Origin of the sequence: Xanthomonas citri pv. citri, from assembly GCF_000961215.1 — a bacterium.
Taxonomy (GTDB): Bacteria; Pseudomonadota; Gammaproteobacteria; order Xanthomonadales; family Xanthomonadaceae; genus Xanthomonas; species Xanthomonas cissicola.
Map to the genome: position 1 here is coordinate 4374249 of NZ_CP008998.1, position 114019 is coordinate 4488267.

The 114019-nt window shown below is 65.4% G+C and carries 100 protein-coding genes, 1 tRNA gene, 1 other RNA gene and 10 pseudogenes (1 of these 112 running past the window's edge); 55 read left to right on the forward strand and 57 right to left on the reverse strand.

Annotation, left to right across the window (positions count from 1 at the left end; translation table 11 throughout):
- Window positions 1–115 precede the first annotated feature (115 nt).
- Window positions 116–1330, forward strand: a complete 1215-nt coding sequence (locus AMD14_RS19220; protein WP_011052472.1) for an FAD-dependent oxidoreductase — start codon at window positions 116–118, stop codon at window positions 1328–1330.
- A 316-nt stretch (window positions 1331–1646) separates the two neighbouring features.
- On the opposite strand, the gene AMD14_RS19225 is transcribed toward AMD14_RS19220, so the two are convergent.
- Complete coding sequence (locus AMD14_RS19225; protein ID WP_040107805.1) at window positions 1647–1841, reverse strand: hypothetical protein; 195 nt, start codon at window positions 1839–1841, stop codon at window positions 1647–1649.
- 481 nt (window positions 1842–2322) lie between these two features.
- Here AMD14_RS19225 and AMD14_RS19230 point away from each other — a divergent pair, with 481 nt between their 5' ends.
- The 3 genes from AMD14_RS19230 to AMD14_RS19240 all read left to right on the forward strand — a co-directional run bounded on the left by AMD14_RS19230 (window position 2323) and on the right by AMD14_RS19240 (window position 4288).
- On the forward strand, window positions 2323–2829 hold the full coding sequence (locus tag AMD14_RS19230; protein ID WP_003489632.1) for a YciE/YciF ferroxidase family protein: 507 nt from the start codon (window positions 2323–2325) through the stop codon (window positions 2827–2829).
- Between the two features lie 138 nt (window positions 2830–2967).
- Complete coding sequence (locus AMD14_RS19235) at window positions 2968–3867, forward strand: manganese catalase family protein (protein WP_003489633.1); 900 nt, start codon at window positions 2968–2970, stop codon at window positions 3865–3867.
- Window positions 3868–3949: 82 nt separating this feature from the next.
- Window positions 3950–4288, forward strand: coding sequence for a hypothetical protein (locus tag AMD14_RS19240; RefSeq protein ID WP_005926707.1), 339 nt, complete (start codon window positions 3950–3952; stop codon window positions 4286–4288).
- Between the two features lie 139 nt (window positions 4289–4427).
- On the opposite strand, the gene AMD14_RS19245 is transcribed toward AMD14_RS19240, so the two are convergent.
- From AMD14_RS19245 to AMD14_RS19255, 3 genes and pseudogenes are all read right to left on the reverse strand, one after another.
- The gene (locus tag AMD14_RS19245) at window positions 4428–5000 is read right to left on the reverse strand and encodes a hypothetical protein (RefSeq protein WP_011052475.1); all 573 of its coding nucleotides are present in this window, start codon (window positions 4998–5000) and stop codon (window positions 4428–4430) included.
- 30 nt (window positions 5001–5030) lie between these two features.
- Window positions 5031–5223: pseudogene (locus AMD14_RS25115) on the reverse strand (hypothetical protein).
- A gap of 228 nt (window positions 5224–5451) precedes the next feature.
- Window positions 5452–8910, reverse strand: coding sequence for a CheR family methyltransferase (locus AMD14_RS19255; RefSeq protein WP_011052477.1), 3459 nt, complete (start codon window positions 8908–8910; stop codon window positions 5452–5454).
- 227 nt (window positions 8911–9137) lie between these two features.
- On the opposite strand from AMD14_RS19255, the gene AMD14_RS19260 reads away from it, so the two are divergent.
- On the forward strand, window positions 9138–9518 hold the full coding sequence (locus tag AMD14_RS19260) for a response regulator (RefSeq protein WP_011052478.1): 381 nt from the start codon (window positions 9138–9140) through the stop codon (window positions 9516–9518).
- On the opposite strand, the gene AMD14_RS19265 is transcribed toward AMD14_RS19260, so the two are convergent.
- The gene (locus tag AMD14_RS19265; protein ID WP_003490034.1) at window positions 9512–9754 is read right to left on the reverse strand and encodes a hypothetical protein; all 243 of its coding nucleotides are present in this window, start codon (window positions 9752–9754) and stop codon (window positions 9512–9514) included. The two genes, AMD14_RS19260 and AMD14_RS19265, sit on opposite strands and share 7 nt — an antisense overlap.
- On the reverse strand, window positions 9751–11034 hold the full coding sequence (locus AMD14_RS19270; RefSeq protein ID WP_005921984.1) for a sigma-54-dependent transcriptional regulator: 1284 nt from the start codon (window positions 11032–11034) through the stop codon (window positions 9751–9753). Before AMD14_RS19270 ends, AMD14_RS19265 begins: the two co-directional genes overlap by 4 nt.
- A gap of 529 nt (window positions 11035–11563) precedes the next feature.
- On the opposite strand from AMD14_RS19270, the gene AMD14_RS19275 reads away from it, so the two are divergent.
- The 3 genes from AMD14_RS19275 to cydB all read left to right on the forward strand — a co-directional run bounded on the left by AMD14_RS19275 (window position 11564) and on the right by cydB (window position 14558).
- Window positions 11564–11845, forward strand: a complete 282-nt coding sequence (locus AMD14_RS19275; protein ID WP_015463644.1) for a hypothetical protein — start codon at window positions 11564–11566, stop codon at window positions 11843–11845.
- 290 nt (window positions 11846–12135) lie between these two features.
- On the forward strand, window positions 12136–13545 hold the full coding sequence (locus tag AMD14_RS19280) for a cytochrome ubiquinol oxidase subunit I (RefSeq protein ID WP_011052482.1): 1410 nt from the start codon (window positions 12136–12138) through the stop codon (window positions 13543–13545).
- Entirely contained in the window at window positions 13536–14558 is a 1023-nt protein-coding gene (gene cydB / locus AMD14_RS19285) for a cytochrome d ubiquinol oxidase subunit II (RefSeq protein WP_003490041.1), read from the forward strand. The genes AMD14_RS19280 and cydB overlap by 10 nt, the downstream gene beginning before the upstream one ends.
- 106 nt (window positions 14559–14664) lie before the next feature.
- Here cydB and AMD14_RS19290 read toward each other — a convergent pair whose 3' ends face one another.
- The gene (locus tag AMD14_RS19290; protein ID WP_005926675.1) at window positions 14665–14874 is read right to left on the reverse strand and encodes a hypothetical protein; all 210 of its coding nucleotides are present in this window, start codon (window positions 14872–14874) and stop codon (window positions 14665–14667) included.
- Between the two features lie 147 nt (window positions 14875–15021).
- A complete protein-coding gene (locus AMD14_RS19295; protein ID WP_005911294.1) occupies window positions 15022–15663 on the reverse strand; it encodes a DUF6766 family protein in 642 nt (213 codons plus the stop codon).
- Between the two features lie 227 nt (window positions 15664–15890).
- Here AMD14_RS19295 and AMD14_RS19300 point away from each other — a divergent pair, with 227 nt between their 5' ends.
- The 6 genes from AMD14_RS19300 to AMD14_RS19325 all read left to right on the forward strand — a co-directional run bounded on the left by AMD14_RS19300 (window position 15891) and on the right by AMD14_RS19325 (window position 23774).
- The gene (locus AMD14_RS19300; RefSeq protein ID WP_015463646.1) at window positions 15891–16757 is read left to right on the forward strand and encodes an SDR family oxidoreductase; all 867 of its coding nucleotides are present in this window, start codon (window positions 15891–15893) and stop codon (window positions 16755–16757) included.
- Between the two features lie 431 nt (window positions 16758–17188).
- A complete protein-coding gene (gene galE / locus AMD14_RS19305) occupies window positions 17189–18358 on the forward strand; it encodes a UDP-glucose 4-epimerase GalE (RefSeq protein ID WP_005911297.1) in 1170 nt (389 codons plus the stop codon).
- Between the two features lie 37 nt (window positions 18359–18395).
- Window positions 18396–19580, forward strand: coding sequence for a glycosyltransferase family 1 protein (locus AMD14_RS19310; RefSeq protein ID WP_011052485.1), 1185 nt, complete (start codon window positions 18396–18398; stop codon window positions 19578–19580).
- A complete protein-coding gene (gene glf, locus AMD14_RS19315; RefSeq protein WP_015463647.1) occupies window positions 19577–20761 on the forward strand; it encodes a UDP-galactopyranose mutase in 1185 nt (394 codons plus the stop codon). The genes AMD14_RS19310 and glf overlap by 4 nt, the downstream gene beginning before the upstream one ends.
- A gap of 89 nt (window positions 20762–20850) precedes the next feature.
- Window positions 20851–22002 carry a glycoside hydrolase family 1 protein gene (locus AMD14_RS19320; RefSeq protein WP_011052487.1) on the forward strand — a complete coding sequence of 384 codons (1152 nt, stop codon included), beginning with the start codon at window positions 20851–20853 and terminating at the stop codon, window positions 22000–22002.
- Window positions 21999–23774, forward strand: coding sequence for an ABC transporter ATP-binding protein (locus AMD14_RS19325; protein WP_011052488.1), 1776 nt, complete (start codon window positions 21999–22001; stop codon window positions 23772–23774). The genes AMD14_RS19320 and AMD14_RS19325 overlap by 4 nt, the downstream gene beginning before the upstream one ends.
- A 187-nt stretch (window positions 23775–23961) precedes the next feature.
- Here AMD14_RS19325 and AMD14_RS19330 read toward each other — a convergent pair whose 3' ends face one another.
- Window positions 23962–24144, reverse strand: a complete 183-nt coding sequence (locus AMD14_RS19330; protein WP_011052489.1) for a DUF3606 domain-containing protein — start codon at window positions 24142–24144, stop codon at window positions 23962–23964.
- Window positions 24145–24244: 100 nt separating this feature from the next.
- A complete protein-coding gene (locus tag AMD14_RS19335) occupies window positions 24245–24859 on the reverse strand; it encodes a DUF4142 domain-containing protein (protein WP_011052490.1) in 615 nt (204 codons plus the stop codon).
- A gap of 270 nt (window positions 24860–25129) precedes the next feature.
- On the opposite strand from AMD14_RS19335, the gene AMD14_RS19340 reads away from it, so the two are divergent.
- Window positions 25130–26293, forward strand: a complete 1164-nt coding sequence (locus AMD14_RS19340; RefSeq protein ID WP_011052491.1) for a zinc-dependent alcohol dehydrogenase — start codon at window positions 25130–25132, stop codon at window positions 26291–26293.
- Between the two features lie 85 nt (window positions 26294–26378).
- On the opposite strand, the gene AMD14_RS19345 is transcribed toward AMD14_RS19340, so the two are convergent.
- A complete protein-coding gene (locus AMD14_RS19345; protein ID WP_005931999.1) occupies window positions 26379–26561 on the reverse strand; it encodes a hypothetical protein in 183 nt (60 codons plus the stop codon).
- Between the two features lie 291 nt (window positions 26562–26852).
- On the opposite strand from AMD14_RS19345, the gene AMD14_RS19350 reads away from it, so the two are divergent.
- Window positions 26853–27278 carry a YkgJ family cysteine cluster protein gene (locus AMD14_RS19350; protein WP_162010801.1) on the forward strand — a complete coding sequence of 142 codons (426 nt, stop codon included), beginning with the start codon at window positions 26853–26855 and terminating at the stop codon, window positions 27276–27278.
- A gap of 33 nt (window positions 27279–27311) precedes the next feature.
- Window positions 27312–27509 carry a hypothetical protein gene (locus AMD14_RS19355; RefSeq protein ID WP_016849558.1) on the forward strand — a complete coding sequence of 66 codons (198 nt, stop codon included), beginning with the start codon at window positions 27312–27314 and terminating at the stop codon, window positions 27507–27509.
- Window positions 27510–27946: 437 nt separating this feature from the next.
- Here AMD14_RS19355 and AMD14_RS19360 read toward each other — a convergent pair whose 3' ends face one another.
- Window positions 27947–28159: a hypothetical protein gene (locus AMD14_RS19360; protein WP_005911311.1), complete on the reverse strand. Its 213-nt coding sequence runs from the start codon at window positions 28157–28159 to the stop codon at window positions 27947–27949.
- A gap of 327 nt (window positions 28160–28486) precedes the next feature.
- On the opposite strand from AMD14_RS19360, the gene AMD14_RS19365 reads away from it, so the two are divergent.
- The 4 genes and pseudogenes from AMD14_RS19365 to AMD14_RS19380 all read left to right on the forward strand — a co-directional run bounded on the left by AMD14_RS19365 (window position 28487) and on the right by AMD14_RS19380 (window position 33228).
- Window positions 28487–29236: a DUF3348 domain-containing protein gene (locus tag AMD14_RS19365; protein WP_171843848.1), complete on the forward strand. Its 750-nt coding sequence runs from the start codon at window positions 28487–28489 to the stop codon at window positions 29234–29236.
- Between the two features lie 10 nt (window positions 29237–29246).
- Window positions 29247–31909, forward strand: a pseudogene (locus AMD14_RS19370) (DUF802 domain-containing protein).
- Window positions 31906–32575 (forward strand): annotated as a pseudogene (locus AMD14_RS19375) (OmpA family protein). Before AMD14_RS19370 ends, AMD14_RS19375 begins: the two co-directional pseudogenes overlap by 4 nt.
- Window positions 32572–33228, forward strand: a complete 657-nt coding sequence (locus tag AMD14_RS19380) for a DUF2894 domain-containing protein (protein ID WP_015463650.1) — start codon at window positions 32572–32574, stop codon at window positions 33226–33228. The pseudogene AMD14_RS19375 and the gene AMD14_RS19380 overlap by 4 nt, the downstream one beginning before the upstream one ends.
- A 331-nt stretch (window positions 33229–33559) precedes the next feature.
- Here the strand turns inward: AMD14_RS19380 and AMD14_RS19385 are convergent, their stop codons facing one another.
- From AMD14_RS19385 to AMD14_RS19400, 4 genes are all read right to left on the reverse strand, one after another.
- Window positions 33560–35704: a TonB-dependent siderophore receptor gene (locus AMD14_RS19385; RefSeq protein WP_015463651.1), complete on the reverse strand. Its 2145-nt coding sequence runs from the start codon at window positions 35702–35704 to the stop codon at window positions 33560–33562.
- 85 nt (window positions 35705–35789) lie between these two features.
- Window positions 35790–37058 carry a DUF3526 domain-containing protein gene (locus AMD14_RS19390; RefSeq protein ID WP_011052499.1) on the reverse strand — a complete coding sequence of 423 codons (1269 nt, stop codon included), beginning with the start codon at window positions 37056–37058 and terminating at the stop codon, window positions 35790–35792.
- Window positions 37058–38494, reverse strand: coding sequence for an ABC transporter permease (locus tag AMD14_RS19395; protein ID WP_011052500.1), 1437 nt, complete (start codon window positions 38492–38494; stop codon window positions 37058–37060). Before AMD14_RS19395 ends, AMD14_RS19390 begins: the two co-directional genes overlap by 1 nt.
- Before the next feature lie 10 nt (window positions 38495–38504).
- On the reverse strand, window positions 38505–39227 hold the full coding sequence (locus tag AMD14_RS19400) for an ABC transporter ATP-binding protein (protein WP_005911321.1): 723 nt from the start codon (window positions 39225–39227) through the stop codon (window positions 38505–38507).
- Between the two features lie 244 nt (window positions 39228–39471).
- Here AMD14_RS19400 and AMD14_RS19405 point away from each other — a divergent pair, with 244 nt between their 5' ends.
- Window positions 39472–41325 carry a M14 family metallopeptidase gene (locus AMD14_RS19405; protein ID WP_011052501.1) on the forward strand — a complete coding sequence of 618 codons (1854 nt, stop codon included), beginning with the start codon at window positions 39472–39474 and terminating at the stop codon, window positions 41323–41325.
- A 20-nt stretch (window positions 41326–41345) separates the two neighbouring features.
- Here the strand turns inward: AMD14_RS19405 and AMD14_RS19410 are convergent, their stop codons facing one another.
- Complete coding sequence (locus tag AMD14_RS19410) at window positions 41346–42290, reverse strand: LysR family transcriptional regulator (protein ID WP_040107677.1); 945 nt, start codon at window positions 42288–42290, stop codon at window positions 41346–41348.
- Window positions 42291–42396: 106 nt separating this feature from the next.
- On the opposite strand from AMD14_RS19410, the gene AMD14_RS19415 reads away from it, so the two are divergent.
- The 8 genes and pseudogenes from AMD14_RS19415 to AMD14_RS19455 all read left to right on the forward strand — a co-directional run bounded on the left by AMD14_RS19415 (window position 42397) and on the right by AMD14_RS19455 (window position 50640).
- Window positions 42397–42795, forward strand: coding sequence for a Rid family hydrolase (locus tag AMD14_RS19415; protein ID WP_003489283.1), 399 nt, complete (start codon window positions 42397–42399; stop codon window positions 42793–42795).
- A 509-nt stretch (window positions 42796–43304) separates the two neighbouring features.
- Window positions 43305–44240: pseudogene (locus AMD14_RS19420) on the forward strand (hypothetical protein); the annotation flags it as partial.
- Between the two features lie 56 nt (window positions 44241–44296).
- Window positions 44297–45384, forward strand: a protein-coding gene (locus AMD14_RS19430; protein ID WP_087943923.1) for an IS3-like element ISXac2 family transposase whose coding sequence is annotated in 2 segments (ribosomal slippage) — window positions 44297–44549 and window positions 44549–45384 — 1089 coding nt in all. Because the reading frame shifts where the segments join, the coding sequence is not laid out codon by codon here.
- Between the two features lie 40 nt (window positions 45385–45424).
- Window positions 45425–45673: pseudogene (locus tag AMD14_RS19435) on the forward strand (hypothetical protein); the annotation flags it as partial.
- Between the two features lie 11 nt (window positions 45674–45684).
- Window positions 45685–46113 carry a type 2 periplasmic-binding domain-containing protein gene (locus tag AMD14_RS19440; RefSeq protein ID WP_011052505.1) on the forward strand — a complete coding sequence of 143 codons (429 nt, stop codon included), beginning with the start codon at window positions 45685–45687 and terminating at the stop codon, window positions 46111–46113.
- Window positions 46110–48242 (forward strand): methyl-accepting chemotaxis protein, encoded by a 2133-nt coding sequence (locus AMD14_RS19445; RefSeq protein ID WP_011052506.1) that lies wholly within the window; start codon window positions 46110–46112, stop codon window positions 48240–48242. Before AMD14_RS19440 ends, AMD14_RS19445 begins: the two co-directional genes overlap by 4 nt.
- 585 nt (window positions 48243–48827) lie before the next feature.
- Window positions 48828–49565 carry a DNA/RNA non-specific endonuclease gene (locus AMD14_RS19450; protein ID WP_015463657.1) on the forward strand — a complete coding sequence of 246 codons (738 nt, stop codon included), beginning with the start codon at window positions 48828–48830 and terminating at the stop codon, window positions 49563–49565.
- A 289-nt stretch (window positions 49566–49854) separates the two neighbouring features.
- Window positions 49855–50640, forward strand: coding sequence for an alpha/beta fold hydrolase (locus tag AMD14_RS19455; RefSeq protein ID WP_011052508.1), 786 nt, complete (start codon window positions 49855–49857; stop codon window positions 50638–50640).
- A gap of 39 nt (window positions 50641–50679) precedes the next feature.
- On the opposite strand, the gene AMD14_RS25510 is transcribed toward AMD14_RS19455, so the two are convergent.
- Window positions 50680–51003, reverse strand: coding sequence for a LysR substrate-binding domain-containing protein (locus AMD14_RS25510; RefSeq protein WP_250636746.1), 324 nt, complete (start codon window positions 51001–51003; stop codon window positions 50680–50682).
- Window positions 51004–51107: 104 nt separating this feature from the next.
- Window positions 51108–51848: pseudogene (locus AMD14_RS25515) on the reverse strand (LysR family transcriptional regulator); the annotation flags it as partial.
- On the opposite strand from AMD14_RS25515, the gene AMD14_RS19465 reads away from it, so the two are divergent.
- Both AMD14_RS19465 and AMD14_RS19470 read left to right on the forward strand, forming a co-directional pair.
- The gene (locus AMD14_RS19465) at window positions 51741–52391 is read left to right on the forward strand and encodes an FMN-dependent NADH-azoreductase (protein ID WP_015463659.1); all 651 of its coding nucleotides are present in this window, start codon (window positions 51741–51743) and stop codon (window positions 52389–52391) included. The pseudogene AMD14_RS25515 and the gene AMD14_RS19465 overlap by 108 nt on opposite strands.
- Before the next feature lie 3 nt (window positions 52392–52394).
- On the forward strand, window positions 52395–52679 hold the full coding sequence (locus tag AMD14_RS19470; RefSeq protein WP_011052512.1) for a YciI family protein: 285 nt from the start codon (window positions 52395–52397) through the stop codon (window positions 52677–52679).
- Between the two features lie 104 nt (window positions 52680–52783).
- On the opposite strand, the pseudogene AMD14_RS19475 reads toward AMD14_RS19470, so the two are convergent.
- The 3 genes and pseudogenes from AMD14_RS19475 to AMD14_RS19485 form a co-directional block, all read right to left on the reverse strand.
- Window positions 52784–53118 (reverse strand): annotated as a pseudogene (locus tag AMD14_RS19475) (hypothetical protein).
- Between the two features lie 54 nt (window positions 53119–53172).
- The gene (locus AMD14_RS19480) at window positions 53173–53403 is read right to left on the reverse strand and encodes a DUF1653 domain-containing protein (RefSeq protein WP_003489302.1); all 231 of its coding nucleotides are present in this window, start codon (window positions 53401–53403) and stop codon (window positions 53173–53175) included.
- Window positions 53404–53686: 283 nt separating this feature from the next.
- A complete protein-coding gene (locus tag AMD14_RS19485) occupies window positions 53687–53866 on the reverse strand; it encodes a hypothetical protein (protein ID WP_003489303.1) in 180 nt (59 codons plus the stop codon).
- Between the two features lie 196 nt (window positions 53867–54062).
- Between AMD14_RS19485 and AMD14_RS19490 the strand changes: the two genes are divergently transcribed.
- Window positions 54063–54308 (forward strand): hypothetical protein, encoded by a 246-nt coding sequence (locus AMD14_RS19490; protein WP_005911339.1) that lies wholly within the window; start codon window positions 54063–54065, stop codon window positions 54306–54308.
- Here the strand turns inward: AMD14_RS19490 and AMD14_RS24110 are convergent.
- From AMD14_RS24110 to dtd, 10 genes and pseudogenes are all read right to left on the reverse strand, one after another.
- Window positions 54261–54422: pseudogene (locus AMD14_RS24110) on the reverse strand (anti-anti-sigma factor); the annotation flags it as partial. The gene AMD14_RS19490 and the pseudogene AMD14_RS24110 sit on opposite strands and share 48 nt — an antisense overlap.
- A 333-nt stretch (window positions 54423–54755) precedes the next feature.
- Window positions 54756–55305, reverse strand: a pseudogene (locus tag AMD14_RS25395) (chloride channel protein); the annotation flags it as partial.
- Complete coding sequence (gene map, locus AMD14_RS19505; RefSeq protein WP_011052519.1) at window positions 55293–56063, reverse strand: type I methionyl aminopeptidase; 771 nt, start codon at window positions 56061–56063, stop codon at window positions 55293–55295. The gene map and the pseudogene AMD14_RS25395, both read right to left, overlap by 13 nt.
- Window positions 56060–56272: a ParD-like family protein gene (locus AMD14_RS19510; protein WP_005911347.1), complete on the reverse strand. Its 213-nt coding sequence runs from the start codon at window positions 56270–56272 to the stop codon at window positions 56060–56062. Before AMD14_RS19510 ends, map begins: the two co-directional genes overlap by 4 nt.
- A gap of 386 nt (window positions 56273–56658) precedes the next feature.
- The gene (locus tag AMD14_RS25595; protein WP_075153489.1) at window positions 56659–56991 is read right to left on the reverse strand and encodes an RHS repeat domain-containing protein; all 333 of its coding nucleotides are present in this window, start codon (window positions 56989–56991) and stop codon (window positions 56659–56661) included.
- A gap of 172 nt (window positions 56992–57163) precedes the next feature.
- A pseudogene (locus tag AMD14_RS25405) lies at window positions 57164–57283 on the reverse strand (Arm DNA-binding domain-containing protein); the annotation flags it as partial.
- Between the two features lie 172 nt (window positions 57284–57455).
- A tRNA-Ile gene (locus tag AMD14_RS19515) sits at window positions 57456–57531 on the reverse strand.
- 495 nt (window positions 57532–58026) lie between these two features.
- The gene (locus tag AMD14_RS19520) at window positions 58027–58347 is read right to left on the reverse strand and encodes a hypothetical protein (RefSeq protein ID WP_011052523.1); all 321 of its coding nucleotides are present in this window, start codon (window positions 58345–58347) and stop codon (window positions 58027–58029) included.
- 192 nt (window positions 58348–58539) lie between these two features.
- Window positions 58540–60417, reverse strand: a complete 1878-nt coding sequence (gene rpoD, locus AMD14_RS19525) for an RNA polymerase sigma factor RpoD (RefSeq protein WP_005921936.1) — start codon at window positions 60415–60417, stop codon at window positions 58540–58542.
- 108 nt (window positions 60418–60525) lie between these two features.
- Entirely contained in the window at window positions 60526–60966 is a 441-nt protein-coding gene (gene dtd, locus AMD14_RS19530; protein ID WP_005927386.1) for a D-aminoacyl-tRNA deacylase, read from the reverse strand.
- Here dtd and AMD14_RS19535 point away from each other — a divergent pair.
- Entirely contained in the window at window positions 60965–61981 is a 1017-nt protein-coding gene (locus tag AMD14_RS19535; protein ID WP_170913560.1) for a lauroyl acyltransferase, read from the forward strand. The two genes, dtd and AMD14_RS19535, sit on opposite strands and share 2 nt — an antisense overlap.
- Before the next feature lie 34 nt (window positions 61982–62015).
- Here AMD14_RS19535 and AMD14_RS24125 read toward each other — a convergent pair.
- Window positions 62016–62092: non-coding RNA, sX9 sRNA (locus tag AMD14_RS24125), on the reverse strand.
- 56 nt (window positions 62093–62148) lie between these two features.
- Complete coding sequence (locus tag AMD14_RS19540; RefSeq protein WP_003484403.1) at window positions 62149–62670, reverse strand: GNAT family N-acetyltransferase; 522 nt, start codon at window positions 62668–62670, stop codon at window positions 62149–62151.
- A 245-nt stretch (window positions 62671–62915) separates the two neighbouring features.
- Here AMD14_RS19540 and ribA point away from each other — a divergent pair, with 245 nt between their 5' ends.
- The 3 genes from ribA (at window position 62916) to AMD14_RS19560 (ending at window position 66166) form a co-directional block, all read left to right on the forward strand.
- A complete protein-coding gene (ribA, locus tag AMD14_RS19550; RefSeq protein ID WP_011052524.1) occupies window positions 62916–64049 on the forward strand; it encodes a GTP cyclohydrolase II RibA in 1134 nt (377 codons plus the stop codon).
- A gap of 138 nt (window positions 64050–64187) precedes the next feature.
- The gene (locus tag AMD14_RS19555) at window positions 64188–64664 is read left to right on the forward strand and encodes a PH domain-containing protein (protein ID WP_011052525.1); all 477 of its coding nucleotides are present in this window, start codon (window positions 64188–64190) and stop codon (window positions 64662–64664) included.
- The gene (locus tag AMD14_RS19560; RefSeq protein WP_011052526.1) at window positions 64661–66166 is read left to right on the forward strand and encodes a PH domain-containing protein; all 1506 of its coding nucleotides are present in this window, start codon (window positions 64661–64663) and stop codon (window positions 66164–66166) included. The genes AMD14_RS19555 and AMD14_RS19560 overlap by 4 nt, the downstream gene beginning before the upstream one ends.
- Window positions 66167–66450: 284 nt before the next feature.
- Here AMD14_RS19560 and AMD14_RS19565 read toward each other — a convergent pair whose 3' ends face one another.
- Window positions 66451–67509, reverse strand: a complete 1059-nt coding sequence (locus tag AMD14_RS19565; RefSeq protein WP_011052527.1) for a CDP-glycerol glycerophosphotransferase family protein — start codon at window positions 67507–67509, stop codon at window positions 66451–66453.
- Here AMD14_RS19565 and AMD14_RS19570 point away from each other — a divergent pair, their 5' ends adjacent.
- Complete coding sequence (locus tag AMD14_RS19570) at window positions 67510–68334, forward strand: glycosyltransferase family 2 protein (protein WP_011052528.1); 825 nt, start codon at window positions 67510–67512, stop codon at window positions 68332–68334.
- Window positions 68335–68527: 193 nt separating this feature from the next.
- Here the strand turns inward: AMD14_RS19570 and AMD14_RS19575 are convergent, their stop codons facing one another.
- The 5 genes from AMD14_RS19575 to def all read right to left on the reverse strand — a co-directional run bounded on the left by AMD14_RS19575 (window position 68528) and on the right by def (window position 74889).
- The gene (locus AMD14_RS19575; protein WP_011052529.1) at window positions 68528–69805 is read right to left on the reverse strand and encodes an O-antigen ligase family protein; all 1278 of its coding nucleotides are present in this window, start codon (window positions 69803–69805) and stop codon (window positions 68528–68530) included.
- A 165-nt stretch (window positions 69806–69970) separates the two neighbouring features.
- Window positions 69971–71692 (reverse strand): ArnT family glycosyltransferase, encoded by a 1722-nt coding sequence (locus AMD14_RS19580; RefSeq protein WP_011052530.1) that lies wholly within the window; start codon window positions 71690–71692, stop codon window positions 69971–69973.
- A 50-nt stretch (window positions 71693–71742) separates the two neighbouring features.
- The gene (rsmB, locus tag AMD14_RS19585; RefSeq protein WP_011052531.1) at window positions 71743–73053 is read right to left on the reverse strand and encodes a 16S rRNA (cytosine(967)-C(5))-methyltransferase RsmB; all 1311 of its coding nucleotides are present in this window, start codon (window positions 73051–73053) and stop codon (window positions 71743–71745) included.
- Window positions 73053–73976 (reverse strand): methionyl-tRNA formyltransferase, encoded by a 924-nt coding sequence (gene fmt / locus AMD14_RS19590; RefSeq protein WP_005921922.1) that lies wholly within the window; start codon window positions 73974–73976, stop codon window positions 73053–73055. The genes rsmB and fmt overlap by 1 nt, the downstream gene beginning before the upstream one ends.
- Before the next feature lie 400 nt (window positions 73977–74376).
- A complete protein-coding gene (def, locus tag AMD14_RS19595) occupies window positions 74377–74889 on the reverse strand; it encodes a peptide deformylase (RefSeq protein WP_003484446.1) in 513 nt (170 codons plus the stop codon).
- Between the two features lie 131 nt (window positions 74890–75020).
- Here def and AMD14_RS19600 point away from each other — a divergent pair, with 131 nt between their 5' ends.
- The 9 genes from AMD14_RS19600 to AMD14_RS19640 all read left to right on the forward strand — a co-directional run bounded on the left by AMD14_RS19600 (window position 75021) and on the right by AMD14_RS19640 (window position 84886).
- The gene (locus AMD14_RS19600) at window positions 75021–76157 is read left to right on the forward strand and encodes a LysM peptidoglycan-binding domain-containing protein (protein WP_003484447.1); all 1137 of its coding nucleotides are present in this window, start codon (window positions 75021–75023) and stop codon (window positions 76155–76157) included.
- A gap of 71 nt (window positions 76158–76228) precedes the next feature.
- A complete protein-coding gene (gene dprA, locus AMD14_RS19605; RefSeq protein WP_011052532.1) occupies window positions 76229–77374 on the forward strand; it encodes a DNA-processing protein DprA in 1146 nt (381 codons plus the stop codon).
- Window positions 77375–77416: 42 nt separating this feature from the next.
- On the forward strand, window positions 77417–77890 hold the full coding sequence (locus tag AMD14_RS19610; protein ID WP_011052533.1) for a DUF494 family protein: 474 nt from the start codon (window positions 77417–77419) through the stop codon (window positions 77888–77890).
- Window positions 77891–77930: 40 nt separating this feature from the next.
- Complete coding sequence (locus AMD14_RS19615) at window positions 77931–78653, forward strand: pilin (protein WP_015463663.1); 723 nt, start codon at window positions 77931–77933, stop codon at window positions 78651–78653.
- Between the two features lie 41 nt (window positions 78654–78694).
- Window positions 78695–79963 carry an RDD family protein gene (locus tag AMD14_RS19620; RefSeq protein WP_011052535.1) on the forward strand — a complete coding sequence of 423 codons (1269 nt, stop codon included), beginning with the start codon at window positions 78695–78697 and terminating at the stop codon, window positions 79961–79963.
- Between the two features lie 182 nt (window positions 79964–80145).
- Window positions 80146–82638 carry a DNA topoisomerase I gene (locus AMD14_RS19625; protein ID WP_011052536.1) on the forward strand — a complete coding sequence of 831 codons (2493 nt, stop codon included), beginning with the start codon at window positions 80146–80148 and terminating at the stop codon, window positions 82636–82638.
- Window positions 82639–82648: 10 nt separating this feature from the next.
- The gene (tsaC, locus tag AMD14_RS19630) at window positions 82649–83212 is read left to right on the forward strand and encodes an L-threonylcarbamoyladenylate synthase type 1 TsaC (RefSeq protein ID WP_011052537.1); all 564 of its coding nucleotides are present in this window, start codon (window positions 82649–82651) and stop codon (window positions 83210–83212) included.
- Between the two features lie 226 nt (window positions 83213–83438).
- Window positions 83439–84212 (forward strand): hypothetical protein, encoded by a 774-nt coding sequence (locus AMD14_RS19635; RefSeq protein WP_003484461.1) that lies wholly within the window; start codon window positions 83439–83441, stop codon window positions 84210–84212.
- A 23-nt stretch (window positions 84213–84235) separates the two neighbouring features.
- Window positions 84236–84886, forward strand: a complete 651-nt coding sequence (locus tag AMD14_RS19640) for a DUF4124 domain-containing protein (protein ID WP_015472876.1) — start codon at window positions 84236–84238, stop codon at window positions 84884–84886.
- Between the two features lie 157 nt (window positions 84887–85043).
- On the opposite strand, the gene AMD14_RS19645 is transcribed toward AMD14_RS19640, so the two are convergent.
- Window positions 85044–85820 (reverse strand): SDR family oxidoreductase, encoded by a 777-nt coding sequence (locus tag AMD14_RS19645; protein ID WP_003484465.1) that lies wholly within the window; start codon window positions 85818–85820, stop codon window positions 85044–85046.
- Window positions 85821–86082: 262 nt separating this feature from the next.
- Here AMD14_RS19645 and AMD14_RS19650 point away from each other — a divergent pair, with 262 nt between their 5' ends.
- Window positions 86083–86298: a hypothetical protein gene (locus AMD14_RS19650; RefSeq protein WP_003484467.1), complete on the forward strand. Its 216-nt coding sequence runs from the start codon at window positions 86083–86085 to the stop codon at window positions 86296–86298.
- 373 nt (window positions 86299–86671) lie between these two features.
- On the opposite strand, the gene sppA is transcribed toward AMD14_RS19650, so the two are convergent.
- Both sppA and AMD14_RS19660 read right to left on the reverse strand, forming a co-directional pair.
- Window positions 86672–88573, reverse strand: a complete 1902-nt coding sequence (sppA, locus tag AMD14_RS19655; RefSeq protein WP_011052540.1) for a signal peptide peptidase SppA — start codon at window positions 88571–88573, stop codon at window positions 86672–86674.
- An 84-nt stretch (window positions 88574–88657) separates the two neighbouring features.
- A complete protein-coding gene (locus AMD14_RS19660; RefSeq protein WP_011052541.1) occupies window positions 88658–90034 on the reverse strand; it encodes an MATE family efflux transporter in 1377 nt (458 codons plus the stop codon).
- Between the two features lie 186 nt (window positions 90035–90220).
- On the opposite strand from AMD14_RS19660, the gene AMD14_RS19665 reads away from it, so the two are divergent.
- On the forward strand, window positions 90221–91471 hold the full coding sequence (locus AMD14_RS19665; protein WP_040148628.1) for a DUF3667 domain-containing protein: 1251 nt from the start codon (window positions 90221–90223) through the stop codon (window positions 91469–91471).
- A 191-nt stretch (window positions 91472–91662) separates the two neighbouring features.
- Here AMD14_RS19665 and AMD14_RS19670 read toward each other — a convergent pair whose 3' ends face one another.
- Together AMD14_RS19670 and AMD14_RS19675 are read right to left on the reverse strand one after the other, a co-directional pair.
- Complete coding sequence (locus AMD14_RS19670) at window positions 91663–92265, reverse strand: DUF3106 domain-containing protein (protein WP_015472877.1); 603 nt, start codon at window positions 92263–92265, stop codon at window positions 91663–91665.
- Window positions 92249–93292 carry a hypothetical protein gene (locus tag AMD14_RS19675; protein ID WP_045720683.1) on the reverse strand — a complete coding sequence of 348 codons (1044 nt, stop codon included), beginning with the start codon at window positions 93290–93292 and terminating at the stop codon, window positions 92249–92251. The genes AMD14_RS19670 and AMD14_RS19675 overlap by 17 nt, the downstream gene beginning before the upstream one ends.
- A 469-nt stretch (window positions 93293–93761) precedes the next feature.
- Here AMD14_RS19675 and AMD14_RS19680 point away from each other — a divergent pair, with 469 nt between their 5' ends.
- Window positions 93762–95984 carry a primosomal protein N' gene (locus AMD14_RS19680; protein ID WP_011052545.1) on the forward strand — a complete coding sequence of 741 codons (2223 nt, stop codon included), beginning with the start codon at window positions 93762–93764 and terminating at the stop codon, window positions 95982–95984.
- A 241-nt stretch (window positions 95985–96225) separates the two neighbouring features.
- On the opposite strand, the gene AMD14_RS19685 is transcribed toward AMD14_RS19680, so the two are convergent.
- The 3 genes from AMD14_RS19685 to AMD14_RS19695 are packed head-to-tail and all read right to left on the reverse strand — an operon-like array spanning window position 96226 to window position 98224.
- Window positions 96226–96849, reverse strand: a complete 624-nt coding sequence (locus AMD14_RS19685; protein WP_011052546.1) for a glutathione S-transferase family protein — start codon at window positions 96847–96849, stop codon at window positions 96226–96228.
- Between the two features lie 35 nt (window positions 96850–96884).
- Window positions 96885–97691 carry an NYN domain-containing protein gene (locus AMD14_RS19690; protein ID WP_011052547.1) on the reverse strand — a complete coding sequence of 269 codons (807 nt, stop codon included), beginning with the start codon at window positions 97689–97691 and terminating at the stop codon, window positions 96885–96887.
- Window positions 97688–98224, reverse strand: a complete 537-nt coding sequence (locus AMD14_RS19695; protein ID WP_005923060.1) for a hypothetical protein — start codon at window positions 98222–98224, stop codon at window positions 97688–97690. Before AMD14_RS19695 ends, AMD14_RS19690 begins: the two co-directional genes overlap by 4 nt.
- A gap of 118 nt (window positions 98225–98342) precedes the next feature.
- Between AMD14_RS19695 and AMD14_RS19700 the strand changes: the two genes are divergently transcribed.
- Both AMD14_RS19700 and AMD14_RS19705 read left to right on the forward strand, forming a co-directional pair.
- A complete protein-coding gene (locus AMD14_RS19700) occupies window positions 98343–99635 on the forward strand; it encodes an NAD(P)/FAD-dependent oxidoreductase (protein WP_011052548.1) in 1293 nt (430 codons plus the stop codon).
- 52 nt (window positions 99636–99687) lie between these two features.
- Window positions 99688–100302 (forward strand): trimeric intracellular cation channel family protein, encoded by a 615-nt coding sequence (locus AMD14_RS19705; RefSeq protein ID WP_011052549.1) that lies wholly within the window; start codon window positions 99688–99690, stop codon window positions 100300–100302.
- A gap of 78 nt (window positions 100303–100380) precedes the next feature.
- Here AMD14_RS19705 and rpoH read toward each other — a convergent pair whose 3' ends face one another.
- The 6 genes from rpoH to rhlB all read right to left on the reverse strand — a co-directional run bounded on the left by rpoH (window position 100381) and on the right by rhlB (window position 106452).
- On the reverse strand, window positions 100381–101256 hold the full coding sequence (rpoH, locus tag AMD14_RS19710) for an RNA polymerase sigma factor RpoH (protein ID WP_005911428.1): 876 nt from the start codon (window positions 101254–101256) through the stop codon (window positions 100381–100383).
- Between the two features lie 198 nt (window positions 101257–101454).
- On the reverse strand, window positions 101455–102180 hold the full coding sequence (gene ung / locus AMD14_RS19715) for a uracil-DNA glycosylase (RefSeq protein WP_005911429.1): 726 nt from the start codon (window positions 102178–102180) through the stop codon (window positions 101455–101457).
- On the reverse strand, window positions 102177–103019 hold the full coding sequence (locus AMD14_RS19720) for a response regulator (protein WP_003484494.1): 843 nt from the start codon (window positions 103017–103019) through the stop codon (window positions 102177–102179). The genes ung and AMD14_RS19720 overlap by 4 nt, the downstream gene beginning before the upstream one ends.
- Before the next feature lie 8 nt (window positions 103020–103027).
- Entirely contained in the window at window positions 103028–103978 is a 951-nt protein-coding gene (ftsX, locus tag AMD14_RS19725; protein ID WP_003484495.1) for a permease-like cell division protein FtsX, read from the reverse strand.
- A complete protein-coding gene (gene ftsE, locus AMD14_RS19730; protein ID WP_003484499.1) occupies window positions 103975–104661 on the reverse strand; it encodes a cell division ATP-binding protein FtsE in 687 nt (228 codons plus the stop codon). Before ftsE ends, ftsX begins: the two co-directional genes overlap by 4 nt.
- A gap of 75 nt (window positions 104662–104736) precedes the next feature.
- The gene (gene rhlB, locus AMD14_RS19735; RefSeq protein ID WP_011052551.1) at window positions 104737–106452 is read right to left on the reverse strand and encodes an ATP-dependent RNA helicase RhlB; all 1716 of its coding nucleotides are present in this window, start codon (window positions 106450–106452) and stop codon (window positions 104737–104739) included.
- Window positions 106453–106650: 198 nt separating this feature from the next.
- Between rhlB and trxA the strand changes: the two genes are divergently transcribed.
- Both trxA and rho read left to right on the forward strand, forming a co-directional pair.
- Entirely contained in the window at window positions 106651–106992 is a 342-nt protein-coding gene (gene trxA / locus AMD14_RS19740) for a thioredoxin TrxA (protein WP_003484504.1), read from the forward strand.
- A gap of 215 nt (window positions 106993–107207) precedes the next feature.
- The gene (gene rho / locus AMD14_RS19745; protein ID WP_015472881.1) at window positions 107208–109106 is read left to right on the forward strand and encodes a transcription termination factor Rho; all 1899 of its coding nucleotides are present in this window, start codon (window positions 107208–107210) and stop codon (window positions 109104–109106) included.
- 348 nt (window positions 109107–109454) lie between these two features.
- On the opposite strand, the gene aceK is transcribed toward rho, so the two are convergent.
- Window positions 109455–111194 (reverse strand): bifunctional isocitrate dehydrogenase kinase/phosphatase, encoded by a 1740-nt coding sequence (gene aceK / locus AMD14_RS19750; RefSeq protein ID WP_003484508.1) that lies wholly within the window; start codon window positions 111192–111194, stop codon window positions 109455–109457.
- On the reverse strand, window positions 111191–112138 hold the full coding sequence (locus AMD14_RS19755) for a LysR substrate-binding domain-containing protein (RefSeq protein ID WP_003484541.1): 948 nt from the start codon (window positions 112136–112138) through the stop codon (window positions 111191–111193). The genes aceK and AMD14_RS19755 overlap by 4 nt, the downstream gene beginning before the upstream one ends.
- A gap of 101 nt (window positions 112139–112239) precedes the next feature.
- Between AMD14_RS19755 and AMD14_RS19760 the strand changes: the two genes are divergently transcribed.
- Entirely contained in the window at window positions 112240–112500 is a 261-nt protein-coding gene (locus tag AMD14_RS19760) for a hypothetical protein (RefSeq protein WP_015463669.1), read from the forward strand.
- A 71-nt stretch (window positions 112501–112571) separates the two neighbouring features.
- Here AMD14_RS19760 and AMD14_RS19765 read toward each other — a convergent pair whose 3' ends face one another.
- A protein-coding gene (locus AMD14_RS19765) for an NADP-dependent isocitrate dehydrogenase (protein WP_011052553.1) crosses the window boundary here: on the reverse strand, window positions 112572–114019 show its 3' portion. The gene runs 784 nt beyond the window's last position; 1448 of the gene's 2232 nt are visible here — the last part of the coding sequence; its start codon lies beyond the right edge, outside the window — the gene reads right to left on this strand; the stop codon is at window positions 112572–112574.

A 114019-nucleotide genomic window follows, 5' to 3' on the forward strand; every position in this document is an offset into this window, starting at 1 on the left:
TCGGTCGCCGCCCGTGGGCAGACAGCACATGTCGATGGCCGCAGCGTGCATCCGCAGGGGTGGCGAGCCGCATCATGGCGACCACATCACCCACCACACCACGTAAGGGAGTTGCATGCATCGTCGTCATTTTCTACGCAGCGCAGGTGTTGCGCTGGCGGCCGCCTCCACCGCCAGCTGGGCAGCAACCGACAAGACGCTCGCCATGCCGCCGGCGACGCTGCCGGCGACGCCACCGGATGGCCTGCCTGCGCCGTTCGCGGCGACCCCGCCATTGGCGCCGATGCGCGCTTCGGTCGATCGCATCATCGCCATCAACGGCTGCACGCGCCCGTTCCGCGCGCAGGGGCCGCGGATCGAAGCCGAGCGTCTCGGGCGCAAGACGGTGGTGCACAACTACGGGCATGGCGGCAGTGGGTGGTCGCTCTCGTGGGGTGCCGCCGAACAGGCATTACGGTTGGTGCGTGCGGCCGACCCGGCTGCGCGCGAGCTGGCGGTGATCGGCTGTGGCGCAATCGGCTTGACCACCGCCCTGGTGGCGCAGCGCGCCGGCTTGCGTGTGCGCATCTACGCGCGCGAGCGTCTGCCGGATGTGCGCTCGTTCTATGCCACCGGCGTGTGGTCGCCGGATTCGCGCGTGTGCACCAGCGAGTACGCCACCGCAGACTTCAAGACGCGCTGGGAAGCGATGGCGCGCACGTCGTTTCGCCGCTATCAGACCTTGCTGGGCCTGCCCGGCGAGCCGATTGCATGGCGCGATGGCTATGTGCTCTCGGATGTGCCCTTCGATCAACCTATCGCCTCTGCCGAAGCGCATGAGCCGGACTATCCGCCGCTGGAGCGCGAACTGCTCGATGATCTGGGCCCGCGCTCGCAGCCGGTGGCGCCCGGTGGTCATCCATTTCCGGTGCCGTTCGTGCGCCGCTACAGCCAGCTCACCTTCAACCTCAGCGCCTATGCGCGGCTGTTGATGGATGACTTCCTGCAGGCAGGCGGCGAGCTCTATACGCGCGAGTTCGAGCATCCGCGCCAATTCGGCGATCTGCGCGAGAAGATCCTGATCAACGCCACTGGCTACGGTGCGCGCGCCTTGCTGGGCGACGACAGCGTGATTCCGGTGCGCGGGCAGACCGCGCGCCTGATTCCGCAACCGGAAGTCACCTATGGCCTGGTCTGGCGCGGCCACAATCTCAATGTCGTGCCGCGACGCGACGGATTGTTGGTGCAAGCGCAGGGCGCGCACGACTTCAATAACGCGGACGCCATGCCCGATCGCGCCGCATCGGAAGCGGCGGTGCGCGAGCTGGCGCGGCTGTTCGCCACACGCTGAGCGATGCGGGCGCGGTGGTGGCCTGCGTGCCGATTGCAGAGGGCATCTGTGCTGGGAGTGATGTGCAGTGGCCGCTACCGAAGGCCAGCACTGCAGGAGGTCGTGCCGGGCCAACCATTGCACGTGTTCTGGTCGTGGGAATATCGATCGGCGCCCAGGGCAGCGTCAACAGTCTATCAAGCACGCTTCAGCTCGGCGTGGATGGCGCAAGCGAACCGCAGGGTATACGCGACCGCACCGAGCACCAGCCGCGCCCGCCAGGCGATGTACGCAGGCGTTTCATTCGCCGCTCTAGACGCTGCTCGGCATCGCCACGCTAACGATCTTCAAGCGAAGCCTGCAATGCACTGGCCAGCGCGGCGTCGCCGCTGACCAGTTCGTCCCAGCGCAAGGCCACGCCTTTACGCTTGCCTTTCTCGACCAACTTCAGACCTTGCGGATCGATGATCAGGGTATATGCCTGGTCGCCGATCCGCAGTTGGCGACGTAAGGGTTTGTCCAGCGGCGTCATCGCACGGGCCTCGCGAAAAGTTCGATCGCCGTTGTACCGCATCGACGTGGATCGATGCTGGAGTGCAGCGATGCGGAAGCGTCGCCGCATTCATGCACATGTAATCGCTGTAGCAGGCGTGCCAATCGAATGGCCTTTCATCGCGCACGCAGCGAGCGCGGCGTGCATCACGGCACAGGTCGCCATCGCATCGGGATCACCGTTTCCACCAATCCCGCTAACACTCGCAGGACTAGCGTAGCGACCACGCGGTACCGCCTGGAGATCGAAGCGATGGAAACGGCGCGTTTTGGAAGGTCAGGTGATGTGCTCACAATCCTGCTCTGCGGGCGAGCGAGACGCACCTTGGCGTTTTCGAAGTTGTCGTACGCGATGCATCGGCACGCTTGTTCGCAGGCGTGCAACGCGAACTCATCAAGGCATTGCCACCGACATGGCGAACCGCAGCGCCCCACCCTCTGACCAACCAAAGGAGCCACACATGGCGATCAAGACTGTCGAAGACCTTTTCATCCACGAGCTGTCGGACATCTACAGCGCCGAGAAGCAGCTGACCAAGTCGCTGCCGCGTCTTGCGCGTGCGGCCACCGAGCCGAAACTGAAGCAGGCCTTCGAAACTCATCTGGAAGAAACCCAAGGCCAGATCGAACGCATCGACCAGGTCGTCGAGGTTCTGGGCATCAAGCTCAAGCGCATCAAATGCGCTGCGATGGAAGGCCTGGTGGAGGAGAGCCGCGAGGTCATCGATGAAATCGAGGCCGGCCCGGTGCGCGATGCGGCACTGATCGGCGGTGCGCAGAAGGTGGAGCATTACGAAATCGCCTCGTACGGCACCATTGCCGCCATAGCCAAGCAACTCGGTTATGCCGATGCATTGCCGCTGCTGCTCGCCACGCTGGAAGAAGAAAAGGCCACCGACGAAAAGCTGACCCTGCTCGCCGAGCAAGGCGGCAACCAGAAGGCATCCAAGGCCAGCAAGGCCGCCTGAGTCACCGCGCAGGACGGCACCGCCGTCCTGCGTCGCTTGCATATCCCTGCGGGCATCCCCCCGAAAGCCAAAGCCCCACGTTTCTGCCCGCTCCCTGAGTGGTCGTAGTTGCCGGGCACCAGCCATGGAGCACCACCCATGTTCATGCACAACAAGCGTTTGATGTACACCGTCCGCGTCGCCCAGCCCAATCCGGATCTGGCGACGTTGATGCTGGAACAGTTCGGCGGACCGCAGGGCGAACTTGCCGCTGCAATGCGCTACTTCACCCAGGCACTGGGCGAGGACGACCCGGGCCGCAAGGATCTGCTGTTCGACATCGCCACCGAAGAGATCAGCCATCTCGAAATCATCGGCTCGATCATCGCCATGCTCAACAAGGGGCCCAAAGCAGTGCTCTCCGAGGGCATGGAAGAAGCCATGGAGATGCGCAACATGACCCAGAACAGCACCAGCCATACCCAGCAGATTCTGTATGGCGGTGGCCCGGCCTTGGTCAATTCCAGCGGCGTGCCGTGGACGGCGGCGTATGTCGACAGCATCGGCTGCCCCACGGCCGACATGCGCTCCAATATCGCGGCCGAAGCGCGTGCCAAGCTGGTGTATGAGCGCCTGATCAACGTCACCGACGATCCGGGCATCGTGGATGCGCTGCGTTTTTTGATGACGCGCGAAGTGGCGCACCAGAAGTCGTTCGAAAAAGCCTTGTACTCGATCGAGCCGAATTTCCCGCCGGGCAAGTTGCCGGGCGACCCGCGCTTCACCGACAAGTACTACAACACCTCGCAGGGCGAGGGCGACATGATCGGCCCGTGGAATGCCGGCGAACAGTGGGAGGTGATTGCAGACCGCGAAGCGCAGGCCGCCGTCGATGGTGGCGACGGCTCTGCCACGGTTGCGCTGGATGCCACGCAGACCGCGGCACTGGATGCCATGTCCGAACGCCTGCTCTCCAATCCCGAACTGGACCGCGTCACTGGTGCAGACCTGGGTGCAGGCCCGGGCGCCGGTTCCACCACCGGCGATATCCAGCGTTAAACCCGATGGGTGCAGTTGCACCCGTCACCAGCCCGGGGCCATCACGCTCCGGGCTTTTTCATTGCACTGCACAGGAGTTGGCATGAACGAGAAATCCAGACTCGACACGCACGATGAACGTCAATCGGCTTACCGCGGCAACGGTCCCGACGCATCGGTGGATGGCCGGGGGCGCAGCGATCCATCGGCGGTCCAGACCCGCGACGCACAGCCGCCGCGCGACGGCGCGCCGGAAGCGTTGCATCAACGCGGTCATGGCCGCGGCGGTAGCTTGGGCGAAGGCGAACCCGACGGTCACCCGGAACGCGATGGCAGCACCCAACCCAACTTCGGCCAGAGCGGCACTTACGGCAAGCAGCAACACATCGACGCGCAGCAACGCGCGCTGGACGACAGCGCTGAGGAATCCGAGAGCAACTGAGCGATTGCCAGCCTGCCATCGGTCGGTTGACCTGCTCGCGGCGCGCTCGCCACCAAGCGACAATCAGGATCCATCAGCACTACCAAAACGATGAGGGGCCCGCTGGGCCCCTTCTTTCGTGGCTGCGTGGCGCGCGCGCTCACACCCGTGCGATCCGCGCCGAGGCCGCCTCGCTCGCCCATTCTGGCCGGACGCCTGCCGCAGCGGTGCAGCGTTCCAGCCGCCAGGGCGTGAGATGGCGCATGGCCTCGGCGCCGCCCATGTGCAGCCACTTGCTCAGGTCGGCATCGATACACAGCGGCCGGTAGGTGGGCATACTCGCCGATGAGGCGACAAGCAACGAGAATCCCATCTGCAGGCGTCCGCCGATGTCCATCACGTTGCGTAATCCGGCGGCATACACCGCACTGCCGTCCTGGCTCAACCAGGTCGCGGCGGTGGTGCCATCTGCCGATGCAGTACAGACGAAACCGCACAGCGGAATGACGCAGCGTTGGGTTTCCCAGATGGCCAGATCCACGCCGCCCAATCCGCCGGGCTCCTGCAAATGAATCGAACGCTGCTGCCCCGGAGCGCGCCGACCGAAGGTGGCACGCTCTTCGCGTTTGCCGCCACGGTCGGCGACCAGAATGTCGGCGTCGGCGCCCACGCCGATCTCGACCCAAGCATTGCTCGCCACGCGGGCGGACAACTGAAGAATGCGCGTAATCATGACTACTCCACTGTGTACATCTCGATGACCTCAGTGGTTACGCACAATGCGCGCCAACTTTTTGACATGGGCAAAGATCGGTGCGGCACTGGTTTCACGCAGCTTCAGTTGCACAACGCGCACTGCGAAAGCCGAATCGGCCGCAGTATCTGCACCATCGCGCAGTATTTTCCGTTGGCTGCACGTGGACAGCGCAACGCCACGTTGTTAGATGCACAAGCACGTGCAGCAGAATTGCCGTCGAAGGCACGCATGCAATGCACCAGTGTCTTGCGCGGTACAGCGCTCTTTCACTCGCGGTCTGGATGGTTGTGTACGTCTTCACGCCGCTAAGGCCGCATGCCCGGCACTCAAACATGCGCATCACAACATGTGCCGGGCCGTGCATGTGCACACCCTGCTCGCTACAGCGGCGATGTCCCTGCAGCCCCGCAACGCGTGCCGATCCAACTCACCCGTTCACCGGATTGAGCGGCAGCTGGATCTCGCATTCCAGGCGCGTATCGCTGAGCTCGTAGCGCGTCTGCGCGCCATGGCTGTACGGCAACGCCTTTTCGATCAGGCGGCGGCCGAAGCCGCTGACTTCATCACGGTCGTCACGCAGCTGAGTGCTGGCGCCTTCTTCGATCCACAACAGCTTGAGGCGCGCAGGCGTATCGCTGCCGGAGACGACCTCCCAGCGGATCGACAAGGTGCCGGTGTCCACCGCCAAGGCGCCATGCTTGAGTGCGTTGGTGGCCAGTTCGTGCAGCGCCAATGCCAGCGTCTGCACGGTGGATTTGCGCAGCGCCACGTTCGGGCCTTCCGCCACGATGCGTTTTTGATCCGGCTCTGCTCCCAGCGCCTCCAGTTCCATGCGCAGCAAGGCGCCGATGGTGGTGGGCATATTGTCCGATTGCGACAGTAGCCCCTGCACGCGCGACAACGCCGCGAGCCGGTCGTCGAACTTGACCGCGAACTCGGGCATGCTCTGGGTGGTCTGCACGGTCTGCTTGGCGACCGATTGCACCACTGTGATCAGGTTGCGCGTGCGGTGCTGCAACTCGGCCACCAATACGCGCTGTTCTTCCTGCAGGCGACGCAGGTTGTCCGATTCGGTGCAGGTGCCCAGCCATTCCAGCACCTGTCCGCGTTCGTCGCGTACCGGAGCGCTGCGGGTGTGAAACCAGCGGTAGCCTTGTTCGGCCGCATTGAACAGGCGGTGTTCGATATCCAGCCCGCCGCTGGACGCACTCCCCAGCCAGGCATTCATGGTCGGCTCGCGATCGTCCGGGTGCACCGCCTGCAACCAACCCAGCTCCAGGCTCTCGGCATCGTCCTGGCCGGTATAGCTGGACCATTGGGGGCTGGACCAGGTCCAGCGGCCGCCGTCGAGCGAGCGCCACACCAACTGCGGGATGCCTTCCATCAAGGTGCGCAGGCGTTGCTCGCTGCTGCGTAGCGCACGCTCGGCGCGCGTGAGCGGGGTCACGTCCATGAAGGTCAGCACCGCACCACCGATGAAATTGTCCACTGTGCGATACGGCAACACGCGCACCATGTAGCGCGCATGCGTGGTGGGGTTCTCGATCTCGCGATCGAGCACGGCCAGGGTGCGGATCACCCGTCGCGCATCATCCTGCAGTTGGTCGTAATCCACATGCAGCTTGATGTGACTGATCGGGCGCTGGATGTCGCTTTCCACCAGCGGCAGGATGTCGGTGACGGCCGGGGTGAAGTTGGTGACGCGCAATTCGTTGTCGAGGAAGACGGTGGCGATCTGGGTGCTTTCCAGCAGGTTTTTCAGATCGCTGTTGGCATGCGCGAGCTCCTGCACGCGATGGGCCAGTTCGCCGTTGACGGTGGTCACTTCCTCGTTGGAGGACTTGAGCTCCTCGTTGGTGCTCTCCAGCTCTTCGATCATCGATTGCAGGCGCTCGCGGGTGATACGCAGCTCGTTTTCCAGCACTTGCACATGACCATCGTCGTGCACGCTGTCGTCTGGGGCGGGCAGCTCCACCGGTTCGCGCGCTTCCACTTCCTGGAACAGCACCACGTAGCCGCGCGGCACGTCCGAGTCGGCGGTCGGCTCGACGAACAGGTTCACCGCCCAGGTCGCCGCGTCTTCGTGCACCTGGATGCCCTTGACGTGCACCGGTGAACGGTCGCGTTCGGCGCGGCTGAGCGCGCTGCGCAAGTCCAGGCGCAAGTCGCGATGGATCAGGTTGAGCAGGTTGAGACTGGGCGTGCCACCGCCAGGGCGGATGAAGCGCCCGGCCTGCGACGAGAAATGCAGCACCTCGAATTGCTCGTCCAGCACCGCATACGCCGGCGCGTAACGGTCGGCGATGCGCTCGCCAGCGCGCACCAGTGCGTTGCTGGGGCTACGCTGCTGTATCGGCGGGGCAGGCGCCCTGCCGGCACCCGCAAGTTGCATGGTCGGAAAGGTCGCGTGCACATTGCTGTCGGTATCGATGCGCTGGAAGACCCGAAAGCTCCGCTCCACCGGGGTGAACAATTGCGCGTGCCGCGAGACGTTTTCGGCATTGCCCAGGAACAGATAACCGCCCGGACGGATGGCGAAATGAAAGATCGGGATCACCCGATTCTGCAATTCGGCATCCAGATAGATCAGCAGATTGCGGCACGACACCATATCCAACCGCGAAAACGGTGGGTCCTTGACGATGCTGTGCTGGGAGAACACGCACAGCTCGCGCAGCTCCTTGCTCACCACATAGGTGTCGCCTTCCTTGACGAACCAGCGCCGCAGCCGCTCGGGCGCAACTTCACCGACGATGCTGGAGGCATAGCGCCCCACCCGCGCAGTGGCCAGTGCGCGCCCATCGATATCGCTGGCGAAGATCTGGATGCGTGGCGCAGTGTCCAGGGTCTCGGCATGTTCGCGCAGCAGCATCGCCAGCGAATAGGCTTCTTCGCCCGTAGAGCAGCCCAGCACCCAGATGCGCAGGCTGTCGCCGGTGTGTTTGCCCTGAAACAGCCGCGGAATCACCTGTTCCTCAAGGAATTCGAACTCGCGGCGGTCGCGAAAGAACTTGGTGACGCCGATCAGCAGGTCGTTGAACAGCTGCAACGGCTCGTCGAAACGATTGCGCAATATCTCCAGATACTGCTCCAAGGTTTCAACCTGTGCGACCTGCATGCGCCGTTGCACGCGGCGCAGGAAGGTGGCGCGCTTGTAACCATGAAAATCGTGGCCGGTGGTATTGCGCAGGATGGCGGCGACCTGGCTGAGCTTGTCGCTCTCGCTACCGTTGCGCACACCCATCGGTAGCGGATGACCAAAGCCGTGGTGGCGCTGCATGTGCGCAGCGATACGTTCAGCGATCTGCGGCAACGGCAGGATGTCGTCGGTAATGGCGGCCGGGTTGCTGGCGCTGCGCAGGTCCAGCCCATGCAGTGCGGCGTCGTCCACGGCCAGCGCCAGACCCCCGCATTCGCGGATCGCCGCGGTTCCCAGCGTGCCGTCGCCATCGAAGCGCCCCATGATCAGGCTGATCACATTGCCGTCCTGGTCATGCGCCATCGAGACGAAGAAGCTGTCGATCAGCCCGTGGTCGCTCTCGCCGCCGGACAAGGCGCGCAGGCGGATGCGCCCTTCTTCCAGCGTCACGACCGTATCGGCCGGCGGCAGATAGAAGCGCCCCGGTTGCAGCCGCTCACCATCATTGGGCACCGACAGCAGGGTGGCCTGACTGCCAAGCAGTTCGCGCAGGCGCGCCTCATCCAATAATTGGCGGTCGCGCAACAGCAGCATGATGGCCAGATTCGAAGCGCCGCCAACCGCATCGAGCAGTTCTGCCAAGCGATCGGCATCCATGCCGGCGGCGCCCACGCCAAGCACGAATAAGGGCGGCTGCGTGCCTGCATCCGTGGCGATGTCGTTGGTGGAGGTTTCGTCGTCGGTCATGGCGGCACTATCGTCGCAGCGCTGGGGTCAGGCGCAATCGGTAATGATCGCGTAAAGCACGCCGGACTGCCATGCAGCACTTATTCCCATCACGCGCGCGCATTGCAGAGACCGGTCTTGGAAGCGTCTGCTTGCGCGCCGCGTTAACCTGCAGTGCGAGCACCATGCTTGCGCGCGTTGCCTGAAACGCCACCGCTCTGGAGCCTGTCATGCACGACACTGCACTCATGCACGACACTGCACTCGCCGGCCGCCGCATTCTTGTTGTCGAGGACGATTACTTGCTGGCCGAAGCGCTCAACGACTTGTTGGTGGAAGCCGGCGTCAACGTGGTGGGACCGGTCGGCAATGTGCCCGACGCGCTCTCGCTGGTGGCGTCGGGTCAGGCCATCGATGGCGCCTTGCTGGATGTCAACGTGCGCGGCCAGGCGGTGTTTCCGGTCGCCGATGCATTGATGAAGCGCGGCGTGCCGTTCTCCTTCTGCTCCGGCTACGGCCGCTATACGCTGCCGCAGCGCTTTGCGCATCTGTCGTACTGCATGAAGCCCTATAACCCGCGCACGATCGCCAGCTTGCTCAGCCACCAGAGCGAGACGGTCAATCACTGATCGGCGCAGGCGGGCTGACCGTTATCGCCCGGTTCCACGCCGGGCTGCTGCAGGGCGCGCTCTTGCTCGCCGAGCTGATTGAGCAGTTCGACAGCGGCCTGATGCGCCGTGCGCAGCGTTTCCAGCGGCTTTGACCTCTCGTTGCGCAACGCATACAACGCAAAGCCCATCACGTTGAGACGGTTGCGCAACTGGTGCAGCAACTCGCGCCGCTGCCCACGCGGTGCGTCGCTCACTCCGCGTCCTTGTCGCTGAGCCGGTTATGCAAGGTGCGCACGCTGATGCCCAGTTCGCGCGCGGCGGCCTTTTTGTTGAAGCGCGTACGCGCCAGTGCCGATTCGATCATCGCGTCTTCGGCCTGGCGCATGGTCCAGCCGGCAGGAATGAGCAAGCCGTCCTGATCGGCCTGCGGCACGGTCTGCTCCACATCCGGAGCGCTCAACAGATCGCCATCGGAGCGCAGATACAGATAGTGGATGAACGAGCGCAGCTCGCGCACATTGCCCGGCCAGGCATGGTAGGCCAGGTAGCGCAGCAACGATTTGGTCGGCAACTTGCGCTTGCCGTATTTGGCGTTGAGCTCGTCGATCGCGCGCAAGCCAAGCAGGCGCGCGTCGCCGCGGCGCTCGCGCAGCGGCGGCACCTGGATCGGGTATTCGTTGAGACGGTAGAACAGGTCTTCGCGCAGCACCGCCTGCTCGCGCTGCACGTGCTGATGGGTGGCTGCCACCACGCGCGCATCCAGTGCGATTTCCTCGTTGCCGCCCACGCGCATGAAGCTGCGCGATTCGATCGCCCGCAGCAGATACACCTGCAGCCGCTTGGGCATCTCGCCGATTTCATCCAGGAACAGCGTGCCGTCTGCGGCCTGCTCCAGGAACCCGGCATGCCGACGGTCGGCGCCGGTGAAGCTGCCGCGCTCGTGGCCGAACAACTGGCTGGCCAGCAGCTCCTCCGGAATGGCCCCGCAATTGACCGGTACGAAGCGTCCGCGGCGACCGGACACACGGTGGATGGCGCGCGCCACCAGATCCTTGCCGGTGCCGGTTTCGCCGGTCACCAGTACATTCAGATCGGTCGGCGCCACGCGCACTATGTCCTTGCGCAGCATGACGATGCTGTCGCTGTTGCCGACGATGCCCAGGTTGCCCTGTTGCGCTTCGCGCAGTCCCCCGAGCACCCGTTCCAGGCGTTCGGGCGCGAACGGCTTGGTCAGGAATTCGCTGACCCCGAACTGCTGGGCGCGGCCCTGGGTTTCGCGCGCGTAATCGCCCGACACCACAACGATTTGCGGGGTGTGGTCCGGGTCGAGCCGTTCGATCAGATCGAAACCGCTGCCGTCTGGCAGGCCAACATCCACTACCAACAGGTCGGGAAAGTTGATGTCCAGCCAGCGGCTGGCTTCGCCAAGGGTGTGAATGCCCTTGGCATGGAAGCCGCTATCGGTGGCAAGTTCAACCACCTGATCGCAGAACTCCACGTCGTCGTCGATGATGGCGCAGGAAAGACGGTCCATGAGCGCTTCTGTCCGCAATGACTGATACATGTTCAGTTGAGAATTGTGAGGGCCGCGCGAAATGCGCTGACACACCACATCGGAAATTGCCTGTTGCTGTCACGCTCTGTGAATGATGCGGCGCCCTTCCCCCAGTCGAGCCCGCCCTGAGGGTGGTGGGCGAAGTACGCATGGAAGCGCTCGATCGCGCCAGTGCCAAGCGTCACGCTCTGGGTAGGCCGCCGCGTCGAGAATGCCGAAACGCCAAGGAGTGCAAGGTTTGCCGCGGCAGCGCCAGTCCAACGACGGGTGCCGTCTTGATCGAGCGCTGGCTGAGCTCGCTTGCGTGCCTGTATCGGAGCCAGGATATCAGCCGGGGCTGACGTAAGCCGACGCCACCATGGCGCCGCATGAACCTCAGGAACCGCATCGGGTCTGCTGGGTTACCCACAGCCTACGCACCGCTTGTGGAGGCAGCGTGCACAACGCGCTCACGCATTCCTTCCGGGGTGCGGCGAACACTCGCCCGATCCAGCGAGCGAGGTGTCCCATGCACGCAGTCACGGCGCCCGTGCAGGCCGATGTGCAAACCGAATTGGACTACTGGCGTGGCGAACACCGCCGAGGCCAGCTTGGCTATTACGCATTCGATGGCATTCCCGAAGGCACGATCCGGGCAGTCTGCGCGGCATACAACGCGCGCCCGCACTTGACCGATGCGGAAGCGATCAAGGCCGTGCGCGATGCGCTGCGCCTTACCCCCGGCTCGATGAATGCCGTGCTCGCCGATTGGCTGGCGCCGCGTTGCCTGCGTCACTTACACCAAGGATGATGCGCCCACCGGTTGGGCTCGCTTGATTGGTGCGTTGCACGCCTGCCGTGATCGCAGCGGGGTTCTAAGGGGGAGGCAAGGTGTCCCACGGTGCGCCAGGTCAATCTTTTCCGCGCGTGATGGGCGCAGGCTTGGTGTTGGCAATACGCGCCGGCACGCGGTGGTCTTGCGCTGCCACGTCCCGCTGCTCGCGCGCCGGGCAGGTGCCAGCTGCGCCTGACCGGCCAGCATCCCGTCCCGTGGCCCCTGTGCCGGCACTACCGTACCCGACCAGGCGTTAGGAGAAACCTGTGGAAGCGCTGCTGCTGTCCCGTATCCAGTTCGCCTTCGTCATTTCGTTCCATGTGTTGTTTCCGGCCTTCACCATTGGCCTGGCGAACCTGCTCGGTTTTCTGGAATGGCGGTGGCTGCGCACGCACGACGAGACCTGGAAGCGGCTGTACTTTTTCTGGTTGCGCATTTTTGCGGTGTCGTTCGGCATGGGTGTGGTCAGCGGCATCGTCATGGCCTTCCAGTTCGGCGCCAACTGGCCCGAGCTGAGCCGCATTGCCGGTAGTGTGATCGGCCCGTTGCTGAGCTATGAGGTGCTTACTGCGTTCTTCCTGGAAGCCAGCTTCCTGGGGGTGATGCTGTTCGGCTGGGGCCGGGTGTCCGAACGCCTGCATTTCTTCGCCACCTGCATGGTGGCGATCGGCACGCTGGTGTCCACGTTCTGGATCTTGTCGTCCAACAGCTGGCTGCACACCCCGCGTGGCTACACGATGGTCAACGGCATCGTGCAACCGGTCAGCTGGCTGCAGATCATCTTCAACCCGTCGTTTCCGTATCGCCTGGCCCATATGGCGCTGGGTTCGTTCATCACCACCTGCTTCGTGGTTGGCGGCGTCGGCGCTTACTACCTGCGCAAAGGGCTGCATGTGGATGCCGGCGCCCGCATGTTGCGCTTGTCGGTGGCATTTGCCGCCATCGTGCTACCGATCCAGATACTGGTGGGCGACCAGCACGGGCTCAACACGTTGGAACATCAGCCGCTCAAAGTCGCCGCGATGGAGGCGCACTGGCACAGCGAAGGCCATGGCGCCGGCGTGCCCTTGGTGGTGTTTGCGCTGCCCAATGCAGAGGCCGAGCGCAACGACTATGAGGTGGCCATCCCGCGCCTGGGTAGCCTGATCCTGACCCACAGCGCAGACGGCGACATTACGCCGCTGACGTCGGTGCCGCCCGATCAACGGCCGCCGGTGGCGCCGGTATTCTTCGCCTTCCGCATCATGGTGGGTCTGGGGATGACGATGTTGTTGCTGGCGTGGATCTCGGCCATTGCATGGTGGCGTGGCCGCCTGCATGCCAGGCCGCTGATCCTGGCATGGAACCTCATGCTGCCGGCGGGATTGATGGCGCTGGTGGCCGGCTGGTTCGTCACCGAGATCGGGCGCCAGCCGTGGGTGGTGTACGGGCTGCTGCGTACTGCCGACGCGGTGGGCCCGCAATCGACTGCGACAGTGGCGGTATCGCTGCTGGTGTATTTGCTGGGCTACGCATTCGTGTTCGGCTTCGGCATCTTTTATCTGACCAAGCTGGTACGCGCCGGGCCGCAACCCAGCCGCGACGGGCCGGATGTGGCCGGTGGCGACCACACGCCGGCACGCCCGCTGTCTGCAGCACAGACGTCACTGGAACAGGAGAACACGCCATGGAACTGAGTTACTGGTTGCCGGTGGTGTGGTTTGGCGTGATCGGTTTCGGCGTGCTGATGTACGTGGTGCTGGACGGCTTCGTGCTCGGGCTGGGCATGCTGGCGCCGTTCGCGCGCGACGAACAGGAAGTGGACCTGATGATGAACACCGCCGCGCCCATCTGGGACGGCAACGAAACCTGGCTGGTGCTTGGCGGCGCCGGTCTGTTCGCTGCGTTTCCCACGGCGTATGCGGTGATCCTGTCCGGCCTGTACCTACCGGTGCTGTTGATGGTGATGGCGCTGGTGTTTCGTGGGGTGGCGTTCGAATTCCGTTTCAAGGCACAGCGCTCGCGGCGGCTGTGGACCTTGTCGTTCATTGCCGGCTCGATCCTGACCGCGTTCGCGCAAGGCATCATCCTCGGCGCGCTGGTGGAAGGCATGCCGCTTACCAATGGGCGCTATACCGGCGGCGTGTTCGGCTGGTTCAGCCCGTTCACCATCCTCACCGGTGCTGCGCTGGTATTCGGTTATGCACTGCTTGGCAGCACCTGGTTGATCCTCAAGACCGATGGGCGCACCCACACCTTGGCGCGGCAGCTGACCAAGCCGCTGGTGGGCGTGGTGGTGACCTTCGTCGTGCTGGTCAGCGCGTGGCTGCCGTTCCTGAGCTCGCATGTGATGGCGCGTTGGTTCGAGCACGGCAATTTCTGGTGGCTGTCGCCGATTCCGCTGATGACCGCAGGCGTAGCGCTTGCGCTATGGCGCAGCAGCGACAGCTCGCGCAGCGACGCATGGCCCTTCCTGTTGACCCTGGCGATCTTCGTGTTGGGCTTCATTGGCCTGGTGTTGGGCATGTGGCCGTATCTGGTGCCGCCGAGTTACACTATCTGGCAGGCGGCCTCGCCGCCCTCTTCGCAGATCTTCCCGATGGTGGGCCTGGTGGTACTGCTGCCGCTGGTGCTCGGCTATACGGTGTGGTCGTACCGTGTGTTCCGCGGCAAGATCGCCGCCGATGTGGGCTATCACCATCACCACTAGGCGATAGTGCGGCGCGCATGCGATATGCCGTGCGTTGAGACACATGCATCCAGGCAAACGAACAGCGCCCGCGTGGCGGGCGCTCCAGCGATGCTAGCGGCTTGCTTCAGCGTTTTTCCGATCCGTCCGGCCGTTCGTAGTCGTGTTCGGGATCGGCCTTGTTGACGTCAGGATCATCGTCGGGCATGTCGTGCACCTTCCATTCGACATCCTCGTTGCGACGCTCCTGCGGCGTAAACGGCTTTTTCTGGTCGTCTTCCGGGCCCCAAGGCTTTTTCGGTTCGCTGCCCATGCTCATCTCCTGCGTGGTCGTCATCACCCAACGCTAGGCGCGCAGGCATTGCGGGGTGGTGAACGAAGCCCGGTGGTTGCGTGAAGTGCGTAGCTGGCGACTCACTCTCACAGTGGAGCGCGCAGGCCCGGCTTCGCACGCCTCGCCACCTCGCAAACGGCTCAAGCCGCTTCACCCGCCAGTCTGCGAATGCGGCGCCTCGACCGGCTTGGACTGCGGCGAATCCTTCTGCCGCAACCAGATGGTCAGGACCACCAGCGAGAACACCGCCAGGAACTCGCTCTGCCAGTTCTGCATCGATTCGAACCAGAACGATGCGCTGGTGAAATGCTCCAGCACCGTGATCGGTGGCAAGCCCTTCTGCGCACGTTCCGTCACCTCCAGCCGCCAACTGCCGACCAGGTGCAGCGCAAAGCTCATCAGGAATAGCGCCGCGAACGCGATTGCCAGGGAGTGGTCGTACAGCCGTCTCCATACCCCGCCGGCACGTACCGGCCAGGGCGTGGGTCCAGATTTGATCTCAACGGTTTCTTCCGTGGGATCGAGCGGGCGCGATTCGGCAGAGCCCACCTGACGCAACTTCACGGTGAGCAGCACGTACATCCCCATCTGCAGGAATTCGCTCTCCCAGTTTTCGAACAATGCAGACATGAAATGCGGGCTGTGCAGATACGCAGACAGCAGCAGCGTCGGCTGCCCCTGCTCGCGCAACTCATCGTTGTACGCGTGCAATCCGGCATAGACCTGGCAACCGATGAAGAAGATAGTCAACGCAAGCAGACACAACGACAGCCCATTACGACGCAAGAACATGGATGACCTCCTGGCGATGCGCGCAGTATCGAGCGTCCTCGGCAAAACCGCATGAAGTTTGCGTGCAGCCGCGCTGTTCTGCATGCCACCGCATTGCCGGTGTACTGCCTGCCGCGCACAGGGCGCGATCGGCAACACACGCCATGCGCACATCGTTTAGCCCGGATATTTACGTTTGCGTCACCACACTGGCGTGCAACCAACAAAGTCACTGCCAGGAGACCACGATGCCCGTACCCAACTATCCACGCCCGCCCTTCAAGCCACAGAAGCAAAGCTTTCCCGGCCGCACCGAGAAGATGGATCCGCGCCCGGACCATGGCGAAGACAGCTACGTAGGCCACGGCCAGTTGAAAGGCAAGCGTGCACTGATTACCGGTGGCGACAGCGGCATCGGCGCTGCGGTTGCCATTGCCTATGCACGCGAAGGCGCGGATGTGGCGATTGCCTTTCTTCCCGATGAGCAGGAAGACGCCGCGCGCATTGGCGCCTTGATCGAAAAGGCCGGCGTCAAGGCGCTGCTGGTGGGATGCGACATCAGCGACCCGAGCCAGGCAGCGGCCTTGGTCGACAAAGTCAACAGCACCCTGGGCGGCCTGGATATTCTGGTCAATAACGCCGGTTACCAGAAGTACTTCGAGACCTTCGAGGACATCACCCTGGACGAATGGCGCAAGACCTTCGACACCAACGTGCATGCGGCCTTCAATCTGGTACGCCTGTCGGTGCCGCTCATGACCGACGGCGGCTCCATCATCAACACCGCCTCGGTGCAGTCGAAGAAACCTACGCCCAACATTCTGCCCTACGCCGCGACCAAGGGCGCGCTGGCCAACCTCACCATCGGCCTGGCCGGTGTGCTGGCGGAGAAGAACATCCGCGTCAACGCGGTGCTGCCGGGCCCGATCTGGACACCCTTCATTCCCTCCGGCATGGACGAAGAATCGGTGGAAAACTTCGGCGGGCAGACCCCCATGGGGCGCCCGGGTCAGCCGGTCGAGCTGGCATCGGCGTATGTCATGCTTGCGGCCGACACGGCCAGTTACACCTCGGGCACCTTGCTGACCATCTCTGGCGGCGCGGTCACGCTGTAACGCTGTCGCATTGTTGCCGGGCCCGCGTCGCTGATCGAGCGACGCGGGCTTTTTATTGGGCCACTTCTTTTGTGGATTCTCGGCGCGCATTAGCGCACGCCACGTCGCGCTCGCTTGCCGTGCAGTCACTCGGGCGCATTGCCACAGCGCGCAAAACGCACAGCCGAAGTGAGCTTCCGGTCAACGTTGCGCTCGCGTGGCACACACCCCTTCCTGCGGTTGCGCTCACGGTCGGCCTCCTACCGTAGATGACGTTGGAACGTGATGCACGACCCCTCTTCGAAACAGTGCTGCCCGCCACGCCTGCGTGGCGCAGGTGCAAACCCACTGCTGGCGTGACGACATCACCCCACGCGCATCGAAGCATACGACGTGATGCATCCGCGCCATCGGCAGGCCAGCGCAGTAGCGCCCCTATAAGGCAGACGACAATGAGAATTCTGGTCACCGGCGGCACCGGCTATATCGGCTCGCACACCTGCGTGGAACTGGCGCAGCGTGGGCACGAAGTGTGCATTGTCGATAATTTGAGCAACTCCTCCGAACGCGTGCTCGACCATCTGCAGCATCTGATGGGATTTCGCCCGGAGTTTCATCGCATGGATGTGCGTGCGCCCGAGCTTGCCGATTTACTGATCGGCAAGCGCATCGACGCCGTCCTGCATTTTGCCGCGCTCAAGGCCGTTGGCGAATCGGTGCGCGAGCCGCTGCTGTACTTCAACAACAATGTCACCGGCACGCTGGCGCTGCTGCGCGCGATGCGGACTGCCAAGGTGTGCAACCTGGTATTCAGTTCTTCGGCCACCGTGTATGGCGACGCCAACCGCAGCCCGATCGACGAAAGCGCGCCACTGAAGGCGATCAACCCCTACGGGCGCACCAAGCTGATGATGGAAGAAATGATCGGCGACCTCAGCGCCGCCTGGCCGGATTTCAACGCGGCGTTGCTGCGCTACTTCAACCCGGTGGGTGCGCACCCGAGCGGATATCTGGGCGAAGACCCGCGAGGAGTACCGAACAACCTGATGCCCTACATCGCACAGGTGGCAGTGGGGCGTCGCGAGGCACTGCAGGTTTTCGGCGACGACTATCCGACCGACGACGGCACCGGCGTGCGCGACTATCTGCATGTGATGGATCTGGCGCGCGCACATGTGGACGCCATCGATTACCTGCAGCGCCAGCGCAAGGGCTTGGTGGTCAATCTGGGCACCGGGCGTGGCTACAGCGTGCGCGAGGTGGCGGCCGCGTTCGCGCGCGCCAGTGGCAGGCGCATTCCGCTGAGCATCGCGCCGCGTCGCGATGGCGATGTGGCGGTGTACTTCGCCAGCACCGCGCTGGCCAACCGGCTGCTGGGCTGGACCGCGGAATACGACCTGGACCGCATGTGTCGCGACACCTGGCGTTGGCAGTCGATGTATCCGGATGGCTATGCCGGTTCGCGTTTGCCGCGCCCGCGCACCGCGGCGGCCGTGCCAGAGCGCGAAGGTGCGCGCGAGCTGCCGGCACCAGCGCCCCGGCTATCGCCCGGCCCGGACACGCGCCGTCGCAGCGAGCCGGTAAGCACGCTCGTGGTCGCCACTGGCTTTTCCCGCGTGTAATACGCAACGACCCGTTTCTTTCCTACGAGGGCATTCCATGAGTTGGGCTGGTCAGTTCCAATACGCGATCGGCAAGACCCGCCGCGCGGTTCCATCCGACAGTACGCCGCGGTTCGATCCCGCGCGGCCCACGCTGTTGTGTCTGTCGCATCTGCGCTGGAGTTTTGTCTATCAGCGCCCGCAGCACCTGATGTCGCGCTTTGCACGCGATGCCAATGTGCTGTTCTGGGAAGAGCCCATCGCCTGCGATGCAGCCGAGCCCTGGTTGGAGGTGCGTGGCGAAGAGCACGGCGTGCACGTCTTGGTGCCGCGCCTGCCCGCCGGGTGTGAGGGCGAGGATGCCGTGCAGGTGCAACGCCGCTTGCTGGATGGCTACCTGGCCGAGCTGGGCGTACGCGACTTGTTGCTGTGGTACTACGCGCCGATGAGCCAGAGCTTCAGTGCGCATCTGCCTGCGCGCATGGTCATCTACGACTGCATGGACGAGCTGTCGGCCTTTCGTGGTGCGCCGCCGGAGCTGGTGCAACGCGAGCGTGCACTGCTGCAGCGCGCCGATGTGGTCTTCACCGGCGGTTACAGCATTTGGGAGGCTAAACGCGCGTTGCACGCCAACGCGCACGCATTCCCGAGCAGCGTGGACGTGGCGCATTTTGCCGCCGCGCGCTTGCCGCAGCAGGAGCCTGACGACCAGGCCGGCATCGCGCACCCGCGGCTGGGCTTCTACGGTGTCATCGACGAGCGATTCGATGTCCAGCTGCTACGCGCGATCGCGACGCAGCGGCCGCACTGGCAATTGGTGATGATTGGCCCGGTGGTCAAGATCGCCCCCTCCGAGCTGCCGCAGGCCGCCAACATCCACTATTTGGGTGGCAAGACTTACGACGAACTGCCTGCTTATCTCTCCGGGTGGGAGGTGGCGTTGATGCCGTTTGCGATGAATGCCTCCACGCGCTTCATCAGCCCGACCAAGACGCCCGAATACCTCGCTGGCGGCTGCCCGGTGGTGTCCACGCCCATCCACGATGTGGTGCGCACCTATGGCGACACCGGCGTGGTGCGCATTGCCGCGACCGCCGATGCGTTCGTGGCTGCCTGCGAAGCGGCACTGCAGGACAGTGCCGATCGCGCACAGTTGCTCGACCGCGCCGATGGCGTGCTGGGCGATATGTCCTGGGACCACACCTACGATTTGATGAAGGAGACGCTTTCTTGGACCCAATGACCCCGCCGGCCGCGGCGCCGCTTGCCGCCCGTCGCACGCGCGGCAACGCGCGGCGCGGTTTCGATTACCTCATCGTCGGCGCCGGGTTTGCCGGCAGCGTGTTGGCCGAACGGTTGGCCGCCGGCCTCGGCAAGCGTGTGCTGGTGGTCGACCGTCGCCCGCATATCGGCGGCAATGCCTACGATTTCCATGACGATGCCGGCGTGCTGATCCATCGTTATGGTCCGCACATCTTCCATACCAATGCGCAGCGCATCGTGGATTACCTCTCCAGCTTCACCCAGTGGCGTCCGTATGCGCACCGCGTGCTTGCGCAAGTTGGCGAGCAGCAGGTGCCGATCCCGATCAACATGACCACGTTGAACCGGCTGTACGGCCTGCAACTGGCCACCGAAGAACAGGCCGCAGCGTTCCTGGCCGGCCGCGCCGAGCCGGTGGCGGACATCCAGACCAGCGAAGATGTGGTGATCAATCAGGTGGGCCGCGAGCTCTACCAAACCTTCTTCCGCGGTTATACGCGCAAGCAGTGGGGGCTGGATCCCTCGCAGCTGGACAAGTCGGTGACCTCGCGCGTGCCGACCCGCACCAACGACGACGACCGCTACTTCACCGACACCTTCCAGCAGATGCCGCTGCACGGCTATACGCGCATGTTCGAGCGCATGCTCGATCACCCCAACATCAAGGTGATGCTCAATACCGAGTACCGCGAGATCTGCGACGAGCTGGAGTACGACCAGCTGGTATACAGCGGGCCGGTGGACGAATATTTCGACTACTGCTACGGCAAGCTGCCGTACCGCTCGCTCAGGTTCGAACACAGCACGCTGGACCAGGAGCACTTCCAGGCGGTGGCCACGGTCAATTATCCGGACGAAGCGGTGGCCTACACGCGTATTACCGAATACAAGCACCTCACCGGCCAGCAACATCCGAGTACCAGCATCACCCGCGAGTATCCTTCGGCCGAGGGCGACCCGTATTATCCGATTCCACGCGCGGAGAATGCCGAGCTGTATCGGCGTTACGAACGCCTGGCGGCCGAGACGCCCAAGGTCACCTTCCTTGGCCGGCTGGGCACCTACAAGTACTACAACATGGATCAGGTGGTCGGCCAGGCACTGGCCTTGTACAAGCGCATCGAAGACGCCGAACAGCGTCGCGCCGAGCTGGCGGTCTGACAACGCACGCCCCGCCCTGCAGCGCCGTCGCTGCAGGGCAGTTATCGACGCATCGCTGCAACCCAGCGGCGCGCGCAGCAGGATGTTGGATGCATACCCCCACACTGTTCGAGAGTTTTTTCATGGCGGGATTCGAGTGTTCGACCCACCGCCGCCGCGATGGGCGCAGGCTCGATCTGATTGCCGCCACCAGGCACGACCGCTGGGCCGCCAAGGACTATGCGGCGTTGTCGGCGCATGGCCTGCGCACCGCGCGCGATGGCCTGCGCTGGCATCTGATCGAGCAACGCCCCGGGCGTTACGACTGGTCCAGCTTCCTGCCGATGCTGCACGCGGCCAACAGCACAGGCACTCAGGTGATCTGGGACCTGTGCCATTACGGCTGGCCGGACGGTGTGGACATCTGGACCCCGCAGTTCGTCGACCGCTTCGCGCGCTTTGCCGCCGCCGCCGCGCAGTGCGTCAAGGACGCCTCCGACGCGGTGCCGTTCTACGCGCCGCTCAACGAGATCTCGTTCTGGGCATGGAATGGCGGCGATCACGCGCGCATGCATCCGCTGGCGCGCGGGCGCGGTTTCGAGCTCAAGCATCAGTTGGTGCGCGCCACCATTGCCGCGATCGACGCGATACGCCAGGTGGATCCGCGCGCGCGCTTCCTGCAAGTGGACCCAGCGATCCATGTGGTGCCGTCCAACGACCGGCCCGGCCCGCGTCGCGAAGCCGAACGCCTGCGGCTGGCGCAGTTCGAAGCCTGGGACATGATCTGCGGCAAGCAGTGGCCCGGACTCGGCGGTGCGCCGGAGTATCTGGACATCATCGGCCTCAACTACTACTCCGATAATCAATGGTATCTGGGCGGCGTGCCGATCCTGCGCAACTCGCCCGACCACCGCCCGTTCTCGAGCATCATGCTGGAATTCTGGCAGCGCTACCGCCGCCCGATGATCGTCTCCGAAACCGGTGCCGAAGCCGATCAACGCGCACCCTGGCTCGATCATGTCGGCAGCGAGGTTGCGCTGGCCCTGCAGCACGGCGTGGCGATGGAAGGCATCTGTCTGTATCCGGTGCTTGACTACCCCGGTTGGGACAACAACCGGCATTGCCCCACCGGCGTGCTCGGCTATGCGGACGAGCACGGCGAACGACCGTTGCATGCAGGCCTGGCCGATCAACTGCGCCACGAGCACGACCGTTTCGGTCTGCGCGCACCGCAGTTCGCGCTGGCCGACATCGCCCCGTGAGTACGTCCGCCCATTCCGCCTTGTTGCCGGATACGCCAGCGCGGTTTCTCTGGCACTACGTTGGCCAACGACCGTGGCATTTCAGTGGCTTGCTGCTCCTGATCGTAGGCGCAGCCGGCTGCGCGGTGTCGGTGCAATACGGCATGAAGATGCTGGTGGACGCGATGGCCACCGAGCAACGCAGCCAGGCCAACGTGTGGCTGCCGCTAGGCCTGTTCATCAGCCTGATCGCGGTGGAAAACCTGCTGTGGCGACTGGGCGGCTGGCTGGGCTGCCGGACCGTGGTGGCCAGTGTGGTGGATATCCGCGTGGATCTGTTCCGCCACCTCACCGGCCACCCGATGCGCTACTTCACCGAGCATTTTGCCGGTGCGCTGGGCAACCGCATCACCGCGCTCGGCAGTGCCGCCGGGCAGATCTTCGGTGGATTGGCGTGGAAGATCGTGCCGCCCATCGTGGATTTCATCGGCGCCATCGTGCTGCTGTTGACGGTGGACTGGCGCATGGCCGCCACGCTGGTCGGCTTCATTGCGATCGTGGCGGCCATCATCACCAGCTTCGGCATCCGCGGCCGCGCCAAGCATCAACGCTTTGCCGCGCAGGCCGCCCGGGTGGGTGGCGAGTTGGTGGATGCGGTTTCCAACGTGTGGACGATCAAGGCATTCGCCGCGCGCGATCGCGAAAGCGCGCGGCTGGCCGAACAGATCGGTCACGAGGCCGTGGCGCATCGGCGCAGCTGGATGTACGTGGAAAAGGCGCGGGTGATTCACGACATCTGCCTGTCGCTGATGGCCGGCGGCATGCTGATCTGGGCCATCAGCATGTGGCGCTCCGGAGCGGTGAGTGCAGGCGATGTGGTGTTGGTCAGTGCGCTGACCTTCCGCATCCTGCATGGCTCGCGCGATCTGGCGCTGACCCTGGTGGACACCACCCAGCAACTGGGTGCCATTGCCGACACCTTGCAGATCATTCTGCAACCGCACGCCATCGTCGATGCGGACGTGCCGCTGGCATTGGCCGAAGGCGATGTGCGTTTCGAAGACGTGCGTTTTGCCTATCCCGAGCGCGCTGCGGTGCTGGAGGGATTGAACCTGCATATTCCGGCCGGCCAGAAGGTGGGCATCGTGGGTCCGTCCGGTGCCGGCAAGTCCACCTTGATTGCGCTGATCCAGCGCCTGGACGATGTGGAATCCGGGCGCGTGCTGATCGACGGGCAGGACATTCGCGGGGTCAGCCAGGACAGCCTGCGCGAAAAAATTGCGGTGGTGCCGCAGGAAACGGCGTTGTTCAATCGCAGCATCGGCGACAACATCCGCTACGGACGTCCCGATGCCAGCGATGTCGAGGTGCACGAAGCGGCGCGGCATGCATTCTGCGATGGCTTCATCCGGCAATTGCCTGAAGGCTACGACACCCAGGTGGGCGAGCGCGGGGTGATGTTATCGGGCGGACAACGACAACGGCTGGGGATTGCCCGCGCCTTTCTCAAGGACGCGCCGATCCTGATTCTGGATGAGGCCACCTCGGCACTGGACACCGAATCGGAAGCCGAAATTCAGGCTGCGCTGGATCACCTGATGCGCGAACGCACCGTGTTGGCGGTCGCCCATCGCCTGTCCACGGTGATTGGTTTCGATCGCATCGTGGTGCTGCAGGACGGCCGCGTGGTCGAAGACGGCAGCCCTGCAGAACTGCGCGGCAGTGGTGGCGTGTTCGATAGTTTGTGGCAGCGGCAGGCGGCCGGGTTCGAGACTGCAACCGACGCACTGTGAGGCGACTACGCGGAGAAGCGCTGGTTGCCTTGCGCGCTGCGTGGCGAGGCACATCAAGCCTACAGCCGACCAATACAACGTGGATGGCGTGAGACGCGCTGTCGGCCCTAAAAGCAATCCACGTTTCGCAATCGCTGGCGCAGAAAACAGGCAACGTTCGCTGCCTGTTTACGTCCTGCAGGACGCCTCAATGCGGTGGTCGATAGTCGCGTAGTTTGGTCGTCACGTTGCCAACCTCCTGCACCGCGCGCTTGATGTCGTCTTCGGGCATTCCCAGTTCGCGCGCCCAGTACTGCAACTCCCATTCCTCGTTGATGCTCACATTGTGCATGTCGGTGGGTTGACGATTTGCATCCTGTGGTTCGCCCATGGCGATCTCCCGTGTAGGACAACGGGTGGCCGGCTGCGACTCCGGCGGCTCGCACGCTTGCCAGAGCCGCAGTATCGACGCGTTGCCTGGCGACCTGCGGTCAGTGGGGCCGGCCCTGCTTGGCGCGCAGCGCCTTTGCATGTTCCAGATGCTCGGCAATGGTGTCGCGTGCGCGCTGCAACTCTTTGCCCAGGTCGCTGGAGCCCGGCTCGCTGCTCAGCTGTGTGTCGAGCAGGGCCAACGCCTGCTCGTGGCTGTCCACGCTGGCTTGCAGATAGTGCGATTCAAACTGCTGCCCATGCAGCTCCTGCAGGCGCTTGCGCATGCCTTCGGCGCCCGCTCCGGCAGCCTGACCAAGCGTACCGTTGCGATCCGGCGCAAACCGGCTGAGATCCGTCAACGCGGCGCTGTGGGCCTCGTCCATCTTGCGTGCGAATGCCAGCACCTCTCCTTCCACACCCTTGACCACCGCCAGCTGCGCAAGCGTGCGCTCGTTTTCGTTGAACACTGCCAACGCACCAAGCGCCTGCTTGCGGTCGCGGGCATCGCCCACGCTGTCGCGCAATGGGTCGCCGTGAGGCGGCGTGCTACCGACCACCGTGGGTGTGGTGCTCCGTGGATCCTGTGGATCGCTCGCCTGCCCCTGCCGACGCTGCCAGGCCTTGTACGCCACATAGCCCACCGCCCCAGCGGTCACCATCTTGAAAAGTCCCATTGCTGTCTCCTGTTGATTGCGATCTTGCATCGCATCTGGCGGTCATTGATTGTTGGGTTCGCATGGATTGCGCAAGCCGCATGCCCTGCGTCCCAGCGCGTCGTATGAGCCTGCGAGCGGGGCGGTTATCCAGACGTGACCTGCGCATCAACGCGGCGTCGGCGATCGAGCGCGTCCACACCGCGCCTACGTCATGTGCTGACGGGCTTAACACCGCTGCACCAACACTGATAGTGCGCTGCCGCGTCCCGATGCCCACAGGAGACAAAGATGCTTGCCCTCAACTACCACGGCTCACGCGATGTACGAGTGGAAACCGTGCCCGGTCCACTCTTGGTCGAACGCGACGACCTGATCCTGCGCGTCACCGCCACGGCCATCTGTGGCTCTGACCTGCATCTGTATCGCGGCAAGATTCCCGACCTGCGCCCCGGCGACATTCTCGGCCACGAATTCATGGGCATCGTGGAAGAGGTCGGCCCGGACGTCACGGCGGTCAAGCCGGGCGACCGGGTCGTGATTCCGTTCGTGGTCGCGTGTGGACGCTGTTTCCACTGCGTGCTGCAGGAATTTTCCGCGTGCGAAACCACCAATACCGGCAAGGGCGCGGCGCTCAATCACAAGGACATGCGCCCGCCCGCCGCGCTGTTCGGCTTCAGCCATTTGTACGGCGGATTGTCCGGCGGCCAGGCCGAATACGTGCGCGTGCCCAAGGCCAATGTCGGCCCACTGGCGGTGCCCGATGCCTTGCACGATGAGCAGGTCTTGTTCTTGTCCGACATTCTGCCGACCGGGTATCAAGCCGTCGTCAACGCAGGCGTCAAACAGGGCTCGACCGTTGCCATCTTCGGTGCCGGCCCGGTTGGTCTGATGGCCGCGGCGTGCTGCCGCATGTTGGGCGCAGAGCGCGTCTTCATGGTCGACCGGCACGCGTACCGGCTCGATTTTGCGTCCAGGACCTATGGTGTGATCCCGATCAATTTCGACGAGGTCGACGATCCGGCCGACGTGATCGTCTCGCAAACCAATGGCCGGGGCGTCGATGCCAGCATCGAGGCAGTCGGCTTCGAGGCCGAAGGCAGCGCCATCGAAACCGCACTGACCAACCTGAAGCTGGAAGGCAGCAGCGGCGTGGCGATCCGCCAGTGCATCGCCGCAACCCGTCGCTGCGGTGTGGTGAGCGTGCCCGGCGTATATGCAGGCTTCATCCACGCCTTCATGTTTGGCGATGCGTTCGACAAGGGCTTGACCTTCAAGATGGGCCAGACGCATGTGCAAAAGCACATGCCGCACTTGCTGGAATGCATCGGCAATGGTCAGCTCAAGCCAAGCGCGATCATCTCGCACCGCATGTCGTTGGCTGATGCAGCGCGTGGCTATGACCTGTTCGACAAGAAACAGGACGATTGCCGCAAGGTTGTGCTCACGCCTTGAATGCATGAGTGACGCATACGCAGACGGCGCGATCTCGGCCGCGCCGTCTGCGTTTTGTACAGCCGTTGAGCGCTGGGAAGCAGACTCAGTCCAGTGGCTTGGCCGGCACGAACGGGGACACGGGGTCGCTGGCCGGGAAAGTTTCTTCCACCGCTTCGTCCTGCAGCGCGTCCTGCTTTTTCTTGTCGTGCTGCGCTTGGTCGTGCTGCTCTTGGTCGTGGTGTTCGGCTTGGTCGTGCGCAGAGGGAATCTGGTTGGACGTGCTCATGTGTTTTCCTGCGGCGTGATGCGAGCCACTACGCTACGGTGCGCCGCGTTGGCACAGGTGAAAAACGTCTTCGCACATCAACGACAAAGGCAACGTCCGTGCCGCACTGTGCATGGTGGCGGGCCACCCGGCGCATTTGGTGTGGTTTCGCATTCTTGCCCGATGCGGCGCAACCAGAGGTCCTCTCGATCGCGCGCGGCGCCGTGGCGTGACCTGTGCTTGCACAGATGAGGTCACGCAGCTGCAGCAACCAGCAGTGTCGGCGAACTCGGCATCCCACAACCCGCGCAGTTGCGTTTGCACCGTCGCAGCCATGCGACGACGCGCCATGGGTTCACATCGGTGCCCGCCCAGGGTGTATGGTGCATGGGCGGCCGGAATCCGGTGTCGCCCTCATTTCATCTGGCCCTTTCCATCGACAATCTCTGCGAACGCTGCGACGCCGTCTGCTGCCGGCTCACCGTCATGGTCGATCCATCCGACCGTATCCCACACCATCTCACCAGCGTGACGCCGCAAGGCTGGCATGTGATGGCGCGCGACGAGGAAGGCTGGTGCGTGGCCATCGACGCTGCGCGCATGTGTTGCTCGATCTACGAGACGCGACCGGCGATCTGCCGGCGTTTCGTCATGTCCGGCCCGTATTGCCGCGACGTACGTGCCACCTACGACGATCAACGCCGCCGGGGCATTCCCTTGACGCTGTACAACGCATGAGGATGTGCGATGCATCATTCCCGCCGCCAATCGATGACCGTCAGTAACCAGCTGGGCAAGCCGCGATTGTCCGAACAGCGACTGGCCGCCGATCTGCAAGCGTTTCAGCAATCCGGCGGCGCAATCGAGCGCCTGGGCGACACACCGCTACGTCGCGAAAAAAAGCGTGGTGCGGTGGAAGCTGCGCCAGCCGCTGCAGTTGCACCGGCCGCCGCAGCCAAGGCCGAGTAAACCCGCGACGGCAACAGGCGTCTTGCGCCTGCCGTGTCAGTGACAGCCTCTGCAACATGCCGATTGCAGCGCGACGCCTGCGGGGCGTTCACCGCGAGCGCATCGCACTGTGCAGCGGCCGTCTCGCCCAGTGGAGCCCTTGTCATGCAGGGGCGATTGCGATTGGCCGGCTGTCCCGCGCTTACCGCTGCATCCACGTCGGAGCGGCGTCTGAGCTAGTGCGTTGCCAGATGCCTCGCGGGTGCCTACGCGCATCCGTCCGCGGTCACCGACGCGATGCAACGTAGACGGCAAATCGGCTTCAACCACGCAATCACGGCAGCTGCAGCTCTGCATGGCACTGCAGGCGCCTAAGCGAGCAGCTATCTCATGCAGGGCGCGGTGCTCAAAAACTCAGGCACGCCACGCAGGCGTCACCGCCCGTACGACGTTGGCGGTTACAGCAGTTGCGCGCGCTTGGTCGCACCAAGCCCCTGTGCCAACGAGGCCATTTCGTTGGCCAAGGCGACCATATTGCCGCCGGCCTGCGCCGCGATGCCCATGATGCGCTGGTAGGCGTCCCAGAAGTCGGGCCCATTGCCATAGGCATCGTGGAACCCTTGTAGCTCCAAGACCAGCAGATCGGACACTTGGATGTCGGAGCGGTCCATTGTGGTTACCTCGCTGGGGGATTTCCCCGGCCCGCAGCTTATACCCGTTCACCTTACAAAACCGGGTCAGCCGGACAGCCGGAAGCCTGGACCTGAATTGGTTACAAACCCTGACGGTCGTCCGCGTATCGGGCTTGTGGTTGGGGCTGCTTACCGCCGCTCTACTGGCCGGTGGCGTGCAGCGCCGCACCTCAAGCCGTCCGCCACACACGGCCTGCCGCCCGCACCAGGACGGCTGAATGCCAGCACGCATGGACCCGACAGCTCGCGCGCAACTCCCGCCCGACGCGCCGACCTGCGCGCGTTCCCGTGTAAAATGCCCGGTTTTTGACCGGAAGAATGGCGAAAGTTTCTCCACGGGCGCCCTTGTCGGGCCCGGCGTTCATTCGCCTGCTTGCTCGCCTCAGCAACGCGCACATCGCCCAGTCCAGCCACGCGCTGGCCGACCGGCTGAGCCAGTGGATCGACTGGACGCGCGCGGTTGCCGTGTCCAAGGCGCTGGACGGCAAGCTGCCCGACACCGACGACCTGCCCGAACCGCGCCCGCTCAATGCGGAGGCGTGCGCACGCGTGCGCACCGGTCTTGCCACCAGCAGCGTGGCAGAGTTGGACACGCTGGTCGCGCGCATGCGTGCCGAGGCGCGCAACGCCGCGCTCGCGGATGCGCCCGTCGCCGCGCCGGACTTCGCACCATTTCGGCAGCACTACTTGGCCATGCAACGCGCCATGCGCACTGCCACCGGCGATCTGCGCGGGCGCCTGCGCGACCTGCTCGCATTGGTCTCCACCGACATGGCGCGGTTGGCCGAAGTGGATGCGGTGATGGAGCTCACCCTGAGCCCGCGCGAGCAGAGTCTGTTGAACACCGTGCCGAGCCTGCTCGGCGCACATTTCGAACGCCTGCGCGATGCTGCACAGGCGCAGCACCGGCCGACCGATGACGAGGCCGCGCCACGCGCGGTGCCCGATGGCTGGCTGGATGTCTTCCGCAAAGACATGCAGAGCGTGTTGCTCGCCGAACTGGATGTTCGTTTTCACCCGATCGAAGGCCTGCTTGCAGCGCTTCGTACCCGCTAACTGGGACGTCATGTTCAGAACTCTCGTACACGTGTGTGTGTTTCTCGTCGGCCTGCTGGCGGTTTGCTGGGTCGGCATCGGTTATCTCGGCTCCAACCCGCTCGGCGCCTGCGTCGCGGCGGTGATCGGCGCCTGTCATGTGGCCGGCGCGCTGGAGCTGTATCGCTACCGCCAGGCTACTGCGACGCTGGAAGCGGCAGTCGATGGGTTGACCACGGCGCCTTCTGCCCTGAGCGATTGGCTGCAGGCGGTACACCCCGGCCTGCGTAATGCGGTGCGCCTGCGTATCAGGGGCGAGCGCGTGGCGTTGCCGGCACCGGTGCTGACGCCGTATCTGGTCGGCTTGCTGGTGTTGCTCGGCATGCTCGGCACCTTGCTCGGCATGATGGCCACGCTCAAGGGCACCGGCTTTGCATTGCAGAGCGCCACCGATCTGCAGGCCATTCGCGGCTCGCTCGCAGCACCGGTGGAAGGCCTGGCGTTCGCGTTCGGCACCTCCATCGCCGGTGTGGCGACATCGGCCATGCTGGGGTTGTTGTCGGCGCTGTGCCGGCGCGAGCGCCTGCAGGCGGTGCAACGCCTGGACCTGAAGATCGCATCCGAACTGCACCCGCATTCGGATGCGCACCGACGTGGCGAAGCATTCAAGCTGCAGCAGCAGCAAAGCGCCTTGATGCCGGCCTTGATCGACCGGCTGCAGACGCTGATGCACACCATCGAACAGCACAGCATGGCTGCCGAACAGCGCTTGACCGCACAGCAGGCCGACTTCCACGCCAAAAGCGAAGCGGCGTATGCGCGGCTAGCCACAGCCATGGAACACGCGCTGCAGGCCGGTGTTGCCGAAAGCGCACGGGCGGTCGGTGCGGCATTGCAGCCGGCGATGGAAGCCACCATGGCCAGCATCGTGCGCGATACCGCCGCATTGCAGGCACACCTCACGCAAGCCGTGCAGCAACAGCTGGACGGCATCACCCACGGCTTCCAGACCAGTGCCAGCACCACGGCGCAGCACTGGAGCATGGCATTGGCGGCGCAGGAACGCGCCCAGCAGACCCACAACGCGCAGTTGCAGGCCACGCTGGAACAGATTGCCGCGCACAGCGTGGCCGTGCAGGACAGCGTGAGCAGCGCCGTGCATCAGCAATTGCAAGGAGTCAGTGCAGCCATCGAACAGAACGCGCGCACGGCGACCGAGCACTGGCAGGTGGCGTTGTCTGCGCAGGAACGCACGCAGGCCACGTTGGCCGAACAGCTGCAGGGCACGCTGGAACAGATCGACCAGCGCAGCGTTGCCGTGCAGGACAGCGTCACCCAGGCCGTGCAGAGCAATTGAGCGCACTCAACGATGGCTTTGCCAGCAGCACCGCGGCCAGCGCCGCCACCTGGACCGCCGTGCTTGCCGAACAGCAACGCGCGACCGAAACGCACAGCGCGCAGTTGCACGCCACCCTCGATCAACTAGTGCAGCAGACCAGTGCCCTGCACGAAGCTGTGCAGCAGGCCGTGCAGCAGCAACTCGATGGGCTGAGCAACGGTTTTGCCGACAGCACCGCCACTGCCGCGGCGACATGGACGGCCGCGGTGGCCGAGCAGCAGCGCGCCAATCACGCGCTCACTCAGGAACTGCAAGGCACGCTCGCGCAATTCGCCAGCACCTTCGAGACACGCTCCGCCGCGTTGGTGGATGCGGTCTCGCAACGCATGCAGCAATCCAGCACTGACGCTGCCAGTGCGTGGAGCGATGCACTGGCCCAGCAACAACAGGCCAGCGCCACGTTGTCCAGCCAGCACCACAGCGCACTTGCCGCAGCCACCGCCAGTTTCGATGCGCATGCCGCGGCCCTGGTCGGCACCTTGCAGCAATCGCACACCGATCTGCAGGCGGCATTGGAAGCGCGCGACACCCAGCGCCTGGCGCTATGGAGCGAGCGCTTCGGCGCGATGAGCACGGCCCTGACCAGGCAATGGGAACAGGCCGGCGAACGCGTCGTCCAGCAGCAGCAGGCCATCTGCGACACCCTGGCCAGCACCGCCAGCGAGCTGTCCACGCAGGCGCAGGCGCAGGCGCAGGCCAGCGCGACGATCAGCGAAGTGTCGCGCCTGATGCAGATCGCCTCAGAAGCGCCCAAGGCCGCGGCCGATGTCGTGGCCGAGCTGCGCCAATCGCTGTCCGAGAGCATGGTGCGCGACACCGCCATGCTGGAAGAACGCAGCAAGCTGCTCGCGACCCTGGACACCTTGCTCAACGCAGTCAATCACGCCTCCACCGAACAACGCGAAGCGGTGGATGCCTTGGTGACGACCTCGGCCGACCTGCTGCAGCGCGTGGGCAGCCAGCTCACCGAACAGATCGGCAACGAAACCGGCAAGCTGGGCGCAGTGGCCGCGCATGTCAGCGGCAGCGCAGTGGAAGTGGCCAGCCTGGGCGACGCGTTCGGCATGGCGGTGCAGTTGTTCAGCGGCGCCACCAGCGCGCTCAATGAGCGCCTGCAGCACGTTGCCACCGCGCTCGATGCCTCGCTGGCACGCAGTGACGACCAACTTGCCTACTACGTGACACAGGCGCGCGAAGTGGTCGACCTCAGCATGCTCTCGCAGAAGCAGATCATCGAAGAACTGCGCCAGCTCGATCGCGGGCGTGGCGAACGCGGCGAAGCAGAAACGGCATGAGCGACGAGATCGAAAGCGACGGCGAGCTGGGCACGCCCATCTGGGCGGCATTCGGCGACCTGATGTCGGTGTTGCTGGGCGCGTTCGTGCTGATCCTGGTCGGCGTGATCGGCGTGCAGTTGCAACTGTCCAGCCGCCTGGACGCGGAGGTCAAACAACGCCAGGCCGAAGCGCAACGTCGGCAAACGCTGGAACAGGCATTGGCCGCACCGTTGGCTGCCGGCCGCGTGACCCTGGTCGATGGCCGTATCGGCATTCGCGGCAATGTGCTGTTTGCGTTCAACTCCGACCAACTGCAGCCGGAAGGGCGCGAGGTATTGAAGTCGCTGGCGAGGCCGTTGACGCAATACCTGCGCGCGCGACGAGATCCTGATGGTCAGCGGATTTACCGACGACCGCCCAGTGCTGGGCGGCAATCGCCGCTACGCCGACAACTGGGAACTGTCCGCGCAACGCGCGCTCACGGTGACCCGTGCCCTGATCGCCGAAGGCGTGCCGGCGTCATCGGTGTTCGCGGCCGCATTCGGCTCGCAGCAACCGGTGGATTCCAACGCCGACGAAGCCCGCCGCGCGAAAAATCGCCGCGTGGAGATCGCGCCGATCGCGCGCCCGTCGTCGCGCGCAGGCGCATCGGCGCAGCCCGCAGCAACCACCGCACCGCGATGAGCAAGCCGGCACTCTCCGTGCGCGCGCAACTGGAGCGCTGGCGCAGCCAGGGCGCCGATCGGCTGGATCCGGTGCACTTCCATCTGATGGAAACGTTGGCAGCACGTGCCGATGCGCAGGCCGATGCGGTGCGTGAGGTGCTGGAACACAAGCTTGGCGCCATGGTCGATGGCTATGCGACAGCGCTGCAGCAGACAGCGCGTCGCCGTGCCGGGAGCCATACAGTGCCTGCAGCGTCGCCGCAGCCCAGCGCCTTGGGTACGCTCACCGCGCAGATGGCCGGGCATGCGGCGCTGATGGAAGTGGACAGCCGCAAGACTGCCAGCGCAGATGCCATGCTGTTTCCGGAGCTGCCGGCGCTGGACGACTTTCGTCGCACCTGGACCACCGTGCGCACCGCCAGCCAGGTGCGGCAGTCGCTGCAGGATGCGCCCAAGGATGCCGGCCCGCTCAATTCCAGCGTGCTGGTGCATCGCTGCATCACGCTGATGCGCGAGCGCTCGCCGGGCTATCTGCAGCACTTTCTCGGCTACGTGGATGCGTTGTCGTGGCTGGAGCAGCTGCACACCGGCGGCGCCTTGGCCAACGAGGAGGCTGCACCGGCGACGCCGGGCAGGAAACGCAGCAAGAGTCCGTCGAAACGACGCAGTTAGATCCGCGATCGGTCCCGATCTACGTCGGGCAGCCTTGCGCAGGCTCCGATCGCAGAGATGCATCCCGGCACAGCGTGTGCGGGGCCCCGCTGTGAGCATGACGTCGCTGCACGCTTCTGGCTGCGAACTCTGTTGCATTGGTCACGCCGCAGCTGCAGTTGCACGCAAGCGCACCACGACCTCCAGAAGCCAGCTGCCGGCGCACAGCAGTCGCTGCAGTCAATCCTGAGCGCGATGCATGCTCAACTGGACGTGGCGCCCGCCGGTCACGCTGGCATCCACCACACTGGCGCATGCGCCGATCGCCGCTTGCGCCGTCGCGGAGCATCGCTCAAAACCGAAACTGCGCACCCACCGTCCAGCTCCGCGGCGCACCGGGATACACCCACTGCTCGCTATACGAAAATGCCGCATAGCGGCGATCGGTGAGGTTCTCGACCTTGGCATACAGGCGTAGCCGCTCGCTCAGATCGTAGTGGCCAACCGCTCGCCACACGGTGTAAGCCGGCAGCACGAAATCGGTGTTGCTATCCACCGAGCCCAGCCGCTCGCCCGTGTGCGAGACGCCCACACCCAACGCCGCGCTACGTTTGCCGGTCAGCGGCTGCTCGTAGTTCAAGAACGCGTTACCGCTCAAGCGCGGCACATTCGGAAACCGCCGGCCTTCGGCCAGCCCGGTACTGGCGGCGGCAGCACTGCTGCGCGTCACCTGCGAATCGGTATAGGCCAGGCCCACCGACGCGGCCAGGCGCGGGCTCAGCCTGCCGAGCAGATCCAGCTCCAGCCCTTGGCTGCGCATCTGGCCCACCGGCAGCGAAAAACTGGTGTCGGCCGGATCCAGGCTCAATACGTTTTTCTTGTCGATGCGGAATGCGGCCACCGTGGCTTCCAGGCCATCGCCGGGCTGCACGTATTTCAATCCGGCCTCCAGCGAGCGGCTTTTCTCAGGTGCAAAGCTTTGCCCGTTGGCGCCCACACCGCTGTTGGGGCGAAAACCCGCCGCGGCACTGGCATACAGCGACAGCGCATCGTCGACATGCAAGGTCATGCCTGCACGCGGGCTCACCACGCCGTCGGATGCGCGCTGCGTGGTGCCGCGCAGGTGGTTGTCCAGGTCTTGTTGCTGATAATGGTCGTAGCGCAGGCCAAGCAAGGCCTTCCAGCGCGCGCCCAGGTCGATCTGGTCCTGTGCATACACGCCCCACACCTGCTGGCGCTCGTCGGTATCGGTGATGGTGGACAGCCGGCCTGGCTGTGCCACGCCATAGCGCGGCGCCAGCACATCGATGCTGTAGGGCGTGGCCGCGGAACGGGCGCGCTGCTGAAAGCGGCTGTCGTCGGAGCGATTGCCATCGATGCCGAACAACACATTGTGCGTGACCCTGCCGGCCTGAAAACCGCCAAGCACTTCTGCACGCGCCGCGATATCGCGGCCCTGGTAATCGCGATAGCGGCGTTCGCGGCGCAAGCTGCGCTGGTCGGCCTGCAGCGTCCAGGGTTCGGTGGAAAATCCACGCATGCCACTGTCGCGGTAAGTCGCCCCACCCTGCAACGACCAGGTCTGATCCAGACCGTGCACCACGAATACCTGGTGCCCGGTGGAATGCAGGTCGATATCGCCATCACGCGGTTCGCCGAGAAAGCGCGAGGCCGGCAGCCGGTTGGCATCGCCACCGATAGCCGTCACGCCCCGATCGAATGGCGTGTGGAGACGCACCGCCTCCAGCTCATACGACACCGTCGTATCGGGCGCCGGCATCCACAACAGCGACGGCGCCAGCAAGGTGCTGTCGCTGTCGACGGTATCGCGAAAGCTGTGTTGATCCTTGTGCATCACATTCAGACGATACGCCACGTTCTCGCTCAGGGGGCCGGTGCTATCGATGGCCGCGCGATAGCTGTCGAAGCTGCCTGCCGATACATCCACGCTGTGCTGCGGCTGAAACAGCGGCTTTTTAGTGACGATGTTGACGGCCCCGCCCGGCTCGCCGCGCCCGTACAACGCCGACGCCGGCCCCTTGATCACCTCGATGCTCTGCGTGTTGGCCGCATCGCGCAGGCCGTTGTAACCGCGGCTGGCATTGAAGCCGTTGACCATGTAATCCGAACTGAAATTCGGGTCGCCGGTAAAGCCGCGCATCGAATAGCTGTCCCATAACCCGCCCAGGTTGTTGGCCTTGGTGATGCCGCTGGCCAGCTCCAGCGCGCCAGCCAGATCGGTGACGCCCGCATCTTCGAGCAAGGTCCGGTCGAGCACCCGCGCACTGATGGGCAGATCACGCAGCGACGCATCGGTCTTGGTGGCACCGGTAATGCTCAGCGCGCGATAAGGGGTGTACTGGCTGCGCACCTGCACCGCATCCAAATCGCGCGCCTGCGACTGCGCAGCCTGCGCGCAGGCAATGCCGCAGGCGCAGGCCAGCAGGCTGAGCAAAGGGAGCGCGTGCAGCATGCGGCGGCGCGGGAACACGGGCATCGGGCAGAACTCCTGAAGCGCCCCGGCGCAGTCTGTCCGGGGCGCAAGTAAAAGACGCAAGGCAAAAGGTGACACGCGGGCACCGCTATGAAGCAGGGCCGGCCGCTGTTTCGAAACGTGGCGCTCGCCCGAAATCGTCGCGCGTGAACGGGCGGTCGCGAAACAGATAGCCGTAGTAGAACGTGCGCAGCGCCCGGTGATAGGCCCGAATGCGATCCTGATACGCGAGCTGTGCCTGCAGATCGGTGCCGGCCAGGCGCGTCAACGCCGCCTGCAACGCAACCGGCGGCAGCACGCTGGCCACGCGTTGCGCCAACGCTTCGCGACGCTGCAGCCCCTGGCGATACGCTGCCACCTGCGGCGCCACCTGCTGGTCGCCATTTTCATGGAATGCGAAGTACCACTTGTAGTGGAACGCCGTCGTCAGCGGCGCCGAATCGGCCCATTGCCGATTGCGCGCGTAGAACGCCTGCATGGTGTCCTGGCGCGGGATGTCCCAGGCATGGTTGACCGCCTCGCGCTGCGACCGCGCGATCTCGGTACCCTGGTTGACCGGCACCGCCTGATTGATCGCCACGTGCGCCAGCGCTGGCGCCACCAACGCCAGCACGACCCAGCAGGTGGCCAACGCAGTGGCATGCGCCGCAGGCCGCCACTGGATGCGCCCGACCAGCACCGACAGCAGCACCCAGAACAACAGGTACGCGCCGCCCAGTGCCAGCACCGCCAGTTGCTGCAGCCACGGCACCGCGTTGAACGTGGCGAACATGACGAACGGCACGCTCAGGCACACGAGCACCGCCGCTGCGCGCACCACCACGCGCCGCACCAGCAGCGCAGCGCCCGCACCGGGCAGTGCGGCAAGCATGCGTGCACGCCCCGCTTCGCGCTCGCCCGAACGCAGATCGAACAGCAGCGCAATCACGAACAGCGGCAGCAGGAACACCAGCACGAACGCGTAGTCGAAGCGGCCAGCCAACGCGAGCTCGGGGTTGTAGCTGTCCCCGTCATGGATCTGCGCTTCCAGCCCCAGCGCGCGCACGCGCAAGATATACGGCGAGACATCGCGCATGCCGACCGCCGCAAACGCCAGTGGCGATGGCAGGTCCCAGGTAGGGTGGAAGCTGTAATAGGCCGCGCTGCCGGCATCGTTGGAACGCGCCACGTAGTCTTCCACCGCGGCGCTGTCTTCGCGCTGCAGCGCTGCAATCCTGGCGATGTTGTCGCGCTGCGTCGCCATCACGTGTTGCCCGGACAGCAGGCTGCACACGGTGAGCAGCGCAAGCAACAGCAACCCGGCGAGCGCCGCACGTACGCGCAGCAGCAACAGCAGTTCGTATTTCCACAGCACCATCAGCGCGCCACTCCCACACCTCGCCCGGCTGCCACCAGCATGCACAGCGCAGCAAGCAGCCAGGCCCCGATCAGGCCGAACGCCGCACCTGCCGTACCGATCACCTCGGTCGCCGACACCGGCTGGAAGGCGAACACCGGAATCTCATGCCAGTGCTCGGACGAAATCCGCTTGCGGCGATCGGCGCCTGCATCCTGTGCGGTGTCGTCGGCCATGCTGACCGCGTCGGCCTGCAGTTGGTTGAGCTGCTGCACCAGCGTGTAGCGGTAGTGCTCAGCCTGCGCCAGGAACCGCAGATGCGCGCGCAGGTCGGTTTCCGCCAGCGTCATTGACACCTCGCGCAGCGCCACCGTCGGGCTGAGCAACGCAAATGTGCGTACCAGCAGGTTCTGTTGCTGCTGGATGGACGCATCGCGGCCTGCATACCGCTCGAACAGGCTTGCGCTCAGCCGCTCGCCTTCCAGTGCCAGCAAGCCCTTGTAGTTCACCGGCAGGTCTTCCACGCGCTGCACGCCGTAACGGGCCAGCGTCTGCTGCTTGAATTGCGCAAAGTGCGGGTCGTCCGGATTGTGGCTGTCGCCGAGCGTGCGCAGATCGCGCTGGATCGCCACATCGGTTTCCAACCGGGTCGGCAGGCGGTACGCGGCACTGGCCGCGTCCGGCGCCACGCGCGGCACCAGCAAGGCCAGCCACACCCACACCGCCAGCGACACCAACAGCGCATCGCGGCCGCGTCGGCACAGCAGCGACACCACCAGCACCAGCGCACACCACACCAGCAGATACGCGCCATAGGCCAGCACCAGCAGCGCCACCAGCGGCGCTTGCCCTGGCAACAACGCAATCGGTGCCAGGCCGATCAAGGCCGGCAGCAGGCAGGCGCCGGCCACCGCCGCCAGCGCGAGATATTTGCCGCCGAGCAACTGCCGGCGCGTGGCGCCCTGCAGCAACAGCGCGCGCAAGGTGCCGGTTTCCTGCTCGCGCGCCACTGCGCCATAACCCAGGAAGACCAGCATCAGCGGCGCCAGCACTTGCAGCACGAAGGCGGGCGTCAGCTGACCGAAACGCACCAGCAACGAACTCTGACGCACATCGCCGAAGTTGGCAGTGTTCTGGCGGTGCCCTTCCAGAAACATGCTGTTGCCGGTGAACGCATCCACGCCGGAATCGAATGCAGCCAGCGCCGGCAACGGGCGATAGATGAAATGGCCGTAGTGCACCACGCGGTGCGGATGCCGGTCCGGCTGTGCTTCGAACGCCTGCTGCGCTGCCTGTTGCTGCCGCGCGCGGAAATCGGCCACTTCGCGCTGGTGGTGCGCAGCGGTCAACGCCGCCACCAGGGTGAGCAACATCAGCAACACCACGCCAATGGCCGCGGACCGGTTGCGCGCCATATAGCGCAGTTCTTCGCGCGCGACCAACAACACCGGATTCATACGTGCAGCCTCACGCAGCGCGATCCTGCGGGCGCGCGAAACGCGCATGCAGGGTGCGCACATCGAAGCCGCTGTCGCCGGCACCGATCTCTTCGGCAATCCGACCGTTTTCCAGAAACCCGATGCGGTCGGCCACATCCACCGCACCGAGCAGATCGTGGGTGACCATCAGCACCGCAGCGCCGCGTTCGCGCACGCTGCCGACCAGGCGATTGAAGTCGGCAATGGCGCGCGGGTCCAGCCCGGAGGTGGGCTCGTCCAGCAGCAGCACCGGCACCTCGCGCACTGTGGCCACGGCAATGGCCACCTTCTGCCGCATGCCCTTGGAGAACCCTGCCAGCCGTTGCGCCCAGGCATCGCGCTGCAGGCCAGCGGCCGCAAACGCATCGCCAATGGCGGCCTGGCTGCGGCGCTGGCCGGCCAGGGCGAGTAGATAGTCGGCATTTTCCAATGCGCTCAGATGCTCGTAGAGCGCCACGTTTTCCGGCAGATAGGCCAAGCGCGCACGCGCCTTGCCGGGGTCGGCGACCGGGTCCACCGCGTCCACGCGCAAGCTGCCGCAGACGGGTTTGACGAAGCCCAGCAACGTGGACAGCGTGGACGACTTGCCGGCGCCATTGCCGCCCAGCAAGGCGTAGACAGTGCCGGGCGCGACACCGAGGTTCAGCCCCTGCAGCACCGCGCGGCCGCGGTAGGCCACGTGCAGGTCGGAGATTGAGATCGCGTGGGTCATTGACGAATTGAAGGGCGTGGACGCGGGTGCATCAAGAAATGATACGTTATCACATTGCCTACACCGCTAAAATCCGCCCGCCGCCGCGGGCAAGGCCTGACCGTCACGGACTTAGCGCCGCGCATTGCGCCTGCGGCAGCGCCTTGCGGCGCGAACGTCCAGCCAGGCGCCTGCGCCGACACGGCTGACCGGCACCGGCACAAGCAGCAACCGTCGCCCACCACTCGAGACCCTCATACCCCACATGACCTTCGCAACGCGCAGCTCTAATCCGCCCAATGCTTTCCCTGTCTCCGACCGCCACGCTGCCGCTCATGCCAAGGCCTGCAACACCGCACGCAGCACCCGACGCAGCGCCAGAGTGCTGGCCATCGCGCTGTTCGCTGCCGCCCAGCTCGACGCGCAGACCATCGATACCAGTGCTCCGTTGCCGCCGGTCCGGGTGTGGCACGGTGCAAGCGAGGCATTGATCGTGTCGCCCGACGATCCGTGGATCACGCCGGCCGAGCGCAGCGATTTCGTCAGCACGCCCAGCGACGCGCAAACGCGTGCGTGGTTGCATCGGCTGGTCGCCGCCTCGCCGCTGCTGTCGCTGGAGGTGTTCGGCAAGACCAGCGAAGGGCGCGATCTGCTGCTGGTGCGCGCGCGCAAGGGCAAGCCCGGCAAACCGGTCGTGCTGGCACAGGCCGGCATCCACGGCGGCGAGATCGATGGCAAGGACGCCGGCCTGATGCTGCTGCGCGATATTGCACAACGCGGCAAGGACGATCTGCTGGACGAGGTAGATTTCGTGTTCGTCCCCATCCTCAACAGCGATGGGCACGAACAACGCGGCCCACTCATCGGCGCCGCATTGCGCGGCCCGCAGCAAATGGGCTGGAATACCACCACACACGGCATCAACCTCAATCGCGACTATCTGAAACTGGAAGCGCCGGAGACGCGCGCGATCGTCAAGCTGCTGCACACGCTCGACCCCGCGTTGTATATCGACCTGCATGTCAGTGGCGGGCTCGATCATCAGTACGACATCACCTTTACCTTCGCCGGCTGGGGCACCTATGCGCGTTCGCGCGCCACTGCCGGCTGGCTGCAGCGGCGCTTCACGCCAGCCGTCGACGCCGCGCTGCGCCGCCAGGGTCATGAACCTGCGATCTACCCCAGCCTGATCGACGAAGACGCGCCGCGCTCGGGCTTGCGCCATTCGCCCGAAGGCCCGCGTTATTCCACCGGGTATGGCGACTTCGCCGGCATCACGACCGTGCTGGTGGAAAACCACCGCTTGAAGGCATACCGGCAACGCGTGCTCGGCGATTACGTGCTGCTGGAAGAAGCCCTGCGCGTGGTCGGCCGCGACGCACACGCCATCGAGGCCGCCAAGCGTGCCGATCGCGCGGCGCGCCCGCAGGCATTGATGGTGGCGTGGGAACGCCTGCCGCAGCCGATCGACCACATTCCGTTCAAGGGCGTGACCTACACCCGCGCCCTGTCGCCAGTGTCCGGCCGACCGGAATTGCGCTGGGAAGGCCGCGACGAAACCTGGACGATGCCGGTCATCGGCTACCGGCAGACGCAGGCCGTGCAGTACCCGGTGGCCTGGTGGATTCCGCCCGGCAACGACGATGTACTCGCCTTGCTCGATGCGCATGGCATCCACTACGACCGTCTGCACCAGCCAGCCCGGCGCGCGGTGCAGCAGATACGCATCACCAAGACCGGCAGCGATCAGGTCCCGCACACTCACGACGTGGAAGAAGTCTTTCCCGCCGGCAGCGTCCGCGTGCCGGCCGATCAACCGATGCGCATGTTGGCCGCCGCCTTGCTGGAACCGCGCAGCAGCGATTCGCTGCTGGCCAACGGACGTTTCCGCCATGCCGGCAGCCCCGACAGCGGGCTGTATGCCACCGAGCTGGTCGAATTCAGCGAACGCGTATTGCGCAGCGATGCCGCGTTACGCAGCGCGTTCGAGCAAAAACTGGCCAACGATGCGGCGTTCCGCGCCGATGGCGATGCGCGCCTGCAGTGGGTTTATGCACGTTCGCCCTATGCAGCGATCAGCGGCTGGCGGTATCCGGTGCGGCGCGAAGTGATGCAATAGCGCGCGCATGCCTGTGGCGCTCACCGCGGTGCAGGCGCCATCGCTGGCGCATGCTCGGCCATCAGTGCAATCACCCAATCGATGAATACTCGCAGCTTGGCGCTGACATGGCGGTTGGGCGGGAAAGCGATCGACAGCGGCATCGCTTCCAGCTGCCAGTCCTGGAAGATCGGCACCAGCTCGCCGCTGGCGACATGCGCGTTGGCCATATACACCGGCAGCCACAGCACACCCATGCCGGCCAGACCGGCGGCCAGATAGGCATTGCCATCGTCGGCGGCCACTACGTGGCGGCCGTGCACGCGCACCGCTTCGTCGCCGCGTTGCATCACATACGGCACGGTCGTGCTGCTGCCCCAGCGCATGAAGCCGACGCAGCGATGCCGGGTATTCTCCAGTTCCGTCGGGTGCGTCGGGGTGCCCAACCGCTGCAGGTAATCGGGCGCTGCATACACGCCGGCCTGCAGGTCGCCCACGTGACGCGCAATCAGCGACTGGTCGGTGATGGTGCCGCCGCGTATCACGCAATCGACGTTTTCGCCGATCAGATCCACGCGGCGGTCGCTCACGCCCATGTCCAGCTGGATCTGCGGATAACGCGCATGGAATGCCGGCAGCGCCGGCATCAGGATCAGCAGCGCCAACGGGCTGGGCACGTCCACGCGCAGGCGCCCGCGTGGCGAGGTGGCTGCAACGGACAGGCTGGTTTCGGCATCGTCCATGTCTGCCAGCAGGCGCAGCACGCGCTCGTAATAGGCCGCGCCATCGGCAGTGACCTGCACCCGGCGCGTGGTGCGATTGAGCAGCTTCACCCGCAGGCGTGCCTCCAGCTGCTGGACCAGCTGGGTCGCGCTGGCGCGGCTCATGTGCAGGTGTTCGGCCGCCTTGGTGAAACTGCCGGTCTCGACCACGCGCGCAAACGCCCGCATTGCATCGAATCGATCCACCACTGCTCCCGCGGCCAAGATTGTTTGGATTCTACAAACAGTGTTGGTCGATGCTGCCGATTTATCGCCACCGTACACGCGCCTACCGTGGGCCTCCATTCTATGCACTTCGATGGAGAGTCCCATGGCCACACGCGACGTCGTTTTCCCGCAGGGGCGCCACGCCCTGTACGAGCGCCACCATTACTCGCCGGCGGTACGCGCCGACGGCCTGCTGTTTGTCGCCGGCCAGGTCGGCAGCCGCGAAGACGGCTCGCCCGAACCCGAGCTGGACGCGGAAATTGCCCGCGCCTTCGTCAACCTGGATGCTGTCCTTGCCGCGGCCGGCTGCACCTCGCAGGATGTGGTCGACGTCACCTTGTTCATGGTCAACCCCGAGGTGGTGTTCGAGGCGATGTGGGACAAGTGGGTCGGCTACTGGGGCCCGGCCCCGTACCCCACCGTCACCGCGGTCGGTGTGACCTGGCTGGCCGGCTTCCAGTTCGAGATCAAGGTGGTGGTCAAGCTGCCGGCGAAGGCCTGACCGCTTCTGTTGGATGCACCGCATCGCGTGCGCTGTCCAACCCGGGGTTTGAGGCAGGCCTGCTGCCTAGCGAAAAGTGACTAGCGCGCCCAGTGCGATGCATCGTGTTCGATAGGCCACGCCTGGCTTGCCAGCGCGTGGCGTTGGTGTTCACGTGCTACCGCCACTCGGCCGGCATGCGCCGCATACCTGCGCTGGGGCGCGAAACGCACTCTTAGCAATCCGTGACTTACGTCAACTCTTTGCCTGGCGGTGACGTCGGACGGAAATGTCCGCGTCGCGTCATCGACCACCGACGTCCAGGCTCCCTTGACTCAGCACCATAGTGCCCATCTATCGCGGGAATTAGCGGCGCGTTAGTTCCTTAATGTCCGCCGTTCAGGTTGTAAAAATCTCGCTAAAGCGACGCAACAGGCGGCCGTTACCAGGGGTCTGGGCATACCAGCGCTCACCGTTTTGCCCACGCGTCCCCGATGACGCTGCGTCCACCACTCTCAGCCGAGATTTCAATGAAATTGACCGTCAAGCTTCTCAGCGGCGCCATCGCCCTGGCCTTCTCGACCTGCGCCTTTGCGCAGGAAGACTCGATGTTTACTTTCAGCGGCTTCGGCACGCTGGGCATAGTGCATTCCACCGAAGACCAAGCCGACTTCACGCCCGACATCCAGACCGAAGAAGGCGCCGGCGCCAGTCACTCCACCTCGGCCCGCCCGGATTCGCGCATCGCCGGTCAGGTCAATGCCAACTTCACCGACAAGTTCACCGGCGTGCTGCAGGTGACCAGCGAATACGCCGAACGCGCCGACTACGCGCCCAAGGTGACCCTGGCACACGTGAAGTACCAGTTCGGCCCGCAATTCGCCGCCCGCCTGGGCCGCATCACTGCGCCGCTGTACATGCTCTCCGAGTACCAGCGCGTGGGCTATGCCACCCCATGGGTGCGCCCGCCATACGAGGTCTACAACTACCTGCTGCCGATGGACGGCGTGGAAGGCGTGTACACCATCAACGCCGGCGAAAGCGTGGTCAGCGTGCAGGGCTTCTACGGTCGCATCAACTCCAAGAAAGCCGATGTGTACGCCATGCGTGGCCTGGCACTGGGCCTGGAATCGGGTGCGTCGACCTTTCGCGCAGCTTATATCGTGGGCACCACCGATTTCGATACACCGTCGCTGCAGCGCCTGTTTTCGGTCTACCAGCGCATCAACCCGGCACTGGCCGATCGCCTGACCACCTACGGCGTGGACGGCAGCTTCGCCAGCGTGGGCTATGCCTACGACCCGGGGAAGTGGTTCCTGCGCAGCGAAGTGATCCAGGCCGATTACTCGCCCTCGCTCAACGGCAAGACCACCTCCGGCTACGTCAGCGTGGGCGGTCGCTTCGGCACGCTGACCCCATCGATCACCTACGGCAGCGTCGATCGCAAGGGCCCGGTAATCCCCCCGCCCATTAGCAGACGCCAGAAGTGGAATTTTCTCGTACCCTTTCCCGAGGAGGTTCCATGAAGAAGTCCCGCTTTACCGACAGCCAGATCATCGCCGTGCTCAAGCAGGCCCAGGCCGGTGCGCCCGTGCCGGAGCTGTGCCGCGAGCACGGCATCAGCTCGGCCACGTTCTACAAGTGGCGTAGCAAGTTCGGCGGCATGGACGTGTCCATGGTCGCACGCATGAAGGAGTTGGAGGAGGAGAACCGCCGGCTCAAGAAGATGTACGCCGAGGCGCAGCTCAGTACCGACCTGCTGAAGGAAGCGCTCGCAAAAAAATGGTGAGGCCATCTCAGCGACGCGAGATGGCCCAATCGGCAGTCACGAGCGGGCGCACGAACATCCGCCACGCCTGCCAGACCTTCGCGGTGAGCCAGACCTGCTTCCGCTACCAGGCCAAGGCCAGCGAGCAGAACGCCCGGATCGCCGACTGGCTGGTCCGCCTGACGAGCGCCCATCGCGACTGGGGCTTTGGCCTGTGCTACCTGTACCTGCGCAACGTGAAGGGCTTTGGCTGGAATCACAAGCGGGTCTACCGGATCTACCGCGAGCTGGAGTTGAACCTGCGGATCAAGCCGAAGAAGCGGCTGGTGCGTGAGCGGCCCGAGCCTCTGGCGGTGCCGGAGGCCATCAACCAGGTCTGGTCGATGGACTTCATGCACGACCAGTTGGCCGACGGCCGCAGCTTCCGGCTGTTCAATGTGCTCGACGACTTCAATCGCGAGGGGCTGGGGATCGAGGTGGATCTGTCGCTGCCGTCAGCCCGGGTGATCCGATCGCTGGAGCAGATCATCGAGTGGCGCGGCAAGCCCGCCGTGATCCGCTGCGACAACGGCCCTGAATACATCAGTGGCGCGTTGCTGTCCTGGGCACAGCGGCTTGGCATCCGGGTCGAGCACATCCAGCCGGGCAAGCCACAGCAGAACGCCTACGTTGAACGCTACAACCGCACCATCCGCTACGCCTGGCTCGCCCGCACCCTGTTCGACACCATCGACCAGGTGCAGGACAAAGCCACCCGCTGGCTATGGACGTACAACCACGAGCGCCCGAATATGGCGCTCGGCGGCATCACGCCTGCCATGAAGTTGGCGATGGCCGCTTAGCTCCACTTCTGGCGACCGCTAGAAGTGGGGGGATTACCGCCCGACCATCGCACCCGGCCAGGACCCGGTGGGCGTGATGACGCGTGCACTGGCACAGGCCGAAAGCGGACGGCATAGCTTCACTGCCTCGCTGCGTTGGGATGCGCGCGAGAGCATGGCGTTCAAGCTGCAGGCCAGCCATATCGACAACAACGCGGGGTCGTTCGGTTCGTTGAACAACATCCAGCCGGGCTTCCGCCCGGGCGGCAGCTACAACCTGCTGTCAGCTTCCGTCGACTTCGTGTTCTAAGAGAGCCCTCAATGAAATTTTCCACGTGTTCCGCAGGCTGCGTGCTTGCCGTGTTGTCGATGGTTGCGTTCTCGGCCAGTGCCGATGTCGTTGTGGTGATGTCGGCCAAGGGCGGCCCGGACAGCCTGAGCGCTGCGCAGGTGTCGCAGATCTTTCTGGCCAAGTCCAACAGCCTGCCCGGCGGCGGCGCCGCGGTGCCGATCGACCAGGAAGAAGGCGTCGCCACCCGCGATGAGTTCTACAAGAAAGTCGCCCAGCGCGATGCGGCGCAGCTGAAATCGTATTGGTCGCAGCTGATGTTCACCGGCAAGGCGCAGCGTCCCAAGCGGGTCAGCGGCGACGACGCGGTCAAGAAGGCGGTGGCATCCACGCCGGGCGCCATCGGCTATATCAGTGCCAGCGCCGTCGACCCCAGCGTCAAGGTCGTCCTGAAGCCGTGATCGCCCACCTGCTCGAGAGCCATGTCATGAAACGCATCCTGTCGCTACCGTTGTTCTGGAAAATCCTGATGCCGGCAGCGGTGGCAATCGTTTGCCTGTCGGGCTATGTGGCTTTCAGCACGCTGGTGTTCCATCGCAACAACGATCGCCTGGAAGCGGTGCGCGACGTGCATTTCCCGATGCTCGACGCGATGACGCGCAATGTGGCCGCGCTGGACAAGCTCATCAACGGGCTCAATGGCGCGGCGGCAGCAGGCGATGCCGACATGCTGGCGGCCACCAAGCCGGTGGCCGACGAGATCCACGGCTCTTACGTGAAACTGCAAAAATCCGATCCGGCCAATGCGCAGGAACTGGCCCGTCTGGGCAAGCAGTTCGATCGGTACTACAGCCTGGCGCAGGGCGTGGCGGCGGCATTCGTGGAGCAACGCGAACCCGATGCCGCGCAGATGAGCGCCATGGCACCGGCGCTGGAGACGTACCGCACCAATCTCACCGCCATGCAGAAGCGCGCCGATGCACGCTTCCGCGGCACCGTGCAGGAAGCGGTGGACAGCTCGGTCACCGCCAGCATCACCGGCCTGATCCTGGGCCTGGTCGGTGCGGTGGTATGCATTGGATTCGGCTGGCTCGTGGCGCGCGCCATCACCCAACCGCTCAACCGTGCCGTGGGCATCGCGCATGCGGTGTCGTCGGGCAAGCTGGACAACGCCATCTCGATCGACCGCAACGATGAGGTCGGACAGCTGTTGCAGGCAATGGACAGCATGCAGCGTCAGCTGCGCCGCGTGATCCAGGCGCAGACCGAAATGGGCGAAAAACACGAAGCCGGCGTGGTCAGCCACCGTATCGCCGAACAGGAGTTCCCAGGCGAATTCGGCAGCATGGTGCGCGCCAGCAACGCATTGGTGGCCGGGCATATCGCAGTGACCATGCAAATCGTCGCATTGACCGAGCGCTATGCTGCCGGCGATTTGTCGCAGCAGCTGGAGCCGTTGCCGGGCGAGAAGGCGGTGATCAGCCAATCGCTCAACGACGTGCGCGCCAGCCTGTTGTCGATCAACGGCGAGATCAAGCGCCTGGCCTCGGCCGCAGCGGCAGGCGACTTCACCGCGCGTGGCGACGAAACCGCGTTCGAGCACGACTTCCGCCAGATCGTGGTGGACCTCAACCAGCTGATGAGTACCTCGGACCAGAGCCTGGGTGCGTTGTCGCAGGTGTTGCAGGCCATCGCCAGCGGCGACCTGACCGCACGCATGCACGGCAACTTCGCCGGCGTGTTCGCCCGCATGCGCGACGATGCCAACACCACGGTGGAACGTCTGACCGATATCGTCGGGCGCATTCAACATTCTTCGTCGGAAATCGATACTGCCGCCGGCGAGATTGCGGCCGGTAATCAGGATCTGTCGCGGCGCACCGAACAACAGGCCGCCAACCTGGAAGAAACCGCTGCATCGATGGAAGAGCTCACCGCCACGGTCAAGCAAAACGCCGAGCACGCACGCCAGGCCAACGAACTGGCACGTAGCGCCGCCGGCGTGGCGTCGAAGGGAGGCGAAGTGGTCAGCCAGGTGGTCGGTACCATGTCGGGTATCGAAACCTCTTCGAAGAAGATTGCCGAGATCATCAGCGTCATCGACGGCATCGCCTTCCAGACCAATATCCTGGCGCTCAATGCCGCGGTGGAAGCCGCGCGTGCCGGCGAACAAGGCCGCGGGTTTGCCGTGGTGGCAAGCGAAGTGCGCTCGCTGGCACAGCGCTCCTCCGGCGCGGCGAAGGAGATCAAGGATTTGATCGACGCCTCGGTAGGCAAGGTGGCCGAAGGCTCGGCGTTGGTGCACAAGGCCGGCACCACCATGACCGAGATCGTGGCCAGCGTGAACCGTGTCACCGACATCATGGGGCAGATCACCGCTGCCTCCATCGAACAGTCGAGCGGCATCGAGCAGGTCAACCAGACCGTGATCCAGATGGACGAAACCACCCAGCAAAACGCCGCCCTGGTGGAAGAAGCGATGGCCGCCGCGCGCGCGATGGAAAAGCAATCCAGCACCCTCACCCAGCTGGTGTCGCTGTTTCAACTGGAGCCTGCGACCGCCCAGCACCTGGAAAAACACGTCGCCTGATGCGTCGATCCGCCAGGCGGGTCGACATGCTGCAAGCTGAAGACCCCCTTCTGCATGGAATGCAGAAGGGGGTTTTTTTATTTGCACCGAGGCGAACGTGAAGCGTCGCGCGCCGCATTGGTGAAAAGAGCTGGGTCACGCTGTACGCGCAGTGGCCTACCTTCGCCGCATCGATTGCCGCTGCAGCATGGTGGACGTTCGGGGATTCGGCGCTGAAGCAGCGAAGTAGTCAGCGGAGTCCGGCCGCCTGGCATCGATCGCAGCACCTGTCGCTCACCAGCGCCGCCTTCGAAACACGCAACGGGCGGCAGCTGCAGGCGTTAGCCATAAGCTTGCGCTTATTTCAGATGCGCCATATGCGCAAAATATCGAGCAGCCCATCACACCTTTTGGCAAAAATCCGTTGCCAGTGCACATTCCTTGGGCATACGTCACCAACAAGCAACATTTGCATGCGATAGCTGTAGCGCTCGCCACGCAGCGGGCCCTCTGTTCTCCCCTTAGCGCGCGTTGTCCAACGTCGATGTGCTGATGCATCGCGACGGCGGTTTCGTGCGTCCGATGATTTCAAGGAGATTGACTCCCATGCGCTTGAAGACCTTTTTCGTCGTTCTGCTTCTCACCACCTTCAGTGCCGCTGCACAGGCCCAAGTGGTGACCCTCAACAAGGGCGGCTATACGCTGACCTACGACTGCACCAACCGCACCGCACTGCGTTACGAATACGTGCTGCAGGCCGACACAGGCTCGGCTGCACGCCCGTCCAGCTTCAATCTGGATACCGAATTGCCCAGCGGCTGTGCCGGGCAGACCTCCACGGCCTCGTATGCCAGCGTGCGTTCCGGCTATGACCGCGGACATCTGGTGACGTCCAACCACATGGACTACAACGCGACCTACATCCGCCGCGCCAACCTCATGAGCAACATCGTGCCGCAGGTGGCCACCTTCAATCAGGGCATCTGGGTGCAGGCAGAGAACGTGGCCGAGTGCTATCGGGACATCGCCAGCGTGCAGGTGTACGGCGGAGTGATCTACAGCGACACCAGCAACGATTACTTCCTCAGCAGCCACGGCATCCGCACGCCGGATTTCTTCTGGAAGACCGTCATCACCGCCAACCCGAGCGGCGGCTCGCGCGCCATCAGCTGGCTGATTCCCAATAGTGCCAACCTAGGCTCGCTGGACAGCTATATCGTCAGCATCGACGAACTCGAAGACCTCTACGGCGCCAGCACCATCGGCATCAGCGCACCGGCGGCTGTCAAAGCCATGCTGCCGTCCACCACCTGGCCGCAGCCGAGCAATTGCGACCTGGGCTGAGCCGCCCTGCATCCACGGCATGACGCCCAGCCCGGCCTGTGCCGGGTTGGGTCACGGCGTGGCGAGGGATGCGTGCATGGCGTCATGCCGCGTGTGACAGCCTACGCGCACCTCGACGCGCCCATCGCGGAGCCGGCATGCCGGTGGAATGGATGGCGGGCGCGGGCACCGGACATATGTCAGATGTGTCAGCACTGCCACATTTGTCGGCGAGGTCTGCGCTGTTTTGATGACCAATAGCCGACATATGCTTGATCGCACTCTCGCTACCACTCTTGCGATCACGCTCATGCCATCGTCCTTATCTGCCAACGCCGGCCTCGCCTTGCTGAGTGCCCTGTCGATCTTCGCGGCCAGCCCGGCAACTGCCGCACCTGTGCAGGGCTTGCCCACCATCGTGCTGGTGCATGGCGCATTTGCCGATGGCTCCAGCTGGTCGGGCGTGATCGGCGCGTTGCAGCACCAGGGCTATCGCGTCACCGCGGTACAGAATCCGCTCACTTCGCTGGCGGACGACGTCGCTGCGACCCGTCGCGTGCTGGAGCGACAACGCGGCGACGTACTGCTGGTCGGGCACTCCTGGGGCGGCGCGGTGGTGACCGAGTCGGGCAACGCCGATAACGTCAAAGGCATCGTCTATCTGTCGGCCCTGGTACCCGATACCGGCGAGTCGGTCGGCACGCTGCTGGCACGCCTGAAAGCGCCGATGGAAGGTCTGCAGCCGGATGCGCATGGCCTGGTCTGGCTCGACGATGCGGAGGCCTACCAGCATGTGATGGCCGCCGATGTGCCGCTGGCCAAGGTCAGGCAGTTTGCCGCCGTCCAGCAACCGATGACCGCCGCCGCATTCGACGATACGGTCACGCAGGCTGCGTGGCATCGCAAACCGACGTGGTACCTGATCACCGACAACGACAATGCGTTGCGTCCGGATGTGCAGCGCGCCATCGCCAAACAGATCGGCGCCACCAGCATCAGCATCGCATCCAGCCATCTTTCGCTGGTAGCGCAGCCCGCCAAGGTGGCCGAGTTCATTGCACGTGCCGCGCGCTCCATCGGTACTCCATCGCAGTGAGCGCACGGACCCAGCGTGTCGCGGCGGGCCCTGCATGCGCTAGCCCGACACGCCGTGTTCGGCGCTCTCCAGCACCGCAGGCAGGACGTCGACCAGGAACTCGATCAAGGCGCGCACGCCCGGCGCCAGTCCGCGACGCGAGGGATACACGGCGTGTAGTTGATGCGCCGGCAACGTGTGGTCGCCCAACAGCACCACCAGTTCGCCACGGGCGATGCTGCCCCTGCACAGGGCCAGCGGCAACTGCGCCACGCCCATGCCGGCCAACGCAGCGTGGTGCAGCAGTTCGACGTCCTCGGTGAACAAGCGCGAACACGGTAGTCCACCAGTTCGCTGGTGCCTTGCGGGCTGGTGAGCCGCCACCGGGGCGGCTCGCCATTGACGCCACGCGGGCCCATTCCCAGTACCTCGTGCAATGCCGCGGCAGAGACGAACGGCCCATGCGCGTGCACGAAGCCTGGGCTTGCCACCAAGACCTGCCGGCTGACGCCGAACGAACGCAGGATCAAGCCCGAATCGTCCAGGCTCGAACGCACCCGTATCGCCACGTCGATGCTTTCGGCAATCGGTTCCACCCGGCGACTGGTCAGCTCCAGATCCACCTGCACGTCCGGATGCGTCAACAAAAAGCGCGGCAAGAGCTCGGCCAGAAACAGATGCGCCACACCGGTCGGGCAGCTCACCCAGATCCGGCCGGAGGGATGCTGCGTGGCGCGCTCGGCCACATCCAGCGCCCATTGCGCCGAGCGGGTGATGGATTTGCAGTGCGTATAGAACTCGGCACCGACTTCGGTGAGGCTGACCGCACGGGTTGAACGCTGCAACAGCCGCACGCCCAGGCGTTGCTCCAGATCTGCCACCCGCCGGCTGACCTTGGAGCGGGGAAACCCCAACGCGCGACCGGCCGCCGAGAAGCTGCCGTGGTCGACCACCGCCGCCAGCAGCGCAAAGTCGTTGAGGTCTTCCATCTGAATCAAACCCCACGCAAGGAGGCCGTCATTGTCCTGCCAGGCAGGACAGCTTGTCATCCGCCAGCGACCTACCTGCGCACGGGACCACTCCGTACAGTGCCGCCACCGACCACAGCACACGAGCCCACCATGCGCTTGCTCCATCTCGATTCCAGCATCCTGACCGACACGTCGGTCTCCCGTCGGCTCACCGCCCAGGTGGTGCAGGACCTGCACGCGGCGATTGACGATCTCCATGCCACCTATCGGGACCTTGCCGCGGCTCCCATCGCGCACCTTTCCGGCGCGATTGCTGCCGGCTTCCGCCCACTGCCGCAACCCGACAGCGACGCGGCGTCGGTGGCCGAACATGCGTTGTCCGAGCAGCTGGTGGACGAATTCCTCGCCAGCGACATCGTGGTGATCGGCGCACCGATGTACAACTTTTCGGTGCCGACCCAACTCAAGGCCTGGATCGATCGCATCGCCCAGCCCGGCCGCACGTTTCGCTATACCGCGAACGGGCCCGAAGGCCTGGCCGGCGGCAAGCAGCTGATCGTGGCGTCATCGCGTGGGGGCATGTACGCGCAAGGGCCGATGGCTTCACTGGATTTTCAGGAGGCGTACCTGACCGCCACATTCGGCTTTCTAGGCGTGCGCGACGTGTACTTTGTGCGCGCGGAAAATCAGTCGCGCGGTCCAGGGCCGGCTGCGGCAGCATTGATCAGTGCGCAGGCATCCATCGCCGATGTCGTGCGCAGTGTCGCGCGCGGTGTCGTGCACACACGCGTGGAGACCTGAGCCATGTTGCATCTCATCACCCTCACCTATCGGGTCGCCCCGCCGGCATTGGCCGCACATCTGGACGCCCACAAGCAATGGCTGCGGAAGCATATCGACACTGGGCTGTTCCTCGCGGCCGGCCCATTGGCCGATGGTCTTGGCGGCATCGTGCTAGCAAACAGCACCGATGCCTCGGCACTGGATCGGGTCGTGGCGCAAGACCCGTTCGTGCTGCATCAGTTGGTGGATGTCGGCGTACGCCGTTTCGAGCCCGCGCTGCGTGCCAAAGGATTTTTGCATGGTTGAATAAGACGATGCCGATGGGATGCGACCCCACGCCCAGGGCCTGCGTCGTAGCGACACAGGCGTCGTTGTCAAACGCGACCTGCAGGCATGTCGACGCGTGCAGGCTAGGGCGCGGCGCCACTTGCCGCAAACCACGCGGCGTACGGGGTGTTCTTGACCAGATGCCGGTTGAAATCCTTGGCACCATCGGTCCACCACACCGTGCCGCGCTCACCCAAGGCGACCTTGGCTGCATCGACCGCGCGGCGCGCGGCCAGCAGGCGCTGTGCGTCGTCGTCGCGCTTGGCGGCCTTGACCGCGCGTCGCGCATCCATGAGTGCGCTGACCAACGCGGCACGCACCTCTTCGCTCAGGTGCGGTTGCTGGTGCGCCACAGGCGCGCTCGCACGATGAGGTAACGGCCGTCGGGCGTCGTGAGGGGCGTGGTCGCGGCAGTCATCGCACGCTCAAGGCCAGGCGCAAGGTTGCCGCATCGCGGCGGTGCGCGCGGCGCTCACTCCACGCGTTCGAAGCGAGCGCGGGCAACACCGTCCACCTCGACCTGCGCGACGAACATCGCATACGGGCGCACCCATAACCCGATATCGCTCTCCAGTGGCCGATACAGCACCAGCGGCTCCAGGGTTTCGCTGCTGCGCACCACTCCGAGCACCTCATAGCGGCCGCCTTTGAAATGACGGTAATCGCCCAGTGCGATGGAAGGTAACGGCGGCAGAGTGTCCATGGCGGTAGCAACGCGATCGAAAGGCCCCGGAGTTTAGGACCGCAGGCAAGGTGTGGCGAGCCGTCTTGCGTTGAAGCTGGCCGCCGGCGGTAACGGCTGACGTCCACAGGCATCGCATTGTCGGCCGGCCGGGTCCGCCGTGTCGCTGGCCGCCGGCCTTGAAAGACGCGGACCGGCGGCCAATCCAGCGGCGGCCGTGGCACCTCGTGCCGTCGACAGCATCGGATGCCTGTCCTGGGCCATCAGGTCGCGCAGCAATCGCGTGCCTACCGTAGAACCAAGCTCAGGCGTCTTCTTCGTCCTCGTCGTCATCCAGCTCGTCCTCGATGCTGTCGTCGTCGTCGATTTCGCTGTCCTGCGCAGGCCCGTCCTGCAGCAGGTCTTCGTTCTTGCCCGGTGCCTTGACGCCGTTGGGTGGCGTCGGGCCGTCGATACCCCGGTTGGCGTTCTGGTTGTTGCTCATGGTCAGCTCCCGCGGCAGAAGACCGCCTGCCCACCCTCCTCCCGGCGGTGTGATGCGCACGTGTGCCGCACGCAAAAAAGCGGCAGCCATCGCAGTATCTGAACCATTCGGGCTTGGGGCCGGATGACGCCGCGCCGGTTTGCATCTGCCCATCGCCTCTCCCCGTAGACAGCAAGACGCCTACCGAGGAAACACCCTGCCGAGCTTGATCAGCGATCTGGAAGACCTGCTCGCCTCCTGGAAGGCCGAGGCACGCACCTTCGACGCCTGCGACATGCCGGCCTCCGCACTGGCCTTTCGCGATTGCCATCGTCGCCTGTCCGCGTTGCTGGACGCGCATGCACGCCAATCGGCCCCGCCGACGGCCGCGCTGGCTGGGCGCGAACAACACAGCTCAGTGACCGAGCTGCAGCCGCGCGCCATCGCGCCGATGGGTTCCTAGGGTGTCGATCAGCGTGTCGCTGGCCTGATTCACGCCAGCCACCTCGACCTCGGCGCCGCGCGCGCGCAGTTTGAACACCACCCGATCCAGCGCCGCCACTGCACTGATGTCCCAATGCCGGCGAGCACGTCGCCACGCACGTTGCCGAGCCATTGCTGGCGCAACGGGAAACTTCTGGACATTGAACTCCTCCGTGCGCCGGCAACCACACGGCGCATTACATGCACGTCAAACACCTGGACCTTCGCAGCACCTGCGAGCGCGTGAGGCGTCAGGTCAGGGTGGCGTCATGTGTTCAAGGAGATCGTTCTTGACGAGTGGCGATACTGATGCGCTCAGGCCAGCCCGAACAACCCGAGGGCGCGCTTGTGTATCCGCATCGAACATCAGACAACGATCAACGATGCGCACGCGTGTGCGCAGCCATTGCTGACAGCGGGCGGCTAAGTCGTCGCTGACCGCACGTTCGCCCATCAGTTCGCGCCCGCGTTTTTTCAGCTCTTCGGCGTAGCGCTTGCGTACCAATCCCTCCCACAGCACACTCAGCACCTTGCCGTCGCTGTCGATCACGGCCAACTCATCTGCCTGGGGCGTATCGAAGACCTTCATGATCGCCACGATGTCGGTGTTGGCCAGCAGCGCCGCATCGCGGTGCTTGGCGTAGTCGCGAGCGGTGCGTCCAGCTGCACGTTGTCGGCATGCAGCACGGCCAGCGGCACCACGCCGGCATGGTGTCCGTCTGCATCGTCCCGCACCATGCGTTGCGTGGAACCCAACGGGAACCGCCGGCGAAATTCAGTCACGCTGATGTCGCGCGCGGTGTGGTTGGCATCCTTGGCATCATCTTGCCAGCCGACAGATTGCGCACCCAGCCCACATCGTGCGCACTGCGGATGTGTTCGCCGCGCAGATGCAGCCGCCAGGTGGAGAACGAATAACCCAACACCTGCCGCACGACGGTATTGGCCACCAACACCGCCACCATTACCGCACTGGAGGCACTTCGCCGGGCCGCAAGGTCAACACACGCACGCCAGTACGCGTCACCGCCACGGTATGCTCGAACTGCGCCGACAATTTGCCATCGCGCGTATGCACCGGCCACTGATCCGGTTGCGAGCGGATCGCCGCACGGCCCTGGTTAATCATCGGCTCGATGGTGAACACCATGCCTTCCTGCAATGCCAACCCGGTGCCCGCGTGGCCGTAGTGCAGAATCTGCGGGTCTTCATGCATCTCACGGCCGATGCCGTGCCCACAGTATTCCTTGACCACGCTGTAGCCGTGCGCATGCGCGTGCCGCGCAATGGCATGACCGATATCGCCCAAGCGTGCGCCCGGGCGCACCGCGGCAATCCCTTTCCACATCGCCTGATACGTGGCCTGCACCAGCCGACGCGCTGGGTAAGCGACCTCGCCCACCAGGTACGTAGTACTGGAATCGGCGATATAGCCATTCTTTTCCAGCGTAATGTCCACGTTGACGATCTGCCCGCTCCGCAACACGTCATCGGCCGATGGCACGCCATGGCACACCACATCGTCGATGGATGCGTTGAGTACGAACTCGAAACCGTACTGCCCCTTGCTCGCAGGCCGTGCGTCGAGCTCATCGACAATCATGCGCTCGACAAACTCGTTGAGTTCCAGCGTGCTGCGACCTTCCAGCGGCAAGCGATCCAGCGCATTGAATACCTGCGCTAGGAGCTGACCAGACACCGCCATCAGCGCGATCTCGTCGGGCGACTTGATCACACCCGGCCCGGTTTCAAGGCTTGCGGCCGCACGCCCGCCGCGCGCAACTGTTCGGCCACGATCTGCTGAAACGTCGTATCAGGATGCATTTCGCACAGCATGCCGACCTTGATCCAGAAATTGGCCTGCGCATTGATCGAGCGGCTACTCACCGTGCACGCACGGCGCAGTTGGTCGTGCAGGTCGTCGTCGATATTGACGATGCCCATGGTGGCTCCTATTTGATTCGATATACGTATCGTATATGAAACGTATATTTGCGCGCAATCGCTTCGGCGCGGCGCGCGCCGTCGAGGGCAATGCCTGTACCTTGTCCTCGTAGGTCAGGGCTTGGCTGTTGTAGCTCAACTGCCGGTTGGCATCATCGAAGCCACTTGCACCTGTGCTGGCTGCCGGTAGCGCCTGACTACTGAAACCGCCGGTCTGGCCGACAATCTGGCCAAGCGAGTTGTAGCAATAGCCGATATTGCCAGTAGAAGCTTGGCCTGCCTTTTGCCAAGCCAGTCCGGTCAGCTGGTCGGCATTGTCACAGGTATGACCAACTGCGACCCCGTTGGGTAGCGTCGTCAGACTCAGACGATCGACATCATCGTAGTCAAACAGCACGTTTCCGTGCCCTGGGCGATCCGTCGCGGGAGATCAGCGGTGTCGTAGGTGTATTCGACCCTTGGCTGGCCGCCGCCAACATTCCCTTGCGACGCCCTACAAGGGCGTACACATAAGTGACATTGCCTTGAGGGGTGGACGCAGCAATGACTGCGTCATAATCGTCGTAGTCCCAACTCAACGCACCTGCCGCTGCAGTATCGACCAACTTGCGCAGGCGATTTCCTGCATCGTAGGTTGCGGTGATGGTGTTGCCATCTTGATAGGTCGTTGTCGTTGCACGCCCTAACTCGTCGTAAACGAAGCTGACCACCTTTTTCATGCGATCGATGTGGGTCTTGACCCGATCGGAGAGAGCGTAGATCCATGACTCGACCCAACCTGTCGCATCGGTACGCGTTGGTCGTCACCGAAGGGAGCAGGTTCACTTCCAGCAACTGATCATCATCAAGATGCGCACAACACCCGATTGCCGCATGGATGCTTATGGTGGCCCAACGCCACCACTTTGCACCGTCAGGGCGCAGTAGCAGATACAGGCCGCCGCCGTCGCGAAGCTTCTGCACTGTGGCGACGGGCTTTGCCTTACGAATGGCTGTATCGGTCAAAGGCACTTTGGCGGTAACTGACTTTGGGGGGGGGGGGCGGTAGCTTACCGCCAAATTTACCGTCATCAAACTTGGGATTTAAGCAGACCCCATAGGACGCAATCAGACACAAAAAAGGCCGAAACCCCTTGTTTCATGCGGGTCTTCGGCCTTCTTAGGACGCTACTGGATCTTAAAATGGTGGGCCCACCAGGATTCGAACCTGGAACCAAAGGATTATGAGTCCTCTGCTCTAACCGTTGAGCTATAGGCCCGCGTGTCTGTCGGCGAGATGGCGAGCATGTCGGGCCGTGCAGCGGACGCGAAAGTTTACCTGTCTGTACGTCACCGTGTCTGCCGTGTGCCCTCTGCCGGAAGCGATCCAGCGCTCATAGCCGCGAGATCACGTATCGGCTGTCCACAACGAAAAAGCCCAGCGCCGGCTGGGCTTTGCGCATCAGATTTCAGGGTTAAGTCCCGCCGCCTTACAGACGCCTTCGACGGACCGGTGCGGTGCAACCAAGCAGATTCCAGCACGGTGTGAAGCTTGGTGATGCCGAAGCTGGTTGGTTAGCAGCCCGTCGCAGCGCATGTGTGCGTGGCCGGTGGCGAGCCGTCGGCACAAGCATGGCAATCAACACAACGACGCGGCGGCGGGCACGATGATCGCGATAACGCGCGGGGTGGCGTTGGGAAACGCAATATCTCGAAGCAACCAGCAAACCCTACCAATCCCGAATCCCCAGTCCGCCAATCCCCAATCCTCGCCCTCAGGCATCAGCCGTCTCAAACTGCCCATCGATCAACTGCCGACCTGCACGAAACCCGTGCGCAATGGCCTCCTGGTACGTCGCATAGGCCAGCCCGTTGCAGCCGATACGCGGCTTGCGCTTGCCGCCGAGCGCATACACATCCACCCAGAGCGTCCACTTGGCATCAGGGGAAGCCTGCTCGGCGCGTACGCGGATCTCGTGTTCGCGGTACGTGGTGGTTTCAAAGCGGCTTTGCCTGCTCATAAAGCAATCTCGTCTCCATTCGTCGGCCAACTTAAAAGTCGCTGTCAGAACGCCACGTGAGGTTTGCAGAAACATCTGTTTAATGTTGCATGGCCGTGTAGCTTCGTCGGCGGTGCGTGAAACATCGGGGCTGCACCGCTGACCCGCGCCTGGCATGCGACCGATCGCAGCCCAGGTACCAAGCATAGCCAACTGCCTGAGCCATAACGCAACAGCCCCGCATGAGCGGGGCTGCTGTGTGATCACTGCACGGTCGCGACCGAGGACTCAGTCGATATCCAGGAACGAGCGCAGCTGTTCCGAACGGCTCGGGTGACGCAGCTTGCGCAATGCCTTGGCCTCTATCTGACGAATCCGCTCACGGGTGACGTCGAACTGCTTACCGACCTCTTCCAGCGTGTGATCGGTGTTCATGTCGATACCGAAGCGCATGCGCAGTACCTTCGCCTCGCGCGGGGTGAGGCCGGCCAACACGTCACGCACCGTCTCGGAGAGATTGATGTTGGTGGTGTTGTCGATCGGGGACTCCACATTGGTGTCCTCGATGAAGTCGCCCAGATGCGAATCCTCGTCGTCGCCGATCGGGGTTTCCATCGAGATCGGCTCCTTGGCGATTTTCATCACCTTGCGGATCTTGTCCTCGGGCATGTCCATTTCCTTGGCCAGTTCCTCCGGCGTGGCCTCGCGACCGAACTGCTGGAGCATCTGGCGGGAAATGCGGTTCAACTTGTTGATCGTTTCGATCATGTGCACCGGGATACGGATGGTGCGCGCCTGATCGGCGATCGAACGGGTGATGGCCTGACGGATCCACCACGTGGCATACGTCGAGAACTTGTAACCGCGACGGTATTCGAACTTGTCCACGGCCTTCATCAGGCCGATGTTGCCTTCCTGGATCAGATCCAGGAACTGCAGGCCGCGGTTGGTGTACTTCTTGGCGATGGAGATCACCAGACGCAGGTTGGCTTCGACCATTTCCTTCTTAGCCTTGCGCGCCTTGGCTTCGCCATAGGCCATCGCACGGCTGATTTCCTTGATCTCGCCCAGGGTCAGGTAATTGGCCTTTTCCATCTCGATCGAGCCCTGCTGCTCGGAGATGATCTGATCCTTGACGTCGCGCAGCGCCGAGGACCACTTCTGCTTGCGCTTGAGTGCGTCCTCCACCCATTCCAGGTTGGTCTGGTTGCCTTCCCAGGAGCGGATGAAATCCTTGCGCGGCATGCGGGCCACGGTGGTGGCCAGGTGCAGCACCTTGCGCTCGTGGTCCTTGATGCCATTGACCACGCCACGCAGCTGGGTGACCAGCGCGTCGGTCAGCGGCAGCGGCAGCTTGAGCGTGGTGAAGATGGCGGCCATGTCTTCGCGCGCCTTGACCACCAGCTTGTGCTCGGCGCCGTTCTTGGCATAGACCTTCTTGAACTTGGCGTATTCGTTAGCCAGGTTCTCCATGCGCGTGGCCACTTCCACCGGGTCCGGACCGGTCGGGCCGGCCTCTTCTTCGGCGGCCTCGTCATCGCCGTCTTCGTCGTCGTCTTCGTCGACTGCTTCATCGTCGGACACGGCGACCGGACCGGCCGCGGCGAGCGCAGCAGCGGCCGCATCGGCCTCTTCGATCAGGTCGTTGAAGCCGACCACGATCTCGGCCAGACGCTTCTTGCCCTCCTTGTGCGCTTCGTAGTCGGCCAGCAGCATTTCGGTCGAGAGCGGGAACACGCCCAACGCGGCCTGGACCTGGCTCAGGCCTTCTTCGATGCGCTTGGCGATGGCGATTTCGCCTTCGCGGGTCAGCAGCTCGACCGTGCCCATTTCGCGCATGTACATGCGCACCGGGTCGGTGGTGCGGCCACCTTCGGTGTCGAGCGCGGTCAGCGCGGCGGCAGCTTCTTCGGCTGCGGTGTCGTCAACCTCGCGGTTGCCGGTGTTGCCATCGTTGAGCAACAGGGTTTCGGCATCGGGTGCAACTTCATGGACATCGATGCCCATGCCGTTGATCATGCTGATGATGTCTTCGATCTGCTCCGGGTCGACGAGGTCGTCGGGCAGATGGTCATTGACTTCGGCGTAGGTCAGATAGCCCTGTTCCAGGCCCTTGCTGATCAGTAGCTTGATGTCGGATTGCTGGGCAGGACGTTCGTTGGCCATGAGTGCTCGCGCCACCGGCTTTGAGATTGGAAAGAGAACCTAGCATTATACCAGCGTGAAGCCCGGTCTGCCGGATTCAAGACGGGACCGCTGGTGGACGTGTTGTATCTAGGGTCTGAGAAGGAAGGTCACCGGGCCATCGTTGACCAGGTCGACAACCATATGGGCACCGAAACGCCCGGTTTCCACCCCGCCGCGATGTTTTTCGCGACAGATCGCCGCCAATCGATTGAACGCCGGTTCAGCCTCCAGTGGCGGCGCGGCGGTGCTGAAGCCTGGGCGGTTACCGGAACTGGTGTCCGCAGCCAGGGTGAACTGGCTGACTAGCAGCAGGCCGCCGCCAGTGTCGGCGAGTGAGCGGTTCATCTTGCCAGCGTCGTCGCCGAACACCCGGTAGCTCAGCAGCCGCTCGGCCAGGCGCCGGATCTGCGCATCGCTGTCGCCTGGCTCCACGCCGATCAGCGCCAGCAGCCCGGGACCGATCTGCCCGACGATCTGGTCATCGACCGTGACGCTGGCGCGGGTGACGCGCTGGATCAGTGCAAGCATGGGCATTCTCGGGCAGCAAACTGTGCCGCGCAGCATGCCCAGCGCCGCCGGCACTGTCACGCGCGGGCCTTCGCGGTCTGCGCTGTTTAGAATTGCGCGGATGACACCTGATGTTCGCGCTCGCCTGTTGTACGCAACCGCCGCCACCGTGGGCCGCTTGCCGTGGCCGTTGCTCAAGCGCGTGGCCGACACGCTGGCCTGGAGCTGGCGCAAGCTCAATGCACGCGAATCACGCGTGGCGCGCCGCAATCTGGAGCTGGCGTATCCGGAACTGAGCGCCGAGCAGCGCGCGCGCTTGCATGCGCAGATCCTGCGCTCGACCGCGCGGCAGACGCTGGAAGTGCTGCGCACCTGGACCCGCCCGCCGGCGGAGAACCTGGCACGCCTGCAGCGCAACGGCCAGGAACTCTACGACGCTGCGCTCGCCTCCGGGCGCGGGGTCATCGTGGCGGCGCCGCATTTCGGCAACTGGGAACTGCTCAACCAGTGGCTGTCCGAGCGCGGGCCGATCGCGATTGTCTACCGCCCGCCGGAGTCCGAGGCGGTGGACGGCTTCCTGCAGCTGGCACGCGGCGGCGACAACGTGCGCCAGGTACGCGCCGAAGGCCCGGCGGTGCGGCAGTTGTTCAAGGTGCTCAAGGACGGCGGCGCGGTCGGCATCCTGCCCGACCAGCAGCCCAAGGCCGGCGACGGCGTGTTCGCGCCGTTCTTCGGCATTCCGGCCTTGACCATGACCTTGGTCAACCGGCTGGCCGAGCGGACCGGGGCGATCGTGCTGTACGGCTGGTGCGAGCGCGCCGGCGACGATCTGCAGTTCGCGCTGCACGTGCAACCGGCCGACCCCGCGGTGGCCGATGCGGACCCGGTGCGTGCGGCCAGCGCGCTCAACGCCGGCATCGAGCAGATCGCCCGGCGCGACCCGGCGCAATATCAGTGGACCTACAAGCGCTACACCCTGCGCCCGCCGGGCAGCGGCGAGGCCAATCCGTATGCGACCGAGCGGCATCCGCATTGAATGCAGCGCCACATCTCACTTGATTGCTCAGCGCATCTACCAACACGTAGCGGGCAGTCGTAAGGTGGGTGCGGACGTCGCGCTCAGAACCGCAGTGTAAGAGTGGTACATGCCGATTCCGGGCATCGGCCGCGCCCGCCTGGCGAGTGCGTAGCTTTGGTAACCGCTCAGTCGTCGTGCGGATCGGCAGGTGTGTCCAGGATGCGTTGATAGAACGCCAGGTCCAGCCAGCGCCCGAACTTGAACCCGGCCTCGCGCACGGTGCCGGCATGGGTGAAACCGAACTGTTCGTGCAAGGCGATGCTGGCCTGGTTGCTGGCATCGATGCCGCCCACCAGCACGTGCACGCCACGCGCTTGCGCCGCTGCGATCAGGGCCTGCAGCAGCAGGCGCCCCAGCCCTTTGCCACGATGGTCGCGATGCACGTAGATCGAATGCTCGACGCTGTACTTGAAGGCGGGCCAGGCGCGAAACGTGCCGTAGCTGGCAAAGCCCATCAGGGTGCCGTCGTCGTGCTCCACGCCGATCACCGGAAAGCCGCCCGTCTGCTTGGTGGCGAACCAGCCGACCATGCTTTCCGGTGGCCGGGGACGGTAGTCGTACAGCGCAGTGGAATTGGCGATGGCTTCGTTGAAGATGTCCAGAATGGCGCTGGCATGGCGCGCTTGGCTGCAATCGACAATGTGCATGGGGCCCAACGAACATGGAGGTCGCCCGATTAGAAAGCATTGCCGGACCCTGAACAACGCGGGCAGCGGGGCAACCAAGCGGCGCGGGCCTGCCCACTCAATCGGCAGCGGCTGGATGCAGCGTTCTACCCGGTTGTGGCGACTGCCTGTCGCCAGGCGCGCGACAATGGGCAGAGACGATCACGCAATGACCGCGGCGGCGTCCGCCTTGAAGCGGCCGTGGCAATCCCCATCTGGAGTCGTGCATGAGCAGCCCCCTCCCCTCCCCCAGCACACAGGCCTTCGGCGATCCGGCGGCGATTCGCTGTGAGCGCGCCGCTTCCGAACTGCGTGCCGGGCGCCCGGTCTTGCTGACGGCGGCGAATGGGCAGGCGCGTGCGGTGCTGGCGCTGGATAGCAGCACGGCACAGTCGTATGCGGCGTTCGCCCGTGCCGCACGGGGCCGCCACTATCTCTTTGTGACGCCCACTCGCGCCCAGGTGCTGGGGCTGAGCGCGCCGCAGGGTGCGCGCGTGGGCTTGATCGATCACAGCTACGACCAGCTCGCCGCGTTGGCCTACCTGCGCGACACCCCGGTGCCTGCGCAGTGGACGGCCGGCGATGCGCTGGATGCCGGCGGCGTGGAGATCGCGCGGCTTGGCCTGCTGCTGCCGGCGTTGCTGGCGGTGGAGCTGCGCGATGTGCACGACCATGCCGCGTTCGCCGGCTGCCAGTCGCTGGCGCTGGACGATTTGCTGCGCGGCTGTGCCACCTCCGCGGCTGCCGGCTACGAGCTGGTGACCCGCACCCCGGTGCCGCTGCGCGGCCTGGGCATGAGTGAGTTCGTGGTGTTTCGCGGCGGTGTGGCGCAGCGCGATCAGGTGGCGATCGTGGTCGGCCAGCCGGACCTGGGCACTGCCGTCCCGGTGCGCGTGCATTCGTCGTGCCTCACCGGCGACCTGTTCGGCTCGCTCAAATGCGATTGCGGCGACCAGCTGCGGCACGGCCTGGCCAAGTTGAAGGAGCTCGGTGGCGGCGTCCTGCTGTATCTGGACCAGGAAGGTCGCGGCACCGGCATCGCCGCCAAGATGCGCGCCTACGGCTATCAGCATGCGGGCCTGGACACCATCGACGCCGATGCGCAATTGGGCTTTGGTCCGGACGAGCGCCGCTACGGCAGTGCGGTGGCGATGTTGCGCGGGCTGGGCATCGGCCGGATCCGGTTGTTGACCAACAACCCGGCCAAGGCCGAGCGCCTGCGCGCGGCCGGCATCGTGGTCGAAGACCGCATCGCGATCACCGGCGACATCACCGCCGAAAACGAGCAGTACCTGCGCACCAAGGCCGCACGCGCCGGCCACGCGCTGGATGTGGATGCGTTGATCCTGGCCGCGCAATAACGCGCCCGGCGCCGGGTGCGCCTGCACTGGGCAGCCGGCTATGCTTGCGCATCGCTTCTGCAGGCCCGCCTCGTGCACGACGCTCCACCGCCGCACCCCGACGTCTTGGTCCAGCCCGCTCCGGCAGAAGCCCCAGCCGTGACGCACAGCCAGTGGCAGTCGCTGCCGCGTCGCGGTGCGTATGTGGCGGCGATCAATGGCACGCTCGGCGGCGGATGTGCGGGCCTGATCACAGCCAGTGTCACGGTTGTCTGGCTGCACGCCTGGCGTTACTGGCCGGCGGTGCTGGGCGTGACCGCGGTCATCGCCCTGCTGGGCGCCTGGTTGGCGGTCAAACGGCACCGGCTGACGCAATGGCAACTCGATCAGCATGGCCTGGCGCTACAGCGCGGTCATCTGTGGCAAAGCGATACGCGCGTTCCGATTTCGCGCGTGCAGCATGTGGACCTGCGCCGCGGGCCGATCGAACGCGCGACCGGCCTGACCACGCTGGTGGTACACACCGCCGGCAGCCGGCTCAACGCGGTGGCGCTGTCGGGGCTGGATCAGGACGATGCCGAGCGCCTGCGCGACCGCCTGGCCCGCCAGCTCGATCACGACGACGACGCGCTATGAGTGCCGTTGCACATCCCGGCAACGACGAGCAGCGCCTGCATCCATTGTCGTGGGTGTTCGTGTTGCTGCAGCAGATCCGTCAGTTCCTGATTCCGCTGGCCGCACTGATCCTGTTCGGCAGCCGCGACGGCAATCGCGATGTTGCCGACCAGATCGCCACCGGCGTGGTGATTGCGGTGCTGGTGGCGATTTCGGTGCTGCGCTACTTCACCTACCGCTACCGCATCGGCAGCGATAGCGTGGCCATTCGCAGTGGCCTGCTGGAACGCAGCCGGCGCGATATTCCGTTTGCGCGCATCCATAACGTGGTGGTGCATCAATCGCTGCTGCACCGTCTGGCCGGCGTGGCCGAGGTGCGGCTGGAATCGGCCGGTGGGCACAAGCCGGAAGCGGAAATGCGTGTGCTGCGGCTGGATCAGGCGCTGGCGCTGGAAGATCTGATACGGCGCCGTGCAAGCGACGCAGGCATGCCGGCGCCGCAAGTCGAAGAAGACAGCGGCAGCTTGCTGCGCCTGCCGATGGCTGAGGTCATCCGGCTGGGCCTGATCTCCAATCGCGGCATGGTGGTGGTGGCGGCCGGCTTTGGCGTGATCTACCAGATGATTCCGCGCCGCACGGTGTCCAACTTCGTCGAGCATAACGGCGAGCTGGCCTATCGCTACGTCAGCCAGATCCATCCCGGCGTCGCGGTCATGGCAACGCTGGTGACCCTCGCCACGCTTGCCCTGTTGATGGCCATGCGCGCGCTGTCGGTCGCCCTGGCGGTGACCCAATACCACGGCTTCCATCTGAGCGAATCCGAGCGCCGCCTCACCGTGGAGCGCGGGCTGCTGACGCGGATCCGCAGCAGCGTGGCGTTGCGGCGGATCCAGTCGTGGACGTTGTACGAGGGCCTGCTGCATCGCCTGTTCGGTCGTCGCCAGTTGCGGGTGGACACCGCAGTGGCCGGCACTGGCGACACCCACGGCGGCGCATTGAAAGAACTCGCGCCCATTGCCGACCCGCAACAATGCGACGCCTTGCTGCAACGCCTGCTGCCCGGCATCGCCTGGCCGCCGACGCAGTGGCAGACGATCGCCACGCATTGCTGGTGGCGATTGAGTCTGCCCGCCGCGCTGATGCTGCTGCCGCTGACGGCGGGCCTGGCGTGGCAGTTCGGCAGCAAGGCCTTGTGGTTGCTGGTATGGCTGCCGTGGAGCGCGTTCAAGGCGCAGCGCCAGGTGCAGCGCATGGCCTACGCGGTGGATGCGCGTTACGTTGCCGTACGCGGCGGCTGGTGGAAGCGCTGGTGGCGGCTGGCCGAGCTGGACAAGCTGCAGGCGCTGCAACTGCAACGCTCGCCGCTGGATCGGCTCTCCGGCACCGCCACGCTATGGCTGGATACGGCCGGCGCCAGCGCCACCGGCCCGGCATTGCGGCTGCGGTTTGTGCCGTTTGCGCAGGCGCAGGCGCTGCAGGCGCAACTCGGTGCCGCGTTGGCACGGCGCAAACTGCGCTGGTGATCACCGCCGGCGATCAGTCATGGTGCTGATCCGTCTTTGGTGATCTGCGGTTGTGCTGGTCGAGTGGGCCACTCGGTTTCGTGATCCGATCATTGACGGCGATCAGCTTGGGCGGTACCTTGCAATGCTCACCGACGTGGTCACGGCTGATGCAGCTCGGCGCGGCACCAGACGTCGCGAGCCGTCGGACCGCGCGGGGCACTGCAATCCACGCGTGGTACATGCCGAATCCGAGCACCGACCACGACCGCCTGACGGCTGCGCAGTCGTGGCATGAGCTGCGCTTAGCGCTGCGCCGGCCCCCAGTAGCCCAACTCGCGACGGATCTGCAACCCGCGCCACACCGCACCCAGCGGTTTGCGGCGCAGTCCGCCGAGCTTGCCGGCGATGACGTCTTCGGTGGCGGCAATCACCCGCTCGGAAGAATGCCCGTCGCTATACGGGTGAATCGCATCGGCGTAACTGGCAAGCGCGCTACGCAATGCCGCATCCGGCGCCAGCGCGCGCGCCAGCTGCTGCGGCAATTGCTCTGCCTGCTGGAAGTCGAGCATGTGCGGCTGCGGCACACGGTTGCGAAAGGTCACCACCGGTTTGTGCTGCACCACGAACTCGGACACGATCGATGAGGTATCGGAAACCAGCACGTCGGCCGCACGTTGCGCGGCCATGACCTCTTCGGGCTCGATGAAGCGAGCGTTGGCGCCTGCCAGTGCGCGATAGCGGTCGAACAATTCCTGCGCGCACTTCGGGTGCAAGGTCAGCAGCCAGTAATGCGCGCCGCGCGCGATGTCGGCGGCGATCTCGTCGTAGAGTGCGGGCGCTGCGCTCAGCCGCTCGGTGAAGGTGGAACCGAACAGGATCACCGGGCGGCCGGCGGCCGGCGCACGCAAGGCCGCGCTACGGCCGCCATCGTCGCGAAAGACCGGGTCGAGCTTGGGCCAGCCTGTTTCCACCACGGCAAAATGGCCCTCGCGCTGCGCCAGCGCGCGAAACGGCGCCGTGGTGGCGGGGCCTTGCGTGCAGTACAGATCGAACAGGCCACGCACCCGGAAATGGCCGCGATTGTCCTCGCGCTTTTGCACATTGAAACCGTGAAACAGCTGCACTTTCGCGCCGGACACAAACGGTGGCACCCAATTGGCGGCACTGAAAACCGCACGCGGACGCAGCGCCAACGCCTCGTGCAGGCCGACCTCGCGCACGCCCGGCAGCGCCAGCCCGCGCGCGCCACCTTCGAACCAGGCCGACACCGCGTGCCCGCAGGCCTGTAACGCCTGCGCCAATGGCGCCAGAATAGGCAACGCGTAACGCTCCGTTGCGAACAGCAGGTAATCGGCCATCACATGTCCTCTTCGACCGCACCCGACGAACGGCCTCGCATTAGCGCCTGCATTATCGCGTTCAACGAGGCCGATCGCCTACGCGACTGTCTGACCTCGCTGGCGTTCTGCGATGAGATCGTGGTGGTGGACTCCGGCTCGACCGATGCCACTGCCGCCATCGCCAGCGCACACGGCGCGCGCGTGCTGCAGCGCGCCTTCGATGGCTATCGCAGCCAGAAGGCGTTCTGCGTGGCACAGGCCAGCCACGACTGGGTGTTGTGCCTGGACGCCGACGAACGCGTCAGCGATACCCTGCGCGCCTCGATCATCGCTGCGCGCGATGCCGGGTTCGCCACGACGGCCGGCTACCGCTTCGCACGCCTGTCCGATTACTTCGGCCGCTTCCTGCGCCACGGCAACGCGTATCCGGACCGGGTACTGCGCTTGTTCGATCGTCGCCGTGGTGGCTGGCGTGGCAAGCGCGAAATCCACGAAGCGGCCAGCGTGGATGGCCCCGTGGAGACCTTGCCGGGCGATCTGATCCATTACCCGTACCGCTCGCTGATGCAGCAGCTGGCCAAGACCCAGCGCTACGCGCAGATGATGGCCGAACACGAACACGCACGCGGCAAACGCGCCACCTGGAGCAAGCTGGTGCTGGCACCGGCCTGGCGCTTCTGGCGCGGCTATCTGTTGCGCGGCGGCTTTCGCGATGGCTGGCATGGGCTGATCTACGCGTATGTGCGCGCCAACTACGTGCGCCAGAAGACCATCATGTTGTGGCTGCTGCAGCACAATCAGCCGGTGCAGGATCTGCCGCCCGTGCCGGAACGGCGCAGCGAGTAGGCGCAGTTGAAAAGCCTGGCGAGCAGTCATCAAGCCGCTGCGAATAGTGCGCAGACGTCGACATATCCAGGTGAGAGATGCCGATTCCAGCAACAAGTGCGCCGGTTCGGCATCTGCGCAGTTGTCTTAGCAGTCGCTCAAAACGCGCGCATGCCTGCGCATGCACCATATGCGGCTGATTGATCACCTGCCGCTAGCGAGCGCTTGTCGCAGCGAGCTCGGTCTGCTGCGCCTGCCGCGCCGACAGACCCACCAGCACGCCGAGCGTGGCCGTGTAGAAGCTTGCCGCCACCTGATGCGCGAACATCGACTGGGTCAGCCCGCACAAGGCATAACTGATCACGATCATCACCCCCGCTGCGGCCGGGCCGCGGAACTGTTTCTGTCCACTGCACCGATGCAGGCGCACGAATAGCCACAGCGGCACGCCGTAGACGGCAAGCAGCAGCAACAGCCCGGGCACACCCTGGGTTGCGCCCCATTCGGCCAGATCGTTGTGTGCATGTCCCAGATGACAGCGAACCAATGCCGGATCGGCGGCACAGGCCGGCAGGTCCTGCATCGCATCGTCGAAACGGCCAACGCCTACACCGGTCAGCGGATGCGCCGTCACGGTATCCCAGGCCACGTGCAAGCGTTCGATGCGGGCACCGGCCGACGAATCGCTATCGCCAACTTCGTAACGTTGCAGGTCGCTCTGCAATTCGCCCAGGCGCATCTGATCGGTCAGCCCCGGCACACTGAGCACCACACCCATCGCCAGCACCGCGCTGCCGATGAAGGTGAGCAAGCGCATGCGCGTGCTGTGCCACGGCGCGCCCCAGATCAGCACGCCCAGCGTCGCCAGCAATGCCAACCAGACCCCGCGGCTGCCACTGAGCACGATCACCGCCACCGTGGCGACCGCAGCGCCCACTAGCCAACGCACATTGCCGGGCGGGCGACAGAACACCACCACCACCAGCAACATCAGCGCAATGTCGGCAAACACAATCGCGTTGGTGAAGCCTTCCGCGCGGTCGGCGCCGTTCATCACCTGCAACAATGCAATCAACATCGCCGCGAACACGCCGGCTAGCGCGCCACGCCACAGCCAGAGCTGGCGCGGCTGCAATGCATAGGCCCATAGCGCCGCCCACGGCAGCACCAGGAAGCGCGAACGATTGCCCACATCGCGCAGCCCATGTTCGAACAAGGCGATCGACAGCAGCGACATCGCAATCACCCCCACGGTCAGCCAGCCCACCACGCGCAACGACCATTCGCGCGCAGCAATGCCGTCGCGCAGGCTGCGCCAGCCGATCAGCGAACCAAGCAACAGGCACAGGCCGAACGGCAGCAGCCCGCTCGGCATGCTGACCACCAGCGCGGTCAACACGAACACGCCCAACTCGGCAATGCGCACGCCTGCCCGCGATGTGGTCTGAGCAGACGGCGAAAGCGATGCGGGCTGGGTACGCAAGGAATTCATCTAGAGATCGGCGGTGAAAGGGAGGTAACGCAGCGGCCGGGCGGCGGCAACGCCGGCCAAGCTAACGATGCGCCGCATGAATCCCTGCTAGACGGCCGCCATCTGGCGCATTGACGCCGTACAAAGGGCGCCCGGCACGTGCGCATGCCTGTGGGTTGCGCTGGCTCATTCGGTATCCAGGTTGCCCTGTTCTTTTGCTTCCACCGCGCGCTCGCTGGAGCTGGCCACGCAGTCGCCATGCACCGCATCGCCCGGCACCAGCCACCAGCGTCGGCGATTGGCCACGCCCACCAGCTGGCTGCGACTGCGATCCACGCAGGCCAGCAACGCGGTTTCCTGCGCCATCAGCCAGCGCTGGCGGGGTTGCTGTGCCTGCCAGGCCACGCCGCGCTGCAATTGGGTTTCCCACGGCACCTTGAAGCCGAAGGTCTGCGCCGGGCGGTCGGCCATCAGCAGGTTCTGCTCCTTCCATGCCACGAGCCCGAGTTGCGCATCCGGGCCGATGCGGCGCCCGGCCTCGCGCATCACCGCGCCGGCCGAACTGGAATCGTTGAAGATCGGGTAGCAGACCAGCCCGAAGGCCACCCACCATGCACCAAGCAGCGAGACCACCGCGAATGCGGAGCGGCGCACCCGCGTCAGCAGCAGGCTGGCAACGCCCCAGGTACCGACCGCCAGCAGCAGCCAGCCCAATGGGTCGGTGGCTTCGCTGCCGACCCCGCGGCTGTCCATGATCTTCTGCTCGAAGCCCGGATGGCCGATCAGCATCGCCGTGCCACCGGCGCTGAACACCAGCGCCAGCAGCACCCCGAACCCGAACAGCAGCCGCTGCGCGCCAGCACGGCGCAGCAGGCCTGGCACCAGCGGCGCCAGTGCCAGGCAGAACATCGGCAGGGCCGGCAGGATGTAGACATCGCGCTTGCCGCTGGGAATGGTGAAGAACACCAGCACCAGCAGCCACCAGGCCAGCGGCAGCAGATAGCGCGGGTCGCGCCGCTTGAGCCGGCGCCGCCACGCCGGGATCGCCCACGGCAGCAGCAGGATGGTCGGCAGCCACATCGTGGCCATGCTTTGCAGGTGGTACCAGACCGGCTGCGCGTGATCCCAGGAGCTGGCGTAGCGCTTGGCGGTCTGGCGCAGCAGGATGTCGTTGAGATACACGCGGTATTCGGGCTGGCCGGCGGTCAGCGCCGTCACCATCATCGGCACGAACCACAACAGGATCGCCACGAAGAAGAACAGCGGCCCCAACCAGAAGCGCCGGTCGCGCACATGCACGCGCACACCCGCCCAACCACGCGCCGCGGCAATCCCGGCCGGGATCAGCATCAGCAGCGCGATGATGCCCACACCCTTGGTGATCACGCCCAAGCCGGCGGAAAACCAGCCCAGCGTCCACCAGCGCCAGGCCGGGCCCATCAGCAGATGGCGCAGCAATCCGTAATTGGCCAAGGTGATCCAGAACACCACCAGCGGGTCGATCTGCGCCTTCTTGGCCTGGAAGGTGAAGTGCAGCGTAAACAGCAGCATCCAGGCCGCATAGAGACCGACGCGCCGGGTCCACATGCGCCGGCCCAGATCGTAGACGCAGGCCAATGTGCCCAACGCGGCCAGCAACGACGGCAGCAGGAACGCCACCCGCCAATTGCCCAGCAACGTGTAGGACAGCGCCTGCAGCCACATCAGCATCGGTGGCTTGTCCGAATACAGCTCGTTGCCGCGATGCGGGAACAACCAGTCGCCGCTCAACACCATCTGCTTGGCCACCAGCGCAAAGCGCGGCTCGTCCGCCGGCCACGGGTCACGCAAACCCAGGCCGGCACCGATCACCAGCACGGCGGTCATGGCCAGCAACCAGACATCGGTGGAAGCGCGATTCTTGAACATGTCGGGCGGCAGTCGGTCGCAGAGGGTGGAGCGCTGGACTTCGCGCGCGATCAGGAGGCTTTTAGCAAAAGCGCGTAGAAAAATCCGTCGCAGTGCTGCTCGCCTGGAAACCGCTGACGTCCGGCGCCGGCGGCATGCCCGAACTGCGCACCCAAGGTCTGCGCGCGTGCGTCGGGAGTGCGCTGCAGGAATGCCTCGACCTGCGCCTGGTTCTCGCGCGCCAACAGCGAGCAGGTGGTGTACAGCAATTGTCCGCCTGGGCGCAGCGTGCGCCAGGTCGCATCCAGTAGCCGCGCCTGCAGCGCACACAGCGCCTCGATATCGTCGGCGCGCCGGTGCAGCAGCACATCCGGTTGACGACGCACCACGCCGGTGGCCGAACATGGCGCGTCCAGCAGTACCGCATCGAACGGCCGGCCGTCCCACCATGCGTCCGTATCGGCGGCGTCGGCCGCCTGCAACGCAACTAGCGCATTGGGGACCGTGCGCTGCAAGGTCTGCTGCACGCGCTCCAGGCGGCGCGCATCCACATCCAGCGCCACGAGCTGCAATCCGGGATGGCGCTCCAGCAGATGCGCCGCCTTGCCACCGGGCGCGGCGCAGGCATCGAGCACGCGTGCCGACGGCGCCAGGGTCAACGCATCGGCCACCTGCTGCGCGGAGCCGTCCTGCACCGAAACATCGCCTTCGGCGAAGCCCGGCAACTGGCTCACCGGCACGGCGTTGTGCAGGCGCACCGCATCCGGCAATACAGCATCGGTGTGCGCGACGATATCCAGTTCGGCCAGTCGTGCGACATATGTCGCAGGGTCGGTGCGCGAACGCTGCACGCGCAGCCACATCGGCGCCATCTGCGCACTTGCGGTGAAAATGGCTTCGGCACGATCGCCCCAGTCCGCGCGCAACTGCTTGCGCAGCCAAGACGGCCAACCGGCATCGTCGGCCACCGCGGGAAATCCTTCGCGCTGGGCACGCCGCAGAATCGCGTTGACCATGCCGGCCTGACGGGGCCGGCCCAGTGCGCGACACGCATCCACGGTGGCCGACAACGCGGCGTGCGCGGGCAGTTGCAGCACCTCGAGTTGCGCGAAACCGACCATCAGCAGCGCCTTGAGTTCGGCATCGCGGGGCGGCAACGCGCGTTCCAGCCATTGCCGCAACGCGACCTCATACGCCGGGCGCCGGCGAATGACCGCAAAGCAGATCGCCTCCACCAGCGCGCGATCACGCGGATCGCCGATGCCGGGCAAGGTCGCGGCAAGTTCGGCCTTCAACGACCGGCCTTGATCGAACACCGCCGTCAGTACGCGTGCGGCAGCCAGGCGCGAGGCGACGCCGGCGGTTGCGGTGTCGGCCGACATCAGCGCAGCGCCGGCAGGTCGCGTCGCGCGTTGAGGTAATCGGCGGCGGTAATCGCCTTGCCGCCCTCGCGCTGGAGCACGCGCACCCGCAGCGCACCCTCACCGCAGGCGATATCGATGCCCTGCTTGCTGGCCGCCAGCAGGGTGCCCGGCGGCTGTTGATGGGCCAGTTCAAGCGCCACCGCGCCATGCAGGCGCACGCGCTCGCCCGCCAGGATCGCCTCGGCCACCGGCCACGGGTTGAACGCCCGCACGCGTCGCGCCAGTTCCTGCGCCGGCTGTGCCCAATCCAGCCGCGCCTGCGCCTTGTCCAGCTTGTGCGCATAGGTCACCCCGTCGGCCGGCTGCGGCTGGGCCACCGGACGGATGCCGGCGCGCAACAGGCCCAGGCCATCGGACAGCACCTGCGCGCCCAGCGCGGCCAGCCGGTCGTGCAACTGTCCGCCGGTGTCCTGCTCGCCAATTTCGATGCGCTGCGACAGCAGCACCGGGCCGGTGTCCAACCCGGCTTCCATCTGCATCAGACACACCCCGGTCTCGGTGTCGCCGGCCTCGATCGCACGCTGGATCGGCGCGGCGCCACGCCAGCGCGGCAGCAACGAGGCATGCACGTTCCAGCAGCCGTGCGTCGGCGCGGCCAGCACTGCCTTTGGCAAGATCAACCCGTACGCCACCACCACCATCAGGTCCGCATCGAGCGCGCGCAACGTCGCCAATGCTTCGGGCGAACGCAGCGTCTGCGGCTGGAAGACCGGAATGCCGCGCGCGATCGCCTCCAGCTTGACCGGCGAGGGCGTCAACCCGCGACCACGTCCGGCGGGGCGATCGGGCTGCGTGTACACCGCCACCACCTCATGCCGCTGCGCGGCGGCGCGTAGCGACGGGACGGCAAAATCCGGCGTACCGGCGAAGATGATTCTCATAGGGCTGGGATTCGGGATTCGGGAGTGGGGAGTCGCAACGGCAGGTGTGCTGGCCGGGGCGAGAATGGCGTGGAGCTGAGAGGTGGAAACGGGATCTGCGCTGGAAGATTCGGCAACCCGGTGCCAGCACCTGCGTGGCCCATCCTCGATCGAGCGCGTCGAGAGACAGGCCTGGCAACCGAGAATTGAATGCCCGCTGCAGGCAGCGGCTCATCCATCACGACGTCCGCATCCGAAGTTTCACGGCCATCCGCCCGCAGACGTGGCGCCATGGCAATGCACCGCCATCGCCATGAGTTCGCACCGAGATGAGCGCTCAACGATTTGAAACCAGCGGACTCAAAGGCCAGCAAAAACCCGCATCTGCCAATCCCGAATCCCCAATCCCCAATCCCGGCCCTCAAGCCACATGCTTGCGCTGTTTGGCCAGCTTCTTGCGCACCATTTCGCGCTTGAGCGGCGAGAGATAATCCACGAACAGCTTGCCGTCCAGGTGGTCCATCTCGTGCTGGATGCACACGGCCAGCAGCCCGTCGGCATGCAGTTCCTGCGGCTGGCCCTGGCGGTCGAGATAGCGCACGGTGATCGCATCGGCGCGGCTGACATCGGCATAGATGCCGGGCACCGACAGGCAGCCTTCCTGATACAGCTGCTCGCCCTGTTTGCTCACGATCTCCGGGTTGACGAACACCTGCGGCAGGTTTTTCTCGTCGCTGATGTCGATCACCATGAATCGCTTGTGCACGTCCACCTGACTGGCAGCCAGGCCAATGCCGGGCGCCTCGTACATGGTGTGGAACATATCGTCCAGCAGCGTCTGGAACGCCTGGCTGGTGACCTCGGCAGCATCGACCGGCACGGCCTTGGTGCGCAGCCGCGGATCGGGAAACTCAAGAATTGGGAGCAAAGCCATGGGGTTACCCGTCTGGAAACACCGGCGCGGCGCCGGCAAGACGGTGTCATTCTAGCGCAATGCTTGCGTGGCGCCCCGGTTTCTAGACTATAGTGCGCAGACCTGTTGGGGAATCAGGCAAGAAGGCACCTATGTTGAACCGACTTCGTACGGTCGTCGCTGCGGCGATGCTGACCGTCGCGACCTACGCTGCCGCGCAAGCGGTGGGCGAGCATCCAGACACCTATGTGGTCCGCAAGGGCGATACCTTGTGGGACATCGCTGGGCGTTTCCTGCAAAAACCATGGCTGTGGCCGGAAATCTGGCAAGCCAATCCGCAGATTCAGAATCCGCACCTGATCTATCCGGGTGACGTGATCAGCCTGGCCTATCTGGACCGGGTCGGCAAAGGCACGGTCCAGCCCGGCCCGCGCCAGGAAGCGCCGATCAACGCCATTCCGCTGGCCGACGTCGAGCCGTTCCTGAAGAACCTGCGCGTGGTCGATGACTTCGACCAGTTGCCGTACGTCGTGGGTCTGGAAGGCGGTCGCACGCGTGCCACCACCGGCCAGGTCGCCTACGTGGTCGGGCTGGACAACGCTCAGCCGGGTCAGCGCTTTGCGGTGGTTCGCCCGACCGTGAAGTTCAGCCTGCCCAAGCACAACGAAGATCTGGACATGGCCGGCAACATCACCGCCGGCTCCGGCAACATCTGGAAGAACTTCATCGCGCCGAGCACGCGCCGCGAGTTCCTCGGCTACGAGATGGCGCAGGTCAATGTCGGCACCATCACCCGCAGCGCGGCAGGCGGCAACTCCAAGGCGGCGACCCTGCTGTTGCAGGACAGCGGCCGCGAAGTGCGCGCCGGCGATCGCATCGTTGCGGTCGAAGCGCAGCCGTACGATTTGCAGTTCATCCCGCATCCGCCGTCGGAACAGGCGCTGCAGACCGAGCTGCGCGTGCTGGCCATCTCCGACGCCTTCACCGTTGGCGGCACGCGCGATGTGATCGCCATCTCCGGCGGCGCTCGCGAAGGCATCAACAACGGCACGGTGTTCTCGATCTGGCGCAAGGGCCGCACGGTCAGCGACCGCGTCAAGCACTCGCGCTTCTCGCGGACCGACGACGATTTCAGCGGCCCGTCCGGCTCCACCGTCGGCCTGCCCGACGAGTACGCCTCGCATGCCATGGTATTCCGCACCTTCGACAAGGTCAGCTATGCGCTGGTGATGGAAAGCGTCAAGCCGACCGGCCTGGGCTATTTCGTCAAGCATCCTGACGCGCAATAAGCGAAAGATCCGATGCATCAACGCGACGGCGCCCGAGGGCGCCGTCGTCGTTCGTGGCCTAGCCTGGGTGTATGGCCCAAACCGCTCCCGACCTACGCGCACTACTGATCCTGCTGCTGGCTGGCGGCCGCAGCCCACCGCGACGAAAATTGTTGACTTCGTACGGGTCAGCGTCCGAGATGCTGGCCGCCGGGCCTGGGGCGTGGCGTGCCGCTGGTTGCGATGAGGTGCAAGCCGCGCTGCTGCAGAGCCCCGATCCACATGCGCTGGAGGCCGCGCTGCGCTGGTGCGAACAGCCCGGCCATCACCTGATCGGCTGGCGCGATCCGGATTACCCGGCGCTGCTGCGGCATATCGCCAACCCGCCGATGGCCTTGTTCGTGGACGGCGACCCCGATGCCCTCTGGCACCCGGGCGTGGCGGTGGTCGGCAGCCGCGCGGCCACTGCCGGCGGCCGCGACCACACCCGCGCATTCGCCTCGAGCCTGGCCTGCGCCGGGTTAAGCATCGTCAGCGGCATGGCCGCCGGCGTGGATGCGATCGCACACGAGGGCGCACTGGCCCAGCACGACGGCATCACGGTGGCGGTGGTCGGCACAGGTGTCGATGTCGCCTATCCCGAGCGGCACCAAGGCTTGCGCGATCGCATCGCCGAACGCGGCGCGGTGGTCAGCGAATATCTGCCGGGCACTGCCCCGGTCGCGGCGCACTTTCCGGCCCGCAACCGGATCATTGCCGGGCTGGCGCTGGGGACGCTGGTGGTCGAAGCGGCGATGCGTTCGGGTGCACTGATTACCGCCCGGCTGGCGGCCGAAGCAGGCCGCGAGGTGTTCGCCCTACCCGGCTCGCTGCACAATCCGCTCGCGCGCGGCTGCCATCACCTCATCCGGCAGGGCGCCACGCTGGCGCAGGAGCCCGCACAGGTCATCGAGGGACTGGGCCAGCTGTCTGGCGAATTGGCCACCGCCTTGCGCGAGCGCCTGGCCGCCCCCACTGAGTTGCCCGGGAAGGCTACGACCAGCGCTGGCCCCGGTCCTGCCCGCTCTGATCCCGACTACCAGCGCTTGTGGCAAGCGCTGGACCACGACCCAACCCCTATGGATTCATTGGTGCAGCGCACCGGATTGACGGCCGCCGCGCTGTCCTCCATGCTGCTCATCATGGAACTGGAGGGAGACGTGGTCACCGAGCACGGTCGCTATACCCGCAATCCTTAGTTTCTTCACCTCCACAGCGTCGCGCGACGCAGGCCGAGGGCAATGAAAGAGAGCATTCTCGATGTACTGCTGTACCTGTTTGAACATTACTTTAGCGAAGACGCGGACCTGGTCCGTGACCATGACTCGCTTCAAAATGGCCTGATCCAGGCCGGTTTCAGTCCCGCAGAAATCAGCAAAGCCTTCGATTGGCTGGACGCGCTTTCCGAGCAGCGACCCAGCGTCGCGCGCCCGCATGTCGATGGACCGGTGCGTATCTATCACGGGCCGGAGCTGGACAAGCTCGATGTCGACTGCCGCGGATTTCTGCTGTTCCTGGAGCAACACCGCATCCTCGACGCCGACCAGCGCGAGTTGGTGCTGGACCGCGCCATGGCGCTGGATCAGGACGAACTGGATCTGGACGACCTCAAGTGGGTGGTATTGATGGTGTTGTTCAACCAGCCCGGGGCGGAAGCGGCCTACGCCTGGATGGAAACCCAGATGTTCCTGGACGAGCCTGAACCCGTACACTGAGCGTTGAAGCCGCCACGGATGTGCGTGCAGGGGAACGGGGATGCGCAGTTGGTATTACGCCGATGGCCACCGCCATCGGCATGGCCCGGTGGCCGACGATGCCTTGCTGGGCCTGTATCGCGATCGCGTGATCGCCCTGGATACGCTGGTCTGGCGCGAAGGCCTGGACCATTGGGTGCCGCTGTCGGCGTGCGCCGACACCCTGGGTCCGCCTGTTTCCACTGATGTGCGGGCGGGCGCGGTTCCACCGCCGTTGCCGCCTGCCGCGGCGTACACCGCGCCAGCCCATCCGTCCATCGCGCCAGCGCAGCCGCGCAGCGATCGCTCAGGCTGGCCGCTGGTTGCAGTGCTAGGTGCGGTGGTCGGTGTCTTCGTGATGGTGGGCGTCATCGGCATCCTGGCTGCGATCGCACTCCCGGCCTACAACGATTACCTGAGCCGCGCCAAGGTCGCCGAGGCGGTCGGCGAGTTGGCGGCATTGAAGCCGCAGATCACCGAATTTCTGGCCAGTGAAGGCCGCTGCCCGGCCAATGACGACACGGGGTTCAAGCCACCCGAGCAGTACGCGAGCGAGCGGCTGAGCAGCGTGCGCATCGGCCGTTTCGAGGGCAGCGAATGCGGCATCGAAGCCGTGCTCCATGCGCCCAAGTCGGCCAGAATCGACGGCAAGGCAGTATGGCTGGAGCTGGATGCGGATGCCGGCAGCTGGCGGTGCAGTTCCGAAATCGACGACACCCAACTTCCACCGGATTGCCGCGGCTGACCGCCTGCTGCATGCCGATCGCGACACGCTAAGGGGACAACATGACGCAGTGGTACTACGCCGACGCACAGCGGCAGCGCCAGGGGCCGGTGGACACGGACACGCTTCGTGCGCGCCTGTCGCAGGGCATCGTCGACGGCTCCAGCCTGGTCTGGCGCGAAGGTCTGGCGCAGTGGGTGGCACTGCACGAGGTCGAGGGCGAGCTAGGCTTCGGCGGCGCAGCGCCGGCCGCGGGCCCGGAAGCCAGCGGGCCGATGCCGGCGGATGCGACACGCCATGCGCCACTGTCGGCTGCGTATCCCGGCGACAACCCGCCGGCCACAGCCTCGGCTTCCGCAACCTTGCCGATCGACGACCACGCCGCTGAAACATCGCGCTGGCCGCCGGCAGTTGCCGGCGGCGGCATTGCCGGTGCGAGTGCCAGCACCAATGATGCCGGCGCGACTGACGATGCCGGTCACCACCCGGCAATCGACTCCCCACTACATCCGCCGCGCGATCAATCCCCGTTATCGGACCCGTCGGCATGGTCCACCGCGCCGCTGGCGTCAGATCCAAGCCCGACCACGACCTCGAGCACCACGCCGACACCGGGTCACACCCCGGCAGCGGCGACCGCGCCACCTCCAGGGGCCTGGGATGCCCCGGCCCCCGCTGCCGCCGCAGCAGGCCTGGCGCTGCAGGATGCGCCAGTGGTCTACGCCGGTCTTTGGCGGCGCGTGGCCGCCAGCATTCTCGATAGCTTGATCACCACCTTTGCGGTGTACCTGATCGTGATCCCGCTGGTGTTCGTGGTGGCGCTGGTCACCACGCGCGGCGATTCAGGTTCGGCGTTGGACAACGGCAGTGCGCTCGGCATCGCCATCGTGGTGATGTCCTATGGCATCGGCCTGGCCATCCCGACGCTGTATTTCGCCTGGATGCAGTCCAGCCGGCATCAGGCCAGCCTGGGCAAGCTCGCCTGCGGCATCAAGCTGGTGCGTGCCGACAGCAACGGCGGCCGGGTCGGATTCTGGCGCAATGTGCTGCGCTATCTGGCCTACATGCTGATCAGCGTGCTGACCCTGGGCATCGGGGTGATCGTGGCGGCCTTCATGGCCGGCATGACCGAGCGCAAGCAGGCCCCGCACGACAAGGTCTGCGACACCCTGGTCGTGGACCGTTGGGCGTTCACCGAGCATCCGGAGCGGCAATCCAGAGGATTGGATACCGTGTCCATCGTGGTTCTGGCCATTTACGGGCTGATCCTGGTGCTCTCGGTGGTGGTCGTGGCCTTCATGCTGGCGGCGATCGGAATGAGTCAAAGCTAGCAGTTCACGGCGCTGGCCGCTTGACACGGCGACGCCCGCCGTGATCTTTCTAATAAGAGAACTGAACGCCCGGGAGTCCTTCCCGGGCGTTAACGCGTGGGAAACGGTCGATCCGCTTCCCTCGACCGGCCAATTAGGCCACGCTACCCGCCCCCCGGGCTCCGCCCCAACAAGTTGCCACCATGCCCAAGCACCTGCTCATCGTCGAATCGCCCGCCAAGGCCAAGACGATCAATAAATACCTCGGCAAGGACTTCACCGTCCTGGCCTCGTATGGGCACGTGCGCGACCTGGTCCCCAAGGAAGGCGCGGTCGATCCGGACAACGGCTTTGCGATGCGTTACGACCTCATCGAGAAGAACGAGAAGCACGTCGAAGCCATCGCGCGTGCCGCCAAGGGTGCCGACGACATCTTTCTGGCGACCGACCCGGACCGCGAGGGCGAGGCGATCAGCTGGCACATCGCCGAGATCCTGAAGGAGCGCGGCCTGCTCAAGGACAAGCCGATGCAGCGGGTGGTGTTCACCGAAATCACCCCGCGTGCGATCAAGGAGGCGATGGCCAAGCCACGCATGATCGCCGGCGACCTGGTGGATGCGCAGCAGGCGCGCCGCGCGCTCGATTACCTGGTCGGCTTCAATCTGTCGCCGGTGCTGTGGCGCAAGGTGCAGCGCGGCCTGTCCGCTGGCCGCGTGCAATCGCCGGCGCTGCGTATGATCGTCGAGCGCGAAGAAGAGATCGAAGCCTTCATCCCGCGCGAGTACTGGTCCATCGATGCGCATTGCCGGCATCCCTCGCAGGCGTTCAACGCGCGACTGATCAAGCTGGATGGGCAGAAGTTCGAGCAGTTCACCGTGACCGACGGCGACACCGCCGAGGCGGCGCGCCTGCGCATCCAGCAGGCCGCGCAAGGCGTGCTGCATGTCACCGACGTGGCCAGCAAGGAGCGCAAGCGCCGCCCTGCCCCGCCGTTCACGACCTCCACGCTGCAGCAGGAAGCCTCGCGCAAGCTCGGCTTCACCACCCGCAAGACCATGCAGGTGGCGCAGAAGTTGTACGAAGGCGTGGCACTCGGCGACGAAGGCTCGGTCGGTCTGATCAGCTATATGCGTACCGACTCGGTGAACCTGTCGCAGGACGCCCTGGCGGAAATCCGCGATGTGATCGCGCGCGACTTCGGCACCGCTTCGCTCCCCGACCAGCCCAACGCCTACACCACCAAATCCAAGAACGCGCAGGAAGCCCACGAAGCGGTGCGCCCGACCTCCGCGCTGCGCACCCCGGCGCAGGTGGCGCGTTTCCTGTCCGAGGACGAGCGCCGCCTGTACGAGCTGATCTGGCGCCGCGCAGTGGCCTGCCAGATGATTCCGGCCACGCTCAATACCGTCAGCGTGGATCTGTCGGCCGGCAGCGAGCACGTGTTCCGCGCCAGCGGCACCACCGTGGTGGTCCCGGGCTTCCTGGCCGTGTACGAAGAAGGCAAGGACACCAAGAGCAGCGAGGACGAGGACGAAGGCCGCAAGCTGCCGCTGATGAAGGCCGGCGACAACGTCCCGCTGGACCGCATCGTCACCGACCAGCACTTCACCCAGCCGCCGCCGCGTTTCACCGAAGCGGCGCTGGTCAAGGCGCTGGAGGAATACGGCATCGGCCGTCCCTCCACCTACGCCTCGATCATCCAGACCCTGCAGTTCCGCAAATACGTCGAGATGGAAGGCCGCAGCTTCCGTCCCACCGACGTGGGCCGTGCAGTGTCCAAGTTCCTGTCCGGGCATTTCACCCGCTACGTCGATTACGACTTCACCGCCAATCTGGAAGACGATCTGGACGCGGTGTCGCGCGGCGAAGCCGAGTGGATCCCGTTGATGGAGAAGTTCTGGGGCCCGTTCAAGGAATTGGTCGAAGACAAGAAAGACTCGCTGGACAAGACCGATGCCGGCAGCGTGCGCGTGCTCGGCACCGACCCGGTCAGCGGCAAGGAAGTCAGCGCGCGCATCGGTCGCTTCGGCCCGATGGTGCAGATCGGCACGGTCGAAGACGAGGACAAGCCCACCTTCGCGTCGCTGCGTCCGGGCCAGAGCATCTATTCGATCTCCCTCGAAGATGCGCTGGAACTGTTCAAGATGCCGCGCGCGCTGGGCCAGGACAAGGACCAGGATGTCAGCGTGGGCATCGGCCGTTTCGGCCCGTTCGCGCGGCGCGGCAGCACCTATGCCTCGCTGAAGAAGGAAGACGACCCCTACACCATCGACCTGGCGCGCGCCATCTTCCTGATCGAAGAGAAGGAAGAGATTGCACGCAACCGGGTGATCAAGGAATTCGACGGCAGCGACATCCAGGTGCTCAACGGCCGCTTCGGCCCCTACATCAGCGACGGCAAGCTCAATGGCAAGATCCCCAAGGACCGTGAGCCGGCGTCGTTGACGTTCGAAGAAGTGCAGCAGCTGCTGGCCGACACCGGCAAGCCGGTGCGCAAGGGCTTCGGCGCCAAGAAGGCCACCCTGAAGAAGAATACGGTCAAGGATTCGGCGCCGAAGAAGCCTGCCGTCAAGAAGACCGCGACCAAGACCGCGGCCAGCAAGACCGCTGTCAAGAAGGCGCCAGCCAAGAAGACGGCCACCAAGAAGGCCGCCAAGCGCGTGGTCAAGAAAACCGTGAGCAAGGCCGCGGGCTGAGAGGCGCAGCATGACCGACACACTCGACCTGGATCGCGCCGTCGCCGCACTGACGCAGGGCGGCGTGATCGCCTACCCGACCGAAGCGGTGTGGGGACTGGGATGCGACCCGCGCCAGCGAGCGGCCGTGATGCGGCTGCTGGAGATCAAGCGGCGCCCGGTGGAGAAGGGCGTGATCGTAGTGGCGTCGAGCGTGGACGTACTGCGCGACTGGGTCGACATCGACGCACTGGAGCCGGCACGCCGGCGGGACGTGCTGACCAGCTGGCCCGGCCCGCACACCTGGATCCTGCCGATCACCGACCGGGCGCCACGCTGGGTCACCGGCGAGCATGACGGGCTGGCGGTACGCATCAGCGCGCATCCCGTGGTGGCGGCCCTGTGCGGGGCCTGGGGGGCGCCGCTGGTGTCGACCAGCGCCAACCTGGCCGGCGAGCCGCCAGCGCGCAGCCGCGCCGCCCTGGATCCGGCGTTGCTGGCGACGATCGACGGCGTGGTGGATGGCGAGACCGGCGCCCTGGCGCAGCCGACCCAGATCCGCGACGCACGCAGCGGGCAGATCCTGCGCGACTGAGTGCGGCCGACAAACGACCGCGCAGTCATCAGGCGAGCGCGGCCGGTCCATCGGTTCGTCTGTCCCATGCCGACTGTTCCGGGCGGTCGCCCTTGTCGGCCTACCTGGCGACTGCCCGCCCCTTCGGCAGCAGGCCGCCGCCATCTGGCGCGTCGTCGCCCCGACCCTGCACACCGTTCAGCCGCTCCCCCTTTGCGACGGCCGCACAGACGCGCACACTGCGGCCATGCGCATCGTCCTGACTGTTCTGCTGCTCGCCGCGGCGCTGCCTGCGTCGGCCGCCACCGCCGCGAGCAAACCCGACCCGAATGTGCGGGTCTATCGCTGCGTGAGCAGCACCGGCACCGTCGCCCTGCAGGATGCGCCCTGCAGCAGCGGTCGCCAGCAGGTGCTGGATCTGCAACGGCCGCAAGACCCACCACCGCGTCCGGCCCGCGTGGAGCCGGCACCGGTCGTCGCAGCGCCCACGCATGAAGTCCGTATCGTCACCGTACAACCGCCACAGCCAATGTACGAGTGCACCACCGAAGACGGCAACCGCTACACGAGCGACAGCCCGGAAGGCAATCCGCGCTGGGTGCCGACCTGGGGCCCCGCCTATGTGGGCAATACCATTGCCCCCCCGGTCGGCGGCGGTGGCGGTATCCAGCGCCCCCCGATCTCGGTGAACCCGCGTCCGGCGATCTCGGTGCAGGGCGGCTCCGGACGAGGAAGCATCCGCGGCAACGCAAGCTTCGGCGTAGATAGCTACCAAGGCGGCTATCAGGGCGGTTACAACGGTGGCCGATACGGAGGCACGGTCATCGTGCCTTACGGCAACGTGCAGATCCGCGACGAATGCCACGCCCTGCCCGCGCAGGAAGTCTGCGCGCGGCTGGCCGACCGCCGTTGGGAGCTGATCCGCCGCTACAACAGCGCGCTGCAGAGCGAGCGCGAAGATCTCAGCCGCGAACAGCGCGGTATCGAGGCGCGCCAGCAACGCGACTGTGGCGGCGCATGAGGCGCTGGCCGCTGTTGGGCGCAATGACGCTCGGCATGATGGCGCTCGGTTCGCTGGCCGGCGCGCAGGAAGTGGCCATCTATCGCTGTACCGATGCGGCTGGCGCACTGACGGTGCAGAACATGCCGTGCCCTAAGGGCATGCAACAACAGAAGAAGCTGATGACCGCACCGGCAGCGGTGCCATTCGCGCCAGGCGGCGCGACCAACCCATCGCCTCCACATGCGATGCCAGCGGCGCAACCACGGGCTACCGCGCAGGCGGCTGCCTCGGCGCCCGTCGCACCGGCTACGCCCGCCGCACCGCCAGCACCGACGGTCACCTCGACGTCGACCCTGCCACCGCCGCCACTGTTCGAGTGCACCGCACACGACAACGGGCGTTACTTCACCGAAGACCGCGAACCGGCCACGCGCTGCCTGCCGATGCAGACCACCAACCTGGCCGGCGGGCCGGCCACTGGGGGCGGCAGCGCCTGCGAGGTGGTCACCGACCGCTGCGCGCCGGTGCCGGACCAGAGCCTGTGCGAGGCCTGGCGCAAACGCGCCGAGCAGGCCGAATCCACCTGGCGCTTCTCCGACGAAGCGCAGTCGGCCGAACGCAAGCAACGCTATGAGCAGATGCGCCGGGTTCTCGACGAGAGCCGTTGCGCCAATCCAGCCGCCACACCCTGAACACCCCTGTCGCGTCATTGAGCCAACGGGTCTGGACGGCGGGCGAGCAATCACCATTTGCTGAAAGAAGACGCGTGCAGAACCGGCGTGTGCATGAACATGCCGGCTCTGCGTCCATGCGCATCCAATCGGAACCAGGCGGTATTTGTTGCCTGCGCTAGAACCCGTAGCGCAAGAAGCCGCCGTCCACCGCGATGCATTCGCCGGTGATGTAACTGGCGGCTGGCAGGCACAAAAAACCCACTGCGGCGGCCACTTCTTCCGGTTCGCCAATGCGGCGCATCGGGGTGCGTTCGATCACCTGCTCGTAGTAATCCGGATCGGACAACGGCCCGGAGGTGCGGCGGGTGCGGATATACCACGGCGCCACCGCATTGACGCGGATGCCGTCTTCGGCCCACTCCACCGCCAGGTTGCGCGTCATCTGCTGCAACGCCGCCTTGGTCATGCCGTACGGCGCGCCGCTACGTACATGGGTGATGCCCGAGACGCTGCCGACGTTCACGATTGCCGACGCAGCATGTTGCGTCAGCAACGGATGCGCATAACGCGACAATTCAAATGCGGAAAACACGTTGGTTTCGAAGATGCCGCGCCACTGGTCTTCGGTGTAATCGATCGCGGCGCGGGTAATGTTGCCGCCGGCGTTGTTGATCAGCAGATGCAGGCCATCGGCATGGTCTTCCACCCAATCCAGGATGGCGCGGCGCTCTTCATCGTCGGAGACATCGGCGGCCAGCCCATGCAGCTCGCGCTCGGGAAACTCGTCGGCAAGCTCATCGCGCGCCTGCGCCAGGGCATCGGCATCGCGTGCCACCATCAGCAGGTCGGCACCGAAGCCGAGCAGTTCGCGCGCGATGGCCAGGCCGATGCCGGCACTGGCGCCGGTGATGAGGGCGGTCTGTCCATCCAGCCGCCAACGGTGCGTTGTCACGTGGGTGATCCTCTTCAAAAGCGCAGGAAACGGCCGCTGCAACGCAGTTGACGCGCATGCGTGGCCCGGGCGTTAGAGCATGTTATGCACGTTGAGATGAGATGCGTTGGCCGTCAGCGGTGCGGAGCGCCGGCTTGGCTGGCGCCAAGGCAAGCCGCGCGGCGCCCGCGCCGTGCCGCTGACGGCCAACCCTCCGGAAAGCACTCACCCCAAAGTACATAACACGTTCTAGGATAACGCCACCCCAGGTGAGGTCACGACGATGAAGATGCATTGGATGCTTGCGGTTGGTCTGGCGTTGTCGCTTGGCGCCTGTCAGCGGCCGCAGCCCGCGCCCACCGATCAGAAGCCCGACCCGCAGGCCACCGCCTTGCGCGACCACATCCAGCAACCGTTGAACAAGGCGCACGCGGTGCAGGCCGCAACCGACCAGGCGGCCGACGATCAGCGCAAGGCGATCGATGCCGCCACGCAGTAGCGGAACCTCGGCAATCTGCTGGCGTCGCGTCCTCAAGCGTCTGCGTTTGTATTTAGCCGGCTGCCACCACAGGACGACTTGGTGCACCAAGCAGCACGTGCGTGCAGAAGCGCACGTGGACCGCGCACCAATGTGCAAATACCTGTGCGAACGGCGGCCAAACCTGCAAAGGCGTTCACCGCAATATGCGTCATAGCTAGTTGCTGATGGCTGATGGCTGATGGCTTGAACGCTAGACGATTGAATCATGCGTCCTGCCATCTGCTTCGTTCGTTTGTGCGTTCAAAACGCCGCATCTCCCGACTTTAGAAACAACAACGCCGGCACATGGCCGGCGTTGTCGATGCATCACTCGCTCACTGAGCGCAACGCGTCAGAACCCGCAGAAGCAATAGGCCAGCGACTTGACCGGCGTGCCGCCTGCCTTGCTGTCGTGCACGGCGCTTTCGACAAAGCGCAGTTGGCTGTCCACTTCCGGCAACGAGCGGGCCAGCAGCGCGCGCGCCATGCCCGAGTCGCTCAGCATCCAGGCACCCATGCGGCTGCCGGCAAACCCGCTCATGAACTGCGAGAACGGCGTGGCCGGCTTTTCCACATAGCGCACGCGGAACTTGCCGCGGCTCAGCTTGGCGCGGTCGGCCGCATCGGCCACCGCTTCCTGCATGCCGCCGAACGCATCCACCAATCCACGCTCCTTGGCCTGCGCACCGCTCCACACACGGCCACGCGCAACCTTGTCGATCGCGTCCACCGACTGGTGACGCGCCTGCGCCACCTTGCCGGTGAAGTCGGCGTAGCCCTTGTTGATCACCGCCTGGATGACCTGGCCGGCAGCCGGATCCAGCGGACGGGTGATGTCGAACGCACCGGCGAACCGCGTGGTGGCCACGCCGTCGGTGTGCACGCCGATCTTGTCCAGCGCACGGGTCAGATTCGGCACCATGCCGAAGATGCCGATGGAGCCGCTGATGGTCGACGGGTCGGCGTAGATGCGATCGGCATTCATGCTGATCCAGTAACCGCCGGAAGCGGCAAGATCGCCCATCGACACCACCACCGGCTTGCCGGCCTGCTTGAGCGCAACCACTTCGCGGCGGATCTGCTCGGAGGCGAAGACTTCGCCACCGGGCGAATCCACGCGCAGCACCACCGCCTTCACGTCATCGTCGTCGCGCGCCTGGCGCAGCAGCGCCGCCGTGGACTCGCCACCGATGCGCCCGGCCGGCTGTTCGCCACCGCTGATCTCGCCCGCCGCCACGACCACCGCCACCTGCGGGCGACTGTCCATGGGCGAACGCTGCGCCTGCAGCTGGCTCAGATAATCGTTGAACCCGATATTGCGGAAACCGCTGTCGGCATCGCTGTCGGCGACGCCGCGCTGGACCAGCAGCGCATCGACTTCCTCGCGCGTCTTGAGCCCGTCCACCAGCTTCTGTTGCAGCGCGAACTTGGCCAGGTCGCCACCGGCGGCGGCCACGCCTTCGGGCAGCGTGTCGATACCGGCAGCCAGCTGCGCCGGGCTCAGCTTGCGTGCGGTGCCCACGTCGGCCAGGTAGCGCCGCCACACATCGTTCATCCAGAACAGATCCGCTTCCTTGGCATCGGCCGAGGCCGCGTCCAGGATGTACGGCTCGGCTGCAGACTTGTACTCGCCAACGCGGAACAGATGCACGTCCACGCCGAGCTTGTCCTGCAGGCCTTCGCGGAAGTACTGGCGATAGCGGCCAAGGCCTTCCAGCAGCACGCTGCCCATCGGGTCCAGATACACCTCGTTGGCCTGTGCGGCGAGCAGGTACTGGCCCTGGCTCATGCTCTCGCTGAAGGCCACGATCTGCTTGCCGGAGGCGCGCAACTTCTGCAACGCGACGGCCACTTCGCGTTGGGAAGCGAATCCGGACGGTTGCAGCTTGTCCAGGTTCAACAGCACGCGCTCGATCTTGCGGTCCTTGCCGGCCGCTTCGATCACGCGCACCAGGTCGCGCAGTTGCACTTCTTCGGCACTCTTGTCGCCGACCGCCTTGGCCAGCGACCGGCTGACCGGGTCGGCACTGAATTGTTCGACCAGCGTGCCTTCCGGGTTGATCACCAGGGTAGTGCGCTCGGCCAGCGGCTTGGTGCCATCACCACGCGCGAGCGCCACCACGAACACCAGCAGCAGCAAAAACAGGAAACCGAAGAACACCAGGTTGAAAATCAGGCGCCGGGTGAAATTCATCACATCCCACAGGCCGACGAAGAAGCTGGCGATGGGATTGCGACGCACGGGGTGGTTCATGGAAAGCTCCGTCGAAAGACGCTGCATACAGATCGATGGCGCCCAGCATACCGGCTGCGCAGCGCGCGCGGGATGCGCTGGAAGTCAGGGTGTCACGGTGGCGGTCAGTCGCCGGCTGGTCTGGCGAAAGCGCAGCCCCATCAGGATCGACGCCACCGTCAGGCCCAGGATCAGGCCCACCCACATGCCCTTTGGTCCCCAGCCCAGCCCCAGGCCGAGCCCGGCGCCGATCGGCATGCCCACGCCCCAGTACGAAAACATCGCCAAGAACATCGGCACGCGGGTGTCCTTGAGCCCGCGCAGCGCGCCGGCCGACAGCACCTGGATGCCGTCGGGAAACTGGAACGTGGCGGCAAACAGCAGCAACACCGAGGCCAGCGCGGCCACGGCCACGTCGTCGGTATAGACGCCGACGATGGCATCGTGGCCCAGCAGCAGCGCGCTGGCCGATAGCGCTTGCGTGCCCAGCACGATGGCATAGCCGGCCCAGGCTGCGCGCCGCATCGCCTGCGGGTCGCCGCGGCCCACTGCGTGGCCCACGCGCACGGTGGTGGCCTCGGCCACGCCCATCGGGATCATGAAACACAGCTGCGCGACGTTGATCGCAATCTGGTGCGCGGCCGCTTCGGTGGAGCCCAGCCGGCCGATCAACAGCGCGGTGACGATGAACAACCCGCCTTCCATCAAAACCGTAATGCCGATCGGCAAGCCGGTGCGTAGCAACTCGCCGATGGCGCGCCAGCGCGGCCCTTCCAGGTGGGCGAACAATTGCAGATGCGCAAAACGTCGCGCGCGCCACAAATACAGCGCGAACACGCTCGCCTGCACCCACATGGTGATGGCCGAGGCCATGCCCAGCCCTTCGGCACCGTGCTCGGCGAAGCCGAACTTGCCATAAGTCAGCGCATAGCCCACCGGTGCCAGGACCAGCAAGCCGCCAAAGCCCAGCAGCATGGTCGGCAGCGTCCAGTGCATGCCCTCGCTGAGGTAGCGCATGCAGAAGTAGAACGTCAGCGCCGGCACGCCCCAGCGGACTGCGTGCAGGAACGCGGTGGCACCGGGCACGATGTCCGGCGCAATCCCGAAGGTGGGCAGCAACGGCGGCACCACGCTCAGGAACACGAACATCAGCGCACTCAGCCCCAGCGACAGCCACAGCGCCTGTCGGAACAGCGGCCCGATCTCGCGCTCGCGGCCGGCGCCGAGCAATTGCGAGACCGAGGCGGTCAACGAAATCAAGGTGCCGATCGGCACCAGCATCGGCAGCCACAGCAGCGAAGTGCCGATGGTGACTGCAGCCAGCGTGGCGGTGCCGTGGTGGCCGGCGATGACGTTGTCGACAAAACCGATCAGGCCGGTGGAAACGTGGCCGAGCACCAGCGGCAATGCAAGCAGGCCGGTGGTGCGCACTTCCGAGGCGAAGCCTGGCGTCGCGGACGGGGGTGCAGAAGAAACAGACATGACAACCGATCGCTGCGCGGACTACGGCCGTGCCGGGAGGCGCTGGCACCGGGTCGCGCGGGCCGGCTATCTTACGCCTACTTTCCGACTGCGGCCTTGCCGCGCAGCTGGGTAGAGCCCGCTGCGCGACTGCGCGCGCGGGCAAAAACGCGAAGGCTGCTGCAACCGGGCCGGCGCGGGATACCGTTGCACGCGTGCGCCAAACGCCGGTCTTTCGGGATCAGGTCGACGGCAACGCGCCTTCCCCGACTCGCCAACCGGACCTGGCTCATGTCACCGCATTCGACCGCGCACCATCCCACGGCCTGCGAAAATTGTGCGACTGCCTTGCATGGGGCGTACTGCCACGTCTGCGGGCAAAGCGCGCACAACCCGGTGCGCAGCGTCGCCCATGCAGTGGAAGAAGTCTTCGAATCGTTCTGGCATCTGGATGGGCGCATTTTCCGCACCCTGCGCGACCTGCTGGTGCCCGGACGCGTGGCGCAGCGCTTCCTGGGCGGCCAACGCGTGCGCTACGTGGCGCCGATGCGGCTGTTCCTGGTACTGAGCCTGTTGACGTTCTTCATTGCGCGCATCGCCGTGCATGCGTCCGACGCAGACAGCGATATCGCACCGGCGCCCGGCACCAGCCAGACCGCGGTTCCCAAGGATTTCGCACATGCACGCACGCCGGCGCAGGTAGAAGCGGTACGCAAGCAATTGGTCGACACGCTGACGCAGACACGCGCGGCGGTGCCGACCGGCATCGCACGCGACAGCGTGGACGCCGGCATCGCGCGTGCCAACGCGCAAGCGCAACGCCGTCTGACGCAGTTGCAGGCCGACGCGCGTCCGACCAGCGCCGTGCCCATCGCAGAGGCAAACAGCGACAGCACGTTCTTTTCGGTGACGGGCAAGCCGTGGGACCCGGTGAGCAACCCACTGCACTATGCGGCGCTACCGCAGTTCGCCAACCGCTGGATCAATACCCAACTTCGCCATATCCGCGACAACCTGCCGCGGCTTCGCAGCGATCCGCAGCTGCTCTACAACGCGTTCTTCGCAGCGGTACCGTCTGCACTGCTGGTGCTGGTGCCGCTGTTTGCGCTGCTGTTGCGGGTGTTCTACGTGCGCAGCGGGCAGGTGTATCTGGAGCATCTGGTGGTGGCGCTGTACAGCCACGCCTTCCTGTGCCTGAACCTGCTGACGCAGCTGCTGTTGTCGCTGCTCAGCGATGCGCTGGCGCACGTCGCCAGCCCGATCACCTGGAGTATCGGACTTGCGCAGTTCGGGCTGACGGCCTGGATGCCGGTGTATCTGCTGTGGATGCAGCGGCGCGTGTACGCGCAGTCCTGGCCGGTCACCGTGCTCAAGTACCTCGGCCTGAGCGGGGTGTATCTGGTGTTGGTGACGGTGGCCGCGGCGCTATTGATGGTGGCGAGTCTGGCGCGTCTTTGACGCGACGAATCTGCGCAGACGGTTGCGCGAAAACGCCCGCATAGCAGCGCGAGGCAGCGATGCCGGGCTTGGAGGTGGGGCGTCTGGAGCGGCAGTGTGCAAACAGGCTCCCGCTTGAACCGATGTGACCGGCGCAACGCTAAAAAAAAGCATTGCGCGCGCTGACGGCGCCGAACCGGTGGCGCGAGCGATCAACGCGCCAGTTGGCGCTTCAACCAGGTGCTGCGCGTGGCCGGCGCTTCGGCCAGGAAGGCCACGCGCAAGCCGTCGCGTTCCTGGGGCGGGGTGCGCTGCGCCAGCAATGCCAGTTGCTCCAGCTGACCGGCGTCCAGGCTGCGCAGCGCGGCCAGCGTGGCCTCGCGCTGGGCAGGCGGCACGTAGCCGATCAACGGCTGCAACTGGGCATAGAACGCCCCTACCTGCGAGCCCAGGCGCCAGCCATCGCGATGCAGGCGATCCATCGCGCCGAACTGGGTGCGCAACGCGCGTTGCTGATCCTCGGGCAAGGCTTGCAGCCGCTCGCGTGCCTGGCGCAACACCACCCGGTCGGTAGCAGTCAGACCCTTCCAGGCAGCGTAGCGGGCGCGCAGCTCGGCTTGCTGCGCAGGCGTCATCGCCGCCCAGCGCGCGACCTGCTGCGCGGCGCTGGGCGATGTACCCGGCGCTGCGGCAGCGGACGTGGACGCGGCCGGCGCAGCGGCGGATTCTTCCAACGGCGTCGGCAAGCGCTGCGCGCCGGCGACGGCGGCAATCGCGCAAAGCAGCAGGCCGCACCATTTAGTTGGTTTCATCATCGACCGTCTCCAGAGGGGCGGAAGGCTGCTCGGCAGCGATGGCATGCGCACCGGATTCATCAACCGGCACCGGGTGGCCGGCGGCATACCAGGCATAGAAGTCCGCAGCGCGGGCCAGCTCCAGATCCGGGTCGGCCAGCATCGCCTGGTCGCGTGGATCCAGGCCCGGGGCGGCCACGGCATCCGGCAGGTCGGCCGCCGGGAGTTCTTCCACCAGTACCGGTGCCGCGTCGGTCACGTGCAGCACGCCGGCAGGCGCCTGCGAAACGGGCTCGGGAGGAAGCGCGGGCCGGCGGTGGGTCCACCACCAGCCCAGTACTGCCAGCAGCAGTGCCACCGCCAGCACGCCCAGTGCCACGCCGGCGTGGCGGCGCTCCAGCTGAGGCCACTGCCATTGCCGCCGGCCCCGCGCCCGCGCGGCGGCTGGACGACGCGGCGCCGGTGCCGGCTCGGCCGGCGCGGCCGGCGCGGCAGCCTGCAGCGGCATTCCGGCCAGGGCCGAATCGCGGAGCTGGCCCAGCCGGGTCAACTGGGCCGGGCTCAGGTCGCGCAGTTCCACTTGCGCCGCCTCGGCCAGGGCCCGCCAGGCCTGGGCATCCGGATTGCCTGCGGCGTCGCGCGGGCAGGCACGCGCCAGCAACTGCCGGTAGTCGGCCGTTTCGACGCCTTGCACCTCGCTGGCCACGCCTTCTTCCAGCCCGGCCACGATCCGCAGCAGCAGCGCCAGGCGGTCGGCAGTCTGCATCCGGCCCAAGGCGGTGAACGGGGGCAGCCACGTGCCCGGCATCGGCTCGCTCCGCAGCGGTGGCGCGGTGGCCAGCAGGCTCCAGAAGCGCATCGGCCAGCCTGCCATCGGCCGACCTGCCGCCTGGCTGCCGAAGGCGCGCAAGGCCGCTGCGAGGGCGCGCTCGGCGGCGGCCACATCGCCGCACTGCAATTGCGCGAGCACCAGCCCCCGGCGTTCCACACCCCGCAAGAAGGCAGATAGCGCGGCGGGGGTGACAGGGGCGTCGGGGACTACGGTCATGAGAACTCCAGCATCGGCCGGCATGATACCGACGCGATTGCCCCCCGCCGATGGCTTGACAGATCGGCTCGGCCCCGCTCCGGCTTCACATCGGCCGCGCCTGCCGCCGATGCGGGTTGTGCACAGCGGCAGACATACCGATACGCAGGCGTCTGTCAACTGTTGTTTTTTCTTTGTTGCAATCGTGTTTCACGCCTAAGTGATTGAAATTTATTGACTTATGGATGTTGGCTAAAAAATGTCCAAGAGGTTGCAGAGGCTAGTGAATCCATCGTCACAGCGTGGAGCACGAGACTAATTCACAGGTTTATCCACAGCCGGTGTGGATAAACCCCTTTCCTTAACCCTCACATAGGTTTACGTCGTATTTATCACTTCCGTCACAGAAACGCGGCCGCTGCCCCGGCGTGGATCTGGGCCGATTCGGGGTCGGCCGCCGGCCTCTGGACAGGGTGAGTAGACTGGTCGGATGTCTTCGACCGTCGCCACCCTGCGCGTCGCCTTGCCGGTGCCGCTGCCCCAGTTGTTCGACTATCTGCCTCCGGCCGATGCGGCGCCGACCGATCCGGCGCGGGTCGGCTGCCGGGTGCGGGTGCCGTTCGGGCCGCGCGAGCTGGTCGGGGTTGTGGTGGAGATCGGGCAACTGCCCGCGGCCGACGGCCTGCGCCCGGCACTGGCGTGGTGCGACCAGGCCCCGCTGCTGGTCGATGAACTGGCCCGCTCGCTGCACTGGCTGGCCCGCTACACCCACGCCCCGCTCGGCGAGGCCCAGGCCAGCGCCCTGCCCGGCCCGCTTCGGCGCGGCGAGCCGCTGGCCGATACCCACGCCTGGGCCTGGCAGCTGACCGAAGCCGGCCGCACCGGCTCCACCAGCCTGCGCGCAGGCAGCCGCCCCGCCCTGCTGGCAGCCCTGCTGCGCACCGGTGCGGTCGGCGAGGAGCAACTGGACCCGCTGCTGCCGCAGTGGCGCGAAGCCGCGCGCAGCCTGGCCAAGCGCGAGTACGCCGAGCGCGTGGCGGTGCCGGCCGACACGATTCCGCCACGCCCCGGCAACGGCCCGCCGCTCAACGACGAACAACAGGCCGCCACCGCCGCGATCCGCGCGCATAGCGGCTTTGCCACCTATCTGCTCGACGGCGTCACCGGCAGCGGCAAGACCGAGGTCTACCTGCAGGCGATCGCCGATTGCCTGGCCGCCGGCAAGCAGGCGCTGGTGCTGGTGCCCGAGATCGGGCTGACGCCGCAGACCCTGGGGCGTTTCCGTGCGCGCCTGGGCGTGCCGGTGCATGCGCTGCACTCGGGTCTGTCCGATGGCGAACGCGCGCGGGTTTGGGCGGCGGCCTGGCGCGGCCAGGCACAGCTGATCGTCGGCACCCGCTCGGCGGTGTTCACCCCGCTGCCCAACGCCGGCCTGATCGTGATCGACGAAGAACACGACGGCAGCTACAAGCAGCAGGACGGCATCCGCTATCACGCGCGCGATTTCGCGCTGGTGCGCGGCAAGGCGCTGGATGTGCCGGTGATCCTGGGCAGCGCCACGCCATCGCTGGAAAGCCTGCACAACGCCTACGCCGGTCGCTACCAGCATCTGCGCCTGTCGCAGCGCGCCGGCGAAGCGCGTCCGCCGCGCGTGCGCGTGCTCGACGTGCGCAAGCGCCCGCTCAAGGACGGCCTGTCGCCCGAGGTGCTGGCCGGTATCGGCACCACCCTGGCGCGTGGCGAACAGGTCCTGGTGTTCAAGAACCGCCGCGGCTATGCACCGGTGCTGCTGTGCCACGACTGCGGCTGGACCGCTGCCTGCCAGCGCTGCAGCACGCCGCTGCACCAGACCCCGATGACCGTGCATGCAGGCGGCCGGCGCCTGCAGTGCCACCATTGCGGCGCGCGCCAACCCGCACCGCTGGCCTGCCCGGCCTGCGCCAGCCTGGCGCTGCAGCCGCAGGGCATCGGCACCGAGCGGCTGGAAGAACGCCTGACCGAGGCGTTTCCGGACGTCCCGGTGGTGCGCATCGACCGCAGCACCACCCAGCGCCGCGACGCACTGGAAACCCAGCTCGCCCGGCTCGGCACCGAGGCCGGCATCCTGGTCGGCACGCAGATCCTGGCCAAGGGCCACGACCTGCCGCGGCTAACCATGGTCGTGGTGGTCGGCATCGACGAAGGCCTGTTCTCGGCCGACTTCCGCGCCGCCGAAAAACTGGCCCAGCAGTTGATCCAGGTGGCCGGACGCGCCGGCCGTGCCGACCGGCCGGGCGAAGTCTGGCTGCAGACCCATCACCCCGAACACCCGTTGCTGCAGACCCTGGTCAATGGCGGCTACCACGCCTTCGCCGACGCCGAACTGCAGCAGCGCGAGGCCGCGGGATTTCCGCCGTTCGCGCATCTGGCGCTGTTCCGCGCCGAGGCCAAGGACGTGGCCGCGGCCAACCAATTCCTGATGGCGGTGCGTGGCCTGACCACGGCAGACAGCACCGCACAATCGCCTGCCTTTGCCGCAGTGGAGTGCTACGGCCCGATGCCGGCACCGATGCCACGCCGCGCCGGTTTCCAGCGCAGCCAGTTGCTGTTGTCCGCGCAACAGCGCTCGGCGCTGCATCGTCTGCTGGATGCGCAACTGCCTGCGATCTATGCGCTGCCGCAGGCGCGGCGCGTACGCTGGTCGCTGGATGTGGATCCGATCGATCTGTATTAGTGCGGGCGTATCGCACGCGGAGCAGCAGCTAGATCACCGTGTACCCAGCTTGCGTAGGAGCGCACCTGGGCGCGATGTGGCGTTCCCGGGAATGCCCTCGCGCACCAGTGCGCTCCTACAGAAAACGCGGGCTATTTAGTCGCGCGATGTACAAGGCCCATGTCCTTGCAGCAACGTGTCGGGTCGGCAGCACGTGCGGCGCCTGCCATGGACCATGCTGGCCTGAGCGCAAACGCGAAACTCAAGTCAGCGCGGTCATCACCCCACGCTGGTACGCCGGCCGCACACGCAAGCGCGCGTACCACGCCTGCAGATGCGGCAATTCGGGCCGCTCGATCGGCATTTCGAACCACGCGTAGATGAAGCTGCCCAGCGGTATATCGCCCATCGCGAACCGTCCGCCGGACAGGTACGGCTGCTGCGCCAATGCCGCATCGGCACGTGCGAGCAACTCGCCCGACTGGGTCAACGCCGCAGCGATGCGTGCGTGATCGCGCTCGGCCTCCGGCGTGCGCACAACGCCCCAGAACAGGTCGCGAAACACACCGGCGAACGTGGAGGTGGTCCAATCCATCCAGCGGTCGCCCAGCGCGCGCTCGGCCGGTGCCTGCGGATACAGGGCCGGCGCATATTGCGCGGCTAGGTAGCGCACGATCGCATTGGACTCCCACAGCACCAGCGCACCATCCTGCAAGGTCGGCACCACGCCGTTCGGATTCAATGCGCGATAGGCCGGCGTGTCGTTGCCGCCGAACGCACCGCCGACTTCGATCGAGGTGTAGGCCACCCCGGCTTCTTCGGCGCACCACAACGCCTTGCGCACATTGCTGGAATTGCGCCGGCCCCAGATCGTGATGGCGGGCATCGCTGCGGTGGGCACATTTGCGTCCTGCGTCATGCTCAGCCCCCTGCTGCAGGTTTGGCCGGCGCACGTGCCGGGCGCTTGGCAGCCGCCGGTTGCGCCGGTTTGCCGCGGCCACTCTTGGGCGTGTCGCGCACCCACAACGCCTGTTCGTCCTGCCTGATCTCGAACAAGCCGATCGCGCGCACCAGATCGCTGAGTTTGCGATAGCCATAGTTGCGTGGATCGAACGAGGCCTGGTTGGCCACCTGCTTGCCGACTGCACTCAGCAGCGCCCAGCCATCGTCTTCGCAGGCGCTGACGATCGCATTGCGCAGCATTTGGACCAGACGCGTATCGCGACGTAATGCGGTGGCGTCCTTGCGACCGGCAGCCGTCTCGCTGGCGGCTGCAGCTTGCTCGCCGAGCGCCTCGACATAGGTGAACTTGGAGCACGCATTGACGAACGGCGCCGGTGTCTTCTTTTCGCCGAAGCCATAGACCTTCATGCCGTCGGTCAGCAGGCGCATCACCAGCGGCGTGAAATCGGCATCGCTGGAGACGATCGCAAATCCATCCAGATTGCGCGCGTACAACAGGTCCATCGCATCGATCACCATTGCCATGTCCGAGGCGTTCTTGCCGGAACTGTAGGCAAATTGCTGGATCGGCCGGATCGCATAGTCGTGCAACGCCGCCTCCCAGCCTTTCAGGTGCGGGCTCTTCCAGTTGCCGTAGGCGCGGCGCACGTTGGCCACGCCGTAGCGCGCCACTTCGGCCAGCACCACGTCGATCTTGCCGGCCGGCGCATTGTCCGCATCGATCAGCAGCGCGATGCGTTTGTCAGCGTTGTCGCTCATGCTCATTGCTCCAGGGACTTCGCAGATTCGGTCTTGAAGTCGGTGTCGGTGTCGGTGTCGGTGTCCATCTCACTCTCCTCCACGTCGGTCTCGGCCGGCAATGTGTACTCGGTGCCATCGCGCAGCGTGAGCACGCCCGTACTCAGGATCTCGCGTTCTGCCCCGTCGCTGACCCAGGTAGCGTGCACGCGCCCGGTGCCGCGATCGCCTTCCACATCGAACACGAACTCGTCGCTACCCGGGGCCAGACTGGTGCGATACAGATCCACCTGCATGTCGCGGATGTGCCCGATATGTTCCTGCACCACGGCATCGGCCTGCAGCGCACTGCGCGCCTGATCGGCAAACAGCGACCAACCGATCGACATCAGCCAGATGAGCGCGCCGAGCACCAGCGTCCCGAACAGCACTACACACGTCGCCACGCCAATCAGCCCGATCGCCACACTGCTGAGCGGCTTCTTGACGACCGCTGCCCGCGACGGTGCAGCGGGCGGCACAGACGACAACGGCGGCAACGGCGGCGGGAGCGACGACATGGGGTGGCCGGAAGCGGGAGATGCGACATGATGCCGCAGGCGGGCCACGCTCACGCGGCATGTTCATTGCCGATGCGGCATCCTGATACGCCCGCGTCGCACTCCATCGGACCTTACGATGACCTCTCTCCCCTCCCAAGCTCCGCTGCATCTGGTTGTGGTTGGCGGCGGATTCGCCGGCTTATGGGCGACCCGCGCGCTCGACGACCCCGGCATCCGCATCACTCTGGTCGACCGTCAGAACCACCACCTGTTCCAGCCCCTGCTGTATCAGGTGGCCACCGCCGGCCTGTCGGCACCGGACATCGCCGCGCCGCTGCGGCACATCCTGCGCGAGCAACGCAATGTCGAAGTACTGCTCGGCGATGTCACCGATATCGCACCAAGCCGCCGCGAGGTGGTGTTGGCCGATGGCGGCACGCTCGGCTACGACATGTTGCTGCTGGCCACCGGCGCCACCCATGCCTATTTCGGCAACGACCAATGGGCCGAACACGCCCCTGGCCTGAAAACGCTGTACGACGCACTGGTGCTGCGGCGCAAGCTGCTGCTGGCCTTCGAACGCGCAGAAGCCGAATCCGACCCTGCCGCACGCGCCGCCTGGCTGAGCTTTGCAGTGGTCGGCGGCGGGCCCACCGGCGTCGAACTGGCCGGCACTCTGGCCGAAATCGCCCGCCACACACTCAAGAACGAGTTCCGCCACATCGACCCGCGGCAGGCGCGCGTGCGGCTGGTCGAAGCCGGTCCGCGCGTGCTGCCCTCGTTTCCGGAAGATCTCACCGCCAAGGCGCGCAAGCAGTTGGAACGTCTGGGCGTGGAGGTGCACACCGGAACTCCGGTCACGCAGATCGATGCATTGGGCTACCAGCTCGGCGACACCTTCGTGCCGGCACGCACCGTGGTGTGGGCCGCCGGCGTGGCCGCCTCGCCGCTGGCGCGTACGCTGGGCGTGCCGCTGGATCGCGCCGGCCGCGTGCTGGTCGAAGCCGACCTCAGCGTGCCGGGCCACCCGGAAATCTTCGTCGGCGGCGATCTGGCCTCGGTGCAGCAGGACGGCCGCCCGGTGCCGGGCGTGGCACCGGCCGCCAAGCAGATGGGCAAGCACATCGCCAAGGCGATCCGGGCGCGGCAGCGCGGCCAGACCGCGCCGGCGTTCCGCTACCAGGACTACGGCAACCTGGCCACGATCGGCCGCATGGCCGCCATCGTGCATGTGGGCAAGCTCAAGCTGTCCGGCGTCGTCGCCTGGTGGTTCTGGCTGGCTGCGCACGTGTACTTTTTGATCGGCTTCCGCAACCGGTTCGTGGTGCTGGTGAACTGGGCGATGGCGTACTGGAGCTACCAGCGCGCCGCGCGCATCATCTTCGGCGGCGCCACCGACGATCCTCCCCCCAGCAGCAAGGACGGATGACAGCGGCGCAAGCCGTGCGCGATGCTGTGCGGCCTGATGCGATGGCCTGACCGTGGCAACTGTCCTGTTCCTGCTGGATCTGCTCGGCACCTTCGTGTTCGCCCTGAGCGGGGCGACCGTGGCGGTACGCAACCGTCTGGACCTGTTCGGCGTGCTGGTGCTCTCCTGCGCGGCCGCCGTGTCCGGCGGCATCGTGCGCGATGTGCTGATCGGCGCCACCCCGCCGGCCGCGCTGGTGCAGCCGCAGTATCTGCTGGTGGCCTGCCTGGCCGGCGTGGCCGGGTTCTATTGCCATGCAGCGGTGGAGCGCCTGCGCAATCCGGTGCAGATCTTCGATGCCGCCGGGCTGGCGCTGTTTGCGGTCTATGGCACCAGCAAGGCGCTGGACTATCACCTCACCCCGTTGAGCGCGACATTGCTGGGCATGCTCAGCGGCATCGGCGGCGGCATTGCGCGCGATCTGCTGGTGGCGCGCACGCCGGTGGTGTTGCAGGCCGAACTGTACGCGGTCGCCGCGCTTGCCGGTGGCGGGCTGGTCGCGGTCGGGCACGTCCTGGATGTGCCGCAGGCCTGGTCGTTGGCGACCGGCGCCGGCGTGTGCTTCGGCCTGCGCTTCATGGCGATCCGCTACGGCTGGCATCTGCCGGTGGCGCGCTCGCCGGAGTAGCAATCGCGTAGCCCCACATAGGCAGACGGCCCGGAAAACCGGGCCGTCTGTGCAAACACCCGCGCAAGACCGACAGGATCAGGCGACGAACAGCGCCTTCATCTTCTTCAGCGCATTCGCTTCGATCTGACGGATGCGCTCGGCCGACACGCCGTATTCGTCTGCCAGTTCCTGCAGCGTCACCTTGGAATCGGAATCCAGCCAGCGGCGCTTGACGATGTCGCGCGAGCGCGCGTCCAGGCCAGCCATACCTTCGCGCAGCAGCTGCAGCTGGTTGTCTTCGCTGTCGTGACGCTCGTACGCCTGCGACGGATCTTCTTCATTGGCGACCAGGTAGCTCACCGGCGACGGCGGGCCGTGATCGTCGTCTTCGTCCGACGACGCGTCGAAACCGATGTCGCGACCGGACAGGCGCGACTCCATTTCCATCACCTCACGCTCGGAGACGTTCAGGTCCTTGGCAACCGCAGTCACTTCCGACGCATTGAGCCAGCCCAGACGCGTCTTGGACTTGCGCAGGTTGAAGAACAGTTTGCGCTGCGCCTTGGTCGTGGCGACCTTGACGATGCGCCAGTTCTTCAGGATGAACTCGTGCATCTCGGCACGGATCCAGTGCACCGCGAAGCTGACCAGGCGCACGCCCATGTCCGGGTCGAAGCGCTTGACCGCCTTCATCAGGCCGATGTTGCCTTCCTGGATCAGGTCGCCCAGCGGCAGGCCGTAGCCGTTGTAGCCGCGGGCCACGTGCACCACGAAGCGCAGGTGGGAATGGACCAGTTCGCGCGCGGCGTCCAGATCCAGCTCGTCGCGAAAGCGACGGGCCAGATCCTGCTCCTCATCGACCGACAGCACCGGGATCTGGTGCACGGCACCGATGTAGGCGTCCAGCGAACCGAGCGCACTGGGAATCGGGAGATTGTTTGCCACAAGGGCAGTCGAGGTAGTCTGGTTCATAGGCACCATCTTAGCAGTCGAACTATTGGACTGCCGGGTACAGAAAGAGTTCCCAGCATTCCATTTATAGGACGTTCGGGCTTTTGGCATCGCCGGTGTTCTACAGCCCGGCACCCAAATTCGAGGCTTACCGTACCACCAAGCCCCTATGCAAACCGTGACAAACTGGTTGCGCAACGGGATGTACGGGAGCGTCGTTCAGGCGCCGGCGGAGGTGAGGTCCAGCGCGCTGCGCGGTGGCAGCGACCAGTCGATCGGGCTCAGACCACGCCGCCGCAAATGGTCGTTGGTCTTGGAAAAATGCTGGCAGCCCAGGAAGCCGCGGTGCGCCGACAGCGGCGAAGGATGTGGCGCCTTCAAGACCCGGTGGCGCGTCTGGTCGATGACCTTGCCCTTGGACTGCGCATAGCTGCCCCACAGCAGGAACACCAGCCCTTCGCGCTCGCGGTTGAGGGTTTCCACCACATGATCGGTGAAGCCTTCCCAGCCCTTGTTCTGGTGGGCCCCGGCGCGTCCCTGCTCCACCGTCAGCACCGCATTGAGCAGCAGCACGCCCTGGCGCGCCCAGGGCATCAGGTAGCCGTGATCCGGCCGCGCGATCCCCAGGTCGTCCTGGATCTCTTTGTAGATATTGAGCAGCGACGGCGGCACCGGCACGCCGGGCAGTACCGAGAAGCACAGCCCATGCGCCTGACCTTCGCCGTGATACGGGTCCTGGCCCAGGATCACCACCTTGACTTGCTCGAACGGTGTCGCGTCGAAGGCGGCGAAGATCTGCGGGCCGGGCGGAAACACCCGCGCCCCGGCCGCCTTGCGCTGGCGCAGGAATGCCGACAGCTCCCGCATCTGTGGGCGCAGCAGCCAGTCGCCCACCCTTGCCTTCCACGACGGTTCCAGCTGGATGCGTCCTTCCCCTTCAGTCATAGCGTGACAGCCTGATCCTCCAGGCGTGCCAGGCGCAGCTGGAACAACACCTTGGTCACAAGCAGGCGCTCTTCGATCGGTTTTTGCACCAGATCGTTGGCACCGGCGCGCAGCAAGTCGGACTGATTGCGCGGGTTGGTGTCGCCGGTCATCACCAGCACCGGCAGGCGGCGCTTGCCGTAGGCGAAGTCGATGCGGATACGCTCGACCACGTCGCGGCCGTTGAGCTCGCCCTTCAGGGTCACGTCGGTCAGCACCACGTCGATGCGGCGCTCGGTGCGGCCCAGCGATTCGGCGGTGAGCAGCGCAAAGGCATCTTCGGCGGTGAGCACGTGCACCACTTTCAGGCTCTGGCGTTCGAGCATGCGCTTGGTCGCCTCGGCCACCACGCGGCTGTCTTCAATGTAGAGCACGGTCGCGCCCACCACCGGCTCGGGCTGCACGTAGCCGCGGATGAAGGTCGCCAGGGCTTCATGGCCCAGCGCCTTGTCGAAATAATCGGTGACGTATTCGGTGAAACGGCGCTCCACCAGATGCTGCTGCGCATCGCCGGAGACCACGATCACCGGGACATAGGCCTGCCCGGCGGTTTCGCGCACGCTGCGCGCCAGGGTCAGGCCGTCGCCATCGGGCAGCGACAGCGAGGTGGTGACCAGATCCACCGCGCCGGCTTCCAGCGCCTGACGCGCTTCGGCAATGTTGGAACAGCCGATCACCTGCACATTGGGCAGGTCGCGCTTGAGCACGTCGGCAATCAGCTTGCGCACCAACTTGGAGCCATCGACCACCATCACGCGCGGCGCGTCGCTGATCAGGTGTTTGAGATCTGGTGGGTGCATGGCAGGCCTCAGGTCTCGGTAGGACGGGTCTGGCGAAGGAAATGGCCGGTCACCAGCCAGGCACCCAACCAACCCAGGACTAAGGTGCCGACCAGCACCATCGCAGAATGCAACAGATCCAGCCCATGCAGGGTAAAAGAACTGCCGTAACTGTCGGCCAATGTCGCCAACGGCGCACGCAATGCCAGGCCCGAGGCGGCGATCAGAGCGAGCGCGACAGCGCCGGCGCCGAGTCCGTACCACGCGCCCAGATACAAGAACGGACGACGGATGAAGCCATCGCTGGCGCCGAGCAACTGCAGCACGCCGATTTCTTCGCGCCGCGACTGGATATCCAGCCGCACGGTGTTGCCGACCACCAGCACCGCACCGATCCCGAGCAGGGCAGACAACACCTGGACCAGGCGCTCGCCGAAATGCAACCAGCCATCCAGGCGCTTGCGCCACAGCGCGTCGTGCTGCACCTGATCGGTCTGCGGCAGCGCCTGTAGCGCACCGGCCAGCTGCGCGTCGTCGGTCGCATCGGCGGGAGTGACGATCAACAAGGTGGGCAGCGGGTTGTCGCCCAGCGCATCGGCCGCTTCATCGAGCTTGGCGCTTTCGCGCAGCTCGGCCAAACCCTGTTCGGGCGTGCGCAGCGTGACCTTGGCCACATCCGGACGTGCACGCAGCTCGCCGGCCAGCGCCTGCGCCGCATCGGCGGCCACGTCGACCTTCAGGAACAGATTGATCTCGCGCGACTGCTGCACGCTGCCGGCCAGCAGCTTGACGTTATCCAGCGCGATCGACAGCCCCAACGGCAGGGCCAGCGCCAGGGCCATCACCACGATGGTCAACAAGGTGGCCCACGGCTTGCGCATCGCACGGCCCAGGCTGAAGGCGATGCTGTGCAGATGATGGTCGATCCACACGCCGAACCGCGACGGCGCGACGGTTTCGGTATTGGCGGGCTTGCTCATTCGGCCAGGTCCTGCGGCGAGATGTCGTCGACCAGGCGGCCGTGATCCAGAATCAGCACGCGCTTGCGCATCTGCTTGAGCAGCGCCAGGTCGTGGCTGACCACCAGCACGCTGGTGCCACGGGCCGGGAGTTCGGCGAACAACTGCATGATTTCCGCGGCCAGTGCGGGGTCGAGATTGCCGGTGGGCTCATCGGCCACCAGCAGCCGCGGTTCGCCGACGATGGCGCGCGCGATGCCAACGCGTTGCTGCTCACCGGCAGACAATTGCGACGGCAGGGCTTTCTCGCGATGGGCCAGACCGATGCGCTCCAATGCCGAGCGCACGCGTTTGCCGATCTCGGCACGCCGGGTGCCGCGCAAGATCAGCGGCAAGGCCACGTTCTCGGCGATGCTGCGGTCGTTGAGCAGACGGTGGTCCTGATAGACCGCGCCCACCTGACGCCGATGCAGCGGAATCTGCCGGCCACGCACCTTGAGCAGGTTACGTTCGCCCAGCAGCACCGCGCCCTGACTCGGGCGTTCGCTGAGGTGGATCAGTTTGAGCAAGGTACTTTTGCCGGCGCCGGAATGGCCGGTCACGAACAGCATCTCGCCATCGGCCACTTCGAAGCTGACATCGGTCAGCGCCTGGTGGCCACCGGCGTAGTGCTTGCTGACGTTGTCGAAACGCAGAACGGTCATTCAGCGATTATGCCGGAGCGCCAGTGCTTGCGTCGCATCGCCGATGCGCGGCGATGCGATCAGTGCCGCAAACGGTCAGTTGCCGGAGACCAGCGAACGCAGTCGGCGGCCGATCCGGCTGAGCAGCGACGGGCTACCCGACGGCTTGGCGGCGGCACGCACCGGCTTGGCAACCACCTGGGTGGGCTTGCGCGGTGCGGCAGGCGCGGGAACCGGCGTGGATGCCAGTGCCGGCTCGGCACCCTCGACCGGACGACCGTTACGACGACGCCGACGCTTGCGTGGTGCGCGCTCGGCATCGGCCACGCCCGCGGAAGGTGCCTGTGCCGCTACTGCAGCAACCACCGGATGTTCGGTCGACGCCGCAGCTGCAGGCGCTTGGCCTTCCACCCGTGGTTTGCGACGCGGACGCGGCTTGCCATCGGCACCTGCGCCATCGCGGCGACCACCGCCACTGCCGCTGCGCGACCCGCCGGGGCCACCGCGCCCACCACCGCGACGCTGTTCTTCGGCGGCACGCTGCTCGCGCGCTTCGCGGAAGATCGTGCCCACACTGTCGCCAGCGTCGTCGTCGGCCTCTTCGCCTTCCACCGGCACGCGTGGCGCGCGCGGCAGCGGCGTCAGCAGTTCGGACGTCACCGGCTCGACCGGAATCTTCTGCTCGATGTAGGCCTCGATGTCGGGCAGGCTCATCGCATAGCGTTCGCAGGCGAAGCTGATCGCATCGCCTTCCTCGCCCAGACGCGCGGTGCGGCCGATGCGATGGACGTAGTCTTCGGCGTCGAACGGCAGGTCGTAGTTGTAGACGTACTTGACGCCGTCGATATGCAGACCGCGCGCGGCCACGTCGGTGGCGACCAGGATTTCGAGCTGGCCTTTCTGGAAGCGGTTGAGCAGCGACTCGCGCTTCTTCTGCGGCACATCGCCCGACAGCACACCCACCCGGTAGCCATGCCGCTCCAGGGTGCGCGCCACGCGCTCCACGAAGGCCTTGGTGTTGACGAACACCATGGTGCGCGCGCCTTCGCTGCGCGACAGCAAGCCCAACAGTAGCGTCTGCTTCTCTTCGTCGGACGGGAAATAGATGCGCTGGCGCACCCGCGCGGCGGTGATGCTTTCGGTTTCGACAACGAGCTTCTCCGGCTCGTTCATGTGCTCGTAGGCCAGCTCCAGCACGCGGTGGCTGAGGGTGGCCGAGAACAACAACGTCTGCCGGGTGCCGCGCTCGGGCATGCGCCGCAGCAGGAAGCGGATGTCCTTGATGAAGCCCAGGTCGAACATGCGGTCGGCTTCGTCCAGCACGCAGATCTCGCAGGCGTGCAGCGAGACCACCTTGTGCTGCTTGACGTAGTCGATCAGGCGGCCCGGGGTGGCGATGATCACGTCCACGCCCTGCTGCAACAGCTCGCGCTGCTTGTCGTAGTCCACCCCGCCGTAGACCAGCGCAAAGCGCAGGCCCAGGTCGGCGCCGAACTTGACCGCATCCTTGTGGATCTGGATCGCCAGCTCGCGGGTCGGCGCAAGGATCAGCGCGCGCGGGTCTTCCGGCTTGCGGTCGGCCAGGGCCGGGCGGATCAGCAGCCGATTCATCACCGCGACCAGAAATGCCAAGGTCTTGCCGGTACCGGTCTGGGCCTGGCCGGCGACATCGCCGCCCGGCAGCGCGACCGGCAAGGTCAGCGCCTGGATCGGGGTACAGCGGGTAAACCCGGCGCTCTCCAGCCCGGCGATCAAGGCCGGATGCAGGTCGAACGAGGAAAAGGTCACATCGGTCAGCGGTTTGTCGCTCATTATTCCGTCTTCGTGAGGCGCCCTGGGCAGCCCGGGCGCGGCTTGCATCGATGCCGACAGCGTCGCAAACTGCGGCTGTTGTGGCGGACAGCGCGGCTTCAGGACTGACACTTGATTCAGTCGCGCAATGCCCCAGTTTAGCGCAATGTAGCGGCCTGCCCGTTCGGGTGGGCCGTTTTGGTTTCCAGGAGACCCAAGGTGAGCGATAAGGTTCAACATGTCGGCGATGCCGACTTCGACACAGCTGTACTGCAAGCGGGCGAACCGGTTCTGGTGGATTTCTGGGCCGAGTGGTGCGGCCCATGCAAGATGATCGCCCCGGTGCTGGACGATCTGGCCGACACCTATCAGGGCCGCCTCAAGGTCGCCAAGGTCAATGTGGACCAGAACCGTGCGCTGGCCATCAAGTACCACGTGCGCTCGATTCCGATGCTGTTGCTGTTCAAGGACGGGCAGGTGCAGGCGACCCAGATCGGTGCCGTCGGCAAGGGCCAGCTGACCCAGATGATCGACAAGACCCTGGGTGGCGCGGCCGCCTGAGCAAGCGGGCGTCCAGCAATGGGCGCCCGATGATGCGCCGGCAGTTAAATCGTGCCCGGCAAGACGCTTGCGCGGCAACGCGCGGCGGTGATAGTGTCAGTTGGTCCGGCACACGCTCGTGCGCCGCCGCACCCTCTAGAACCTCTTCTAGACTCCCATCTACCACCAGTTCGCCCCCTAGTTGGGCGCTCGCACCTTAGCGAGGAATCACGCACTTGTCCGATCATCCTTCCTCCGATACCGGGAGCAGCGTCGACGCTCCCGTCGAGAAGCGCGTGCGCAAGCCGCGCGTGAGCAAGACCGCCGCCGCCACTGAAGAGGCTGGCGCACAGCAGCCCAACCTGCCCTTGCCCGCCAGTCCCGCACCCGAAGCACCCCGTGCCGCGCAGGCACCGTCGCGCGCTGCCGATCCGGCACCGGCGCAGACGTCCAGCGATGGCGCCCAGGCCGGTCAGGCGCCCAGCGCCGGCCACGGCAGCGACACCCACGGCGAGCCCCGCGAGGGCGGCCAGTCGCAGCAGCAGCGCTTCAATCAGGCGCAGCAACAGCAGAACCAGAATCAAGGCCAGAACCAGGGCCAAGGCCAAGGTCAGCAGCAGGGCCAGAACCAGAACCAGAACCAGAACCAAAACGCCGGCCAGCATCAGCAAGGCCAGGGCGGTCAGGGTCAGGGTCAGGGCCAAAACCAGCAAGGCCAGAACCAGCAGGGCAACCGCCGTGACCGGTTCCGCAACCGCCGCGATCGCGGCCCGCGCGACCGCTTCGGCAACGACGGCGGCATGCCCTCGTCCGACGGCAGCAACGAACCGTTCATCGCGCGTCCGCATCCGGCCGTGCCGGAAGGTTTTCCGGTGTATTCGCTGAGCGACCTCAAGCGGATGCCGGCGCAGAAGCTGCTGGATATCGCCGACCAGCTCAATATTCAGGAAGGCGTGGCGCGTGCGCGCAAGCAGGACGTGATCTTCGCCCTGCTCAAGGTGCTGACCCGTCATGGTGAAGGCGTTGCCGCCGACGGCGTGCTGGAAATCCTGCCCGACGGCTTCGGTTTCCTGCGTGCGGCAGAAGCCAGCTACCTGGCCGGCCCGGACGATACCTATATTTCGCCCAGCCAGATCCGCCGCTTCAACCTGCGTACCGGCGACCACCTCTCCGGCCGCATCCGCTTCCCGAAGGACGGCGAACGCTATTTCGCGCTGTCGATCGTCGACACCATCAATGGCGAGCCGCTGGAAGCGAGCAAGAACAAGGTCCTGTTCGAGAACCTGACCCCGCTGTTCCCGCGCCGCCGCTTCCGTCTGGAGCGTGGCGATGGCTCCACCGAGGACATCACCGGCCGCATCCTGGATCTGATGGCACCGCAGGGCAAGGGTCAGCGTGCGCTGATCGTCTCCCCGCCCAAGGCCGGTAAGACGATGATGATGCAGCAGGTGGCCACGGCCATCACCACCAATCATCCCGAAGTGCACATGATCGTGCTGCTCATCGACGAGCGCCCGGAAGAAGTGACCGAAATGCAGCGCACCGTGCGCGGCGAAGTCATCTCCTCCACGTTCGACGAGCCGGCTGCGCGTCACGTGCAGGTCGCCGAGATGGTGATCGAGCGGGCCAAGCGCCTGGTCGAGCACAAGAAGGACGTGGTGATCCTGCTGGACTCCATCACCCGCCTGGCGCGCGCCTACAACAACGTAGTGCCCAGCTCCGGCAAGGTGCTCACCGGCGGTGTGGATGCCAATGCGTTGCACCGCCCGAAGCGCTTCTTCGGCGCGGCGCGTAACGTGGAAGAAGGCGGCTCGCTGACCATCATCGCCACGGCGCTGGTGGAAACCGGCAGCAAGATGGACGAGGTGATCTACGAAGAGTTCAAGGGCACCGGCAACAGCGAAGTGCATCTGAACCGTCGCATCACCGAAAAGCGCGTGTACCCGGCAATCGACATCAACCGTTCGGGCACGCGTCGCGAAGATCTGCTGATCGAGCCGGAGTTGCTGCAGAAGATCTGGATCCTGCGCAAGCTGCTGCACCCGATGGACGAAATCGCAGCAATGGAATTCCTGTTGGACAAGATGAAGACCACCAAGTCCAACGACGAGTTCTTCAGTTCGATGAAGCGCTGAGTTCAATCGGTTTATCGAGACGAAAAAGCCCCGCATTGCGGGGCTTTTTGTATGAGGCGACTGTCGCGCAGCCTTTAGTGTCCTCCGTCAGCCGCTCTCAACTTCCTTGCAGCAGTGTGACCAGGCGAACACCTTCTCCGCGTGCGGAGAACAATCCACTGGCAGGCAGCGCATCCGGGCCGTCGCTCGTCCTGCCGCTGCCGGTAAATCGCTAGAGCGTGTGATGCACGTTGAGATGAGATGCGTTGGCCGCCAGCTGTGCGGAGCGGGTGCTGCGTGGCGCCGGCTCGGCTGGGCTGGGCTGGGCTGGCGCCAAGGTAAGCTGCGCGGCGAGCGCTCCGCAGCGCTCTAGGCCAGCCTGCGCGACTCCGCATATGGCGGGGTGTCGGGATAATCGTCGTCGCGAAGCCGGCTCTGCAGGTCGCGCCACCAGCGTGGGTCGAACAGTTCCGGGTGCTGGTGCTTGACCGCTTCCAGTTGCGAGGAGGGCAGGCCCATGAACAAGGCGAAGCGCTCGGGAAAGACGTCGCGCGGGCCGACATGGAACCAGGGTTCTGCGGCCATCTGTTCTTCGTAGGTGGCGGGTGTCGGCCAATCGCGGAAGTTGCATTCGGTGATCAGGCACAGCTCGTCGTAGTCGTAGAACACCGCGCGCTGATGGCGGGTAATGCCGAAATTCTTCAGCAACATGTCGCCGGGAAAGATGTTGTTGCGCGCCATGTCCTTGATGGCTTGGCCGTAGTCCAGCGCTGCGGCATGCGCGGCTTCGGGCAACTGTTCGCGCAGGTACAAATTCAACGGGCGCAACCGGCGCTGCACATAGCACAGTGCGATCAGGACATCGTCGCCGTCTTCGCTCAGGCTCATCGCGCAGCTGGTCTGCAGCTCTTGCAGCAGCGCCGGCGAAAAGCGCGCCTTGGGGAAACGCAGGAAACGATACGGCTGCGCGTCGAGCAGGCGGCCGATGCGGTCGAGCTGGAAGACCAATTCGTACTTACCCTCCACCTGCGCGCGGCTCATGGTTTTGGGATACGCAAAGCGGTCGCGAATGAGTTTGAAGACCAGCGGATAACTGGGCAGCGTAAAGACCACCATGACCATGCCGGGAGTGCCATCGGCGTGCACCAGCTGTTCGGACGGATGCGCCTGAAAATGGCTGAAAAACGTGCGGTAACGCTCGGTCTTGCCCTGCTTGGCGCGGCCCAGCATCGTGTATAGCTCATCGACCGGTTTGTGGGTGAGCAGGCTGCGCAGGAACACCACCGCATCGCCGACAGTGGACAGGTCGGCTTGAAAATAGCTGCGCGAGTTACTGAACAATTGCGCGACATCGCTGCGTCGGGTCAGCACCGCTTCGGCGCGCAGGCCGGCGTCGTCGTTGATCAGCGCGATCACGCATGGCGAAAAGCGATGTTCGCCGAACACGCGTCCGACCAGATACGCACGCCGCTCGCGATAGAACACCGTCTCCAGCAATTCCACGCTGCGCACCGGATGCTCGCCCCAATGCGCCAGGTCGTCTAGCAGACGCACCGCGATGGCAGCCGCGCAGCGGGTGCGGTGCGCATACGGCACGGCGAACGCGTAGTCGCCCAGCACCCGCACCAGCATGTCGGTCAGGCGGCCGGGCGAGACCGCATAGGTGTGGCGCGCAACAGGCACGGTGATGGCGTCGGTCGGTTCGATATCCAGGGCGATGAATTCGATGTCCGCATCGACGCCGTGGGTACCGAAGTAGCGCCGGGTCAGGGTGTTGTAGAACGTCTTGTACAACTCCTGGTCGATCAACCCGCTCAGCAACGCAGCGTAACGATCGCGCGCACGCATCCATAGCGCGCGGTCGTGCGCCTGACCCAGCAGTACTGCGCGCAGACGCAACATGCATTCGGCGATGTATTGGTCGTAGAGCGCGATGCGCGCCACTGCGTCTTCGCGCGCGCCGCTCCAATCGCGTGTTTCGAACCGCTGTTTGGCGCATGCGGTGATTTCGGAAAAGCGCGCGTGATAGTCCTCGAACGCTTCGTACACGGCCTGGGCGATCGCCAGCGCACGGCGCTCGGATTGTGGTGGCAACGATGGATGGTTCATGGCGACGGTGTCCCGGAGCGCTTGCGGCGGCGCGCGGCCAATGGCGTGGCGGTCGCCTGTTGCGCATGCGCGGCGTGTTCGCGCGCCTGGCCCTGTAGCCAGGTGCGAAACGCGAGAAACCCGCCATGGGTGCTGGAACGCGGCGGATACACCAGGTAATGCGACCAACTGGTCTTGAGCCGTTGCGTGGACAACGCCACCAGCTGGCCGGACGCCAGCAACAGACGCGCGCGCGTCACGCGCCCCAGTGCGACGCCGACGCCATCCAAGGCGGCACGATGGTGTGCCTCCGATTCGTCGAGCACGGCGACATAGCGTCGCGGCACATCGCCGCCGAACGCCGCGAACCAGCGCGACCAGGCGTCATCCGGGTCGCCCAGCAGTGGCCACTGATGCAAGGGTGGCGCCTCCACGCCGCCCATGCGGGCGATCAGGGCCGGGCTAGCCATGGGCACCAGCCATTCGTCGAACAATGGCTCGGCGATGACGCCAGGCCATTGCCCGGCGCCGATACGCATGGCGGCATCCACTTGCTGCTGGCGCTCGAAATCCACCAGCCGCTCGCTCGACAGCAGGTTGATTTCGATGGTGGGATGACTTGCCAGAAATTCGCCCAGGCGCGGCACCAGCCAGGCCGATGCCATCGACGGCGTGAGACTCAGCGTCAGGGTGTCTTCGCGACGCGCACCGAAGGGCTCGAACGCCTCGGCGATGGCGTCCAGATGCGGTGCGATGCGGTCGAGCAGTTGCTGGCCCTGCGGCGTGGCGGTGACGCCGCGCGCATGCCGTTGCAGTAGCGGATATCCCAGCCGTTGTTCGAGCGCGCGCATCTGATGACTAAGTGCGCTGACGGTCAGATGCATCGCGCCAGCGGCGCGCGACAGGTTACCCAGGCGTACCGCGCTGACGAAGCCTTGCAATGCGTGAAGCGGCGGACGCGACATGACCAACCCTTGAATGGAATTCAATACTCACTTGTAAAAGCCTCGCTTTTACGTCCCCTAGCCTGCGCCTACTGTGGATTCCACTCAAGTGGAGGTGGGTCATGCGCATCTTTAGCGAACTGTTGTTTCAGCACGGCCACATTGCCGATGTGGCGCTGGCCCAGCGCCTGGCGGAACCGGACACGGCGGCGGAGGCGATGCAACGGCACACCGCAAGGGAATCGCTTGGATCTCCCGTGTCGCCACAGCCAAACGTGCAGACGATGACCGATCCGCCTTCGCAAACCCGGCGCGAACGACGCATCGCGCGGCTCAGCCGACGCCTGCTGCGTGGCGTGACGGCATTGTCGCCGTTTCGCTGAAACGACAAGGCCCGTCTCTTCCGAGGCGGGCCTTGCAGACGACATGCGGAGACAGCAGGCGGCGCGGCGACTCAGGCCTTGAGCGTGGCCAGGATGTCGTTGAAGGTCTTGCTGGGGCGCATCGACTCGCTGACCTTGGCCAAGTCGGGATGGTAGTAACCGCCAATCTCCACCGGCTTGCCCTGCGCGCCGTTGAGCTCGGCCACGATCGTGGCTTCGTTCCCGGTCAGGGCCTTGGCCAGCGGCGCGAACTTGGCCTGCAAAGCCATGTCTTCGGTCTGCGCAGCCAGGGCCTGCGCCCAGTACATCGCCAGATAGAAGTGGCTGCCGCGGTTATCGAGCTCGCCGACCTTGCGCGCCGGCGACTTGTTGTTGTCCAGGAACTGGCCGTTGGCGACATCCAGCGCCTTGGCCAGCACGGTGGCCGATGGGTTGTCGTAACGGTTGCCCAGGTGCTCGAGCGACGCGGCCAGGGCCAGGAATTCCCCCAGCGAATCCCAGCGCAGGCAGTTCTCTTCGACGAACTGCTGCACATGTTTGGGCGCCGAACCACCGGCACCGGTTTCGAACAGGCCGCCGCCGGCCATCAGCGGCACGATGGACAGCATCTTGGCACTGGTACCGAGCTCCATGATCGGGAACAGGTCGGTGAGGTAGTCGCGCAGCACGTTGCCGGTGACCGAGATGGTGTCCTGACCCTTGCGGATGCGCTCCAGCGAGAAGGTCGTCGCTTCCACCGGCGGCAGGATGCGGATATCCAGGCCGTTGGTGTCGTGATCCTTGAGATACTGCTCGACCTTGGCGATCACCTGCGCATCGTGTGCGCGCGCCTTGTCCAGCCAGAACACGGCCGGCGTCTCGCTCAGGCGGGCGCGCTCCACGGCCAGCTTCACCCAATCCTGGATCGGCGCGTCCTTGACCTGGCACATGCGCCACAGATCGCCGGCTTCCACTGCGTGCTCGAACACCGTCTTGCCGTTGCCATCGGTGACCTTGACGGTGCCGGCGCCGGACATCTGGAAGGTCTTGTCGTGCGAGCCATATTCTTCGGCCTTCTGCGCCATCAGCCCCACGTTGGGCACCGAGCCCATCGTGGACGGATCGAACGCGCCGTGCGCCTTGCAGTCGTCGATTACCGCCTGATATACGTCCGCGTAGCAACGATCCGGAATCACCGCCTTGGTGTCCTGCAACTTGCCTTGCGCGTTCCACATCTGGCCGGAGTCGCGAATCATCGCCGGCATGGAAGCATCGACGATCACGTCGCTGGGCACATGCAGGTTGGTGATGCCCTTGTCCGAATTGACCATCGCCAGGCCCGGACGCTGCGCGTATTCGGCCTGGATATCGGCGGTGATCTGTGCCTGCTGCTCTTCCGGCAACGTGCCGATGCGTGCGTACAGATCGCCGATGCCGTTGTTGGGATCGAAACCGACCGACTTGAGCGCATCGGCATGCTTGCTCAGCGTGTCCTTGTAGAACTCGCCGACCACCACGCCGAACAGCACCGGATCGGAGA

Excerpts from the sequence above, each read along its gene's own strand:
- AMD14_RS19310 (WP_011052485.1), top strand. The coding sequence starts at position 18,396 with ATGAGTTGGGCTGGTCAGTTCCAATACGCGATCGGCAAGACCCGCCGC.
- AMD14_RS19360 (WP_005911311.1), bottom strand. The coding sequence starts at position 28,159 with ATGGACCGCTCCGACATCCAAGTGTCCGATCTGCTGGTCTTGGAGCTA.
- AMD14_RS19450 (WP_015463657.1), top strand. The coding sequence starts at position 48,828 with ATGCGCTTGAAGACCTTTTTCGTCGTTCTGCTTCTCACCACCTTCAGT.
- AMD14_RS25595 (WP_075153489.1), bottom strand. The coding sequence starts at position 56,991 with ATGAAAAAGGTGGTCAGCTTCGTTTACGACGAGTTAGGGCGTGCAACG.
- AMD14_RS19690 (WP_011052547.1), bottom strand. The coding sequence starts at position 97,691 with ATGAGCATGAGCGACAACGCTGACAAACGCATCGCGCTGCTGATCGAT.
- dtd (WP_005927386.1), bottom strand. The coding sequence starts at position 60,966 with ATGCTTGCACTGATCCAGCGCGTCACCCGCGCCAGCGTCACGGTCGAT.
- sppA (WP_011052540.1), bottom strand. The coding sequence starts at position 88,573 with ATGAACCACCCCGTGCGTCGCAATCCCATCGCCAGCTTCTTCGTCGGC.
- AMD14_RS19385 (WP_015463651.1), bottom strand. The coding sequence starts at position 35,704 with ATGCCCGTGTTCCCGCGCCGCCGCATGCTGCACGCGCTCCCTTTGCTC.
- AMD14_RS19320 (WP_011052487.1), top strand. The coding sequence starts at position 20,851 with ATGCATACCCCCACACTGTTCGAGAGTTTTTTCATGGCGGGATTCGAG.
- AMD14_RS19345 (WP_005931999.1), bottom strand. The coding sequence starts at position 26,561 with ATGAGCACGTCCAACCAGATTCCCTCTGCGCACGACCAAGCCGAACAC.
- AMD14_RS19720 (WP_003484494.1), bottom strand. The coding sequence starts at position 103,019 with ATGCACCCACCAGATCTCAAACACCTGATCAGCGACGCGCCGCGCGTG.
- AMD14_RS19760 (WP_015463669.1), top strand. The coding sequence starts at position 112,240 with ATGCGCATCTTTAGCGAACTGTTGTTTCAGCACGGCCACATTGCCGAT.
- AMD14_RS19650 (WP_003484467.1), top strand. The coding sequence starts at position 86,083 with ATGAAGATGCATTGGATGCTTGCGGTTGGTCTGGCGTTGTCGCTTGGC.
- AMD14_RS19660 (WP_011052541.1), bottom strand. The coding sequence starts at position 90,034 with ATGTCTGTTTCTTCTGCACCCCCGTCCGCGACGCCAGGCTTCGCCTCG.
- AMD14_RS19480 (WP_003489302.1), bottom strand. The coding sequence starts at position 53,403 with ATGGACACTCTGCCGCCGTTACCTTCCATCGCACTGGGCGATTACCGT.
- AMD14_RS19570 (WP_011052528.1), top strand. The coding sequence starts at position 67,510 with ATGTCCTCTTCGACCGCACCCGACGAACGGCCTCGCATTAGCGCCTGC.
- AMD14_RS19245 (WP_011052475.1), bottom strand. The coding sequence starts at position 5,000 with ATGATTACGCGCATTCTTCAGTTGTCCGCCCGCGTGGCGAGCAATGCT.
- AMD14_RS19455 (WP_011052508.1), top strand. The coding sequence starts at position 49,855 with ATGCCATCGTCCTTATCTGCCAACGCCGGCCTCGCCTTGCTGAGTGCC.
- AMD14_RS19470 (WP_011052512.1), top strand. The coding sequence starts at position 52,395 with ATGTTGCATCTCATCACCCTCACCTATCGGGTCGCCCCGCCGGCATTG.
- AMD14_RS19230 (WP_003489632.1), top strand. The coding sequence starts at position 2,323 with ATGGCGATCAAGACTGTCGAAGACCTTTTCATCCACGAGCTGTCGGAC.
- glf (WP_015463647.1), top strand. The coding sequence starts at position 19,577 with ATGACCCCGCCGGCCGCGGCGCCGCTTGCCGCCCGTCGCACGCGCGGC.
- AMD14_RS19225 (WP_040107805.1), bottom strand. The coding sequence starts at position 1,841 with ATGACGCCGCTGGACAAACCCTTACGTCGCCAACTGCGGATCGGCGAC.
- rpoH (WP_005911428.1), bottom strand. The coding sequence starts at position 101,256 with ATGAACCAGACTACCTCGACTGCCCTTGTGGCAAACAATCTCCCGATT.
- AMD14_RS19485 (WP_003489303.1), bottom strand. The coding sequence starts at position 53,866 with ATGAGCAACAACCAGAACGCCAACCGGGGTATCGACGGCCCGACGCCA.
- AMD14_RS19335 (WP_011052490.1), bottom strand. The coding sequence starts at position 24,859 with ATGGGACTTTTCAAGATGGTGACCGCTGGGGCGGTGGGCTATGTGGCG.
- AMD14_RS19635 (WP_003484461.1), top strand. The coding sequence starts at position 83,439 with ATGCGCATCGTCCTGACTGTTCTGCTGCTCGCCGCGGCGCTGCCTGCG.
- ribA (WP_011052524.1), top strand. The coding sequence starts at position 62,916 with ATGAGCAGCCCCCTCCCCTCCCCCAGCACACAGGCCTTCGGCGATCCG.
- cydB (WP_003490041.1), top strand. The coding sequence starts at position 13,536 with ATGGAACTGAGTTACTGGTTGCCGGTGGTGTGGTTTGGCGTGATCGGT.
- AMD14_RS19755 (WP_003484541.1), bottom strand. The coding sequence starts at position 112,138 with ATGTCGCGTCCGCCGCTTCACGCATTGCAAGGCTTCGTCAGCGCGGTA.
- AMD14_RS19400 (WP_005911321.1), bottom strand. The coding sequence starts at position 39,227 with ATGACCCACGCGATCTCAATCTCCGACCTGCACGTGGCCTACCGCGGC.
- AMD14_RS19260 (WP_011052478.1), top strand. The coding sequence starts at position 9,138 with ATGCACGACACTGCACTCGCCGGCCGCCGCATTCTTGTTGTCGAGGAC.
- AMD14_RS19330 (WP_011052489.1), bottom strand. The coding sequence starts at position 24,144 with ATGGGCGAACCACAGGATGCAAATCGTCAACCCACCGACATGCACAAT.
- AMD14_RS19340 (WP_011052491.1), top strand. The coding sequence starts at position 25,130 with ATGCTTGCCCTCAACTACCACGGCTCACGCGATGTACGAGTGGAAACC.
- AMD14_RS19520 (WP_011052523.1), bottom strand. The coding sequence starts at position 58,347 with ATGTTTCTGCAAACCTCACGTGGCGTTCTGACAGCGACTTTTAAGTTG.
- AMD14_RS19575 (WP_011052529.1), bottom strand. The coding sequence starts at position 69,805 with ATGAATTCCTTGCGTACCCAGCCCGCATCGCTTTCGCCGTCTGCTCAG.
- rpoD (WP_005921936.1), bottom strand. The coding sequence starts at position 60,417 with ATGGCCAACGAACGTCCTGCCCAGCAATCCGACATCAAGCTACTGATC.
- AMD14_RS19380 (WP_015463650.1), top strand. The coding sequence starts at position 32,572 with ATGAGCAAGCCGGCACTCTCCGTGCGCGCGCAACTGGAGCGCTGGCGC.
- AMD14_RS19600 (WP_003484447.1), top strand. The coding sequence starts at position 75,021 with ATGTTGAACCGACTTCGTACGGTCGTCGCTGCGGCGATGCTGACCGTC.
- rsmB (WP_011052531.1), bottom strand. The coding sequence starts at position 73,053 with ATGTCGGCCGACACCGCAACCGCCGGCGTCGCCTCGCGCCTGGCTGCC.
- AMD14_RS19685 (WP_011052546.1), bottom strand. The coding sequence starts at position 96,849 with ATGCCCGCCATCACGATCTGGGGCCGGCGCAATTCCAGCAATGTGCGC.
- AMD14_RS19235 (WP_003489633.1), top strand. The coding sequence starts at position 2,968 with ATGTTCATGCACAACAAGCGTTTGATGTACACCGTCCGCGTCGCCCAG.
- AMD14_RS19695 (WP_005923060.1), bottom strand. The coding sequence starts at position 98,224 with ATGTCGTCGCTCCCGCCGCCGTTGCCGCCGTTGTCGTCTGTGCCGCCC.
- ftsX (WP_003484495.1), bottom strand. The coding sequence starts at position 103,978 with ATGAGCAAGCCCGCCAATACCGAAACCGTCGCGCCGTCGCGGTTCGGC.
- AMD14_RS19415 (WP_003489283.1), top strand. The coding sequence starts at position 42,397 with ATGGCCACACGCGACGTCGTTTTCCCGCAGGGGCGCCACGCCCTGTAC.
- def (WP_003484446.1), bottom strand. The coding sequence starts at position 74,889 with ATGGCTTTGCTCCCAATTCTTGAGTTTCCCGATCCGCGGCTGCGCACC.
- AMD14_RS19465 (WP_015463659.1), top strand. The coding sequence starts at position 51,741 with ATGCGCTTGCTCCATCTCGATTCCAGCATCCTGACCGACACGTCGGTC.
- AMD14_RS19700 (WP_011052548.1), top strand. The coding sequence starts at position 98,343 with ATGACCTCTCTCCCCTCCCAAGCTCCGCTGCATCTGGTTGTGGTTGGC.
- AMD14_RS19240 (WP_005926707.1), top strand. The coding sequence starts at position 3,950 with ATGAACGAGAAATCCAGACTCGACACGCACGATGAACGTCAATCGGCT.
- AMD14_RS19675 (WP_045720683.1), bottom strand. The coding sequence starts at position 93,292 with ATGACCGTAGTCCCCGACGCCCCTGTCACCCCCGCCGCGCTATCTGCC.
- AMD14_RS19510 (WP_005911347.1), bottom strand. The coding sequence starts at position 56,272 with ATGGGCATCGTCAATATCGACGACGACCTGCACGACCAACTGCGCCGT.
- tsaC (WP_011052537.1), top strand. The coding sequence starts at position 82,649 with ATGACCGACACACTCGACCTGGATCGCGCCGTCGCCGCACTGACGCAG.
- AMD14_RS19620 (WP_011052535.1), top strand. The coding sequence starts at position 78,695 with ATGACGCAGTGGTACTACGCCGACGCACAGCGGCAGCGCCAGGGGCCG.
- AMD14_RS19355 (WP_016849558.1), top strand. The coding sequence starts at position 27,312 with ATGACCGTCAGTAACCAGCTGGGCAAGCCGCGATTGTCCGAACAGCGA.
- AMD14_RS19275 (WP_015463644.1), top strand. The coding sequence starts at position 11,564 with ATGCACGCAGTCACGGCGCCCGTGCAGGCCGATGTGCAAACCGAATTG.
- AMD14_RS19220 (WP_011052472.1), top strand. The coding sequence starts at position 116 with ATGCATCGTCGTCATTTTCTACGCAGCGCAGGTGTTGCGCTGGCGGCC.
- AMD14_RS19680 (WP_011052545.1), top strand. The coding sequence starts at position 93,762 with ATGTCTTCGACCGTCGCCACCCTGCGCGTCGCCTTGCCGGTGCCGCTG.
- AMD14_RS19255 (WP_011052477.1), bottom strand. The coding sequence starts at position 8,910 with ATGACCGACGACGAAACCTCCACCAACGACATCGCCACGGATGCAGGC.
- galE (WP_005911297.1), top strand. The coding sequence starts at position 17,189 with ATGAGAATTCTGGTCACCGGCGGCACCGGCTATATCGGCTCGCACACC.
- AMD14_RS19405 (WP_011052501.1), top strand. The coding sequence starts at position 39,472 with ATGACCTTCGCAACGCGCAGCTCTAATCCGCCCAATGCTTTCCCTGTC.
- AMD14_RS19535 (WP_170913560.1), top strand. The coding sequence starts at position 60,965 with ATGGGCATTCTCGGGCAGCAAACTGTGCCGCGCAGCATGCCCAGCGCC.
- AMD14_RS19625 (WP_011052536.1), top strand. The coding sequence starts at position 80,146 with ATGCCCAAGCACCTGCTCATCGTCGAATCGCCCGCCAAGGCCAAGACG.
- AMD14_RS19395 (WP_011052500.1), bottom strand. The coding sequence starts at position 38,494 with ATGAATCCGGTGTTGTTGGTCGCGCGCGAAGAACTGCGCTATATGGCG.
- AMD14_RS19295 (WP_005911294.1), bottom strand. The coding sequence starts at position 15,663 with ATGTTCTTGCGTCGTAATGGGCTGTCGTTGTGTCTGCTTGCGTTGACT.
- aceK (WP_003484508.1), bottom strand. The coding sequence starts at position 111,194 with ATGAACCATCCATCGTTGCCACCACAATCCGAGCGCCGTGCGCTGGCG.
- AMD14_RS19610 (WP_011052533.1), top strand. The coding sequence starts at position 77,417 with ATGAAAGAGAGCATTCTCGATGTACTGCTGTACCTGTTTGAACATTAC.
- AMD14_RS19670 (WP_015472877.1), bottom strand. The coding sequence starts at position 92,265 with ATGATGAAACCAACTAAATGGTGCGGCCTGCTGCTTTGCGCGATTGCC.
- AMD14_RS19580 (WP_011052530.1), bottom strand. The coding sequence starts at position 71,692 with ATGTTCAAGAATCGCGCTTCCACCGATGTCTGGTTGCTGGCCATGACC.
- AMD14_RS19290 (WP_005926675.1), bottom strand. The coding sequence starts at position 14,874 with ATGACGACCACGCAGGAGATGAGCATGGGCAGCGAACCGAAAAAGCCT.
- AMD14_RS19270 (WP_005921984.1), bottom strand. The coding sequence starts at position 11,034 with ATGGACCGTCTTTCCTGCGCCATCATCGACGACGACGTGGAGTTCTGC.
- rhlB (WP_011052551.1), bottom strand. The coding sequence starts at position 106,452 with ATGAGCGACAAACCGCTGACCGATGTGACCTTTTCCTCGTTCGACCTG.
- AMD14_RS19560 (WP_011052526.1), top strand. The coding sequence starts at position 64,661 with ATGAGTGCCGTTGCACATCCCGGCAACGACGAGCAGCGCCTGCATCCA.
- ftsE (WP_003484499.1), bottom strand. The coding sequence starts at position 104,661 with ATGACCGTTCTGCGTTTCGACAACGTCAGCAAGCACTACGCCGGTGGC.
- ung (WP_005911429.1), bottom strand. The coding sequence starts at position 102,180 with ATGACTGAAGGGGAAGGACGCATCCAGCTGGAACCGTCGTGGAAGGCA.
- fmt (WP_005921922.1), bottom strand. The coding sequence starts at position 73,976 with ATGAGAATCATCTTCGCCGGTACGCCGGATTTTGCCGTCCCGTCGCTA.
- AMD14_RS19640 (WP_015472876.1), top strand. The coding sequence starts at position 84,236 with ATGACGCTCGGCATGATGGCGCTCGGTTCGCTGGCCGGCGCGCAGGAA.
- AMD14_RS19440 (WP_011052505.1), top strand. The coding sequence starts at position 45,685 with ATGAAATTTTCCACGTGTTCCGCAGGCTGCGTGCTTGCCGTGTTGTCG.
- AMD14_RS19615 (WP_015463663.1), top strand. The coding sequence starts at position 77,931 with ATGCGCAGTTGGTATTACGCCGATGGCCACCGCCATCGGCATGGCCCG.
- dprA (WP_011052532.1), top strand. The coding sequence starts at position 76,229 with ATGGCCCAAACCGCTCCCGACCTACGCGCACTACTGATCCTGCTGCTG.
- AMD14_RS19300 (WP_015463646.1), top strand. The coding sequence starts at position 15,891 with ATGCCCGTACCCAACTATCCACGCCCGCCCTTCAAGCCACAGAAGCAA.
- AMD14_RS19540 (WP_003484403.1), bottom strand. The coding sequence starts at position 62,670 with ATGCACATTGTCGATTGCAGCCAAGCGCGCCATGCCAGCGCCATTCTG.
- AMD14_RS19390 (WP_011052499.1), bottom strand. The coding sequence starts at position 37,058 with ATGGTGCTGTGGAAATACGAACTGCTGTTGCTGCTGCGCGTACGTGCG.